101 protein-coding genes (2 of these 101 cut by a window edge) are annotated in these 112,853 nt (G+C 66.8%); 42 read left to right on the forward strand and 59 right to left on the reverse strand.

All coding sequences use genetic code 11. The features are described from left to right. On the forward strand, positions 1-169 hold the 3' portion of the coding sequence (locus G4D77_RS16265) for a helix-turn-helix domain-containing protein (protein WP_016452551.1). It extends 125 nt beyond the left edge of the window; only the last 169 of its 294 coding nucleotides appear in the window; its start codon lies off the left edge, out of view; the stop codon is at positions 167-169. A gap of 367 nt (positions 170-536) precedes the next feature. Here G4D77_RS16265 and G4D77_RS16270 read toward each other — a convergent pair whose 3' ends face one another. Continuing rightward, the gene (locus tag G4D77_RS16270) at positions 537-857 is read right to left on the reverse strand and encodes a DUF736 domain-containing protein (RefSeq protein ID WP_017407758.1); all 321 of its coding nucleotides are present in this window, start codon (positions 855-857) and stop codon (positions 537-539) included. 808 nt (positions 858-1,665) lie between these two features. On the opposite strand from G4D77_RS16270, the gene G4D77_RS16275 reads away from it, so the two are divergent. Continuing rightward, positions 1,666-2,184, forward strand: a complete 519-nt coding sequence (locus tag G4D77_RS16275) for a GNAT family N-acetyltransferase (protein ID WP_017407759.1) — start codon at positions 1,666-1,668, stop codon at positions 2,182-2,184. A gap of 129 nt (positions 2,185-2,313) precedes the next feature. Here G4D77_RS16275 and G4D77_RS16280 read toward each other — a convergent pair whose 3' ends face one another. The 15 genes from G4D77_RS16280 to rpmH form a co-directional block, all read right to left on the reverse strand. Next, positions 2,314-2,523, reverse strand: a complete 210-nt coding sequence (locus G4D77_RS16280) for a hypothetical protein (protein ID WP_017407760.1) — start codon at positions 2,521-2,523, stop codon at positions 2,314-2,316. 62 nt (positions 2,524-2,585) lie between these two features. After that, positions 2,586-4,637, reverse strand: a complete 2,052-nt coding sequence (locus G4D77_RS16285; RefSeq protein WP_035884633.1) for a ParB/RepB/Spo0J family partition protein — start codon at positions 4,635-4,637, stop codon at positions 2,586-2,588. A gap of 75 nt (positions 4,638-4,712) precedes the next feature. After that, positions 4,713-5,537 (reverse strand): DUF932 domain-containing protein, encoded by an 825-nt coding sequence (locus G4D77_RS16290; RefSeq protein ID WP_035884634.1) that lies wholly within the window; start codon positions 5,535-5,537, stop codon positions 4,713-4,715. A gap of 793 nt (positions 5,538-6,330) precedes the next feature. Beyond that, positions 6,331-6,720 (reverse strand): hypothetical protein, encoded by a 390-nt coding sequence (locus G4D77_RS16295; RefSeq protein ID WP_017407442.1) that lies wholly within the window; start codon positions 6,718-6,720, stop codon positions 6,331-6,333. 344 nt (positions 6,721-7,064) lie between these two features. Then, the gene (locus G4D77_RS16300) at positions 7,065-8,942 is read right to left on the reverse strand and encodes an ATP-binding protein (RefSeq protein WP_017407441.1); all 1,878 of its coding nucleotides are present in this window, start codon (positions 8,940-8,942) and stop codon (positions 7,065-7,067) included. Continuing rightward, positions 8,939-9,436: an ABC-three component system middle component 2 gene (locus tag G4D77_RS16305; RefSeq protein ID WP_026062902.1), complete on the reverse strand. Its 498-nt coding sequence runs from the start codon at positions 9,434-9,436 to the stop codon at positions 8,939-8,941. Before G4D77_RS16305 ends, G4D77_RS16300 begins: the two co-directional genes overlap by 4 nt. Next, the gene (locus G4D77_RS16310; RefSeq protein WP_017407439.1) at positions 9,433-10,521 is read right to left on the reverse strand and encodes an ABC-three component system protein; all 1,089 of its coding nucleotides are present in this window, start codon (positions 10,519-10,521) and stop codon (positions 9,433-9,435) included. The genes G4D77_RS16305 and G4D77_RS16310 overlap by 4 nt, the downstream gene beginning before the upstream one ends. Continuing rightward, positions 10,518-11,513, reverse strand: coding sequence for a restriction endonuclease (locus G4D77_RS16315; protein WP_017407438.1), 996 nt, complete (start codon positions 11,511-11,513; stop codon positions 10,518-10,520). The genes G4D77_RS16310 and G4D77_RS16315 overlap by 4 nt, the downstream gene beginning before the upstream one ends. Positions 11,514-11,585: 72 nt before the next feature. Beyond that, on the reverse strand, positions 11,586-11,909 hold the full coding sequence (locus G4D77_RS16320; RefSeq protein ID WP_043855156.1) for a HigA family addiction module antitoxin: 324 nt from the start codon (positions 11,907-11,909) through the stop codon (positions 11,586-11,588). A gap of 231 nt (positions 11,910-12,140) precedes the next feature. Next, positions 12,141-13,277, reverse strand: coding sequence for a PDDEXK nuclease domain-containing protein (locus G4D77_RS16325; RefSeq protein ID WP_026062901.1), 1,137 nt, complete (start codon positions 13,275-13,277; stop codon positions 12,141-12,143). Further along, positions 13,274-14,473 (reverse strand): tyrosine-type recombinase/integrase, encoded by a 1,200-nt coding sequence (locus tag G4D77_RS16330; protein ID WP_035884635.1) that lies wholly within the window; start codon positions 14,471-14,473, stop codon positions 13,274-13,276. Before G4D77_RS16330 ends, G4D77_RS16325 begins: the two co-directional genes overlap by 4 nt. A 225-nt stretch (positions 14,474-14,698) precedes the next feature. After that, a complete protein-coding gene (yidC, locus tag G4D77_RS16335; protein ID WP_016447256.1) occupies positions 14,699-16,408 on the reverse strand; it encodes a membrane protein insertase YidC in 1,710 nt (569 codons plus the stop codon). Continuing rightward, the gene (yidD, locus tag G4D77_RS16340; protein ID WP_016447257.1) at positions 16,405-16,695 is read right to left on the reverse strand and encodes a membrane protein insertion efficiency factor YidD; all 291 of its coding nucleotides are present in this window, start codon (positions 16,693-16,695) and stop codon (positions 16,405-16,407) included. The genes yidC and yidD overlap by 4 nt, the downstream gene beginning before the upstream one ends. Then, complete coding sequence (locus G4D77_RS16345) at positions 16,692-17,201, reverse strand: ribonuclease P protein component (RefSeq protein WP_047217511.1); 510 nt, start codon at positions 17,199-17,201, stop codon at positions 16,692-16,694. Before G4D77_RS16345 ends, yidD begins: the two co-directional genes overlap by 4 nt. 58 nt (positions 17,202-17,259) lie before the next feature. Then, on the reverse strand, positions 17,260-17,394 hold the full coding sequence (gene rpmH / locus G4D77_RS16350) for a 50S ribosomal protein L34 (RefSeq protein WP_012207856.1): 135 nt from the start codon (positions 17,392-17,394) through the stop codon (positions 17,260-17,262). 414 nt (positions 17,395-17,808) lie between these two features. On the opposite strand from rpmH, the gene dnaA reads away from it, so the two are divergent. The 3 genes from dnaA (at position 17,809) to gyrB (ending at position 23,237) form a co-directional block, all read left to right on the forward strand. Then, on the forward strand, positions 17,809-19,215 hold the full coding sequence (gene dnaA / locus G4D77_RS16355) for a chromosomal replication initiator protein DnaA (RefSeq protein ID WP_016447259.1): 1,407 nt from the start codon (positions 17,809-17,811) through the stop codon (positions 19,213-19,215). A gap of 121 nt (positions 19,216-19,336) precedes the next feature. Beyond that, positions 19,337-20,455, forward strand: coding sequence for a DNA polymerase III subunit beta (gene dnaN, locus G4D77_RS16360; RefSeq protein WP_016447260.1), 1,119 nt, complete (start codon positions 19,337-19,339; stop codon positions 20,453-20,455). Positions 20,456-20,657: 202 nt separating this feature from the next. Beyond that, positions 20,658-23,237 carry a DNA topoisomerase (ATP-hydrolyzing) subunit B gene (gene gyrB / locus G4D77_RS16365; RefSeq protein ID WP_016447261.1) on the forward strand — a complete coding sequence of 860 codons (2,580 nt, stop codon included), beginning with the start codon at positions 20,658-20,660 and terminating at the stop codon, positions 23,235-23,237. A gap of 81 nt (positions 23,238-23,318) precedes the next feature. Here gyrB and G4D77_RS16370 read toward each other — a convergent pair whose 3' ends face one another. Both G4D77_RS16370 and G4D77_RS16375 read right to left on the reverse strand, forming a co-directional pair. Continuing rightward, positions 23,319-24,464: a CaiB/BaiF CoA transferase family protein gene (locus G4D77_RS16370; RefSeq protein WP_154832955.1), complete on the reverse strand. Its 1,146-nt coding sequence runs from the start codon at positions 24,462-24,464 to the stop codon at positions 23,319-23,321. Positions 24,465-24,558: 94 nt separating this feature from the next. After that, positions 24,559-25,479, reverse strand: coding sequence for a LysR family transcriptional regulator (locus tag G4D77_RS16375; RefSeq protein ID WP_061289651.1), 921 nt, complete (start codon positions 25,477-25,479; stop codon positions 24,559-24,561). A gap of 126 nt (positions 25,480-25,605) precedes the next feature. Between G4D77_RS16375 and G4D77_RS16380 the strand changes: the two genes are divergently transcribed. The 3 genes from G4D77_RS16380 (at position 25,606) to G4D77_RS16390 (ending at position 27,581) form a co-directional block, all read left to right on the forward strand. Beyond that, entirely contained in the window at positions 25,606-26,577 is a 972-nt protein-coding gene (locus G4D77_RS16380; RefSeq protein ID WP_016454189.1) for a tripartite tricarboxylate transporter substrate binding protein, read from the forward strand. An 11-nt stretch (positions 26,578-26,588) separates the two neighbouring features. Beyond that, the gene (locus tag G4D77_RS16385) at positions 26,589-27,053 is read left to right on the forward strand and encodes a MaoC family dehydratase (RefSeq protein ID WP_016447265.1); all 465 of its coding nucleotides are present in this window, start codon (positions 26,589-26,591) and stop codon (positions 27,051-27,053) included. A 129-nt stretch (positions 27,054-27,182) separates the two neighbouring features. Beyond that, complete coding sequence (locus G4D77_RS16390) at positions 27,183-27,581, forward strand: YkgJ family cysteine cluster protein (RefSeq protein WP_013799932.1); 399 nt, start codon at positions 27,183-27,185, stop codon at positions 27,579-27,581. Between the two features lie 7 nt (positions 27,582-27,588). Here G4D77_RS16390 and G4D77_RS16395 read toward each other — a convergent pair whose 3' ends face one another. From G4D77_RS16395 to G4D77_RS16415, 5 genes are all read right to left on the reverse strand, one after another. Continuing rightward, complete coding sequence (locus tag G4D77_RS16395; RefSeq protein ID WP_013799933.1) at positions 27,589-28,989, reverse strand: sensor histidine kinase; 1,401 nt, start codon at positions 28,987-28,989, stop codon at positions 27,589-27,591. Between the two features lie 4 nt (positions 28,990-28,993). Further along, positions 28,994-29,698, reverse strand: a complete 705-nt coding sequence (locus G4D77_RS16400) for a response regulator transcription factor (RefSeq protein WP_017407046.1) — start codon at positions 29,696-29,698, stop codon at positions 28,994-28,996. Positions 29,699-29,851: 153 nt separating this feature from the next. Beyond that, positions 29,852-31,300: a TolC family protein gene (locus G4D77_RS16405; protein WP_193726185.1), complete on the reverse strand. Its 1,449-nt coding sequence runs from the start codon at positions 31,298-31,300 to the stop codon at positions 29,852-29,854. Beyond that, a complete protein-coding gene (locus G4D77_RS16410; protein ID WP_154832958.1) occupies positions 31,287-34,400 on the reverse strand; it encodes an efflux RND transporter permease subunit in 3,114 nt (1,037 codons plus the stop codon). The genes G4D77_RS16405 and G4D77_RS16410 overlap by 14 nt, the downstream gene beginning before the upstream one ends. 21 nt (positions 34,401-34,421) lie before the next feature. Further along, a complete protein-coding gene (locus G4D77_RS16415; RefSeq protein WP_016454185.1) occupies positions 34,422-35,570 on the reverse strand; it encodes an efflux RND transporter periplasmic adaptor subunit in 1,149 nt (382 codons plus the stop codon). An 816-nt stretch (positions 35,571-36,386) separates the two neighbouring features. Between G4D77_RS16415 and dinG the strand changes: the two genes are divergently transcribed. Continuing rightward, positions 36,387-38,561, forward strand: coding sequence for an ATP-dependent DNA helicase DinG (gene dinG, locus G4D77_RS16420; protein ID WP_154832960.1), 2,175 nt, complete (start codon positions 36,387-36,389; stop codon positions 38,559-38,561). A 1,521-nt stretch (positions 38,562-40,082) separates the two neighbouring features. Here the strand turns inward: dinG and G4D77_RS16425 are convergent. Further along, a complete protein-coding gene (locus G4D77_RS16425) occupies positions 40,083-40,715 on the reverse strand; it encodes an acyloxyacyl hydrolase (RefSeq protein ID WP_034365435.1) in 633 nt (210 codons plus the stop codon). A gap of 176 nt (positions 40,716-40,891) precedes the next feature. Continuing rightward, entirely contained in the window at positions 40,892-41,437 is a 546-nt protein-coding gene (locus G4D77_RS16430; protein WP_016447272.1) for a Spy/CpxP family protein refolding chaperone, read from the reverse strand. A 309-nt stretch (positions 41,438-41,746) separates the two neighbouring features. On the opposite strand from G4D77_RS16430, the gene G4D77_RS16435 reads away from it, so the two are divergent. Next, positions 41,747-42,784, forward strand: a complete 1,038-nt coding sequence (locus tag G4D77_RS16435; RefSeq protein WP_016447273.1) for a recombination-associated protein RdgC — start codon at positions 41,747-41,749, stop codon at positions 42,782-42,784. A 64-nt stretch (positions 42,785-42,848) separates the two neighbouring features. Here G4D77_RS16435 and G4D77_RS16440 read toward each other — a convergent pair whose 3' ends face one another. The 8 genes from G4D77_RS16440 to G4D77_RS30995 all read right to left on the reverse strand — a co-directional run bounded on the left by G4D77_RS16440 (position 42,849) and on the right by G4D77_RS30995 (position 51,797). Continuing rightward, positions 42,849-44,036, reverse strand: a complete 1,188-nt coding sequence (locus G4D77_RS16440) for an acetyl-CoA C-acyltransferase family protein (RefSeq protein WP_047217528.1) — start codon at positions 44,034-44,036, stop codon at positions 42,849-42,851. A gap of 99 nt (positions 44,037-44,135) precedes the next feature. Then, complete coding sequence (locus G4D77_RS16445; RefSeq protein WP_154832962.1) at positions 44,136-44,924, reverse strand: enoyl-CoA hydratase/isomerase family protein; 789 nt, start codon at positions 44,922-44,924, stop codon at positions 44,136-44,138. 7 nt (positions 44,925-44,931) lie between these two features. Next, entirely contained in the window at positions 44,932-46,767 is a 1,836-nt protein-coding gene (locus G4D77_RS16450) for an AMP-dependent synthetase/ligase (protein ID WP_213757689.1), read from the reverse strand. A gap of 145 nt (positions 46,768-46,912) precedes the next feature. Further along, the gene (locus G4D77_RS16455) at positions 46,913-47,731 is read right to left on the reverse strand and encodes an ABC transporter ATP-binding protein (protein WP_016447277.1); all 819 of its coding nucleotides are present in this window, start codon (positions 47,729-47,731) and stop codon (positions 46,913-46,915) included. A 25-nt stretch (positions 47,732-47,756) separates the two neighbouring features. After that, on the reverse strand, positions 47,757-48,938 hold the full coding sequence (locus tag G4D77_RS16460) for an ABC transporter substrate-binding protein (protein ID WP_016447278.1): 1,182 nt from the start codon (positions 48,936-48,938) through the stop codon (positions 47,757-47,759). 36 nt (positions 48,939-48,974) lie between these two features. Next, positions 48,975-50,012, reverse strand: coding sequence for a branched-chain amino acid ABC transporter permease (locus tag G4D77_RS16465; RefSeq protein WP_154832966.1), 1,038 nt, complete (start codon positions 50,010-50,012; stop codon positions 48,975-48,977). A gap of 22 nt (positions 50,013-50,034) precedes the next feature. After that, a complete protein-coding gene (locus G4D77_RS16470) occupies positions 50,035-50,916 on the reverse strand; it encodes a branched-chain amino acid ABC transporter permease (protein WP_017406956.1) in 882 nt (293 codons plus the stop codon). Further along, positions 50,913-51,797, reverse strand: a complete 885-nt coding sequence (locus G4D77_RS30995; protein WP_213757690.1) for an ABC transporter ATP-binding protein — start codon at positions 51,795-51,797, stop codon at positions 50,913-50,915. The genes G4D77_RS16470 and G4D77_RS30995 overlap by 4 nt, the downstream gene beginning before the upstream one ends. Before the next feature lie 130 nt (positions 51,798-51,927). Here G4D77_RS30995 and G4D77_RS16480 point away from each other — a divergent pair, with 130 nt between their 5' ends. Further along, positions 51,928-52,683 (forward strand): TetR/AcrR family transcriptional regulator, encoded by a 756-nt coding sequence (locus G4D77_RS16480; RefSeq protein ID WP_016447282.1) that lies wholly within the window; start codon positions 51,928-51,930, stop codon positions 52,681-52,683. 200 nt (positions 52,684-52,883) lie between these two features. Here G4D77_RS16480 and G4D77_RS16485 read toward each other — a convergent pair whose 3' ends face one another. Genes G4D77_RS16485 through G4D77_RS16495 form a run of 3 tightly spaced genes read right to left on the reverse strand, consistent with a single transcriptional unit; the run spans position 52,884 to position 55,177 of the window. Further along, on the reverse strand, positions 52,884-54,509 hold the full coding sequence (locus G4D77_RS16485; protein ID WP_154832968.1) for an RNA/DNA-binding domain-containing protein: 1,626 nt from the start codon (positions 54,507-54,509) through the stop codon (positions 52,884-52,886). A gap of 14 nt (positions 54,510-54,523) precedes the next feature. Further along, entirely contained in the window at positions 54,524-54,961 is a 438-nt protein-coding gene (gene cueR, locus G4D77_RS16490) for a Cu(I)-responsive transcriptional regulator (RefSeq protein WP_046985949.1), read from the reverse strand. Positions 54,962-54,982: 21 nt separating this feature from the next. Then, positions 54,983-55,177, reverse strand: coding sequence for a heavy-metal-associated domain-containing protein (locus G4D77_RS16495; protein WP_012201975.1), 195 nt, complete (start codon positions 55,175-55,177; stop codon positions 54,983-54,985). Between the two features lie 300 nt (positions 55,178-55,477). Between G4D77_RS16495 and G4D77_RS16500 the strand changes: the two genes are divergently transcribed. After that, complete coding sequence (locus tag G4D77_RS16500) at positions 55,478-57,181, forward strand: methyl-accepting chemotaxis protein (RefSeq protein WP_154832970.1); 1,704 nt, start codon at positions 55,478-55,480, stop codon at positions 57,179-57,181. A 105-nt stretch (positions 57,182-57,286) separates the two neighbouring features. Here G4D77_RS16500 and G4D77_RS16505 read toward each other — a convergent pair whose 3' ends face one another. The 3 genes from G4D77_RS16505 to G4D77_RS16515 all read right to left on the reverse strand — a co-directional run bounded on the left by G4D77_RS16505 (position 57,287) and on the right by G4D77_RS16515 (position 59,984). Beyond that, complete coding sequence (locus G4D77_RS16505; RefSeq protein ID WP_154832972.1) at positions 57,287-58,405, reverse strand: alkene reductase; 1,119 nt, start codon at positions 58,403-58,405, stop codon at positions 57,287-57,289. Between the two features lie 287 nt (positions 58,406-58,692). After that, positions 58,693-59,301: a glutathione transferase GstA gene (gstA, locus tag G4D77_RS16510; protein ID WP_013799958.1), complete on the reverse strand. Its 609-nt coding sequence runs from the start codon at positions 59,299-59,301 to the stop codon at positions 58,693-58,695. A gap of 95 nt (positions 59,302-59,396) precedes the next feature. Further along, a complete protein-coding gene (locus tag G4D77_RS16515; RefSeq protein WP_154832974.1) occupies positions 59,397-59,984 on the reverse strand; it encodes an NADPH-dependent FMN reductase in 588 nt (195 codons plus the stop codon). Between the two features lie 302 nt (positions 59,985-60,286). On the opposite strand from G4D77_RS16515, the gene mnmG reads away from it, so the two are divergent. The 8 genes from mnmG to G4D77_RS16555 all read left to right on the forward strand — a co-directional run bounded on the left by mnmG (position 60,287) and on the right by G4D77_RS16555 (position 68,040). Further along, positions 60,287-62,266 carry a tRNA uridine-5-carboxymethylaminomethyl(34) synthesis enzyme MnmG gene (mnmG, locus tag G4D77_RS16520; protein WP_016447288.1) on the forward strand — a complete coding sequence of 660 codons (1,980 nt, stop codon included), beginning with the start codon at positions 60,287-60,289 and terminating at the stop codon, positions 62,264-62,266. Continuing rightward, on the forward strand, positions 62,263-62,925 hold the full coding sequence (rsmG, locus tag G4D77_RS16525) for a 16S rRNA (guanine(527)-N(7))-methyltransferase RsmG (RefSeq protein ID WP_016447289.1): 663 nt from the start codon (positions 62,263-62,265) through the stop codon (positions 62,923-62,925). The genes mnmG and rsmG overlap by 4 nt, the downstream gene beginning before the upstream one ends. Positions 62,926-63,031: 106 nt before the next feature. After that, the gene (locus tag G4D77_RS16530; protein ID WP_133072868.1) at positions 63,032-63,646 is read left to right on the forward strand and encodes a LysE family transporter; all 615 of its coding nucleotides are present in this window, start codon (positions 63,032-63,034) and stop codon (positions 63,644-63,646) included. A gap of 13 nt (positions 63,647-63,659) precedes the next feature. After that, entirely contained in the window at positions 63,660-64,430 is a 771-nt protein-coding gene (locus G4D77_RS16535; RefSeq protein WP_016447291.1) for a ParA family protein, read from the forward strand. 2 nt (positions 64,431-64,432) lie between these two features. Further along, complete coding sequence (locus G4D77_RS16540) at positions 64,433-65,011, forward strand: RBBP9/YdeN family alpha/beta hydrolase (protein WP_017405073.1); 579 nt, start codon at positions 64,433-64,435, stop codon at positions 65,009-65,011. A gap of 13 nt (positions 65,012-65,024) precedes the next feature. After that, the gene (locus tag G4D77_RS16545; protein WP_016447293.1) at positions 65,025-65,960 is read left to right on the forward strand and encodes a ParB/RepB/Spo0J family partition protein; all 936 of its coding nucleotides are present in this window, start codon (positions 65,025-65,027) and stop codon (positions 65,958-65,960) included. Between the two features lie 196 nt (positions 65,961-66,156). Continuing rightward, complete coding sequence (locus tag G4D77_RS16550) at positions 66,157-67,191, forward strand: peptidoglycan-binding domain-containing protein (RefSeq protein ID WP_016452287.1); 1,035 nt, start codon at positions 66,157-66,159, stop codon at positions 67,189-67,191. Between the two features lie 24 nt (positions 67,192-67,215). After that, positions 67,216-68,040, forward strand: a complete 825-nt coding sequence (locus G4D77_RS16555) for a class I SAM-dependent methyltransferase (protein ID WP_154832976.1) — start codon at positions 67,216-67,218, stop codon at positions 68,038-68,040. 16 nt (positions 68,041-68,056) lie between these two features. On the opposite strand, the gene sorU is transcribed toward G4D77_RS16555, so the two are convergent. From sorU to G4D77_RS16580, 5 genes are all read right to left on the reverse strand, one after another. Beyond that, positions 68,057-68,404: a SorU family sulfite dehydrogenase c-type cytochrome subunit gene (gene sorU / locus G4D77_RS16560; protein ID WP_017405076.1), complete on the reverse strand. Its 348-nt coding sequence runs from the start codon at positions 68,402-68,404 to the stop codon at positions 68,057-68,059. 95 nt (positions 68,405-68,499) lie between these two features. Next, a complete protein-coding gene (sorT, locus tag G4D77_RS16565; protein ID WP_154836299.1) occupies positions 68,500-69,753 on the reverse strand; it encodes a SorT family sulfite dehydrogenase catalytic subunit in 1,254 nt (417 codons plus the stop codon). A 34-nt stretch (positions 69,754-69,787) separates the two neighbouring features. Further along, positions 69,788-70,396 carry a hypothetical protein gene (locus G4D77_RS16570; RefSeq protein ID WP_213757691.1) on the reverse strand — a complete coding sequence of 203 codons (609 nt, stop codon included), beginning with the start codon at positions 70,394-70,396 and terminating at the stop codon, positions 69,788-69,790. An 11-nt stretch (positions 70,397-70,407) separates the two neighbouring features. Next, on the reverse strand, positions 70,408-70,968 hold the full coding sequence (locus tag G4D77_RS16575; RefSeq protein WP_046985944.1) for an RNA polymerase sigma factor: 561 nt from the start codon (positions 70,966-70,968) through the stop codon (positions 70,408-70,410). Between the two features lie 98 nt (positions 70,969-71,066). Continuing rightward, positions 71,067-72,089 carry an AraC family transcriptional regulator gene (locus G4D77_RS16580; RefSeq protein WP_154832978.1) on the reverse strand — a complete coding sequence of 341 codons (1,023 nt, stop codon included), beginning with the start codon at positions 72,087-72,089 and terminating at the stop codon, positions 71,067-71,069. A 65-nt stretch (positions 72,090-72,154) separates the two neighbouring features. On the opposite strand from G4D77_RS16580, the gene G4D77_RS16585 reads away from it, so the two are divergent. From G4D77_RS16585 to G4D77_RS16595, 3 genes are all read left to right on the forward strand, one after another. Continuing rightward, a complete protein-coding gene (locus G4D77_RS16585) occupies positions 72,155-73,429 on the forward strand; it encodes an MFS transporter (protein ID WP_016452281.1) in 1,275 nt (424 codons plus the stop codon). A gap of 156 nt (positions 73,430-73,585) precedes the next feature. Next, positions 73,586-74,875: a M20/M25/M40 family metallo-hydrolase gene (locus tag G4D77_RS16590; protein ID WP_016452280.1), complete on the forward strand. Its 1,290-nt coding sequence runs from the start codon at positions 73,586-73,588 to the stop codon at positions 74,873-74,875. 265 nt (positions 74,876-75,140) lie between these two features. Then, on the forward strand, positions 75,141-76,328 hold the full coding sequence (locus tag G4D77_RS16595) for an IS481 family transposase (protein ID WP_154835021.1): 1,188 nt from the start codon (positions 75,141-75,143) through the stop codon (positions 76,326-76,328). A gap of 323 nt (positions 76,329-76,651) precedes the next feature. Here the strand turns inward: G4D77_RS16595 and G4D77_RS16600 are convergent, their stop codons facing one another. Then, complete coding sequence (locus tag G4D77_RS16600) at positions 76,652-77,653, reverse strand: Bug family tripartite tricarboxylate transporter substrate binding protein (RefSeq protein ID WP_013799975.1); 1,002 nt, start codon at positions 77,651-77,653, stop codon at positions 76,652-76,654. Positions 77,654-77,724: 71 nt separating this feature from the next. Beyond that, the gene (locus G4D77_RS16605) at positions 77,725-78,933 is read right to left on the reverse strand and encodes a CaiB/BaiF CoA transferase family protein (RefSeq protein WP_154832980.1); all 1,209 of its coding nucleotides are present in this window, start codon (positions 78,931-78,933) and stop codon (positions 77,725-77,727) included. Between the two features lie 129 nt (positions 78,934-79,062). Between G4D77_RS16605 and G4D77_RS16610 the strand changes: the two genes are divergently transcribed. After that, positions 79,063-79,968 carry a LysR family transcriptional regulator gene (locus G4D77_RS16610; RefSeq protein ID WP_154832982.1) on the forward strand — a complete coding sequence of 302 codons (906 nt, stop codon included), beginning with the start codon at positions 79,063-79,065 and terminating at the stop codon, positions 79,966-79,968. Here the strand turns inward: G4D77_RS16610 and G4D77_RS16615 are convergent. After that, positions 79,958-81,382, reverse strand: a complete 1,425-nt coding sequence (locus G4D77_RS16615; RefSeq protein WP_154832984.1) for an FAD-binding oxidoreductase — start codon at positions 81,380-81,382, stop codon at positions 79,958-79,960. The two genes, G4D77_RS16610 and G4D77_RS16615, sit on opposite strands and share 11 nt — an antisense overlap. Before the next feature lie 81 nt (positions 81,383-81,463). Then, on the reverse strand, positions 81,464-81,880 hold the full coding sequence (locus G4D77_RS16620) for an EF-hand domain-containing protein (protein WP_414734504.1): 417 nt from the start codon (positions 81,878-81,880) through the stop codon (positions 81,464-81,466). Between the two features lie 110 nt (positions 81,881-81,990). Here G4D77_RS16620 and G4D77_RS16625 point away from each other — a divergent pair, with 110 nt between their 5' ends. Further along, the gene (locus tag G4D77_RS16625; protein ID WP_017405705.1) at positions 81,991-82,563 is read left to right on the forward strand and encodes a cob(I)yrinic acid a,c-diamide adenosyltransferase; all 573 of its coding nucleotides are present in this window, start codon (positions 81,991-81,993) and stop codon (positions 82,561-82,563) included. 18 nt (positions 82,564-82,581) lie between these two features. Further along, a complete protein-coding gene (locus G4D77_RS16630; RefSeq protein WP_154832986.1) occupies positions 82,582-83,487 on the forward strand; it encodes a LysR substrate-binding domain-containing protein in 906 nt (301 codons plus the stop codon). A 12-nt stretch (positions 83,488-83,499) separates the two neighbouring features. Here G4D77_RS16630 and G4D77_RS16635 read toward each other — a convergent pair whose 3' ends face one another. Then, positions 83,500-84,729, reverse strand: a complete 1,230-nt coding sequence (locus G4D77_RS16635) for a D-amino acid dehydrogenase (protein ID WP_154836301.1) — start codon at positions 84,727-84,729, stop codon at positions 83,500-83,502. 222 nt (positions 84,730-84,951) lie between these two features. Between G4D77_RS16635 and G4D77_RS16640 the strand changes: the two genes are divergently transcribed. Next, on the forward strand, positions 84,952-85,833 hold the full coding sequence (locus G4D77_RS16640) for an amino acid ABC transporter substrate-binding protein (RefSeq protein WP_016447309.1): 882 nt from the start codon (positions 84,952-84,954) through the stop codon (positions 85,831-85,833). Between the two features lie 14 nt (positions 85,834-85,847). Then, positions 85,848-86,609 (forward strand): aspartate/glutamate racemase family protein, encoded by a 762-nt coding sequence (locus tag G4D77_RS16645; protein WP_154832988.1) that lies wholly within the window; start codon positions 85,848-85,850, stop codon positions 86,607-86,609. Here the strand turns inward: G4D77_RS16645 and boxA are convergent. From boxA to G4D77_RS16665, 4 genes are all read right to left on the reverse strand, one after another. Continuing rightward, positions 86,603-87,934, reverse strand: coding sequence for a benzoyl-CoA 2,3-epoxidase subunit BoxA (gene boxA / locus G4D77_RS16650; protein ID WP_213757692.1), 1,332 nt, complete (start codon positions 87,932-87,934; stop codon positions 86,603-86,605). The two genes, G4D77_RS16645 and boxA, sit on opposite strands and share 7 nt — an antisense overlap. 26 nt (positions 87,935-87,960) lie before the next feature. Further along, on the reverse strand, positions 87,961-89,388 hold the full coding sequence (gene boxB, locus G4D77_RS16655; RefSeq protein WP_047475127.1) for a benzoyl-CoA 2,3-epoxidase subunit BoxB: 1,428 nt from the start codon (positions 89,386-89,388) through the stop codon (positions 87,961-87,963). A gap of 38 nt (positions 89,389-89,426) precedes the next feature. Continuing rightward, positions 89,427-91,097: a 2,3-epoxybenzoyl-CoA dihydrolase gene (boxC, locus tag G4D77_RS16660; protein WP_154832992.1), complete on the reverse strand. Its 1,671-nt coding sequence runs from the start codon at positions 91,095-91,097 to the stop codon at positions 89,427-89,429. A gap of 194 nt (positions 91,098-91,291) precedes the next feature. Further along, on the reverse strand, positions 91,292-92,206 hold the full coding sequence (locus G4D77_RS16665) for a helix-turn-helix transcriptional regulator (RefSeq protein WP_013799986.1): 915 nt from the start codon (positions 92,204-92,206) through the stop codon (positions 91,292-91,294). A 174-nt stretch (positions 92,207-92,380) separates the two neighbouring features. Here G4D77_RS16665 and G4D77_RS16670 point away from each other — a divergent pair, with 174 nt between their 5' ends. The 6 genes from G4D77_RS16670 (at position 92,381) to G4D77_RS16695 (ending at position 98,771) form a co-directional block, all read left to right on the forward strand. Continuing rightward, a complete protein-coding gene (locus G4D77_RS16670) occupies positions 92,381-93,973 on the forward strand; it encodes a benzoate-CoA ligase family protein (RefSeq protein ID WP_154832994.1) in 1,593 nt (530 codons plus the stop codon). A 164-nt stretch (positions 93,974-94,137) separates the two neighbouring features. Continuing rightward, positions 94,138-95,301, forward strand: a complete 1,164-nt coding sequence (locus G4D77_RS16675) for an ABC transporter substrate-binding protein (RefSeq protein ID WP_013799988.1) — start codon at positions 94,138-94,140, stop codon at positions 95,299-95,301. Between the two features lie 42 nt (positions 95,302-95,343). Then, positions 95,344-96,216 carry a branched-chain amino acid ABC transporter permease gene (locus tag G4D77_RS16680; protein WP_017405698.1) on the forward strand — a complete coding sequence of 291 codons (873 nt, stop codon included), beginning with the start codon at positions 95,344-95,346 and terminating at the stop codon, positions 96,214-96,216. A gap of 3 nt (positions 96,217-96,219) precedes the next feature. Further along, positions 96,220-97,314 (forward strand): branched-chain amino acid ABC transporter permease, encoded by a 1,095-nt coding sequence (locus G4D77_RS16685; RefSeq protein WP_154832996.1) that lies wholly within the window; start codon positions 96,220-96,222, stop codon positions 97,312-97,314. Then, a complete protein-coding gene (locus G4D77_RS16690; protein ID WP_154832998.1) occupies positions 97,307-98,065 on the forward strand; it encodes an ABC transporter ATP-binding protein in 759 nt (252 codons plus the stop codon). Before G4D77_RS16685 ends, G4D77_RS16690 begins: the two co-directional genes overlap by 8 nt. Next, positions 98,058-98,771 (forward strand): ABC transporter ATP-binding protein, encoded by a 714-nt coding sequence (locus G4D77_RS16695; protein WP_392413329.1) that lies wholly within the window; start codon positions 98,058-98,060, stop codon positions 98,769-98,771. The genes G4D77_RS16690 and G4D77_RS16695 overlap by 8 nt, the downstream gene beginning before the upstream one ends. Here the strand turns inward: G4D77_RS16695 and G4D77_RS16700 are convergent, their stop codons facing one another. From G4D77_RS16700 to G4D77_RS16710, 3 genes are all read right to left on the reverse strand, one after another. Further along, on the reverse strand, positions 98,772-99,245 hold the full coding sequence (locus tag G4D77_RS16700; RefSeq protein ID WP_012202024.1) for a hotdog fold thioesterase: 474 nt from the start codon (positions 99,243-99,245) through the stop codon (positions 98,772-98,774). Positions 99,246-99,375: 130 nt separating this feature from the next. Beyond that, positions 99,376-100,890, reverse strand: coding sequence for a succinyl-CoA:acetate CoA-transferase ScpC (gene scpC / locus G4D77_RS16705; RefSeq protein ID WP_012202025.1), 1,515 nt, complete (start codon positions 100,888-100,890; stop codon positions 99,376-99,378). 207 nt (positions 100,891-101,097) lie between these two features. Then, a complete protein-coding gene (locus G4D77_RS16710) occupies positions 101,098-102,405 on the reverse strand; it encodes a solute carrier family 23 protein (protein WP_012202026.1) in 1,308 nt (435 codons plus the stop codon). Positions 102,406-102,600: 195 nt separating this feature from the next. Here G4D77_RS16710 and G4D77_RS16715 point away from each other — a divergent pair, with 195 nt between their 5' ends. The 7 genes from G4D77_RS16715 to minE all read left to right on the forward strand — a co-directional run bounded on the left by G4D77_RS16715 (position 102,601) and on the right by minE (position 109,871). Next, positions 102,601-104,664, forward strand: a complete 2,064-nt coding sequence (locus tag G4D77_RS16715; protein ID WP_154833000.1) for an acetoacetate--CoA ligase — start codon at positions 102,601-102,603, stop codon at positions 104,662-104,664. An 88-nt stretch (positions 104,665-104,752) separates the two neighbouring features. After that, on the forward strand, positions 104,753-105,910 hold the full coding sequence (locus G4D77_RS16720; RefSeq protein WP_154833002.1) for an acyl-CoA dehydrogenase family protein: 1,158 nt from the start codon (positions 104,753-104,755) through the stop codon (positions 105,908-105,910). 84 nt (positions 105,911-105,994) lie between these two features. Next, the gene (locus G4D77_RS16725) at positions 105,995-107,011 is read left to right on the forward strand and encodes an acyl-CoA dehydrogenase family protein (RefSeq protein WP_154833004.1); all 1,017 of its coding nucleotides are present in this window, start codon (positions 105,995-105,997) and stop codon (positions 107,009-107,011) included. A gap of 24 nt (positions 107,012-107,035) precedes the next feature. After that, positions 107,036-107,824: a crotonase/enoyl-CoA hydratase family protein gene (locus G4D77_RS16730; protein ID WP_154833006.1), complete on the forward strand. Its 789-nt coding sequence runs from the start codon at positions 107,036-107,038 to the stop codon at positions 107,822-107,824. Positions 107,825-107,992: 168 nt separating this feature from the next. Next, complete coding sequence (gene minC, locus G4D77_RS16735) at positions 107,993-108,739, forward strand: septum site-determining protein MinC (protein WP_017405687.1); 747 nt, start codon at positions 107,993-107,995, stop codon at positions 108,737-108,739. Between the two features lie 49 nt (positions 108,740-108,788). Beyond that, the gene (minD, locus tag G4D77_RS16740) at positions 108,789-109,601 is read left to right on the forward strand and encodes a septum site-determining protein MinD (protein ID WP_017405686.1); all 813 of its coding nucleotides are present in this window, start codon (positions 108,789-108,791) and stop codon (positions 109,599-109,601) included. A gap of 6 nt (positions 109,602-109,607) precedes the next feature. Next, a complete protein-coding gene (gene minE / locus G4D77_RS16745; RefSeq protein WP_016447328.1) occupies positions 109,608-109,871 on the forward strand; it encodes a cell division topological specificity factor MinE in 264 nt (87 codons plus the stop codon). Between the two features lie 19 nt (positions 109,872-109,890). Here the strand turns inward: minE and G4D77_RS16750 are convergent, their stop codons facing one another. From G4D77_RS16750 to G4D77_RS16760, 3 genes are read right to left on the reverse strand one after another with little or no spacing between them, the layout of a single operon-like run. Continuing rightward, the gene (locus G4D77_RS16750) at positions 109,891-111,228 is read right to left on the reverse strand and encodes a sensor histidine kinase (RefSeq protein WP_154833008.1); all 1,338 of its coding nucleotides are present in this window, start codon (positions 111,226-111,228) and stop codon (positions 109,891-109,893) included. Continuing rightward, positions 111,218-111,898, reverse strand: a complete 681-nt coding sequence (locus tag G4D77_RS16755) for a response regulator transcription factor (RefSeq protein WP_013800000.1) — start codon at positions 111,896-111,898, stop codon at positions 111,218-111,220. Before G4D77_RS16755 ends, G4D77_RS16750 begins: the two co-directional genes overlap by 11 nt. After that, on the reverse strand, positions 111,898-112,608 hold the full coding sequence (locus G4D77_RS16760; RefSeq protein ID WP_223275184.1) for a PepSY domain-containing protein: 711 nt from the start codon (positions 112,606-112,608) through the stop codon (positions 111,898-111,900). Before G4D77_RS16760 ends, G4D77_RS16755 begins: the two co-directional genes overlap by 1 nt. A 148-nt stretch (positions 112,609-112,756) precedes the next feature. Here G4D77_RS16760 and G4D77_RS16765 point away from each other — a divergent pair, with 148 nt between their 5' ends. Beyond that, on the forward strand, positions 112,757-112,853 hold the start of the coding sequence (locus tag G4D77_RS16765; RefSeq protein WP_016452257.1) for a DUF5666 domain-containing protein. 1,103 nt of this gene lie beyond the right edge of the window; the window shows 97 of its 1,200 coding nt (coding positions 1-97); its start codon is at positions 112,757-112,759; its stop codon lies beyond the right edge, outside the window.

The following is a 112,853-nucleotide window of genomic DNA, read 5'->3' on the forward strand; positions in this document are numbered from 1 at the left end:
AAGCCCCACCTTGAACAAGCTGGCCGAGCTGTGCGAGGTCATGGAGGTGCACCCGCTCACGCTGCTGACGCTGGCCTATGCCGGCGACGATCTGCAGCAGGTCGATCAGCTTCTGGTGCAGGTGCGCCAGGAGTTGGAGACTGTGGCGAAGAAGAGTGACACGCCATAGCGTGCGACGTCGCTGGCGTGGCCGATCCGGCGCTGCCGGTTCGGGGGATTGCAGGGGCGCCAAGCATCGCGCGGCGGGGATAGGCCGCAGGGCTTTCCCCCGGAGGCAAGCGCAGCGCGCAGCGCCGCAGGCGCGAAGGCGTGAGGGATTGGAGCCGGATGGCCGTGACGGCGAAGTCGGCACGGGGCGCAGCCCGTAAAGCCCGGCGGTGCACGGCACCGACACGCCCGGCCGTTCTTGCAAACCGAAGGCTGCAACGTTCAGGAAGCAACTCGACACGGCGCAGCCCAGGCGGTGGTGTCGCCTCCTTGAAGTGCCGCGAAAGCAGCACAGCGCCCCGCCGCAATGGGCGGGGCGCTGGCAGCCGTCACGCCGCTTGGGGCTTGCTGCGCGACCAGATCAGGTCGTGTGTCCCGTCCTCGCCTTCGCCTTCGATCAGGCGGGCATAGACCGTGGCCGGGAATGAAGGATCGTCGAGGGTCACGGAGATGTATTCCCGCCCGGCCTCGCTGGTCTTCTTCCATGCCGCGCCGATGTCGTGGCTGGCGGCCTGCAGGCGAAAGTCCGGGGCCTTCTCGTTGTCGCCCTTGTCGTTGGGCACCAGCTTGACCTTGACGTTGAGCGTCAGGGTGCGAAGCGTGCCGGTGTAGCCGTCTTTGTCTGCGGTGAAGCTGCCGATGTTGGCCATGATGGATCTCCTTTTGGTGGAACAAGGTTCGCGCCCATCGCGTCCTTGTTGTGATCCGGCCGGCGGGGGACGGGCGGGCTGCACCGCTTGCGGTCGCAACGCAGTGGAGAGCCGGGAGGCGAAAAGAATTTGGCCCGCGAGGAATCTGCGCAGCAGAGGGGAAATTGTTTTCGCCGGACGGTTGCAGCCATGAAGCCCGAGGCGCAGCCGCGCCACCGCCAGGATTCACAACAACACAAGGACGCCTTGGGCCGAACCGCATCGAAAGGAGACAGGCCGGCTCGGCATCCCCGAACGAAGGCTGCACCGGCTCGCCCACTGACGTAGGCCAGGTCAACCACCCGACGACAAGCGAGAACGCCCCTGCCGCACCTTGCGGCGCCGGTCTTCGGGCGTGGCGCAGAAGCTCCATAGCGATGCCGGGCGGGATGTCCGTGAACCGTCCTTCGTGACGTGATGGGCGAGAACCGCCAGCGTTGAGGACGGCACGTATTCGCACAACTTGCCGCAGCAAGCCACGGCGCACCCACCGAGCACTGCACATGCGGCGGGACGCTGGCCGGGCCGATCCGGCGCAGCCGGTTCGACGGTATCGAGGGGCGCCAAGCCCGCGCGGCGGGGATAGCCCGTAGGGCTTTCCCCTGGAGGCAAGCACAGCGCGCAGCGCCGCAGGCGCGAAGGCGTGAGGGATCAAAGCCGAATGGCCGTGACAGCGAAGTCGGCACGGGGCGCAGCCCGAGAGCCCGGCGGCGCTATGCGCCGACACGCCCAGGCCGTTCTATATTCTGAGAAGGGAACGCAGAACACCATGACCATCCAGCTCCGACACGAAACCCCGGACGACATCGCGGCCATCGAGGCCGTGACCATTGCCGCCTTCGCCAATGCACCACACACCAGCCACACGGAGCAATTCATCGTGCGTGCATTGCGCGACGCTAACGAATTGGCGCTTTCCATCGTGGCCGAAGAACATGGCCAGGTCATCGGCCACGTCGCACTGTCGCCCGTGGCCATCACCGACGGCCACCGCCACAAGGCCAAAGGCTGGTACGGCCTGGGGCCGATCTCCGTGCTACCGCAAAAGCAAGGACAAGGCATCGGCGCGGGCCTGATGGAACAGGCGCTGGCCGAACTGCGGGACATGCAGGCCGCAGGCTGCGTGCTCTTGGGAGAACCCACGTACTACGCGCGCTTTGGCTTTCAGGCCCATGCGGGCCTGCAACTGCCGGGCGTGCCGCCCGGTTATTTCATGGCACTGGCCTTCCACGGGCCAATGCCCGAAGGCATCGCGCAGTACAGCGATGCCTTCAACGCCGCCGCCTGAGTGCCAACGAAGGCGGCGGCGTGGTGTTCTTGATGGGCTGTTCGGATTCAACACCGGGCGCGGCCACTGCCGTGCCCGGATTTTTGAATCCACCGGCCCCAGCGCGAAACGCTGGGGCCGGTGCTGGCGTCATTCCTTGGTTTCGATGATCCACCACACGGCGCGCTGCAAGGCGCGGCCCGTGATGGGGTGAATGTCGGTGAGGTCGGCATGGGCCGTCCAACCCGAGGGCGGGCGGTAGCCGCGCACGTCGCCATCGCCGTGCCAGCGGCGGGCGCGCACCGTGCCGGGAGCGTAGATCGCCGCCATGCGCGGGTGGCTGGTGGTGGTGCGGGTCATGGGAATTTCTCCTTGCAGCGAAGCGCCCCGGTTTAGGCCGGGGCGCTTGCCTTCGGCACGGGTCAAGCGGCCAACGCTTCGGCGGGTTCACCCGCCACGGTGGTGACTGCCTCCGCACCGTCCTGCGAGCCTTGCTCGGGCACGCCATCCATCTTGAAAATGACGGGCATCCAACCCTTGCCGTTCACCAGCCGCTCGGCCTCGCGGGCAATGTCGGCCTTCTTGAGCTTCGCCAGCCGGTTGACGCTCTCGGGCGCGAATTCGCCCACGGCTTGCAGAACGGCCGCCTTCGGGACATGCTTGAAATAGCCTTCCGCAGTCGGTTGCCACCACGCGGCCATGTCGAGGCCCACGGCCTGCGCCAGTTCTTCGCCCGGCTGCTGCGCCGTGGCGCGCAGCGTCACCACATCCACCGTGGATGCCACGCACACGGCCAGTAGCTTGACCAACTCGCCTTGCCCCATCGCCAGCAGCGCGGCGAACAGTGCGGCGCTGTCCTCGGGCAACTTGCCGCCCCACGTCTGCTGCGATTCGCGGAGCGCTACGGCGGCGGGAGACTCGGGCCAGTCCGGTGCCATGCCTTCCAGCCGGTCTTGAATTTTCAGGCTCACGCCCAGCGGCATATCGTGGCCGTAGTAGCGGCCCTGAAAGACGGTCTGCACCATGCCATGCACCAGCACGGCCAGCGCCACCTGTGGATGCTGGGCTACCTCGATTTGCAGCGCCGCCGTGCGGTGCGCGCTCAGGCGTTGGGCCAGCCGGTCGGAAATCGCTGCGGCCTTGGGCTGCACGTCTTCCTCGCCTTCGTCATCGTTCGCGGCGTCCGGGTCGCTAAAGCCTTGGCGCAACTTCTCCAGCGTGCGAAGGGCTTTCGCCTCGGCCTCGCGCAGCAGCCCTCGATGAATCACGGCCTCGCCGTTGCGGTCGATGGTGACGATGGCACCGGCTGCGGCCTTCACATTCGCGCCGTATCCCTGCAAGCCTTCTTCCAGTGCCTGCAACTGCTCGCTCAGGGCTTCGCCTTCCTCCTGCAAGGCATCGGCCTTGTCCTCGTCGTCGGCGTCCATCGCGGCATCCACCGCTTCGGCCACCTCCTGCATCTTGGCTTGCAGCTTCTCGATGCGCTGCGCTTCGCGCTTGTTGGGTTCGCGCCGCTCCCTCGGGGCGCGCTGGAAGGCGTGCAGGTCGGCATGGGTCATGCCCGGCGTGGCATCGGCCCAAGCCCAGCCCTCGGCCTTCACCTCGGCGGCGATGCCGGTCAGCTTGTCTTGCGCCAGCCGTTCCAGCAGTGCGGCGTCGGTCAGATACACGCCCGCATCTCCTTCCGCGAACAGGTCACGCCGGATACCACCGCCCGCCTGCTCGTAGGCGTCCAACCCAACGAAGCGCACCAGCGGATGCCGGTAGGCGTCAATCTCGCGCTCGGTCAGACGCTCGCGCAAGTGCGAGGGGTGACGCTGCCACTGTGGGGCGTCGTAGTAGGCGGCTTCCTGTGCCGCGTGGTCATCCGTCCCGGCCAGGGCCATCAGTTGGTCAAGGCTCACGGCATCGGCGCGATAGTCCTCCATCAGGCGCGGCGAGACATTCGCCAGCTTCAAGCGGCGCTGCACCACCAGCGGCGTGACGGAGAAATCCGCTGCAATGTCCTCGATGGGACGGCCTTCGGCCACCAGCGCGGCGAACGCCTCGAACTGGTCAGCCGGGTGCATGGCTTCACGCTGCACGTTCTCGGTGAGACTGGCAGTGCGGGCCGTGCCATCGGCCACTTGCAGGCAAGGCACCTGCCAATCCTTGGCGATGCGGTGTTTCTTCGCCAGCAGCTTCAAAGCTGCGAGGCGACGGCCACCGGCCACCACCTCGTATTGCAGGCCATCGGCGGCGGGAATCACGATCAGGTTTTGCAGCAGGCCCACGCGCTGGATGGATGCGGCCAGTTCAGGGATGGACATGCGCGGGGTCTTGCGCACGTTGCGGCCCGTGGGGCGCAGCACCAGACGCGACAGCGGCACCAGGATCATGTGCTTGCTCGGGTCGGCGGCTTGCAGCACGTTCGCGGCGCTGTTGGCTGCGGTCTGGACGGCGCGGGCTTCGGTGGTGGTGGTAACGGCGTTCATGGTGAATCTCCAAACAAGTGAAACAAGGGAATGGAGGGGAAACCGCCCCTCCGGCGGGAAAAGCGCCAGAGGGGGTCAGGCTTTGAGAGCACGCATGCCATCGGCCAGCAGCCACAGGGCGCGGTTCAGGCGAATGTCCGAATCAATGCCCTGCACGGGGCGGGTCTGCTGGCGGCGTCCGTTGGTGCTGCGCCCGGACAGGCCGCCCTTGGTCAAGTTCTCCTGCGTGCGGTTGAACACGCTCCACAGGTCGGGGCGGCGGTCGTCGAAGCGGCGCGGCATCAGGATTTGTGATTCCGAGATCGGTGCGGGCTTGGTCGGGTCGTCGTACTTGAGGGCCAGCGCGGCGCGGGCGAACACTTCCGATTCACCGGCGTCCAGCGTGATGGCCTGCATGGATTCGCGCGATTCCTGCGCATGCTCGAAGCCACCCAGCACCTGATAGGCTCCCTCGATGACATGCCCGGCTACGTCGCCTTTGTGGGGCACGCGCACATCGCCCACGGTGTCGCCGCATACAAGGCCATTGCTGCACACGAAGCGGAACATGCCGCCCAGCAATTGATAGCTGCTCGTGCCGTCGTGCGAGTTCAGCAGGATGATTTCGTTGGCTTCGCGAGCGTTGATCTGGTTGGCATGGCGCAGGCGCAGCATGTGTTTCGTGTGCTCGCGCCGGCCCTCGTTGCGCACGCGGGTCTGGCACACCATGAAGGGTTGAAACCCTTCCTTTCGAAGCTCGGTCAACACGGCAGCCGTGGGGATGTAGGCGTATCGCTCGGAACGGCTCTCATGCGGGGCATCCGCGAAGATGGACGGGGCCACCTTGCGAATCTGGTCATCGGACAGAGGGGTTTCGCTGCGCTGCGCGGGGGAGTGGGAAGCAAAACGGGTTGCAAGCATGTCGTTCTCCTGAACAAAAAGGCTGTTGAAGAAAACCGCACACCGGATTCCTAGATTCGGAGCCCAGCCTTTCGGCTGTTCGGTGCGGTCGGCACGAGGAACCCGGTTGGCCCTGTTGCCACCGTCTTTCCTGAGTTCATCGCCCGCGACGGTCAGGAGCGCGCGGACGGGGGCCGTCAAGGAGACAAGCGCAGGGTTGGTGCGGCCCGCAGGCGCAGCCGAGGACACGGCCCTGCGCGCCTTGACGGCACATGGCCGCGGGCTACAGTCGCGAGCAAGGTGATGGAGTCAGGAAAGACGGCTGAACAAGGCAACGGCCATCCTTGTGTGCCGACCGCACGGCAAGCGAAGCGCGCAGGCCCGGATCTGGAAGCCGGGCCGGAGGCGTCAGTCGAGCAGCGCGAGGGAACGATGGAAGCCCGATAGGGGCGAGACGCCGAAGGCGGCTCGATGCGCAGCACGACAGCGCGACCGGCCATCTCCCAGTTGGCCGGGGACGCCCTGACTTCAATGCTCGATGAAAACCACGCCCAGGACGAACTTTATGCACAAGGCATAGAGGGAGTTGGCTCTGCTGTTGAAACTGCGGTTGGTTTCTGGCCGATCCGGCGCAGCCGGTTCGGCGGTCTTCGAGGGGCGCCAAGCATCGCGCGGCGGGGATAGCCCGCAGGGCTTTCCCCTGGAGGCAAGCGAAGCGCGTAGCGCCGCAGGCGCGAAGGCATCGGCATCGGACGCAGCAAAAGAAAAAGGCGCGTCGTCCTCTCGGGCGACGCGCCAGGTTGCCAACGCGCGATCAGTTCGCCGCCGGCGACACCATCGCTTCAAGCTGCTCGATGACGCCCGGCTCGACGAAGACGCAAGGCTGGTTAGCCTCGATCGGGACGTTGAACATCTTGGAGAACACGTGACGCTTCAGGTGCGCCAGCCGGCCCGTTCGATAAGCCTGCTCGGGCTTCACGCTGCCATTCGGCGAGCCGCTGCGCTGCGGGTCGCATTCGACCAGCGCGACGAAATCATCGTCGGCCAGCTTCTGGTGTTCGGCGCACAGACCCCAGCCTGTCGTCGTGTGGCGCTCCATGCTCGCGCGCAGGCGCTTGTCGAGCAGGATGGCGCCGGTGTCGAAGGCCACGCCGCAGACCAGGCAGACGTGTTGTTCCATCGAAACGTGTGATTTGTCGTTCATGACGATCTCCGGTTGCTCGGGCGGAATTGCCCGGAACCGTCGTCAGCACGGCGCAGTGCAAGCAGTCAGGGGTCGCAGACGGCCGCCAGGACGCAAGCGCGCAAGGCGCGCGCCGCCCTTGACGGCGAGAACGCCGTGATACGGTGAAGGAGACAGCAAGGCCGCCTACCGACCTCCATCGAAGGCACGGACAGGCAAGCGCAGCGCGCAGGCCCCAAGGGCCGGAGGCGTCAGGGATGCGGTAGGCTGGCGAAGCCAGTCCCTTTAGGGATGAGCGGAAAGCGAACCTGGAGAAGCCCGGCCCGCGACGCGGGGACGCACAGAAACATGGCGCCCCGAATTACTTACGGTGCAGGGCTCGTTGCATGCGGGAACAAACCGTACCGACCATGATGAGGGTTCTTACCGAACATCAGTGATTGCTCGCGTTTCATGATCGAATCAGGCGGGTCGGTGTTCTCGACCACGATGACCTGTGTGTCGTTGGGCAATGCTTCAAGGTAGGCGTAGAACTTCTCCTGAAGGTCCGTGCCGGTCAAATCATCTTCTGTTCCATCGGGTTCTCGATACGCAAGCAAGGGAGAGTCGAGAACGACAAATCCTGTGTGCGGCGTCTGACGCGCGCGGCAGAAGGCGAACAACCCGAGAGTGAATGCCGCATGTGTAATGGCACGAAGGCCCTTGCCGAACGCGCTGCGAGACTTCCCCGCAATGACAAGATCGCGCGTTTTGGAGTCGAAGTACACATCTCCGGCCTCGGGGAAATGCCAGCCCGTCAGGATGCTCTCGACAGTCTTGGCAAAGCCATGAGCTACGGTAGTGGGGATGTCAGCGTTGGTGAGAGTTCCGGCCTTCTCATCGTCGGCGCCCTTCTCAAGATCGGCGCGGCGTCGTTCCATATCTTGCACCGTGGCATAGAGTCCCAGCGCCTCGCGCACCTCGGCGCGCTTGTCGGCAAAATCGGAATAGGATTTTCGAAGGGTTGAAAGCTTTGGTGCGATCAGCTCTTCAACCGCCGAAGAGATTGATGCCAGTTCTTGGACTACGTTGGGCATCTTGCGGTCAAAGTTGCCGCTCTCGCGTTCAAGGCTATGCACAGTCGCTGCAAGCTCAGCGCGCAAGACCTCGATTTTGTAAATCTCCTGTCGTGCTGCCTGAACAACGGCGTCAATGTCTCCATTGCATTCAGCGTCGGTGCGGTGATGTGTGGGCTCCGCACCGCAGAGGGGGCAGTACCCGGAGCCCAGTACGTTGAATAAGGTTCCGCCTTCCTCGATAGCGCGCAGCCGTTCGATATCGGATGCGTAGTGCTTATCGAGAAGGCTGAACCGCTCAAGCATCGCCCCGACCTCTGCACGTCGCTCACGGCTTTCTTCCAGCTTCTTGCGCAGTTCGCGCCGCTTCCCAGCGGCCTCCTGAAATTCGGCTTCAGTGGTATTTACCTGGACTGCCTGCTGACGGAGCGAGGCATCAATCTTCTCTAGCTGCTCCTCCAACTCCTTCGGACTCTTGGTCAATTCCTTGAGCCGCTCACGGTAATCGTCGAGCAGTTGGTCAAGAAGTTTCAGTTGCGCCTCACGCGACAGTTCCTCTGGCTCACGCTTATTGCTGGCGACCAGCGCAGAGTCATCCGTGCCAGTCAAAAGCAACTTGAACGTTGCGAGATTCGGCGTGTTGGCGATGGGATTGCCGTCAAAGAGCGGTGAGCTTTGTTGTGTGATCTCCGTCTCGTTGACGATCATCAGGCGCGCAATATTGCGAAAGCTCAGGCTGTTGGTTTCGTTCTTGGAGTTCCTGCGGACACGCTTGCCACCAAGGCCGCACAAGCCCAACAAGAACGAAGACAGGTTTTCGTCATTCTTGTCGCTGTGCTGTTCATCAAGCTGCTTGTACCGAACATCGGCCGCAGGTGGCGTCTGATGTAAGTCTTCGTAGAGTCGAAATCCACCACCGTCCATGCTGCGCCAGAGCGTGAAGGCCTTCCCGTCCAGCGTCTCAAGACCCAGAAGAATGAGGTCGTAACCGACACGCTCAGGAATGTCGCGCAAGGGCGGCTTGCCGCCGAGCATGAAGTCGATGGCTTCGACGATGAAAGATTTTCCAGTGTTCGATGCGCCATATATGACATTCAGACCGGGGCCGAAAGTCACGGTTGCGGGCGGCTTCTGCGGGCCGAAAAAGCCGAGAAATCGCAAGCGGATGCCGGGAGTAGCGGCCGTCATGCTTTTTCGCCCCCCAAGCTCCGCTCGACCTGTTGGAATTCCTCGACCCACTTGTCAAAGAAGCGGCGCATGACACCCTTGAATTGTTCGTCAGTGAGGCCGCCGAGGGTTTCGACAAGCCAGGTGGCTCGATCCTTCAGGGCCAACAGATAGCTCGACGAAACTGACGAAAGGAACGTTTCAGCGCTTTCGCCCGCACCATATTTAATGCCATCGGGTGTGACTTCGCGCTCTACGAGATCTCGGGTCATCATGAGAAGTAGCGATTGCTCGACCAGCTTGCGGCGCACCAGCAATTCAGCCGAGTGCATCGGCGTCGGTGGATGCAAATTGTCCGGGCCGTTGATATCGCCTGTGTGGACAAGAAGGTAGTCAAGGGCGACAAGTCGCTGAAGGTCGTAGGTCTGCGGAAAGGCGGCTGCCAGAATTGACACCGCGCGGATACCGGCCTCAAGCGGCCCATTGAATGTGATCGGCTTGCGTTCCAGGCTCATGATCGTGTCCACCGCAGGCGATCCTCATTCGCGAGTTGATGGCAGATTCCATCTCTATCTTTGGGGTTCGTACAGGTGATGAGGGCGTTCGCCGTGATTTGCATATCGCGAGCAGCCTTGGTGACGGCACAGACCTTTTCGTAGCCATCAGCATGGTTCGCGTCGTGCGTGTCGATGACGCCGCCGTGGATGTCATCGAGCAAGGATTCAAAGGTGCCAGGCGGCACACTATCGCGGGCAAAGACGCGCAGCGACTCCGCCTCATAGAACGCTTCGCGCTGGCGACGGAAATGATCCTTGAGCTTTGGTACGGACAGGGCCGAGGGATGGGTCACGATCGACCCCGTGTGCTCGCCATATGCGCCGAGCAATTGCGTCACATAACGGCTCTCGGTGGCGGCGACTTCCTGGGGCGGCTTTTCGGAAGCAGGCCGCGCTGGTAACCCACCGCCAAAGCGCGCTGTATGAACCGGCGTGGCGCGGTGATCGTCAACAAGTTGGAGCGCTGTCTTGGCGTCGAAGATAGAGAAGTCGAAGGCATCCACATAGGCGCGGAGCGTTGCATCGAGCGGCACCGCTTGTGTGCCCGTGATCTCGTCCTTTACGTGCTTGTCCCAGTTGGCAATCAGCTCTTCGCGCAGCTTCGCAGCGTTCGCCAACAGGCGACTGAGCGATGTGCCCGCGCCTCGGGGGGCAACAAAGTAGTAATGACGGGGTGCGGCGTACTCACCGCTGTACGAGTACCAGATGACCTTGCCGAACTCAACCCAGACATCGCCGGGCCTAAGGGCGTGGTCATAGTGCTTGCACTGGTAGTTATCCCATACACCCTTGAGGCGCTTGTCGTCGGCGAATCCGGCAATGTCAATTCCCATGTCGCCAGCACCCGAGAAGCGTTGGACATGTTTGTACTTCGCCGGGAGACAGTAGTAGGCCCACTCTTCGACGAAGCCTTCCCACTCGTCTGGCGAGTAGGTCAACAGCCTTTGCTGTGGTGGAATGACGGGACCGTTCGCCACCTGCGCTGCGGTGACCGCGGTCGTGGGACTCGACGGCTTGTTGATGTTTTTCCAACTCGCCGTCATAACGCACCTTCTCCTTGGCCATCATGAGGACGGAAGTACGGGTTCTTGTGTATCTGCGCCGCCTGGACTTTTTTCGTGAAGAACTCTGCGAGGTCGTCCTGTTGTTCGAGTAGATGCACCAGCTCTTGCAGAGTCGAAAGAATCAAGACCTTGTGTTGCAGGAACTCACGTACCGTGTGAAACGCGGGATCGGTGTAGTCACTGGCAGAGATGAAAATGCCTCGAACCTCTGCGCGCGACATGAGACGAACAAGATGCTCTGATATCTCGGGTTTTCCCACCGGGTTGCGATACCACTTCATTTCAACGAAGTACAAGGTGCTACCAAGCTCAATCACGCCGTCGATCTGCTCAACGATCCCCTCCCCAGCATTGCCGACCAAATGGAAGGCTTTGTGAATGAGAACGCCATAGGCTTGGAAGAGATTGTTGAGAGCGGTCTCCAGCATCTTGCCGCGTTCCTGTGCCGTCGCTGAAGTACCAAACAGCGCATACAAACCCTGCTTGGCATTCTCGATCCTGGAAGTGCGCTCGCGCTTCTCCGCAGCGATTCGCTGCGTCTCAGCGAGGCGCGCTCGCCGTTCTTCTTCACGAGCGTTGTTCATTCGTGTGAAGGCATCCTTCTGATTGACGACTTCACGGATGCTGGCGACAAGGCCCTTGGCCTTGAGCTGATCGTCGGGCCAGCACGAATCGAAGTTTGCAAAGTCCACGACACGCCGCAGCACCTCACGTCGCTCGCGAAGAGCGGCTTCCCCCTTCGCGTTGAGGCGCTCCAGCACGGTGCGCACCATTTGGTACTTGTTGACGTCCTTTGGCGCGCTTCTCAAATGAGCGGCTATGTCCGCAGTCGTGGTGTCAGACACACCTGCGCCACGAAAGAAGACAAGCACATCTTGTTTGGATCGGTTGAGCAATGGGACAACATCCACCAGGAGATTGAACAGCTCCGGCGGATAGTGGAACGTGATGTCTGTAGCGGCATCGGTCACGCGATGCTCTCCTTACAAACACACCCACCACCGTGAGATAAGGTTTTGTTCTCCCCCGTCATAAGTCCTTTCCTATGCAGTCTTCACCTGCTTGTGGGCCTTATGGCCGCGAACGACCGGACCAGTAGGGAGCGCTCTGATGGCTAGCCCCGACTCAGCTTCCGCCAGTTCAAGGTCGGATTGCACTTGCAGGCTCATCCAGAATTGCGGGGTGTCCCCGAACCAGTGGGCAAGCCGCAACGCTGAATCGCCAGTAATCCCTCGCTTGCCATTGATGATCTGAGTAATCCTATTGGCGGGGACGCTAAGCTGGCGCGCCAACTCAGTCGGTGACACGCCAATGGCTTCCAGCCTTTGTGCGAGAACTTCACCCGGTTGATGGACTGCCGCAGTCATATTGACCTCAAAATGAACAGGCTATCGCCCCCTCGCTTCCCGTGATTCATCAGCGTTGGCGCGAGAGAATTGACGATGTACGTCAATCGTACATTACTTTTGCTTACTTGGGGCAACGCATGCGGTTCGGCAAGGGCCGGAGGCGTCAGGAATCAAGGCGAATGGCCGTGACTCGGCACGAGGCTCGGACGCAACCAGCGAAGCCCGACGGAGGAACGCGAGGACGCTCAGCTATGGCTTGCGTTCTTTGTGGGAAAGTGCCGCGCGAGATTCGAGCAAAAGCCGCGTGCTCTCCAGCTTTTGCTGCAGCAGCTCGGCATCCGGTAGCACCATGCGGTAGTTCGCCGCCATCACCTTGGTGGGCAAGCCCTCCAGCGCGTACCTTGCCAGCGCATGGCCTTTGTCGGCGCACAGGATCAGGCCCACGGGCGGGTTCTCCTCGGGGTAGGCCCAGTGCTCCTTGGCGTAGTTGCAGTACATGTGCATCTGGCCCACGTCCGCATGGCTCAGGCTGCCCAGCTTCAGGTCGACGATGACCAGGCAGCGCAGCCGGCGATGGAACAGCAGCAAGTCCACCCGATACCAGGTCTGGTCGATACGCAACCGGCGCTGCCGCCCGATGAAGGTGAATCCCTCTCCCAGCTCCAGCAGGAAGTCTTCCAGCCGCCGGATCAAGGCGTCTTCCAGATCGGATTCCGAATACTCGTCCTTGAGGTCGAGGAACTCCAGCACATACGGGTCTTTGATGGCATCGCCGGGCGCGACGGAATCCTCGGGCTTGGCCACCGCGCCCTTGGCCAGCATCGCCGCCTTGTTTTTCGACAGCGCCGTGCGCTCGTAGAACTGGCTGCCGATCTGCCGATCCAATTGGCGCACGCTCCATCCGCCGCGCAGGGCCTCAGCTTCATAGAACTGGCGCGCATGCTCGTCCTTGACCGACAGCAGCCGCACGTAGGCCGACCAAGGCAGCGTGAAGACCTGTGCCAGCTCGTCAAGCCGCCACGGCCGCATGGGCTTCGGGGAAGATTTGCCAGACACTGTCTGGCGAATTGGCCGGGTCAGAAAGAACGATCGCATCTGCTGCAGGTTCTGGCGACTGAACCCGCGGCCGAACTGCCGTGTGAGGTCGCTGGACAGTCGCTCCATCAACTGCTCACCATAACCCGCACGCCGCTTGCCCTGTTGCTCAGCCTCCACGATGCGGCGACCAATCTCCCAATAGCTCGCCGTCATCAGTGCATTGACGCTGCGCGCCGCCGCCTGGCGCGCAGCGTCAAGCAGATCCACGATGCCGCTGTGGATGCCGGCGTAGCCGGCAGGCAAAGCAGCGGGTGCGGCTAGCACCGCCGCATGCGTCTTCCTGGTCATGCTGCTACCTCTGCGGGACGTTGCGCCTCAGTAATCGTCTTGCGCCGGTTCGCCACCAGTTCGGCGGCCTTTCGCACGGGATCATCCTCGGTATGGACGTAGCGCATGAACATCGCCACGGTCTTGTGCGCCGTCAGCGCCATGCCGACCTTGACCGGGATGCCCGAGTTGGCAATGTCGGTCGCCGAGCGGTGGCGGATACCGTGCGTGCCGACGTGCGTGGCGCCCGCCGCCTTGAGGGCGCGGCTCCAGCCGTTGTAATACTCGCCCGTGGTCAGATGCTTGCCCGGATGGCTCGGGGACGGGAGCACGTAGGGAATGCCTTCCGGCCGCGGCGCCGTCGCGAGCAGCCGATAGGCTACCTCGCTCATGGGCTTGGACATGCCGCCGGTCTTGCTGTCGGGCCAGATCACACGGCGGTTGTCCAGGTCCACCCAATCCCATTGGAGCGTCACGATTTCGGAGCGGCGGCCGGCGAACTCGAATTGCAGGCGGATCGCCAGCGGGATGACGTAGTTCTCCAGGCCCTCGGCCTCGATGTGCTCCAGTCGCCGAAACAGCTTGCCCATGTCCTCGTCGCTGATGAGGTGCGTGGCCTTGCCGTTGGGGTACATCGGGACGTGGCGGCAGGGGTTGGTGCCGTCCGGCCGGTGGCCCCACACCTCGGCCAGGTTGAACATCTTGCGCATCACGCTGAAAGCACGGTTGGCCTCGGCGGGCTTGTGGGCCATCTTCTTCATCGCTGTGGCCACGTCCGGCCGCTTCACGTCCTGCACCTTCAAACGGCCCAGCATCGGAACGATGCAGCGGTCGATGACGGCCTGATACCCGCGCTGGGTGCTGGGCTTGTTGCGCTGCTTGGAGTAGTCCTCCATGAACTTGGTGCACAGCTCCTTGACCGTGGGGGCTGAACGGGCGGCGGCCTTGGCCGCGCTGGGGTCGCCGCCTCGGCGAACCTCGGCCAGCCATTCTTGGGCCAGCGAGCGGGCCTGTTCGACCGTCAGTTCCCCATACAAGCCCAGGGCGGGCTTGCGTCGCTCGCCAGCGTTCGTGCGGTACTGGAGCATGAACACCTTGCGGCCCGCTGGTGTAACCTTGCACAGGAAGCCGGGCACCAGCGTGTCCCGGAGTTCGATGGCCTGCGCTTGGGGTTGTGCCGCATCGACTGCGGACTTGGTGAGCTTGATTTTCGCCATGATGACTCCTCGGAAAAGACCCGATTCCCAGGAGCCTTGTAGGGGCCAGCAGAGGGGAAGCCAGGTCAGGTTTCGGAAAGCACCGGCATATGTTGAACTCGCCTAAGTTATTGATAAACCTGCTGTATCGGGCTTCGGCGTAGTCCAGCGAAGTTCGGTGCTGGAGTCATGGTGAAATGAAAAAAGCCCGCCGAAGCGGGCTTTGGAGCCAGGGCCTTCGCAGGCTTACTTGGCAGGCTTGGTCTTGCCGAAGTTGGGCAGATTGAACTGCGGCGGCACGCCCATGCGGGTGTTGATGATCCACTGCTGGGCAATGGACAGGATGTTGTTCGTCAGCCAGTACAGCACCAGGCCGGCCGGGAAGAAGAAGAACATCACGCTGAAGACCAGGGGCATGATCCACATCATCTTGGCCTGCATCGGATCCGGCGGAGCGGGGTTCAGCGCGGTCTGCAGCAGCGACGACAGGGTCATCAGCACGGGCAGGATGAACAGCGGGTCCTTGGCCGACAGGTCGGTGATCCAGCCGATCCAGGGCGCGTTGCGGATTTCCACGCTGGACAGCAGCACCCAGTACAGCGCGATGAACACCGGGATCTGGATGATGATGGGCAGGCAGCCGCCCATGGGGTTGACCTTTTCCTCGCGGTAGATGCGCATCATCTCCTGCTGCATCTGCTGGGGCTTGTCCTTGAGGCGCTCGCGCATTTCCATGATGCGCGGGTTGATGGCCTTCATCTTGGCCATCGAGGAGTAGGCCTTGGCATTGAGCCAGTAGAAGGCGATCTTCAGCAGCAGCACCAGGGCCACGATGGACCAGCCCCAGTTGCCCAGGAAACCGTGCAGCTTGTCCAGCAGCCAGTACAGCGGCTTGGCCAGGATGGTCAGCCAGCCATAGTCCTTGACCAGTTCCAGGCCGGGGGCCAGAGCCTCCAGGCGCTTTTCGATCTGGGGTCCGGCAAACAGGCGCGCTTCCACGCTCTTGCTCTGGCCGGGCTCGATGGTGCCCACGGGCGTGATCATGCCGACGGCGTAGAGGTTGCTGTCCACCTTGCGCAGGAAGTTCTCGCGCTGCACGCCTTCGGCCAGCAGCCAGGCGCTGGCAAAGTAATGCTGGACCATGGCCACGTAGCCGCCCGAGGACGACTTCTCGACGCTGGCCTTGCCGTTTTCGATGTCCTTGAACTCGACCTTCTGGTACTTCTTCTCGTCGGTGTAGACGGCCGGGCCCGTGAAGGTGGAGTACATGGTGGACTCTTCGCCTTCGGGCTTGTTGCCGTCGCGCACCAGCTGCAGGTACAGCTGCGGGTTCACGGCAGTCGTGCCGGTGTTCACCACTTCATGGCGCACGCCGATGTCGTAGGCACCGCGCTTGAGCGTCCAGATCTTGACCAGCTTCACGCCGCCCATGTCGGGCGACTCGAAGCGAAGCTCCATCTGGTCCTCGCCGTCCTTGAGCTCGCGTGCACCGGGCAGCGCGGTCATGGTCGTCTTGTGCGTGGGGAAACCGCCGCCGATCAGGCCCGACTGTCCCAGGTACACACGATGCACGCTCTCGTCGAACAGCACGACCGGCTTGTCCTTGTGGGCGGAATCGGCGTACTTGAGCAGCTCGGCATGGCGCAGCGTGCCGCCCTGGCTGTCGAAGGTCAGGCGCAGCACGTCGGTGCTGATGGTCACGTTCTGGCGCGGGGCAGCCTCGGGCGCGGCAGCGCCGCCAGGCACTTCGCCGGCACCGGCCGTTGCCGCAGTCGCTGCCGAGGGCACGCTGGCGTCGCCGGGCGCCTTGCCCGTTTCAGGTGCCGGGGCCGTGGCCACGGCCGGCGCGGGGAAGAAAGTGGCCTTCTTGCCGTTGTGCACTTGCCATTTGTCCCATAGCAAGACCAGCGAAAAGCCAAATATCACCCACAGGATGGTGCGGCGAATATCGTTCATGAAGACTTCTTAGGTGAGGAAGGTTGGGTGTTTTCGGGCGCAGCCGTCAGGCTGGTGAACAGCCTGGGCTTGTGCTCTGGCACAGGGTCATGCCCCCCGTCACACCACGGATGACAGCGCGCCAGTCGGCGCAGTGTCAGGTAGGAGCCTACCGCAGCGCCGTGTTGCTCCAGCGCTTCAAGGGAATAGGCAGAGCAGGTCGGCGTGAAGCGGCAGGCCGAGCCCAGCCAGGGACTGAGCATCAGCCGATAGCCACGCACCAGCGCCATCAGCAGCCGCTGCATCATGGCGTGGCTCCGGCAGGCTCGCCAGCGGCAGCGGCCGGCTCCTGCGCTGGCTGAGGCAACCCGGGTGCCGGCTGCGACAGGCGTTTCGCGGCATGGGCGAACAGCTGCTGCAGCTCGGCACGAACCGCCTGCTTGAGCACATCGGACGTGGCGCTCACGAACTGGCGCCGGTCAAAGCCCGAGCGCAATCGCACCACATGCGCGCCATGGAGCATCAAGGCCTCGTGCTCGCCGCCCACGGCGTAGATCTGCCGCTTGATGGTGTGGCGTGTCACCGATCGGCGCGCCCAGCGCTTGGGCACCATGGCACCCAGCCAGGCATCCCGGCGCACCGCGCCAACGCCGAACAGGGCCTGCGGATCTTGCGATCCGGGCCCTGTCGGTGGCGGCATGGCAGCGACCTGCTCCGTCAGAACGAGACGGTGCAGGGCGAAGTGCGCGGTACGCGAAACCGTACCGGCAGCCATGGCGGCCTGAAACTGCGGACGTGTTTTCAGCCGTTGCATTCCAGCACCCCTTTCAGGGGTTCAGTGCAGCGAGCAAACCGCCCAGCAATGGCTGGCCTTAGACGGCCAGACGCTTGCGGCCCTTGGCGCGGCGAGCGTTGATCACGGCGCGGCCGCCCTTGGTCTTCATGCGGACCAGAAAGCCGTGGGTGCGGGCGCGACGGGTCTTGGAGGGTTGGTAAGTACGTTTCATGTTGGTTCCTAGAGAAGGTTCAGTTTTGCACCGGTCCCGTATCCGGCACGCTACACGCAGTGCAGCCAGCAGCCGCCACAAAGGCAAACCGCCAGGCCACCTGCCAAAAATCTGCACGATGCACTTGCCATGTGCGGCCAGGAGCGCGAACCGGGAAGGTTTCGCCCAAGGCAACCAGCAGCAGCATGCAGACCCGATGCAGACGGGCGGGACATATCACCCTGAACACATTCAGGGAAACCCGCGATTATCACAGCGTTGCCCACTTGATGCAATGCCCTTCGAACCCGAAGGATGCCTGCCCATTTTGCGACAGGGCAGAGGACAAGCTCCTGATATTTTGTGGATAACTTCCGCAAAAGCTACAATGGCAGCCTCGCAACAGTTCCTCCTATCCACAACTAGACTTCGACAATGACAGAGGAACCTACGAACGATGCAGGCCAGGGCCTGTGGCAAGTCTGCGTTGAGCAACTGGGGCAGGAAATGCCTGAGCAGCAGTTCAACACCTGGATCAAGCCCCTGACCGCGCACGTCGCCGAAGACTTCTCCAAAGTCACCGTCTACGTGGCCAACCGCTTCAAGCTCGACTGGATCCGCGCCCAATATGCAGGCCGCATCTCGGCCATGCTGGAGTCGCTCTATGGCCAGCCGGTGACACTTGAGTTAGCGCTCGCTCAACGGGAAAGCGTTGTGCGTACTTATGTTCGCCCATCTTCCAGCGAGCGCTCGGCCCCACCGGAAACCATTGTCACCTCGGTGCCCACGGTCACTGGCGAAGACGCGGCAGCGCCGGTCTTCCGTACGCGCCTGAACGCCGCGCTGACCTTTGAAACCCTGGTGGAAGGCACGGCCAACCGCATGGCACGCTCGGCCGCCATGCATGTGGCGGGCTCGCCCGGCCACCTGTACAACCCGCTGTTCATCTACGGCGGCGTGGGCCTGGGCAAGACCCACCTGGTGCATGCCGTGGGCAACAAGCTGCTGGCCGACAAGCCCGACGCGAAAGTTCTCTACATCCACGCCGAGCAGTTCGTCTCGGATGTGGTCAAGGCCTACCAGCGCCGCACTTTTGACGAATTCAAGGAGCGCTATCACTCGCTGGATCTGCTGCTGATCGACGATGTGCAGTTCTTCGCCAACAAGGACCGCACGCAGGAGGAGTTCTTCAACGCCTTCGAGGCCCTGCTGGCCAAGAAGAGCCACATCGTGATGACCTCGGACACCTATCCCAAGGGTCTGGCCAACATCCACGAGCGGCTGGTCTCGCGCTTCGACTCCGGGCTGACGGTGGCCATCGAGCCGCCCGAGCTGGAGATGCGCGTGGCCATCCTGATCAACAAGGCCCGCGCCGAGAACGCCGAGATGCCCGAGGAAGTCGCCTTCTTCGTGGCCAAGAACGTGCGCTCCAACGTGCGCGAGCTCGAAGGCGCGCTGCGCAAGATCCTGGCCTATTCGCGCTTCAACCAGAAGGAAGTCTCCATCCAGCTGGCCCGCGAGGCCCTGCGTGATCTGCTGTCCATCCAGAACCGCCAGATCAGCGTGGAAAACATCCAGAAGACGGTGGCCGACTACTACAAGATCAAGGTGGCCGACATGTACAGCAAGAAGCGCCCGGCCAGCATTGCCCGGCCGCGCCAGATTGCCATGTACCTGGCCAAGGAATTGACCCAGAAGAGCCTGCCCGAGATCGGCGAGCTGTTCGGCGGACGCGACCACACCACCGTGCTGCACGCGGTGCGCAAGATCGCCGGCGAACGCCAGCAGCTGACCGAGCTGAACCAGCAGCTGCACGTGCTGGAGCAAACTCTCAAAGGTTGATGAAAACTCCCCCGTTCAGGCCCTGCGTACGCGGCAAAATGGGGGATTCGAGCGGCAAGAGGGGGCTCATGTGTGAGCCGCCGCTCCCACCGAGACCCGCATCCTTAAATCAGAGGTTGACATGATCGTCCTGAAAGCCACACAAGACAAAGTTCTCGCGGTCCTGCAATCGGTGTCCGGCATCGTCGAACGCCGCCACACGCTGCCCATCCTGGCCAACGTGCTGATCAAGAAGACCGGCAACGCATTGCAGCTGACCACCAGCGACCTGGAAATCCAGATCCGCACCACCGCCGAACTCGGCGGCGACACCGGCGACTTCACCACCACCGTGGGCGCGCGCAAGCTGATCGACATCCTCAAGACCATGCCCGGCGACCAGACCGTGAGCCTGGAGACCCAGCAGGCCAAGATGGTGCTCAAGGGCGGCAAGAGCCGCTTCACGCTGCAGACCCTGCCGGCCGAGGACTTCCCGCTGGTGCAGGAGGCTGCGGCCTTCGGCCCTTCCTTCAGCGTGCCGCAGAAGGTGCTCAAGGACCTGCTGGGCCAGGTCTCCTTCGCCATGGCCGTGCAGGACATCCGCTACTACCTCAACGGCATCCTGTTCGTGGCCGAGGGCAAGCAGCTGTCCCTGGTGGCCACTGACGGCCACCGCCTGGCCTTTGCAAGCAGCCAGCTGGACGTGGAAGTGCCCAAGCAGGAAGTGATCCTGCCGCGCAAGACCGTGCTGGAGCTGCAGCGCCTGCTGTCGGATGCCGGCGGCGAGAACCAGCCCCACATCGAGATGCAGTTCGCCAACAACCAGGCCAAGTTCACCTTTGGCGGCATGGAGTTCGTGACCAAGCTGGTCGAGGGCAAGTTCCCCGACTACAACCGCGTCATCCCGCGCAACCACACCAACAGCGTGACCCTGGGCCGCGCCCCGCTGCTGGCCAGCCTGCAGCGCACGGCCATCATGACCAGCGACAAGTTCAAGGGCGTGCGCCTGACGGTGGAGCCCGGCACCTTGCGCGTGGCCTCCAACAACGCCGAGCAGGAAGAGGCCATGGACGAGCTGGACATCGACTACGGTGGCGACACCATCGAGATCGGCTTCAACGTCACCTACCTGATCGACGCCCTGTCCAACATGGGCCAGGACATGATCAGGATCGACCTGCAGGACGGCAACAGCTCGGCGCTGCTGACCATCCCCGAGAACGACAGCTTCAAGTACGTCGTGATGCCGATGCGCATCTGAGCGCGCGCCACACCTACCCGATGCCTGACACATTGCGCAGCCCCTGCACCCGCCGCCCGGTGGCACAAGCCGGTGCAAGGCGCGCAACCACCCTATCCGACTCGTAGCCCGCAGCGCGCGTCCCTACGCACCGCGCCAGCGGCCGAATCGAACATTTTCAAGCGAAGCGACAGCTTCCGACGGAACTACCCCAGGGCCTTCCATGACCGACGAGAACAAGCCAGAAAACCAGACCATTGCCCCCGAAGGCTCAGACTCCAGCGGCTATGGCGAAGGCGCGATCCAGATCCTCGAAGGCCTGGAGGCCGTGCGCAAGCGCCCCGGCATGTACATCGGCGACACCTCCGATGGCACGGGCCTGCACCACCTGGTCTTCGAAGTGGTGGACAACTCCATCGACGAAGCCCTGGCCGGCTACTGCGACGACATCCTGGTCACCATCCATGCCGATGGCTCCCTGTCCGTCATCGACAACGGCCGCGGCATCCCCACGCGCGTGAAGATGGACGACAAGCACGAGCCCAAGCGCTCGGCGGCCGAAATCGCCCTCACCGAACTGCACGCGGGCGGCAAGTTCAACCAGAACAGCTACAAGGTCTCGGGCGGCCTGCACGGCGTGGGCGTGTCCTGCGTGAACGCACTGTCCATCTGGCTCAAGCTCAGCGTGCGCCGCGACGGCGAAGTCTACGAGATCGACTTCTCGCGCGGCCAGGTGCAGAACCGCCCCATCGAGATCGTGGACGGCGTCGAGGTCTCGCCCATGCGCGTAGTCGGCAAGAGCGACAAGCGCGGCACCAAGGTCCACTTCCTGCCCGACACGGAAATCTTCACGCAGAACCATGAGTTCCGCTACGAGATCCTGGCCAAGCGCCTGCGCGAACTGTCCTTCCTGAACAACGGCGTGCGCATCCGCCTCAAGGACGAGCGCGACGGCCGCGAGGATGACTTCTCCGGCGCCGGCGGCGTCATGGGCTTCGTGCAGTTCATCAACGCCAACAAGAAGGTGCTGCACCCCACCGCCTTCCACGCCAACGGCACGCGTCCTGCGGAAAGCTACGGCGGCATCCCCGGCACCGAGATCGGCGTCGAAGTCGCCATGCAGTGGAACGACAGCTATGCCGAGCAGGTGCTGTGCTTCACCAACAACATCCCGCAGCGCGACGGCGGCACCCACCTGACGGGCCTGCGCGCCGCCATGACGCGCGTGATCGGCAAGTACATCGAGCAGAACGAGCTGGCCAAGAAGGCCAAGGTCGAGGTCAGCGGCGACGACATGCGCGAAGGCCTGTGCTGCGTGCTGTCCGTGAAGGTGCCCGAGCCCAAGTTCAGCAGCCAGACCAAGGACAAGCTGGTCTCCAGCGAAGTGCGCGCGCCCGTGGAGGACATCGTCGCCAAGGCGCTGACCGACTACCTGGAAGAAAAGCCCAACGACGCCAAGATCCTGTGCAGCAAGATCGTCGATGCCGCGCGTGCCCGCGAGGCCGCGCGCAAGGCCCGCGAGATGACGCGCCGCAAGGGCGTGCTCGACGGCATGGGCCTGCCCGGCAAGCTGGCCGACTGCCAGGAAAAGGACCCGGCGCTGTGCGAGATCTACATCGTCGAGGGTGACTCCGCCGGCGGCTCCGCCAAGCAAGGTCGCGACCGCAAGTTCCAGGCCATCCTGCCGCTGCGCGGCAAGATCCTGAACGTGGAAAAGGCCCGCTACGAGAAGCTGCTGTCCAGCAACGAAATCGTCACCCTGATCACGGCCCTGGGCACCGGCATCGGCAAGGCCACGGCCGAATCGGGCAAGAGCGGCAGCGACGACTTCGACCCCAACAAGCTGCGCTACCACCGCATCATCATCATGACCGACGCGGACGTGGACGGCGCCCACATCCGCACCCTGCTGCTGACCTTCTTCTACCGCCAGATGCCGGACCTGGTCGAGCGCGGCCACATCTACATCGCCCAGCCGCCGCTGTACAAGGTCAAGAACGGCAAGGAAGAGCTGTACATCAAGGACGGCCCCGCGCTCAACCAGTACCTGCTGCGCATCGCGCTGATGAACGCCAGCGTCAGCACCGGCGGCGCCAACCCGCGCACGCTGGACGGCGAGGAACTGGCCAAGCTGGCCAACATGCACCTGGCTGCCGAGACCGTCATCGACCGCCTGTCCAACTTCATGGATGCCGAGGCCCTGCGCGCCATCGCCGACGGCGTGCAGATCACGCTGGACAGCATCGAGGCGGCACAGGCCTGCGCCCCCATCCTGGAGGCCAAGCTGCGCGAGTTGACCACCACAGGCGTGCCCGCCGAGGTCACGGCCGAAATCGATCCGGTCTCCGAAAAGCCCGTGCTGCGCATCAGCCGCCACCACCACGGCAACATCAAGAGCTCCATCCTCACCCAGGAGTTCGTGCGCAGCCACGACTACGCCGCGCTGGCCGACGAAGCCCAGAACTTCAACGGCCTGCTGGGCGAAGGCGCCAAGGTCACGCGCGGCGAAGGCGAGAAGGCCAAGAGCGACAAGGCCACCGACTTCCGCCAGGCCATGCAATGGCTGCTGCACGAGGCCGAACGCACCACGGCCCGCCAGCGCTACAAGGGCCTGGGCGAAATGAACCCCGAGCAGCTGTGGGAGACCACCATGGACCCCACCGTGCGCAGCCTGCTGCAGGTGCAGATCGGCGACGCCATCGAGGCCGACCGCGTGTTCACCATGCTCATGGGCGACGAGGTGGAGCCGCGCCGGGACTTCATCGAGACGAATGCGCTGCGGGCGGGCAATATCGACGTCTGATCCAGCCGAACGGCACACTGCAAAAAGCGCTCTGCAAGGAGCGCTTTTTTCATGGCCGGACCTTGGTGCCCCTGGTCATGTTCACCGCCCACCAAACTCCTCCCACAGCGCCTGCGTATGCTCGCCCAGCGCGGGCACGGCGCCCATGGCGGCTTCGGCATCCGACAGCGTGGCCGGGGGCAGCAGGGCCTGGATGCTGCCGGTGGGCGTGGCCACCTCGCGCCAGCGTTCACGCGCCTGCAGCTGGGGATGGTCCCAGACCGCGTGCATGTCGTTGAGCGGCGCGTTGGCGATGCCGCCTGCATCCAGGCGCTGCATGGCCTGTTCGCGGCTCAGGGGGGCCAGCACGGAGGCGATCACCGCGTCGAGTTCCTTGCGGTGCGCCACGCGCTGCAGGTTGGTGGCAAAGCGCGCGTCCTGCGCCAGCGCGGGCCGCTGCAGCACATGGGTGCAGAAGCTGTGCCATTCGCGGTCGTTCTGCAGGCCGAAGATCAGGCTCTGGCCATCACCGGCCGTGTACTGGCCATAGGGCGCGATGGACGGATGGGTCAGCCCGCTGCGCGCAGGCGCCGTGCCGCCGTAGTGGGCGAAGTTCAGCGGGTAGGCCATCCATTCGGCCAGCGCCTCCAGCATGGACACCTCCACGCGCAGGCCCCGGCCGGTGCGGGCGCGCTGCAGCAGGGCGGACAGCATGCCCGAGTAGGCATACATGCCGGCCGCGATGTCGGCGATGGAAATGCCCACGCGCGCGGGCTGGTCGGGCGTGCCCGTGACCGAGATCAGGCCGGCTGCCGCCTGGATCAGCAGGTCGTAGGCCTTTTTGTCGCTGAGCGGGCCGCCTTCGCCATAGCCCGATATATCGCAGACGATGAGACGCGGATATTTCTCATGCAGGCTGTCGAAATCCATGCCCATTCTCTGCATGGCACCCGGGGCCAGGTTCTGGATCAGGATATCGGCCTTTTCCAGTATTTTCCCGACGATATGCTTCCCTTCGGCGGTCTTGATATCCGCAGCCAGGCTTTGCTTTCCCCGATTGGCCCAGACAAAAAAGGATGATTCACCATGGACCTTGTCGTCATAGCCCCGTGCAAAATCCCCATCGGGCAATCGCTCCAGCTTGATGACCCTGGCACCCAGGTCCGCCAGCTGCCGGCTGGCAAAAGGCCCTGCCACGGCGTGTTCCATGGCCAATACCGTCAAACCATCCAATGGGCGTGTCTGCATTTTCTTGAACGAGGCGAATATTCGATTCGCCGCATTCTAGAAGTGCGACCATCACCCAGCCAGTCGGCATTTTCTAAGCGGAATTTCAAATCTTCTAAGGCAGGGATTCCTGCACGGCGCCTTCCTCGGGCAAAGGCTGGGCCGCCACATAGGCCACGAAATCGCGGGCATAGGCGGGCAGGGTTTCGGGTTCGCGCGTGACCACCTTCTGCTCGCGCTGCGCCCAGGCCTCGTCCAGGCCCACGGCAGCCAGCCGGCGCGCCTGCAGCGCCGGCCGGGCAATGGAGCGTGGCACCAGCGCAATGCCCACGCCTTCCTGCACGCACTGCAGCACGGCCTCGAATGTTGGTGCGTGCACACGTACCCTGGGATTCATGCCCAGCCTGGAAGCCATGCCTTGGAGGTAGAGGAAGTTGCTGGTCTTGCGGCCGATCGAGACCAGGTCGTAGGTCAGCGCGGTTTCCAGCGGCACCCTGCTGCTGGCGGCCAAGGGGTGGCCAGCGGGCACCACAAACACCAGTTCATCGTGGCCATAGGTGATGGCGTGCAGGCCATGCAGATCGATCTGGCCGGCCACCAGGCCCACATCGGCACTGCCGTCGAGCAAGGCGCGCACCGTGTCTTCGCTCAGGCGCTCCTCCAGGTCCACATTGACGTTCGGATAATGGGCCAGATAGCGGCTGAGCACGGGCGCAATTCCCGTCAGCGTGCTGCTGTTGGCAAAGACGCGGATATGGCCCGATATTCCGTTGATGTGTCTTTGCATTTCTCCGTGCAGGCGGTCCACGCTGCCGAAAATGGAATCGGCGTATTTCTTGACCGTCATTCCCGCCGGGGTCAGCACCATGCCTTTGGACGTTCTTTCAAACAGCGATGCGCCCATGGCCTGCTCCAGATTCTTGAGCCGGTAGCTGGCCGATGGCGCCGTCAAATGCATTTCAGCCGCGCCTGCGCTGAGGCTTTTGGCCTGGGCAATCGCAAGGAAAACCCTGAGATCCGTCAATTCATATCGCATCCGTTGCATGCCCGCCTTGGGCATTTCCTTGGTGTTAGACGGTTTCTAACCGCCCTATCAATGATTCGACTGGCCGCATTGGCAGCGCATTTCTATAGTCGGCGCCAGGAGACAACGGAGAAAATTATGGACTTCAAGACGGCAAGACGCCAAACCCTTCTCACCGCCCTGCTTCTGGCCGCCGGCGCGGCCGCAGCGCAGGACTATCCGGCGCGCCCCATCAAGCTGGTGATTCCCTACGCGGCAGGCGGCCCCACCGACACCTTCGGCCGCGCCATGGCCGATGTCTGGAGCCAGAAGCTGGGCACGCCCGTGGTGATCGAGAACCGCACGGGTGCCGGCACCCTGGTGGGCACGGAGGCGGTTGCCAAGGCAGCCCCTGACGGCTACACCCTGCTGCTGACCACGGTGGCGCATGCCGTCAATCCCTACATCCACGACAAGCTGGGCTACCGCACGGAGGAAGACTTCGCGCCCGTGGGACTGCTCGCCAGGGCGCCGCTGGTGCTGGTGGTGGACAAGCGGCTGCCCGTGCAGAGCCTGCCGGATTTCCTGGCCTATCTGCGGGCGCGGCCCGGCCAGGTCAGCTATGCATCGGCGGGCGTGGGCAGCGCTCCGCACCTGGGCGCGGAGCTGCTGAACCTGATGGCGGGCACCCGGGCCCAGCATGTGCCTTACCGGGGCAGTGCGCCAGCCATACAGGACCTCATCGGCGGGCACCTGGCCTTCATGCTGGACAGCGCGCCCACAGGCCTGGCCCAGGTCAAGGCGGGCACGGTGCGCCTGCTGGCCACCACCATGGCCCAGCGCCTGCCGCAGACGCCCGACACGCCTGCCATTGCCGAGCAGGTGCCCGGCTACGAGGCCTATACCTGGAACGCCGTGTTCGCCCCCGCAGGCACGCCGCCAGCGCTGATTGCCCGCCTGCAGTCCAGCCTGCAGGCCACGGTGGACGATGCCGGGCTGCAGAAAAAGGCCTACGACATGGGCCTGGTGCTGGAAAAGCAGCCGCGCCCCCAGGCGCTGGCCGCCTTCCTCAAGCAGGAGCTGGACAAATGGGGCAAGGTCGCCCGGGCCGCCCACATGAGCGCGAACTGAGGAGAGTCGCCATGCCACGCCACCCATCCCTGTGCGCCCAGCGCTACTTTGAAGACTTCGCGCTGGGCGAGGTCTTCGCCCTGCCATCGCGCACCATGACCGACGCCCTGTTCGCCGCCTTCCAGCTGGCCAGCGGCGATAACCATCCCGTGCACTACGACGTGGAGTACTGCCGCGCGCGCGGCATGCCCCACATGCTGGCCCACGGCTACCAGGTGGCCATACAGACGGCGGCGGGCGCCGGCCTGTTCCCACACATGGTCGAGGAATCGCTCAAGGGCTTTCTGGAGCAGGGCAGCCGCTTCCTGGCCCCCGTCCATGTGGGCGACACGCTGTACTGCACGCTGACGGTGTCCGAGCTCAAGCCCGGCAACACCACGGGCGTGCTGACCCTGGCCACCGAGGTGCTGAACCAGCGCGACGAGCGGGTGTCGGACGGGTTTCAGAAATACCTGTTGAGGAAGCGGCCGGCCTGAAGGCCAGGGGATGGATGCAGGGGCAGCGTCCCCCAAAGACCCGCCCCCTCGCTTGGCTACGCCGGCGCGGCAACCGCCGCCGGGCTTTCTGGCGAAAAATAGCGGCCCTGCACACGCCCATCCCCCGCCATGAGATCCCCCATCAGCATCGTCGACGTCGACCGCCTCGACTCCTGGAGCAAATACAAGCCCGGCATGTGCGACAGCTGTGCGGCCAACTGCTGCACCATGCCGCTGGAGGTGCAGCTGCCCGATCTGGTACGGCTGGAGCTGGTGGATCCGTTCGAGGTGGACAACGTGGAGCCCAAGCTCATCGCCAAGCGGCTGATGAAGATGCGGCTGATCGACCACTACAACCCCAAGCACAACATCTTCACCATGGCGCGGCGCGCCAGCGGGGACTGCAATTTCCTGGATGCCAAGTCGCGGCGCTGCACGGTATACGACAAGCGGCCCGAAACCTGTCGCCTGCACCCCAAGAAGGGGCCCAAGCCCGGCTTTTGCGCCTACGGTCACAAGGACCGCTGAAACGGCTTCAGGCCGTGGGCAACCCGGGCAGCCAGATCCTTGCCTGCAGCCCCGGATGCATGTTCTCGAAGCCCAGCTTGCCGCCGTGCAGCTGCACGATGGCCAGCACGCTGGCCAGGCCCAGGCCGTAGCCTTCGCGGTCCGATTCGGCGCGGTAAAAGCGGGTGCTCATCTTCTCGCGCGTCTGCGCGTCCACGCCCGGCCCCCGATCCTGCACGATGATTTCCACACCCCAGGCGCCGCCGTCCATGCCGTGCTCGTGGGCCACGCCCGCGCGCAGCAGCATGTCGGCGCCGTGGTCGCTGTCGGGCAGTGATCCGTACTTGATGGCGTTGTCCACGAGGTTGGCCACGGCGCTGGCCAGCAGGTCACCGTCACCCAGCGCCATGGGCGTGCCCTCGACCTCCAGGCGCAGCACGCCGCCCGCGTCCTCGACCAGCGGTTCGTAGAACTCCACCACGTCGACCAGCAGGGCACGCAGGTCCACGGGCGCGAAGTTCTTGCGGCTGGCCCCGCTTTCCACTTCGGCGATCTGCAGCAGCTTGTCGAAGACCACGCCCAGCTCGGCCACTTCCTGGGCCACCAGCGCCAGCGTCTCGTTCTTTTCCTCGGGCGTGGCCTGCTGGGCATTGCGCAGGCGCAGCAGGATGCGCGTCAGCGGCGTGCGCAGGTTGTGGGCGATGGTGTTGGAGACATGGCGTATGCCGTCCATCAGCAGTTCCAGCCGGTCCAGCATGGTGTTGATGTCGCGGTTGAGCAGCGTGAACTCATCGTCGCGGCGCGTGACCGGAATGCGCTGGCGCAGGTCGCCCGTGGCCACGCGCGCCATGGTGCTGCGGATGTCGGCGGCACGCTCTTCCACCACCCGCCGGAAGGCCCCGGCGCCCAGCACGGCCATGCCCAGGGCCACCAGGCCGGCCAGCAGGCTGGCGCGGCCGAACAGTTCCTCCACATCGCTTTGCACCTGCATGTCGCTGCCCACGGCCAGCAGCTTGCCGTCGGACAGCTGGGCCACGGCCACGCGGCCCGCGATGATGCGGCCGTTGCGCCGCACCTTGAGATCGCGCACGCCCATCTCCGTCAGGCGGCGTGCGGGCACCACGTCGGCGTTGCCGATGATGGGATTGCCGTCGCCATCCATGAGGATGAGGATTTCGGTATCGGTGTTGACGCCGTCCAGCAGGGTCTGCTGGATCTCGGCCTCCAGCGCGGGCTCGCCGTACTTGTCGCGGTGCTCGACCAGGCGGCGCATGTGGTTCTCGGCCTGCCGGTCCATGCGCATGCGCAGCACGCCCACGGTCTGCACGTAGAACACCGACAGCACGATGGACATGGTCAGCACCAGCAGCACGCCGTAGGTCAGCGCCAGCCGGAAGGCCGTGGAGCTCCAGGGCTTGGCCAGCGACATGGGATCAGGCCACCTGCGGCAGGTCCTGCGGCCGGTCCGACAGGCTGTAGCCCACGCCGCGCACGGTGTGGATCAGCGCAGGCTCGAAGCCCTTGTCCACCTTGCCGCGCAGGCGGCTGATGTGCACGTCGATGACATTGGTCTGCGGGTCGAACCGGTAGTCCCACACCGACTCCAGCAGCATGGTGCGCGTGACGATCTGGTGCGCGTGCTGCATCAGAAAGGCCAGCAGGCGGAACTCGCGCGGCTGCAGGGCCAGCGGCTGGCCCGCGCGCTCGGCGCTGCGCGTGAGCAGGTTCAGCCGCAGGTCGGCCAGGCGCATCTCGCGCGCAGGGGCCGGGATCTGGGCGCGGCGCACCAGGGCCTCCAGGCGTGCCGAGAGTTCGGAGAAGGCAAAGGGCTTGGTCAGGTAGTCGTCGCAGCCGGCCTTGAGGCCGCGCACGCGCTCGTCCGTGGCCGACAGGGCGCTGAGCACCAGCACCGGCGTCTGCTTGCCCATGGAGCGCAGCGTCTGCAGGATCTGCAGGCCGTCGAAGCCGTTGGGCAGCATGCGGTCGAGGATGATCACATCCCAGCTCTCGCCCACGGCCATGGCGATGCCCTGCACACCATCGCTGCACACCGCCACCTGCGCGCCCTGCTGGCGCAGGCCTTCGGCGATGTAGCGCGCGTTCAGCGCGTCGTCTTCGATGATGAGATAGCGGTACATGCGGGCGGCAGGGCCTGACTCGAAACTGAGGCAGACACTATACGGCGCGCCAGACTCCGCCGAGATCGGTGGGGGTGCCGGCATGTTGACCACCTCTTTCCAGCTAGGGGCAGGGCCGCGCGGCATCCCAGAGCACCGCGCCGCATGAAACCGTCAGGGCGCAGCCCACATCGGCAGATCGCCGCTGGCCACGCGCACCTGCCACTCGGCCAGCATCATTTCCTTGACCAGGTCCAGGTGCTCCAGGCGGTGCTCGTTGATCGATCCCAGCGAATCGATCAGCTCCAGGATGGAGCCCTGGCCCAGCTTGTAGGCGTCCTGGGCCATCTGGTTGAGCGGCGCGATCTGCGCCAGGCCCTGCTTTTCGTAGGCGCGCACGGCATCGCGGCGCAGCTTCAGCTGCCTGATGGCGCGCTGCAGCTCGGTACGCGCCTCGATCAGCGCGGCGTCGTAGCGCAGCTGGGCCTGCTCGGCCTCCACCTGGGCACGCGCGATGGGGCCTTCGCGGCGATCGAACAGCGGCAGCTCCACCGACACGCCGATCTGGTTGTAGTTGCCGTCCAGCCGGTTGCGCACCCGCGCCACGCTGATGCTGGGCGTGGGCAGGGCTTCGCGGCGTTCCAGCTCGACCTTGTGGCGCAGCTGGTCCAGCTCGGCCTGGGCGGCCACCAGGGCCGGCAGGCGCAGGCGCGCGGCCTCCCAAAGTTCCTGCTCGTGCAACAGCTGGGCCACGGGAACGGCCTGCAGGCTGCCCGTGGCGCGCGGTGCCCACTGGGGCAGGGCGGCCAGGGCGGCGGCGTGCGAGGCGGCATCCTGCCAGTCCGACTGGGCCTGGCTGACCTGCATGGCCATCTGGGCCTGCTGCAGGCTCAGGCGCGCGCCGTCATAGCGGCTGCGCGCACCGGCCTCGATCTGTCCGCGCACGATATTGCCCGCGCTGTTCAGGGCCTCCTGCGCCTCTTGCCAGACCTTCAGGCGCTGCTGCGTCATCAGCAGATCAATGAAGGCCGTGGCTGCATCGTTGAGCGTGGTGGCCACGGCCACCTCGACATTGGCGCGCGCCGCCGTCTCGCCCTTGCGCGCGTTCTCCATGCGCAGGCGCCGCTGGCCGAAAATGGGCAGCGGCTGCTCTATGCCCCACTGCTTCTCGCCCGGCTTGCTGCTGTACGACGCCGAAGGATTGGGAAACGCCGCCGCCGTGCGGCTGTCCGCCTGCGCAATCCCGATCTGCAGCCGCTGCGCAGCCAGCTGGGGCTGGTTGCGCACCACCATCTGCAGATACTCCTGCATCCCCACCGGCTGCTGCGGCGCAGCCGCCGGAGCCACCTCGGAGGCAGGCGCCGCAGTGATGGCCGGCACAGCCGCCCCGCCCGGTACAGCGGGTACAGCGGGTACAGCCTGCTGCGCAAGCGCACAACCCGCCCCGCAGCACAGCGCCACAGCCACAAACAGGGCCCGATAACGGGCGCTGCCTGCAAAACCGGCGCGACCAAAAGCCAGGGACGCCGAGCAAGAGCCGCCTCGCGGCGAGGGCGTCGTCCCCCCCGCGAAGCGAGAGGGGGAAGCGGCGAAGCCGCTCAGGGGGCTATCACTCTTTTTCATCGAGTTCTTCCTGCGTCAACATGTTCTTGGGGCCCAGCAGCGCATAGAGCACGGGCAGCAGCACCAGGGCCACCAGGGGCAGCACCACCATGCCGCCCACGATCACGGAGGCGAAGGGCTTTTGCGTCTCGCTGCCCACGCCCGTGGACAGCGCCATGGGCAGCAGGCCCAGCAGCGCCAGCAGCGCCACGAGCACGATGGAGCGCATGCGCTCGGCAGCGCCCTCGACCAGGGCCTGCATCATGGGCATGCCTTGCCGTCGCAGCTCCTCCACGGCCGAGATCACCAGCAGGCCGGCCAGCGCCACCTGTCCCAGCAGCGCGATGAAGCCGATGGCCGCGCTGATGGACAGCTCGATGCCCGCAAAGTGCAGGGCCGCGATGCCGCCCACCATGGTGAAGGGCGCGCACAGCAAGATGATGCCGGCGCTGCGCGCCTGGCCCAGCGCGCCGAACAGCAGGGCGTAGACGATGATCAGCGACAGCGGCACCACGATCTTCAGGCGTGCGGCCGCGCGCTGCTGGTTCTCCCACTCGCCGCCCCAGACGGCCTGGTAGCCCTCGGGGATCTTCACGTTCTTCTTGAACGTGGCCAGCGTGTCCTTGACCACGGAGCCGATGTCGCGGCCTTCCACGTTGAACTTGAGCGCCATGTAGCGCGCATTGCCTTCGCGGAAGATGGAGGAGTTGCCGATCTTGATGGCCACCTGGCCCACGGAGTGCAGCGGCACCGAGCCGCCCGCAGCGCCATTGGGCAGGGGGATGGCGATGTTGCGGATGCGTTCCTCGTCCATGCGGTCCACGTAGGGCAGGCGCACGCGCACGGGCACGGGGTACTCGCCTTCCCACAGCGTGGTGGAGATGTTGCCGGCCAGCGCGGCCTCCAGCGTCTTTTGCGCGGTCTCCATGGCAATGCCCTGGCGCGCCAGCGCCTGGCGGTCGAACTCCACGTGCACCTGGGGCGCAGGCGCGTCGCGGTACAGGCCCAGGTCGACCACGCCGTCGATGTCCTTCACCAGGTCCACGGTCTGCTGCAGGATGGAGCGCAGCTGCGGAATGTCGGGGCCGAAGACCTTGAGCACCACCTGGCCGCGCGCGCCGGACGTCGATTCCTCCACGCTGTCGCGGATGGGCTGGGCGAAGTTGAACGACACGCCCGGAATCTCGCTGAGCGTGGCGCGCATCTGCTCGATGAGCTGGGGCTTGGTCAGGCCCTTGCGCCATTCGCCGTGGCCCTTCAGGCGCACCAGCACCTTGGCCAGGTTCAGCGTCTCGTTGTCGGTGCCGGACTCGGGACGGCCCTGCTCGGTGGTGACGGTGATGACCTCGGGGAAGGTCTTCAGGCGCAGGCGCACGTCGCGCAGCACTTCCTGGCCCTTTTCCAGCGAGATCGATGCCGGCATCTGCACCAGCACGTAGGCGTCGCCTTCATCGAGCTCGGGCAGGAATTCCGTGCCCAGCCAGGCGGCCGACAGGCCGGCCGCCACCAGGATGGCCAGCGAGGCGACCACCACCATGACACGGCGCCGCCCGGCGCCCAGCAGGCTGCCGATCCAGTGCTGGTAGCCGTGGTGCGCGCGGTCGAAGATCTTGGGCTCTTCCACCATCACGTGCTGGGGCTTGAGGAACAGCGCGCACAGCGCCGGCACCAGGCCCATGGCGAAGACCAGGGCACCCAGCAGCGCGAAGCTGTAGGTCATGGCCAGCGGACGGAAGATGCGGCCCTCGATGCTTTCCAACGAGAACACGGGGATCAGCGCCGCGATCACGATGGCCATGGCGAACAGCGTGGGCTTGGCCACGGCCACGGCCGAGTCGATGATGATGTGGCGCATGTCCGCCTGCGTCTGCGGCTTGCGCAGGCGGGCGTTGCGGATGATGTTCTCGGCCAGCACCACGGCGCCGTCCACCATGATGCCGAAGTCGATGGCGCCCATGGAGATCAGGTTGGCCGGCATGCCCAGCAGGTGCAGGCCGATGAAGGCCACCAGCAGCGACAGCGGGATCACCGTGGCCACGATCAGCGAGCCGCGCAGGCTGCGCAGGAACAGCCACAGCACGCCCACGATCAGCGTGGCGCCGAACAGCAGGTTGTGCTGCACCGTGCCCAGCGTGTGGCCGACCAGGTCGGAGCGGTCGTAGTTGGTCTCCATGTGCATGCCCTCGGGCAGGCCGCCGTCATTGAGCGCGGCCACCTTGGCATGGATCTGGTCCAGCACCACCGAGGGGTTCTCGCCGCGCTTGAGCAGCACGATGCCCTGGACCACGTCGTCGGCATCGTCCATGCCCACCGAGCCCTGGCGCGGCGTGTGCGACTGCACCACGCGCGCCACGTCGCCAATGGTCACGGGCGCGCTGCCGCGCATGGCCACGACCACGCCCTGGATCTCCTGCGGCGTGCGCAGCAGGCCGATGCCGCGGATGATCAGCGACTGCTCGCCGCGGCGCATCAGGCCGCCGCCCACGTTGCGGTTGGACTTGGACAGGGCATCGCTCACGTCTTCCAGCGACAGGCCCAGCGCATACAGCTTCTCGGGATCGACCTCGACGTGGTACTCCTTGACGAAGCCGCCGATGCTGACCACGTCGGCCACGCCCTGCACCTGCTTGAGCACGCGCACCACGCGCCATTCCTGCTCGGTGCGCAGCTGCGCCAGCGTGTGGCGGTCGCTCTTCAGGCGGTAGTAGAAGATCTTGCCCAGCGGCGTGTAGTCGGGCGCCATCTCGGGCGTGACGCCGTCGGGCAGATTGGCCTGGGGCAGGCGCTGCGACACCTCGGCGCGCGCATGGAAGCTGTCGGCCTCGTCATTGAAGACGAGGTTGATCATGGCCAGGCCGAAGTAGCTCTCCGAGCGCAGCGACACCAGGCCCGGCGTGCCGTTGAGCTCGCGCTCCAGCGGCTGGGTGATCTGGCGCTCCACCTCCTCGGGGGCCAGGCCCGGCGCCTGGGCAATCACGCCCACCTGCACATTGGTCACATCGGGATAGGCCTCGATGGCCGTGTGCAGGTACGAATACACGCCATAGATGGCGATGATCAGGGTGGCGCACAGGGCGACGAGCCGCCGGTGCACCACAAACGCTATCAGGGAACGCAGCATTGATGGGACTCCTTGCCGCGATCAGAGCAGCTGGCTGGCTGCGCCGTCGAGCAGCAGGCCACCGCGCACGACGATCTTCTCACCCGACTTCAGGCCCGACACCACGGGCACCATGCCGCGCGAGGGCCGGCCCAGCACCACGGTGCGGGCCTCGAACTGCAGCTCGCCGGTCTGCACGAAGACGATGCTGCGGCTTTCATCCTTGATGAGCACGGCCGTCACGGGGATCAGCATCTCGTGCTCGTTGGAGACCTGCAGGCCCACGCGCGCCTGCATGCCGGAACGCAGCACGGGGTTTTGCGCATCGAGCTGCACGATGACGGAGGCGCGGCGCGATTCCTTGTCCAGCGTGGCGCCCAGGTGGCGCACCGTGCCGGTCAGGGGCTTGGGCAGCTGCGGCACATCGACCTGCACGGCACTGCCCAGGCGGATGCCGGGCAGATCGCTTTCGAAGACATCGGCCACCACGTTCATGGCGGCGGGATCGCCGATCAGGAACAGCTCGCCGCTGGGCTCGACCGAGGCGCCGACCACGGCCTTGCGCTCGGCCACCACGCCGGCGCGCGGCGCACGCAGCACCAGCCGGTCGCCGCCGCCTTGCCCCAGCAGCGCCGACGTGCCCTGGGCACGCGCCAGCTCCTGGGCCGACTCGCGCAGCTTTGCCTGGGCCGCGCGCAGATCCACCTCCACGCCCACGCCCTTGTCCACCATGGTCTGCTGGCGCCGCACTTCCACGGTGGCCACGTCATGCGCGCTGCGGGCAGCTTCCACTTCGTAGCGCACGCGCAGCGCCTCGGGGCTGACCAGGGTGGCCAGCTCGTCGCCGGCCTTGACGATGTCGCCCACGTGGGCACGCACGGACACCACGCGCGCGGCCAGCGGCACCGAGACGGTGGCCACGCGGTCCTCGGCAAAGGTCACGCGCGCCGGCGCCCAGGCCATCTGCGTGCCCTGCGGATCGGCCACCGCGGCGATGTCCAGCATCTTCAGCGACTCGGGCTTGACCCGCACCACGCCGGCGGGCGCGGGTGCCTGCGCGGCAGGCTCGTTCTGTGCCGATGCCTTGGATGCATCGCAGCCCGCCACAAGGCAGGCCACGGCGATGACGGCGCATGCCGAGGCCGCCGGAAACCGGGCTGCCGTGGGCAGGCCCGCAAGTGTCTTGATCATTCTTGCCCCTTCAATCCATGCTTGGAGCGCAGGGACTGCAGCGAGCCGACCCTTGTCTCCTGAGATGAAACAGATGCTAGAAAACGCATCTTCCGGCGTGCGTGAAGCCTTCATTACCGTTTGGTAAGGCACTCGCATGCCCTGGGCTCGCCCCCGGGACCTGTCCCCGGCGGGGATGGTCTGTGCCTTTGCCGGACTTTTGCGAGATCCGGCGCGGTCCGCGGCGCACAGCCTGCGCGGTCCCGCACCTGCCGCCTGGCGTGGGACCCAGGCCAGGCCGCAGCGGCGGCAGACCTGTGGATATCCCGGGGAAAAATGCGCCCTGCAAAGCCAGAGATCTGCACAGTCCCTGTTTTCCACAGTGGTGACAACTTCCATCACCTTCTGCAAATTGCAGCAAACCTGAATCCGCGAAAATTTCGTTGCAAATCAACGATGAATCGCGACAATCACTCCATCAATCCACAGGCATGCCAACAGCATGCACACAAAATTGACCACAGGCCGCACACCCTGGCAGCTGTGGGCAAGACTGTGGATGCAGCCACGCGCACAGCCATCAACGGCCATGGGAACAATCCAGGAACAGCCGGTGGACAGATGTCCATCCCGGCCACCGATACCCACCTGTACGCACATGCGATTGGCGGGTGCAGTGATCCATATGACGTGCAGCTTGTAGGCTGTACGGCATACGAAAAACGCGCTTTGTGCGCTGTATTCCATAAGATTTCGCATCTTATTTAATACATATCACTGTACGAATACTTATAAACAGACGGACCAAAGTGATCCATCTGGTCGAAATACGCCGAAATGCATGAAAAAAAATGGGCTGACCAAGCCCTGAAATCCTTCGATGACGTGGTCGGAGCCATCCCGGGGTTCCGAAATCGTGAGGGGCAGCGAAAAATGGCAGCCCAGGTCGCGCAGACCTTGAGCCAGGCCCAGCTGGGAAAAATCGATGAGGGCGCGCCGGAGCCCACCCGGTCCATTGCCGTGGTGCAGGCCGGAACGGGGGTGGGCAAATCGCTGGCGTACAGCATTCCCGCCATTTCGATGGCGCTGGCGCGCGGCACCCGGGTGCTGATTTCCACGGCCACCGTCGCCCTGCAGGAACAGCTGGTGAACAAGGATCTGCCCGCGCTGGCCCAGCAGCTGGAGCAGCCTTTCAAGTTCGCGCTGGCCAAGGGGCGGGGCCGCTTTGTCTGCAAGCTCAAGCTGGAGCGGCTGGCCAGCACCGGCGAGGCCCAGGACGAGGATCTGGACGATCTGTTCGCCGAGGAAAAGGCCCAGGCCCAAAGCCGCGTGGCACGCCCGGCCCTGGAGCTGGAGGCGCGCATGCAGTTCTACAAAAGCATGGCCAACGCGCTGGCCAGCCAGGCCTGGGACGGCGACCGCGACTCGCTGGAAACCCCGCCCGAGGCCGAGGCCTGGAGCCCCGTGGCGGCCGAATCCTCGTCCTGCACGGGCAAGCACTGCCCGGCCTTCAGCAACTGCGTCTACTACGAGCGCCGCAAGGACCTGGTGGCCGCCCAGGTCATCGTGGCCAACCACGATCTGCTGCTGTCCTCCCTGGGCGCGCGGCTGCTGCCCGAGCTGGACAACTGCCTTCTGGTGCTGGACGAAGCCCACCATCTGCCCGCCACGGCGCTGGGCCAGTTCGCCGGCGAGATGGACCTGAGCCGCCTGGGCTGGATAGACAAGCTGACCAGCCGCGCCCTGCGCGTGAATACCCTGGTCGAAGTGGAGGAGCTGGCCGACCTGCCCAGCCATGCAAGCCAGCTGCGCCAGCAGCTGCAGGAACTGGCGCGCCTGGTGATGGAGCTGTACGGCGATACGCTCAAGTCACAAAAGGACAGCTGGGGGCCGGCCCGGGTGCGCGTGCCGCGCGGCATGCTGCCCGAGCCCCTGCTGGAGCCGCTGGGCAGGGCGGCCCACCATGCCAACAGCTTTCTGGACGCGCTGCGCGCCATCTCCAAGGCGCTGCGTGCCGCCATCAAGGACAATCCAGAGGAAGCACGCAGGCTGTCTACAGCTTATGCACAGGTTGGCGCACTGGCACCCCGCCTGGAATCCGTCTATGACACGGCCCAGTTGCTGATGCAGCAGCCGGCGCAGGATGACGACAGTAGCCGCGTACCCAATGCCAAATGGTTCACGTTGGAGACAGATGGCGAGTACATCGTGGTCAAGGCCCATGCCAGCCCCATCCTGCCCGGAGCCACGCTGCGCCACCATCTGTGGTCCCAGGTGCGCGGCGCGGTGCTCACGTCGGCCACCCTGACCAGCTGTGGACAATTCGACTTCTTTTTGCGCGAGGCAGGCCTGCACGACGATGCGGCCGTGACCACGCTGGAAGTGCCCAGCCCCTTCGACTACGCGCGCCAGGGCACCCTGGTGGCGCGCGAGACCGTGGCCGACCCCAAGGAGGCCGCCCGCTTCACCCAGGAGATGGTGGACGCGCTGCTGGGCGACCTGTCCCGTGTGCAGGCCGGCGCCCTGGTGCTGTTCACCTCGCGCGAGCAGATGCGCCTGGCGGTGGATGCGCTGTCCACGGCCATGCGCTCGCAGGTGCTGGTGCAGACGGCCATGCCCCGCGCCCTGCTGCTGGCACGCCACCGCGATGCCGTGGAGATGGGCGAGCCCTCCATCATCTTCGGCATGCAGTCCTTCGGGGAGGGACTGGACCTGCCCGGCGCACTGTGCGAGTCCCTGTTCATCACCAAGCTGCCCTTTGCCCCGCCCGATGACCCCGTGGGCGAGGCCCGCGCCGAATGGCTGCGCAGCAGCGGCCGCAACCCCTTCAACGAACTCGTGGTGCCGGCCACGGCGATACGGCTGGCCCAGTGGGTGGGCCGCGCCATCCGCACCGAGGAAGACCAGGCCCATGTCTACTGCTATGACCGGCGCCTGGTGAACACCAGCTATGGCCAGCAGCTGCTCAAGGGCCTGCCGCCCTTTGCCCTGCAGCGCCGCCCGGCACGCTGAGACGAAAGCTGTGGAAAGAACGGGGAAACCAGCCCCTCTCCGTTTCATCCACCTTCCCCCATCCACACAAGCCCTTGATTTCAGGCAATTTTCCTGAAAACCATCCTCCCGATTGCCCACAGGTCATTTGCACACAGCCTGTGGGCAACTTCACTCCACGGGATCCGTTCATGCATGCGGCGCCCGGCAACAGGTTCAAAGGACCTGCACGACCTCGCAGGCCACACCTGCCGACACCCCCGTAGATCACGGCCCACAGGCCATCAGGCGGCCCCAGGAAGCGCTTTGGCGCCCCTGCAGGGGTCCTGGCATCTGCCTGGTGTTTGCGCTGTCTGCGGGCCGTTGGAGAGACGGCCTGATTCCCATCCTTTCTCCCTGCAGTGCTGCAGCCATCACTTTTCGTGATTGCCCTTGCCAGTGCTGGATCAGCTGCTCCTGATTCGGATGCACAGGCCGCTTGCAGGGCCCAGATCAAGGATTGAATTTTTTTGAATGAACAACGGCGGCCTCTGGCGTGTCGGCATGTGCCCGTGCGAGAGACGCCGTTTCCTCGAAGTTTTCCCTGGTTGTTCACAGCCTGGCGTGAAAAAGGCCGTCGTTCACCTGCATGCCAACCGGGTGACGGGTGACGTCTTGTCTTCATGAGCAAGGCCATCGCCCAGGAGGCTTGCGGATTTTTTGCAGGCAGGCGCGCCAATTTCGCTGGAGCGCAGTCCTTCTTTGCACATGCCTGGCTCCAGCCAAGCTCACGCGTCTGTTTTTTTGGCAAACCTGGCTGCCTTGGCTTCCCGGCGTGACTTCGCCTTTGGTTGTTCTTTGATCTTCTTATAAAGAATAGTCGTAGTAGTAGAGGCATGATATCTCTGTGGATAACTGCCATTACCTTAAAAAAAACAAGGATCTAGCGTACTGAAAAACATGTGGTCAACGCCCTGTTCCCGGTGTCTTGCCAACGGGGATAGATTGCATGTCACGGATTTTTCTGTGGATAACTTGAAAGTTGATCATCTTCTATCCACAGTTTTGCATGGCAGGCTTTTTTTGTGATGTTTTTTCGTAAGTTATTGATTTAAAAGAAATTTAAGCGTTTACCACTCAGAAGGCAGACCTGTGATGCATGGATGAACACAGGGTCTGACCATGCTGTGATCTGTTGACAAGCAGCTTTTCCTGGGCAAGGGGGCTGCTTTTTTTATCCAGATCGGCGTTCGTGCTGTGAAAAACCGAGCTCGGCTGTTATTCCTATTTCCTCTATTTTTTGATTAGTAGTAGTAGTAAGTGAAGCGCTTAATTGTTGATAACTGATTTTTCACATGGAAAATCAATAATTTATGAGTATGCAAACCCTGTGGTGGATGCTGCCTTGCAACTGCACCCGTTTTGGGAACAACTTTCCGCGATGCATCCATCGTGTGGATAAGCATGGATTTACAAGGTTTTTATACCCAGGTTTTTCCACAGGCCCGCAGCGGGCAAAAAAAGACCACCTCGCGGGTGGTCGGGGCTGGGCTGCAGCGATGGTCAGAAATGGTGGGCGTAGCGCAGCTGCAGGAAGTTTTCGCCGGGGTTGGGCTTCTTGATGCCAGCGTTGGAATGGTGCTCCAGCCTCAGCACCAGTTCATGCTGGCCTTGGTTGCCAAACAGGTAGCCCACGCCGATATGGGTGGCGAAGTTGTAGCGGGTCGGGAATTCCTTCTCGTCCGTGACGTAGCGCCGGTTCAGTGCCCAGCTCAGACCCACGCCGGTTTCTGCAAACCAGGGCGACTGTCCGTTGCTGCCACGCCAGCGCAGCGTGGGATTGATGCCCACCACCCAGGTGCTGCGGTGGCTGCCTTCCAGGGGGGCGGACCATCGCGCGCCCCAGATATCCCAGTAGCCGCTGAGCTGGCCGCCCCACAGCGCATGGCGCCAGTTGCGCCAGGGCACGGTAACGCCCAGGGTCCAGCTGTCGGCGCTGCGCTCGGCCGCGCCATATTGCAGGTACAGGGAAGGGGTGGATTCCGGCGCCAAGGATTGCGCCTGGGTCGCCATCGGCAGGACAGCGCCTGCGAAGGCCAGCATCACGGTCGCTGCCAGGCGTGCTGGCGGATGGATGCGTGCCTTGGCGAGGCGCTGGTAGCTGGATGGCGTCGTTTGAATGATTTTGAGGGCCATGATCTTCTCCGGGGGCGGCACACGTTGCTGTGCCTGTAACACTCTAGGGAGGCTGGTGAAGACCGGGGCGTCAGCAAAAAAGCCCTTGCACTGTCGGTCGCCCGACAAGGCGTCCGTGCAAGGGCTGGCTCAAGCAATCCGGCTGCCCGCCGGTGGCAGGCAGGCCAGGCTGGCGCTTACTGGGCAGGTGCCGGGGCAGGGCGGGCCTGGCCGCTCTTGTGGTCATGGCGCGGGCCGTGGCCCATGCCGTGGTGGCCAGGGTGTCCCTTGTGCAGCGTGGCGGCATCGAAGGTCTTTTGCTGGTTGGCGTCCAGCTGGGCGTAGAAGGCCTTGGTGGCTTCGCCGCGGCGATCGGCATCGGCCGCGCGCTGGGCGCGCATTTCACGCATCTTGTCGATGCGCTGGGGCGTGGTCAGCTTGGCGAAGTCCTCGCGCTCCATGCGCTGGGGACGCTCGCCGGGCTTGAAGGTGGCCGCATAGGTGTTCCATGCGGTCTCCTGGGCCGGCGTGAGCTTGAGGTCGGCCTTGAGCTTTGCGATGCGCTGCTGCATGTGCTCGCGGCGCTCGCCGGGCTTGTGCATGGGACGTTCGGGCTTGGGCGTGGTGGCTGCAGCCGGTGCTGCCGGCGCGGCGGTCTGGGCGTACGAGGGCAGGGCGAACGAGGCCAGCAAGGCGGTGGCAGCTGCGGCGCTGGCGAGGGTGCGGCGGAAGGTGGTGGTCATTCCAAAATCCTTTCTGGAGAGGGTGACTGAAGGCCGCCGTCAAGGCACTTGGCGGGCCCTGTGCAGCGGATGGTTGAAGTGTGGTCGTCCGATGTATCGGGGCCGTGTGGTTTTGCGCAGGGCTTGTAAAGAATTGACAAGCTTGTGCAGCGCTGTCCGGCGCCAGGCATGCACAATGGCCGGGCGGGGCGCCAAGGCATGGCGCCCCTGCTGTTTTTTCAGTTTTCTCCCTCTGGATGGAGGCGGCGCAGCCCGGTGTTGCACACCCTCTTGCGGCACGGCCGCAGTCCGTCCGAGCAAAGGTTCGCTATGTTCAAAAACATGATCGTCTATCGCATTGCCGAGAGCTGGCAGGGCGATTTGCAGCAGCTTGAAGAAGCCCTGGGCAAGAGCCCGTTTGCCGAGTGCGGCGCCACGCAGGAGCGCAGCGCCGGCTGGGTGCCGCCGCGCGGCGAGCCCCATGGCCCGCTGGCCGAGTCCGTGGCCAATCAGTGGGTGATGCGCTTCATGACCGAGGCCAAGATGCTGCCGGCCAGCGTGCTCAACCGCCGCGTCAACGAGAAGGCCGCCCACATCGAGGCCACCGAAGGCCGCAAGCCCGGCAAGAAGGAAAAGAAGGAGCTCAAGGACGAGGCCAAGCTGGACCTGCTGCCCATGGCCTTCACCAAGCAGGGCTCCATGTGGGTGTGGCTGGACCCGCAGGCCCGCACCCTGGTGCTGGACACCGGCAGCCAGGCGCGCGCCGACGAGGTGGTCAGCTCGCTGGTGGAGGGCCTCACAGGCTTTGCGCTGGCCCTGGTCGATACGCAGACCAGCGCACAGGCCGCCATGGCGCACTGGCTGACCACGCAGGAAAGCCCGGCCGGCTTTTCGATTGACCGTGAATGCGAGCTCAAGGCCGCCGACGAATCCAAGGCCGTGGTGCGCTATGCGCGCCATCCGCTGGACATCGACGAGGTGCGCCAGCACATCGAGCACGGCAAGCTGCCCACGCGCCTGGCGCTGACCTGGGACGACCGCGTGAGCTTTGTGCTGACCGAGGGTCTGCAGATCCGCAAGATCGCGCTGCTCGATGCCGTGATGGAAGGCCAGTCGCAGGACGACGGCGGCTTCGATGCCGACGTGGCGATTGCCACGGGCGAGCTGTCCAGGCTCATCCCCGATCTGATCGAGGCGTTGGGCGGGGAAGGGCGCACGGGCCTGGGCCAGGATCTTCCCGCATCGCTGCAGACGCCTGCTGCCCACGCTCCCGCGACGGCACCGCGCGCAGCGGCATCGGGCCGTGGAGCGCTGACGGGGCCGGCCACGGCACCCGTGGACACGGCGCCTGAAGAAGCGCCGTTCTGAGCCAGCAGCAAGGCACCCGGGCCGGCAATGTTTCATGTGAAACATCGCCGCGCCCCCAGGGCGCTCAGACCCTTTCGAAGATGGCTGCGATGCCCTGGCCGCCGCCTATGCACATGGTCACCAGCGCATAGCGGCCGCCCGTGCGCTGCAGTTCGGCGATGGCCTTGGTGGTGATGATGGCGCCCGTGGCGCCGACCGGGTGGCCCAGCGAGATGCCCGAGCCGTTGGGATTGACCTTGGCCGGGTCCAGCGCCAGTTGCTGGATCACGGCGCAGGCCTGGGCCGCAAAGGCCTCGTTGGCCTCGATGACGTCCATGTCTGCAATCTTCAGGCCCGTGCGCTGCAGCACCTTCTGCGTAGCCGGCACGGGGCCTATGCCCATGTAGGCGGGGTCCACGCCGGCATGGGCGTAGCCCACCAGGCGCGCCAGCGGCTTCAGTCCCAGGGCAGCCACGCGATCGCCTGCGGCCAGTGCCACGGCGGCGGCACCGTCGTTGATGCCCGAGGCATTGCCGGCCGTCACGGTGCCGCCTTCCTTGCGAAAGGCCGGCTTCATGGCGCTGAGCACTTCGATGGTGGTGGCCGCGCGCACATGCTCGTCGGTGTCGAAGACCACGACGCCCTTGCGCGTGGCGATTTCCACGGGAACGATCTGCTCCTTGAAGTGGCCGGCCGCGATGGCAGCGGCCGCGCGCTGGTGGCTGGCCGCTGCCAGTTCATCCTGCATTTCGCGGCTGATGTGGTAGCGCTCGGCCACGTTCTCGGCCGTGATGCCCATGTGCATCTTCTGCCAGGGATCGTGCAGGATGCCCAGCATGTAGTCGATGCTCTTGGCGTCGCCCATGCGCGCGCCCCAGCGCGCGGCCTGGTCGAAGTAGGGGCCGCGGCTCATGGACTCGCTGCCGCCGCCGATGGCCACGTCGCAATCGCCCAGCGCAATGGCCTGGGCGGCAGAGACGATGGCCTGCAGGCCGGAGCCGCACAGCCGGTTGACGTTGAAGGCCGGCGTCTCGATGGGGCAGCCCGCATCGATGGCGGCCACGCGCGAGAGGTAGGCGTCCTTGGTATCGGTGGGGATCACATTGCCCATGACCACGTGGCCGACGGCGTCGGGCGCCAGGCCCGCGCGCTCGATGGCGGCCTTGACGGCCGTGGTGGCCAGCTGGGTGTTGGGTACGTCCTTGAGGCTGCCGCCGAAGGTGCCGATGGCGGTGCGCGCAGTGCCGACGACGAAGACGTCGCGTGGGGTCATGGTGAAGCTCCTCAAAGCGATGAACACGGGGGATGGAGTGCATTGTGCCGGGCAGGCGGCAGGCAGCGCAGCCGCCTCGGCGTCAGTTCCGAGCGGAGGTCAACGTCCCTCGAATTGCGGAGTCTGCCTGGCGTGGAACGCCGCAATGCCGCGCGGCAGGTCGGCCGTGCGCGCACAGGCATCGAAGGCGCAGGCCTCGGCCGCCAGCTGCTCGCGCAGGCTGCGGTCCAGGCCCGCGCGCATGAGGCGGCGCATATGGCCGAGCGCCACCGTGGGGCCGGCGGCCAGGCGCTGGGCCAGCTGCTGCACGGCGGCGTCGAGTTCGGCGGGCGGCAGGACACGGTTGATGAGGCTCAGGCGCTGCGCTTGGGCGCAGTCCAGGGTCTCGCCCAGCATGGCGATCTCCAGCGCGTTGCGCAGGCCCACGATGCGCGGCAGCGCCCATGAGGCGCCCACGTCGCAGCTGGCGCCCAGGTTGATGTAGGCCAGGTTGAAGCGCGTGCCCTCGGCCGCGTAGACGAAGTCGGCCTGCAGCATCAGCGACAGGCCTGCGCCTGCCGCCGCGCCATGCACCTTGGCGATGACGGGCGCATCGAGCTGGCCCAGCAGCGCCACGGCCTCGTTGAGCGGGCCCAGCAGTTCGGCGGCGCCGCGCACGGGGTCGGCGGCCAGCGTGTCCAGGTCGCCGCCCGCCATGAAGGCGCGGCCCGCGCCTTCCAGCACCACGCAGCGCAGCGCGCGGTCCTGGGCCAGGGCGCGCACGGCGTCGCGCAGCGCCAGTGCCATGGGCACGTCGATGGCATTGAGGGCGGCGGGGCGGTGGAAGGTCAGCGTGGCGATGGCGCCTTCGCGCTGCAGCCGCAGCGGGGTGTCTTGCGTATCGGTCATGGGAGGCTCAGTGGTACAGGGCGTCGATTTCGGCGGCGTAGGTCTTGTAGATGGAAGAACGGCGCACCTTCATCGTGGCCGTGACTTCGCCGTCGTCGTGGTCCAGCTCCTTGGTCAGCAGATGGAAGCGCCGCACATGCGAGACCTGGGCCAGGCGCGCATTGCCCTGCGCGATCTCGGCCTCGATGAGCGCGCGCACCTCGGGCATCTCGGCCAGGGAGCGGAAATGCGTGAAGGCAATGCGCCGCGCCTGTGCCCATTGGCCCACGGTCTCGTAGTCGATCTGAACCAGCGCGCCCACGAACTTGCGGCCCTCGGCCACGACGATGCACTCCTTGATGAAGGGGCTGGCCTTCATGGTGTTCTCGATCTCCGAGGGCGTGAGGTTCTTGCCGCCGGCGGTGATCATGATGTCCTTGAGGCGGTCCACGATGCGCAGCTGGCCGCCCTGCACGCGCACCACGTCGCCCGTGTGCAGCCAGCCGTCCTGGATGCTTTGCGCCGTGGCCTCGGGGTTCTTGTAGTAGCCCGCGAAGACCATGTCGCCCTTGATCTGCAGTTCGCCGCTGTCGTCACCCTCGTGGCCCGCGCTGCTGCCGAGGCTGGCAATGCGCCATTGCACGCCTTCGGTGGCCACGCCCACGCTGCCCACGGACACGTCGTCCAGCCGGTGGCCCGTGACCATGCCCGTGGATTCGGTCAGGCCGTAGACCTCGATCAGCGGCACGCCCAGCGTGCGGAAAAAGCGCACCACGTCGGGTGGTATGGGCGCGGCGCCCGTGAGCGCCACGCGCGCCTCGCGCAGGCCGATGAAGTTCTGCAGTGCGCGCAGCACGCTCCAGTAGCTGGCGGCGCAGGTGAGGTGTTCGGCCAGGCTCCATTGCCTGCGGGGCTTTTCGGCCAGCGGCGCGCAGGCGGCCATGGCGCGCCGGTAGAGCGCGCGGCGCAGCGGCCCGGTCTCCTGCATCTTGATGCTGATGGCCGCATGCAGCTTTTCCCAGATGCGCGGCACGCCCAGGAACATGTTGGGCGCGACTTCGCGCAGGTCTTCCTGCACCGTGCGGATGGACTCGCCGAAGTGCACCTGCGAGCCCAGGTAGACCGGCACAAAGCTGGTCAGCATCTGCTCGGCCACGTGGCACAGCGGCAGGTAGGACAGGTGGCGCGTGCCGCCATCCAGCCCCAGCCGCTCGGCAATGCCGGGCACCACGCCGCGGATGTTGCGGTAGGTGATCATGGCGCCCTTGGGCTTGCCGGTGGAGCCCGAGGTGTAGATCATCAGCCCCACGTCATCCAGCGTCTGGCGTGCCAGCGCCTGTTCGATGGGGGCGCGGCTGGCGGCCTGGGCGCCCAGGCGCTCGACCTCGTCGAAGGTGGTGATCAGGGCGCGCAGCTCGGGCGCAAGGCTGCGCAGGCCCTTGGTCTCCATGACGATGATTTTCTGCAGCTGCGGCAGCTCGGGCAGGGCGGCCAGCAACTTGTCGGTCTGCTCCTGGTCCTCGCACACCATGATGGCGATGTCCGCGTGTCCGGCCACGTAGGCGACCTCGGGCGTGGGACTGGTGGGGTAGACGCCCACGGTGATGGCGCCGATCAGGCCCGCGCCCATCTGGGCCAGCACCCACTCGATGCGGTTCTCGGAGATCACGCCCATGTGGCCGCCTGGCGGCAGGCCCAGCTGCGCCAGGCCCAGCCCGAAGTGGCTGGCACGCTCGTGGTAGCGCGCCCAGCTGGTGGGCTTCCAGATGCCGAAGTCCTTTTGCCGTATGGCCACGCGCTGGGCATCGCTGCGCGCGCGTTCGGCCAGCATCTGGGGCAGGGTGAGTTCGGGAAGGTTCTTCATATCAATGACCCATCGCGCTGCCTGTGACACTGGCGTGCCCCCACACGGGAGCACCGAGGAAGGGCCGCCCCGCACCGAGGGTGCTGTCCCCCTCCCTCGCGAAGCGGGAGAGAGGGGGAAGGCGCGAAGCGACTCAGGGGGTGCTTCATGACAACCAGCGCTTGCGGCGCTTGTAGTGCTTCAGGTCGCGAAAACTTTTTGCCTCGCCGCCACCACCCATGCCCAGGTAGAACTCGCGCACGTCGGCATCCTGGGCCAGGCGTTCGGCCGGGCCGTCGATGACGATCTTTCCGTTCTCCATGATGTAGCCGCTGTGCGCCACGGCCAGGGCCACGGTGGCGTTCTGCTCGACCAGCAGCATGGAGGTGCCGCGCTCGGCATTGATGCGCGCGATGATGGTGAAGATGTCCTCCACCAGCTTGGGCGCCAGGCCCAGCGAGGGCTCGTCCAGCAGCATGAGCTGGGGCTCGGCGATCAGCGCGCGGCCAATGGCCAGCATCTGCTGCTCGCCGCCCGACAGGTAGCCGGCCAGGCCTTTGCGTCGCTCATGCAGGCGCGGGAAGTAGCTGTAGACCAGGTCGAAGTCGGGCTTGACTTGATGGCGGCCCGTGAGCGCGTAGGTCGCGGCCACGAGGTTTTCCTCCACCGTGAGGTCCTCGAACACGCGCCGGCCCTCCATCACATGCGACAGCCCCAGGCGCACCAGCTGCTGGGGCGCGTACTGCGCGGTGGACTGGCCGTTGTAGCGCACGCTGCCGCTGGCCAGCAGCCCGTCCTCCAGCGCCAGCAGCCCCGAGACGGCCTTGAGCGTGGTGCTCTTGCCCGCGCCGTTGCTGCCCAGCAGCGCCACGATCTGGCCGCGCGGCACGGCCAGCGACAGGCCCCGCAGGGCCTGCACGACCTTGTTGTAGATGACCTCGATGTTGTTGATTTCGAGGACCTTGTCCGTGGGCTGCTCGGTCATGTGCGGGCGTCTGTTCGGACGACGGTCAAAGTGCGATCCAGTCGGACGCAGGCAGCATCTTCTGCGCCTTCATGTCCGCCTTGTAGACGCGGCCCACGGGAATCGAATTGCCCTTGATGGTGATGGGCACGCCGATCAGTCCGCCCGTGTCGAAGTCCTTGATGGAGTTGAGCGCTGCCTTGAGGTTGGGGCCGGTGAGCGGCTTGCCCGCGTCCAGGCAGCGCCTGGCCGATTCCACGAACAGCATGGCCGCCAGAAAGCCCTGGATATAGGCCGTGCTCTGGTACTCGGGGCGCAGCGCGCGGATCTTGTCCAGCATGGGCGCCTTGGCCGAGGTGTCGTAGTAGTAGCGGTAGGGCATGACGCCCATGAAGCCGTCGCCGGCCTCGCCCATCTTCATGACGGTGGAGCTGTCCATGGTCCAGAAGGTGCCCATCCATCGGCTGGTCATGCCCATCTGCTTGCCCTGCTGGATGAACTCGGGAATGGGCGCGAGGATGTAGCCGTGGAAGATGGTGTAGTCGGGCGCGGCGCGGCGCAGCTTGATGACTTCGGTGGACACGTCCACGCTGCCGGGCGGCGTCATCAGCTTGGCCACCATGTTCAGGCCCAGCTTCTTGGCGGCCGCTTCGCTGGCCTCGATGGGGTCGCGGCCGAATTCGGAGTCGGAGTAGACGAAGGCCACCTTGGCGCCCGGCTTTTCCTTGGCGATGTGCTTGAGCAGGATGCCGAACATCTCCGTGTAGTCGGGCCCCACGAGGAACTGGTTCGGGTACTTGGCCGGGTTGTTGAGCTCGGTGGCGAAGGAGGCGCCCGCCATGAGGATGGCGCCGTTGCGGTCCAGCTCCGGGTTGATGGTCTTGGAAAAGCCCGTGGAGTCGCCGTAGTAGAGGTTGACCTTGTTCTGGCTGGTGATCTTCTTGAACGCGGCCACCGAGACATCGACCTTGTAGCCCGTGTCCTCGGGCACGTAGCGGACCTTGCGGCCCTTGATGCCGCCAGCCTCGTTGACGATCTTCACGTAGTCGCCCATGCCGGCATTGATGCCCACGCCCGCGAAGGCGAACACGCCCGTCATGGGGATGGAGCCGCCGATCACGATGTCTTCGCCGCCAGCCTGGGCGCGGGCGGCCAGCGGCGCGGCCAGGCTGGCGCCGGCCGCCAGCAGCAGGCTGCGGCGGCGCGAGGAAGTCGGGTGTTGCTGCATGCTTGTCTCCTTTTGCTTGTCGTGCGCGGCGCCGCCTCAATTGCGGAAGGGCCACAGGTGGAAGAAGCGGCGCAGGCGCCGCCACATTTGTGCGAGCCCCTGCGGCTCGAAGACCAGAAAGACGATGATCAGCAGCCCGAACACCATGGTGCGCACGGGCGACAGGAAGACGGCCAGCTCCGAGCCGCCGGGCAGCAGGTCCACGATGAGCTTGAGCAGCTCCGGAACCATGGTCATGAAGACCGCGCCCAGGATGGAGCCCAGGATGGAGCCCATGCCGCCGACGATGATGGCCGCCAGAAAGAAGATGGACATCAAGAGGGGAAAGCTCTCGGGCGTGACCACGCGAAAGAAGTACGCCCACAGCCCGCCCGCCACGCCCGCGTAGAACGAGGACAGCCCGAACGACAGCAGCTTGTAGCGCAGCAGCGGTATGCCCAGCACCTCGGCCGAGATGTCGCGGTCGCGGATGGCGATGAAGGCGCGGCCTGTGCGCGTGCGAAACAGGTTGGCCGCGCCCAGCAGCATCAGCAGCGTGACGGGCACGATCACCCAGTACAGCCGGAACGAGGTGTCCAGCGCCACGCCGAACACCGTGGCCGGTTGCAGCGTCAGGCCCGCCGTGCCGCCCGTGAGCCTGAGGTTGGCGAACAGGAAATGGGCGATGAACGAGGCCGCGATGGTGGCAATCGCCAGGTACAGGCCCTTGACGCGCAGCGAGGGCAGGCCCACCACGATGCCGCCCAGCATGGCCACCAAGCCGCCCGCCAGCAGGTTGAACAGCACGGGCGTGCCCCAGCGCGCCTGCACGATGGCCACCGTGTAGGCGCCCAGTCCCATGAAGGCGGCTTGGCCCAGGCTCACCAGACCCGTGTAGCCGGTGAGGATGTTCAGCCCGGTGGCGCCGGCCACGTTGATGCTGACCAGGCAGGCCAGGTACAGCCAGTAGTCGCTGGCCATGAAGGGAAACAGCAGCAGCAGCGCGCCGGCCATGGCCAGCCAGATGCGTTGCGTGCGGGAGTCGAACAGCGCCGCATCGGCGATGTAGCTTTCCTTGAGGGTGCCTATGCGCATGCTGCCGTCTTTCTGAAGCTGTCTAGAGCCGCTCGATCTCGTGCGTGCCGAACAGGCCGTAGGGCCTGAGCATGAGCACCACGACCAGCACGATGAAGGTGGCCAGCAGCTTGTACTCGCCGCCCAGGTAGGCGCCGGCCAGCGCCTCCACCAGGCCGATGAACAGGCCGCCGACCAGGGCGCCCAGCACGCTGTCCAGCCCGCCCACGATGACGACCACCAGCACCGACAGGCCGAACACGCCCATGCTCGACGAGATGCCGCCGATGGAGCCGACGATGATTCCCGACACGGCGGCGATCATGGCCGACACCGCCCACGCCAGCGAGAACACGCGCGGCACATTGATGCCCACCGAATAGGCCGCTGCCTGGTCGCTGGCCGTCGCACGCAGGGCCACGCCGCCGCGCCAGTAGCGGAACACCAGCAGCACGGCCGCGATGAAGACCACGGCCACGGCTGCGCCCCAGGCCACCTTGGGCGCGAGAAAGGCCTCGCCGATCATCACGGGCTGCGTGGGCATGAACTCGGGCAGGCGGCGCTGGTCGGCCGTCCAGATCAGCTCCACCAGGCCCACCAGCACCGAGGCCAGGCCCACGGTGACCATGAACACCGAGATCGGCGGCTCGCCCAGCAGCGGCCGGATCATCGTGCGCTCGATCAGCGCGCCCAGCAGCCCCGTGCCCAGCACGGCGGCGGGAATGGCCAGCCACAGCGGCAGCGCGAACATGGCCGCGAAGGTGAAGAACAGGTAGGCGCCCACCATCAGCAGCTCGCCGATGGCGATGTTGACCACGCGCGTGGCCTTGTAGACCACCACGAAGGCCAGCGCGGCCAGCGCATACAGGCCGCCGCCGGCCAGGCCCGTGAGGGCGATCTCGAACAGGTAGGCCCAGTCCATCATGCGGCTTCCTGTGCCAGGGCAGGCTGCGGCGTGGCGGGCTCCGGCCGGGCGGACGCGCCGCGCAGCCGGCGCCGCAGCTCGCCCACATCACCGGCGCCCAGGTAGGCCCGGTTCACCTCGGGATCGGCCTGCACCGCGGCCGGCGTGCCCTGGGCGATGACCTGGCCGAAGTTGAGCACCACCACGTGGTCGGACAGGTCCATGACCATGCCCATGTCGTGCTCCACCATGAGCACGGTCACGCCCCATTCGGCGCGCACGTCCAGGATGAAGCGCGCCATGTCCTCGGTCTCCTCGCGGTTCATGCCGGCCACGGGCTCGTCCAGCATCAGGATGCGCGGCTGCATGGCCAGGGCGCGCGCCATCTCCACGCGCTTTTGCAGGCCGTAGGACAGGGCGGCCACGGGCGCATGACGGATGTGGTCTATCTCCAGGAAATCGATGATGCGCTCCTCGATGTCGCGGCGCAGCTCGGCCTCTTCGCGGCGAGCGCGGCCCAGATAGAGCAGGGCGTCGAGCACGTTGGTGCGCAGGTGGGCGTGGCGGCCCAGCTTGATGTTGTCCAGCACCGTCATGCCCCGGAACAGCGCAATGTTCTGGAAGCTGCGCCCCAGGCCCAGCCGCGCACGGCGCGGCGCCGGCATGCGCGTGATGTCTTCGCCCTGGAAGCGGATGGAGCCGCCCGTGGGCCGGTAAAAGCCCGAGATGGTGTTGAACAGCGACGTCTTGCCCGCGCCGTTGGGGCCGATCACCGCCGTGATCGAGCCGGGCTGCACATCGAAGCCCACGCCCGACAGCGCCTTCACGCCGCCAAAGGCGAGCGTGACGCCATCGACCTGCAGCAAGGGGGCGGGCGGGCCGCCGTCGGGGTGTGTCTCCATGGCTGTCTCGTGCGTTGTTTCGTCGAGCCGGGCAGGAGCCTACTGATGCGTAGGCTGTTTACTTTGGAGTAGATTCTGGTTGTCGCCCACCGCATGCAGCATCGGTGATTTCCCCGGTGCACCCGCCGCCATGAAGCCATCGAGCCCTGAAACCAAGACCCGACCCAGCCCCAGCCCCAGCCCCGGAACCCGCGCCCGCAAAGGCCGTGCGGCGCCCGCCGTGGACTCGCCCTGGAGCGGCACGCCCGACCGCGAGCAGCAGCGCGAGGCCAAGCGCCAGGCCGTGCTGCAGGCCGCCGCGCAGCTGTTCAACGAGCGCGGCTTCTCCGCCACCTCGCTGGACGACATCGCCGCGCGGCTGGGCGTGAGCAAGCCCACGCTGTACTACTACGTCAAGAACAAGGACGAGATCCTGCTGCAGTGCGTGAACCAGGGCCTGGCCATGACGCTGGAAGGCATCGAGGCCTCGCGCCGCGCAGGTGGCCAGGCCGTGGACCAGCTGCGCGCCTGCATGCAGGTCTATGCGCGCATCGTCACCATGGACTTCGGCATGTGCCTGATCCGTGTCGGCGACGAACAGGTCCCTCCCGACAGCCGCCGCGAACTGCGCCGCCAGAAGGCCGCCATAGACCAGGCCTTCCGCCGCCTGGTGGCCGCCGGCGTGCAGGAGGGCTCCCTGGCCCCCTGCGACCCCAAGATGACGGCCTTTGTCATCGCGGGCGCGCTCAGCTGGATAGGCCGCTGGTACCAGCCTGGCGGCCAGTACTCGGCCGAGGAAGTGGCGCAACAGTGCATTGATACCTTGATGGGGGGGGTGTTGCGCAGGGCGGAGCCTGCTCGGCGCGCGGCCTCCGCAAAGCGCGCGGCAAACCCTTCCAAGGATTGAGCCGAAGCCGCACATGCCCGCAGAGCTTTGGTTCTATAGAGGTGTTTCCAAGAGCCTAAAAGAGCCTCCGGCAATTTTGGGGCGCTTTATAAGTCGTTGTGGTTAAACAGTTTTTCGCACTCTCTAAAAGAGGCTAAAGAACTTGGCATCTTTTGGACTCATAGACCGGTCTTGATGCCACGGCCCAAACGCTGCAGATATCAATCCGACAAATGCCATCGTGCCCAACGGCGCGCACCCATCAGCTGGAGGCGCCCCTCATTGCGCAGCTCTTTCAGCAGATCCTGAACGGCACTCATTGGCAAGGACGGCAGCACCTGCCGCAGTTCGGCCAGCGCAGCACCATGCTCTCTGTGCTTTGTGAGGTGTTTGAGCAGCAGCGCCTTGTTGGTCTCTCTGTCCAGGCCGCGTTGCCGGGTATGCGTTCCTTTGGCGCCCAAAGACGCATACAAGGCCTCGGACAGGATGTAGCGCGTCCCTTTGCCTCGACCTATGGATTCCACCGCTCCCGCCGCCAGCAGGCCTGCAAGGCGTTCCCTCAAAGGGGCAGACAGCGGCTTTTCCTGTTGCAGGCATTCCAGCGCGAGGTAGTCCAATGTCGAGAAGCTGCTCAGCTTCTCTTCGCCGAGGTGCTCCATGAAGCGTACGAAGGCCGGGTTGCGCACTCCGCCTTCCAGGGTCAGCCGTACTTCGTGGGCGGATGTTCCTGCAAGGCTGGGCAGGGGCTTGCCTTGTCGCACCGCGCTTTCCACCATGAGATTCAGGCCTTGACCAGAGCGCTCGATCAAGCCGCAGCGGGCGAGGGCTTCGGCGAGTCTGCGATTGCGCGGATTCTGTTGGTCAATGATGTTCTCGGGCGTGATTCCGGGCGGCAGCCCTCCCGGGCTGATCACCTCCAGCCGCTTGGAAAATTGCCTGACGAAAATCGAACCACCCAGGCGATAGTCCCTATGGGCAACCGCATTCAGGAGCGCTTCCCGGACCGGAACCTCGGCAAATGTCGGCAGGTCCATGCGGAAAAAGTCGTCCTGGTAGCTTTGGCGGTCATTGCGCAAGTTGATCTTTTTCCAGAGCGCGTCCTGCCACGCAAAAAAGCCCTCTCGAAACTCTTCGCGATCGGCAGCCGGTCCTGCCGCTTCGGACGACCGGTATTCAAAGACCAGCTCCGCCTGGGCCAACCATCTTGTCAGAGCCGCTCTTTTGCCGAACAGGATGAGCGCGGCATAGCTCACCTGATTGCCTTCTACGAGCAACTCTGCATCCCGCAGGGTCTGTTCGTCGCTCAGTTCGCGTCTGCGAGCGGTATTGCCTTTGCGAGCCCAGCGCTCCCGGAACAATGCAATGGATGACGGCTCCAGATCCTCCAGCGTGGCCCCTGGGCATGGCTGTGCCGAGAAGTCGGGGCCGGTTTCATCGAAGATGGCCCGCAGTTCTTGCGCGCTCATTGTCGCCAGATCATCGCCGGCCCGTTTGAGAAAGCTGCCGTCGATCTGCCATGCCGTGCCCGGCAGCCGGGAGGGCACACGCACAACCAGCACACGGCCTTGCGGCAGGCGCAGTTCCTCAACAGGGATACGGTGGCCCAGTCTCTGGTGCAATCCGGCCTCGGTGCGGCCCGGGTCTTCGAACGCCTGCGTACCCACGATGAGGCGAGGTCGTTTGTCGGTCACGCCCAGCACGATGGCGCCGCCGCCTTCGTTGGCCAGGGCTACGCAGTACTTGAGCAGTTTTTCAAAGTCATAGCGCTGCTTGGCTTCCTTGAACTCAAGCCGCTGACCTTCAGGCTCAAGCAACCATTGGTGAAGCTGGGTGGGCGTGGTGAGCATGCCCACAGCTTAAATTAAGCGCCGCTTCCCACTGTGTCGGGCGCTGCCAGATCATCCAAGATCGGGCAGTCCGGCCGGTCGTCGCCGTGGCAGCAGTGCACCAGGGTCTTGAGCGTGCGCTGCATGGCCTGCATGGCGGCGATGCGCTCGGTCAGTGCGTCGATGTGGCGCTGGGCGATGTCCTTGACCTGGCTGCTGGCACGGCTCTTGTCCTGCCACAGGCCCAGCAAGGTGGCGATCTCGTCCATGGAGAAACCGAGGTCGCGGGCGCGGCGGATGAAGCGCAGGGCGTGCACGTCGGACTCGGCGTACTGGCGGTAGCCGCCGTCCGTGCGGTGCATGGGCGGCAGCAGGCCCTGGGCTTCGTAGTGGCGCACCATGCGCGCCGAGACACCGGCGCGGCGCGCGGCCTCGCCGATGGAGACGGGCCAGTGCTGTGCTTGGGCGGACATGGTGCGTGTCACTCCGGGGACTCAGGCGACCTTGTAGCCTTCTTCGGCGATGGCCGCGCCCAGCGCCTCGCGGCTGGCGCTGCTGTCGACTTCCACGCGCTGGGCTGCGCGATCGATTTTTACCTGGGCCTGGTCATCCACGCCCTGCACGGCCTGGGTGACGGCGCGTTCGCAGTGGCCGCAGGTCATGCCCTGCACGGTGAAAACATGTTGCATTTCTAGCTCCTGGTTGGGGCGCGCCGAAGTGGCGCAAGCCATGGACGGCATGTTGAACCCTGACACCATGGCAAGGTCAAGCGCCTGGCTGGGCAAGGGTTGATTTGGCCCAACTCGATGTGAGTCGGCCGGCTCAATGATCCGCTGCAATGGCCGATAGATCGAAAAGAGCCGTGAATATGCAAAAACCGTCATAGACCATTGGCGATCATCTGACAAACTGCAACAATTTGTATTTACGTTGGCGCTATGCATTTGGAGACCGTGCGTGCGCCCTGACTGACAGAGAGGAAAACGGTCATGAACTTGTTGGGAATGATGCGGGCTTTCACGATCCGCACGCGGATGCTGGGTGCCATCGCCATGGTGCTGGTGCTGCTGGGTCTGCTGGGCGGAGCCGGGATGCTGGGCATGTTCCGCATCCATGGCATGAGTCAGCAGTTCATGCATACCTCGTACGCCAAGATGGGCTACATGGTGGAGTTGCGCGCCGAGCTGGGCGCGGTGCGCGCCCATGAAAAGGACATGATCATCCAGTACGAGCGTGCCGACGAGGTGCGCAAGGCCCACGGGCAGTGGCTGGCGGCCATCGAGCGCGTCAAGGCCGTGGCGGGGCGTTTTCTGAAGGACGAGGACCCTGCCGACGATGCCATCGTCAGCGGCATCTCCGACCGTGTGGACCGCTACCGCCAGCAGTTCGAGCACATTGCGCGCCAGCTGGAGGCCGGTGGCTACGACACGGCCACCACGGCCAACCGCATGAGCGGCAAGGCCATGGCCGAGGTGGCCGAGGTCGAAAAGCTCATCGCCCAGCTCGACCAGCTGCTGCGCCAGCAGGTCGATGCCATGACCGCCGAGGAGCAGGGCGTGGCCGAGCAGACGCAGTGGATCTTCGTTGCCGCCGTGGTGCTCACGGTGCTGGTGGTGGTGCCGCTGACGCTGATGAACATGCTGTCCATCTGCCGCCCCCTGGTGCAGGCGCGCCAGACGGCGCTGACCATCGCCCAGGGCGACCTGTCGCAGAGCGTGAAGGTGGAGGGCAAGGACGAGGTGGCCGACCTGCAGCGCGCGCTGGACCAGATGCAGCAGAGCCTGGGCTCCATGGTGACCCAGGTGCGCGACGCCAGCGGCAACATCGCCACGGCCAGCCAGGAGATCGCCACGGGCAACCAGGACCTGTCCTCGCGCACAGAGCAGACGGCCAGCAATGTGCAGGAGACCGTGGCCTCGCTGTCCCAGCTCACGGCCACGGTGCAGCAGACGGCATCGTCCTCGCAGCTGGCCAACCAGCTGGCGGCATCGGCCTCGACCACGGCCACGCGCGGTGGCGACGTGGTGGCCCAGGCCGTGGTGAGCATGCAGGAGATCACGACCTCCAGCCGCAAGATCGGCGACATCATCGGCCTGATCGACTCCATCGCCTTCCAGACCAACATCCTGGCGCTGAACGCCGCCGTGGAAGCGGCGCGCGCCGGCGAGCAGGGCCGCGGCTTTGCCGTGGTGGCCGCCGAGGTGCGATCCCTGGCCCAGCGCTCGGCCCAGGCGGCCAGCGAGATCAAGGCGCTGATCCAGACCAGCGTGCAGGCCGTGGACGTGGGCGTGCGCCAGGTCGAGGACGCGGGCAAGACCATGAAGGAGATCGTGGACAGCGTGCAGCGCGTGGGCGACATCATTGGCGAGATCACGGCGGCTTCCAGCGAGCAGTCGGGCGGCATCGGCCAGGTCAACCAGGCCGTGGGCGATATCGACCGCATGACGCAGCAGAACGCAGCCCTGGTCGAGGAGTCGGCTGCCGCTGCCGAGTCGCTGCGCGAGCAGGCCGCGCGCCTGGCGCAGGTGGTGGGCCAGTTCCGCATTGCCGGTGCGGCCGTGGCATCCATGGGCTCGCATGCTTCCTACGGCCGTCCCTCCCAGGGCCAGCCCAGCCTGGCACCGGCCGCAGGCCGCGCCTCGCTGGCCTCTGGCCGGGACACGCGCGAGACCCAGCTGCTGGAACACGCCTGAGATAGCGGACGCAGGGACAGGGGCCCGGCCCCTGTTCCACGTGAATCGTCTGGATAAAAAAAGCGGAGTGCGATGCACTCCGCTTTTTGTTTGTGCGGCCGCCAATCAGGCCTGGCGCGCGAACGGGTAGTCGATATAGCCCTCTGCGCCGCCGCCGTAAAACAGGCTGGAGTTCCAGGGGTTCAGCGGCAGGTCGTCGTGCAGGCGGTGGACCAGGTCGGGATTGGAGATGAAGGCCTTGCCGAAGGCCACGATATCGGCGTGGCCGCTTTCCACGGCGCGCAGGGCCATGTCGCGGTCATAGCCGTTGTTGACCATCCAGGCGCCCTGGCCACCGGCCTGGCGGTAGGCGGATTTGAGGGCCGCGTAGTCGAAGGGCCGGTCCGGCAATTCACGCGGGCCACCGGTGGAGCCTTCGATGATGTGGATGTAGGCCAGGCCCAGCGGCGCCAGCTGGCGCACCACGTATTCGAACAGCGGCTGGGGATCGGCATCGGCGATGTCGTTGGCCGGCGTCACGGGCGACAGGCGGATGCCCACGCGGCCGCCGCCCACGGCATCGGCTGCGGCGCGCGTGCATTCGAGCAGCAGGCGGGCGCGGTTCTCGATGCTGCCGCCGTAGTCGTCATCGCGCCGGTTGGCGCCGGTCTTGAGGAACTGGTCCAGCAGGTAGCCGTTGGCGCCGTGCAGCTCCACGCCGTCGAAACCGGCCGTCTCCACGGCATTGCGCGCGGCCACGGCGAAGCTGTGGACGATGGCGGGCAGCTCGTGCTGGGCGAGCGCGCGCGGCGCAGAGGTGGGCACGAACTGGCCCTTGCCCGAGTCCTCGTCGATCACATAGGTCTTGGATCTGGCCGCCACCGGGGACGGTCCCACGGGCGCCTGGCCTTCGGGCTGCAGCGAGGTGTGCGAGACCCGGCCCACATGCCACAGCTGGGTGACGATGCGCCCGCCGGCCTTGTGCACGGCGTCGGTCACGCGCTTCCAGCCGTCGAGCTGCTCGCTGCCGTACAGGCCCGGCACATGGGCATAGCCCTGGCCCTGGTGGCTGATGGCCGTGCCTTCGCTGATCAGCAGGCCGGCGCTGGCGCGCTGGGCGTAGTAGGTGACCATGATGTCGTTGGGCAGGGCCTGGGGTGCGCGGTTGCGCGTCAGGGGCGCCATGGCGATGCGGTTGGGCAGGCGCAGTTCGCCAGCCTGTATGGGTTCGAACAGAGAGGTCATGCAACGGGGCTTTCTGTGCGTGAAGCAAAAGCGCCGCCCGTGCGGGCGGCGCGGCGTACGGCACAGATTACGCCCATGGAATCAATCGTGCAGGCCAGGGATTTGCGCGCTGTCGTGCAGGCGACGCCCGCATGCCGCATGGCCCGGCAGATGCGCGCGGCACCCGCCGAGGTGCAGCCGCGCATCCGCAGGCGCCAGGCCTGCGCCGCAGGCACCAAAGACAAAGGGCCGGCCGGTTCCACACCAGCCGGCCCCGTCAGGCCTTGAGCGCAGCAGCGCGGCGCTGCTTACTTGAGCAGGCCTTCGGCCTTCATCGCGGCCTGCACGGCAGGGCGGGCCAGCACGCGCTCGCGGTAGGCCAGGAGGTTGGTCAGCTCGGAGATGTCCACGCCCACGAACTGGGCCCAGCCCGTCACGGTGAACAGGTAGGCGTCGGCCACGGTGAACTGCTCGCCCATCAGGTAGTCGCGGCCATTGAGCTCGCCGTCCACCCACTTGAGGCGGTCCAGCACGCGCTGGCGCACCACGGGCTTGTAGTCGTCGGGCGTGGCGGGGTTGAACAGGGGACCAAAGCCCTTGTGCAGCTCGGTGCCGATGAAGTTCAGCCACTCCTGCAGGTGGTAGCGGGCCATGGTGCCGTTGGCCGGGGCCAGCTTCTTCTCGGGGACCAGATCGGCCAGGTACTGGACGATGGCCGGGCCTTCATGCAGCGTGTCGCCGTCGTCGAGCACGAGGAAGGGAACATAGCCCAGCGGGTTGATGCCGTAGTAGTCCGTGCCGTCCTGCAGCTTGTGCGTCTTGGTGCTGGCCAGGACCGGCTCGTAGGCCAGGCCTGCCTCGTGCAGGACGATGTGGGGAGACAGAGAGCAGGCGCCAGGGCTGTAGTAGAGCTTCATGGTGGATGGCTTCCGATCAGGGTAAGAAAGACAAGCGCCCATGCTAACCCCATGTGGCGGGGCTGCGCATGATGGGACCGCGCTGGCGCCAGGGTTCAGGCCGACAGGCGCTGCGCAGCCCAGAGCACCTGCTCCAGCACGGCCTTCATGCCCAGCTGGTCCTGGGGGCGCTGCAGGCGGCCGGCCTCGTCAAAGGCCTGGCCTGCCTGTCCCACGGCGTGGCTCACGGGCGCCAGCCAGCACTGCAGGTTCAGCAGCAGCGGCGCCAGGTGCGACTGGGCGCGCAGGCCGCCCAGGCCGCCGGGCGAGGCGCTGGCCATGCCCACGACCTTGCCGCGAAAGGGCAGGGTGCCATCGGACCAGACCGGATCACCGGCCACGGGGCTGGAAGCCCAGTCGATGGCGTTCTTGAGCAGGGCAGGGTAGCTGCCGTTGTACTCGGGCGAGCAGATCAGCCAGGCCGGGTGGCCGTGCAGCGCGGCCTTGAAGCGCAGCACGTCGGGCGGCGTGCCGCTGGCCTCCAGGTCGGCGTTGTACATGGGGATGTCGAAATCCGACAGCTCCAGCAGCGTGGGCTGGGCGCCCAGTTCGCGCGCCATGTCGGCGGCGGCGGCGGTCAGGCGCCGGTTGTGCGATTGTTGGCGGGTACTGCCCGCGAAGATGAGGATCTGCATGGCCGCCATTGCATCACAGGCCCTGCACATGTTTCTTGCAAGCGGGCCGCGTTGCGGGCGGCGGCGCGCAGCATCCTGCGGAGAATGCCGCCGCCCGCCGCCCTGTTTCACGTGGAACACCGGCACAGTACCGGCCCGGTGGCAGGGCCGGCCGACCCCTTGCAAGGCACTGGTGCGGCAAAGGTGGGAAAATCGCGGGTTCCCCGCTGGGTTCCCCTCGCTACATGAACGAGGGCCACCTGCCATGAGCGCCGGAGCGTGAGTGCTCCGTGTCGGGGGCTTGGGCCGGGCAGGCCCCCGGAGTGATAAGCATGTTGTACCCACAGGAATTTGATGTGATCGTGGTCGGTGGCGGCCACGCCGGCACCGAGGCCGCGCTGGCCGCTGCGCGCATGGGCTGCAGGACGCTGCTGCTGAGCCACAACATCGAGACCCTGGGCCAGATGAGCTGCAATCCCAGCATCGGCGGGATCGGCAAGGGCCATCTGGTCAAGGAAGTGGATGCGCTGGGCGGCGCCATGGCGCTGGCTACCGATATCGGCGGCATACAGTTCCGCATCCTCAACAGCTCCAAGGGCCCGGCCGTGCGTGCCACGCGCGCCCAGGCCGACCGCATTCTCTACAAGGCCGCCATCCGCGACATGCTGGAGAACCAGCCCAACCTGTGGCTGTTCCAGCAGGCGGTGGACGACCTCATGGTCGAGGGCGACCGCGTGGTGGGTGCCGTCACCCAGGTGGGCGTGCGCTTTCGCAGCCGCACCGTGGTGCTCACGGCGGGTACCTTCCTGGACGGCAAGATCCACGTGGGCCTGAACAACTACGCGGCAGGCCGCGCGGGCGACCCGCCGGCCGTCAGCCTGTCGTCGCGGCTCAAGGAACTGCAGCTGCCCCAGGGTCGCCTGAAGACCGGCACGCCGCCGCGCCTGGATGGCCGCAGTATCGACTTCTCGCAGTGCGAGGAGCAGCCCGGCGACGGTATGCCCGGCGGTGTCAACGAAGGCGTGCTGCCCGTGTTCAGCTTCATCGGCAATGCGGCCATGCACCCGCGCCAGATGCCCTGCTGGATCACCCACACCAACGAGCGCACGCACGACATCATCCGCAGCGGCTTTGACCGCAGCCCCATGTTCACGGGCAAGATCGAGGGCGTGGGCCCGCGCTACTGCCCCAGCGTCGAGGACAAGATCAACCGCTTTGCCGACAAGGAAAGCCACCAGATCTTCCTGGAGCCCGAAGGCCTGACCACCAACGAGTTCTATCCCAACGGCATCTCCACCAGCCTGCCCTTCGACATCCAGTACGAACTGGTGCGCAGCATGAAGGGGTTGGAGAACGCGCACATCCTGCGTCCCGGCTACGCCATCGAGTACGACTACTTCGATCCGCGCTCGCTCAAGAGCAGCTTCGAGACGCGCCAGATCCAGGGCCTGTTCTTCGCCGGCCAGATCAACGGCACGACCGGCTACGAGGAAGCGGCGGCCCAGGGCCTGTTCGCCGGCCTCAACGCCGCGCTGCAGTGCCGCGGCCAGGAAGCCTGGCTGCCGCGCCGCGACGAGGCCTACCTGGGCGTGCTGGTCGATGACCTGATCACCAAGGGCGTGACCGAGCCCTACCGCATGTTCACCAGCCGTGCCGAGTTCCGGCTGCAGCTGCGCGAGGACAACGCCGACATGCGCCTGACCGAGGCGGGCCGCGCCATGGGTCTGGTGGACGATGCGCGCTGGGATGCCTTCAGCCGCAAGCGCGATGCTGTTTCACGTGAAACAGAGCGCCTGAAGTCCACCTGGGTCAATCCGCGCATCGTCGCGCCCGAGGAATCGGAGCGGGTGCTGGGCAAGTCCATCGAGCGCGAGTACAACCTGTTCGACCTGCTGCGCCGGCCCGACGTGGGCTACGGCAAGCTGATGAGCCTGAACGAGGGCCGCTATGCCTCGGCCGATGTGCAGCCCGAGGTGCTGGGCGATCTCAGCGCCTCCGTCGTCGAGCAGGTGGAGATCGCGGCCAAGTACGCAGGCTACATCGACCGCCAGAAGGACGAGGTGCAGCGCGCCGCCCATTTCGAGAACCTGCGCCTGCCGGCCGAGCTGGACTACATGCAGGTGCCGGCCCTGTCCTTCGAGGTGCGCCAGTCGCTGCAAAAGCACAGGCCCGAGACGCTGGGCCAGGCATCGCGCATGTCGGGCGTGACGCCAGCGGCGATCTCCCTGCTCATGGTGCACCTGAAGAAGGGGGGCTTCCGCGGCTTTGCCCCTGATGTGACAGACGCGAAGGGCGAGGAGGCATCCGCATGAGCCAGGAACTGCGCGCTCCTCTCGAGGCCGGCCTGCGGGCGCTGGGCCTGGAGCTTTCCCCTGCCCAGGTCGATACGCTGATGGAATTCCAGGCCCTGCTGGGCAAGTGGAACAAGGTCTACAACCTCACGGCAGTGCGTGATCCGCAGGAAATGCTGACCCACCACCTGCTCGACAGCCTGGCCGCCGTGCCGCCCCTGCAGCGCCACCTGGCCCAGATGCCTGCGCGCGCAGGGCGCACCGCCATGCTGGACGTGGGATCGGGCGGCGGCCTGCCCGGCGTGGTCTTTGCCGTCTGCTGCCCGCAGATCGACGTGCACTGCGTGGACACGGTGGGCAAGAAGGCGGCCTTCATCCAGCAGGCGGCGGCCACTCTGCGCCTGCCCAACCTGCGCGGCATCCACAGCCGCGTGGAGCAGTTGACCACGCGCTATCCGCTGATCAGCTGCCGTGCCTTTGCCTCGCTGGCGGACTTCACCAGCTGGTCGCGCCAGTCGCTGGAGGAGGGCGGCACCTGGCTGGCCATGAAGGGCAAGCACCCCGACGAGGAAATCGCCGCGCTGCCTGCCGACGTGCAGGTGTTTCACGTGGAACCATTGAAGGTGCCGGGCCTGGACGCCGAGCGCTGCATCCTCTGGCTGCGCACTGCTGCAGCCTGATTTTTTTACCGAATAGCACACTGCCGCGTTGCGGCGGGGCCATGTTCCCCATGCGCTGGCCATGGCCCTCGCATAAACTCCCAGCTTTCATCGCTCAGGGGTCAGCATGTTCGGCATCTCCGATTTCAGCGCATTCGTTGTTGCCATTCTTCTGTTTTTGCTGATTCCGGGGCCGGGCAATCTGGCGCTGATCACCTCCACCGGCAAGGGCGGCATACGGGCCGGAATGGCGGCCTGCGCCGGCGTGCTGGCGGCCGACCAGGTGCTGATCTGGATGGCGGTGGCGGGCGTTGCCGCGCTGCTGGCCTCCTATCCCGCGGCCTTCCATGCCGTGCAGTGGCTGGGCGCCGCCTACCTGGGCTGGCTGGGTTTCAGGATGCTCACAGCCAGGCCCGGCGACAAACCCGTGCTGCACATCGAGCCGCGCCACTACTTTCGCCAGGCTGGCCTGATCACCCTGATGAACCCCAAGTCCATCGTGTTCTACATGGCCTTCTTCCCGCTGTTCGTGGATCCCGCAAGCCACCAGGGCCTGCTCACGTTCGCGGTGATGGCGGCCACGGTGGCCGTGCTGACCTTTCTCTATTGCCTGATCGTGGTGCTGCTGACCGCGCATCTGGCCGAGCGCATGCGCGCCAATCCTGCGGTTTCCCGGGTTCTCGAAAAGACTGCGGGCGTGTTTCTGATCGGTTTTGGCCTCAAGCTGGCCATCGCCAAATAAGCGTGTAAATACCATGGCCAAAATCTTCTGTGTCGCCAATCAAAAGGGTGGGGTCGGCAAGACCACCACCGCCGTCAACCTTGCTGCGGGCCTGGCCAAGATCGGCCAGCGCGTGCTGATGATCGACCTGGACCCCCAGGGCAATGCCACCATGGGCTCGGGCGTGGACAAGCGCGCGCTGGAGCTGTCGGTCTACGACGTGCTGCTGGAGAACGCCAGCGTCAAGGAAGCCGCCGTGCGCTCCGAGGCCGTGGGCTATGACGTGCTGGGCGCCAACCGCGAACTCAGCGGCGCCGAGATCGAGCTGGTCACGCTGGAGCGCCGCAACGAGCGGCTGAAGGGCGCCCTCAGGGCGGCCGATGCCGACTACGACTTCGTGCTCGTGGACTGCCCGCCCAGCCTGTCCATGCTCACCCTGAACGGCCTGTGCGCGGCCCATGGCGTGGTCGTGCCCATGCAGTGCGAGTACTTCGCGCTCGAAGGCCTGACCGACCTGGTCAACACCATCAAGCAGGTGCATGCCAACATGAACCCCGACCTGCAGATCATCGGCCTGCTGCGCGTGATGTTCGACCCGCGCACCACGCTGCAGCAGCAGGTCAGCGACCAGCTCAAGGAGCACTTCGGCGACAAGGTGTTCGACACCGTCATCCCGCGCAATGTGCGCCTGGCCGAGGCGCCCAGCTATGGCGTGCCCGGCGTGGTCTTCGACCCGGGCGCCAAGGGCAGCAAGGCCTTCATCGATTTCGCGCACGAGATGGTGCGCCGCATCAAGAAGATGTAGCCATGCAAGGTTCACATGAAACGGCAGGGCAGGGCGTGCCGACCGGGTGGGCTGCCGAGGACGTCTGGCTGCTGCCCGGCTGGCAGAACTCGGACGCCGGCCACTGGCAAAGCCGCTGGGAGCAGCGCCACGGCTACCGCCGCCTGGAGCAAAACGACTGGGACCGTCCGCTGCGCGGCGACTGGAGCGCCAGGCTGCAGGAGACGGTGCTCGACGCGCCGCGCCCGGTGGTGCTGGTGGCCCACAGTCTGGGCTGCATCCTTGTGGCGTGGTGGGCGGCGCATTCGCCGCTGGCCGCCCGCAAGGTGCGTGGCGCGCTGCTGGTCGCCCCCGGCGATACCGAGCAGCCCCAGCTGCGCGAGCAATTGCCTGGCTGGTCGCCCGTGATGATGCAGCGCTTGCCGTTTGCCTCCATCGTGGTCGGCAGCAACAACGATATCTATTGCAGCGCGCAGCGCGTGCAGACCCTGGCCGATGCCTGGGGCGCGCGCTTTGTCGATGCAGGGCCTTCGGGCCATCTCAACACGGCCAGCGGGCTGGGCGACTGGGACAGCGGACACGCGCTGCTGGCGTCGCTTTGACAAGGACAACACCATGGTGACCAAGAAACCCAAGGGGCTGGGACGCGGACTCGAAGCCCTGCTCGGCCCCAAGGTCCACGACAAGGAAGAGGCCGGCGGCCCCGTGGCCGAGACCGGGCTGCCCAGCATCCTGCAGCTGGACGTGATGGTGCCCGGCCAATACCAGCCGCGCACCCACATGGACGAGGGCGCGCTCTACGAGCTGGCCGAAAGCATCAAGGCCCAGGGCATCATGCAGCCCATCCTGGTGCGCCGCCTGGCCAAGGGCGAGCACGCCGGCAAGTACGAAATCATCGCGGGCGAGCGGCGCTTTCGCGCAGCCCGCATCGCCGGCCTGGCCGAGGTACCGGTGCTGGTGCGCGAGGTGCCCGACGAGGCCGCCGCCGCCATGGCGCTGATCGAGAACATCCAGCGCGAGGACCTGAACCCGCTGGAAGAGGCCCAGGGCCTGTCGCGCCTGGTCAAGGAATTCGGCCTCACGCATGAGCAGGCGGCCCAGGCAGTTGGACGCTCGCGCAGCGCGGCCACCAACATCCTGCGCCTGCTGAACCTGGCCGACCCGGTGCAGACCATGCTCATGGCCGGCGACATCGACATGGGCCATGCGCGTGCCCTGCTGTCGCTGGACCGCGCGGCCCAGATCACGGCCGGCAACCAGATCGCGGCCAAGAAGCTGTCGGTGCGCGAGGCCGAGGCCCTGGTCAAGAAGATCGGCGCCGACTTCAGCCTGGTGCGCCAGAAGTCCAAGAAGGAAGGCAAGACGCGCGACATCAAGCGCGTGGAGGAAGAGCTGTCCGACCTGCTCATGGCCGATGTCGAGGTGCGCATCAAGAAGTCCGTGCGCCGGGGCGGCAAGCTGCAGGAAATGGGCGAAGTGGCGATCCAGTTCGGCTCGCTCGATGCGCTCAACGGGCTGATCGAACGTTTGCGCGGCGATGCTCCCGAGTGATGACAACAGCTTGTAACCGTCTGTGATCTGTCGTTCTCCAGCAAAGCAGCGCTTTTTCGCAAGGGTGAATCCCGGTATATTTGCGCGCTGTTATGCGGGGTAATTGTGTGTAATCGCTGACTGGCGACGCTGCCAGTGCGTGGACGCCCATTGCCCTGGCGCTGATTCACCTAGACCAGACCAAGAGGATTACAACGTGAAGAAGTATCTTGCCCTGACTGCCATCGCCGCCGTGGCGCTGACCGGCTGCGTGACCACCGACATGCGCATGGGTTCGCCGGAAGCCAAGACCGTGGCCACTGGCGCCGCGGGCGGTGCCAGCGCCGAGAACGCCAACACCGAGCTGGAGCGCTGCGACTCCTCGCTGGGCACCATCTCCCTGGTCGAGAACCAGACCGCCGGCTGGTACACCATCCTCACCCAGCAGTACCGCCTGCCGCCCACCTCGCAGCTGCTGCGCCTGATGATCCAGCAGTCCAACTGCTTCATCGTCGTGGAACGCGGCGCGGCCGGCATGGGCGCCATGGCGCGTGAACGCGCGCTGATGGACTCGGGCGAAATGCGCGGCGGCAGCAACCTGGGCAAGGGCCAGATGGTGGCCTCCGACTACGGCCTGTCCCCCGAAGTGATCTTCAACCAGAGCGATGCCGGCGGCATGGGCGGCGCCATCGGCGGCCGCGCAGGCGGCATCTTCGGCGCGCTGGCTGCAGCCACCAAGACCCGCGAGGCCTCGGTCATGCTGGCCCTGGTGGACAACCGTTCGGGCGTGCAGGTGTCGGCTTCCGAAGGCTCGTCTTCCAAGACCGACTGGGGCGGCATGGGCGCGCTGTTCGGCGGCTCCGCCGGCGCCTCGCTGGGCGGCTACACGCGCACGGCCGAAGGCAAGGTGATCGCCGCCGCCTTCATGGACGCCTACAACCAGATGGTGCGCGCGCTGCGCAACTACAAGGCGCAGACCGTCAAGGGCCAGGGCCTGGGCGGCGGTGGACGCCTGGGCGTGGACGGCGGTGCCGCACCGTCGCAGACATCGGCTCCGGGCGCCAATGCCGCCGGCATGTCGCTGCGCGCCGCGCAGCAAAAGCTCAATGCCCTGGGCTACACCGCAGGCACGCCTGACGGCGCCATGGGCAAGAACACCCAGAACGCCCTGCGCGAATTCCAGCGCGACCAGAGCCTGCCGCAGACCGGCCGCCTCGACCGTGCCACCTCGCAAGCACTGCAACAGCAATAAGCGGCTCCCGGCCGGAGGGCGCGCATGATGCGGCGCCTTCCCTGGCCGGCCCCGGCCCTTCTTGCCTGGGCAGGCGCCTGGCTTGTGTACGCCGCGCTGCAATCGACCCTAGGGCCGCTGGCCGCCTGGCTGGCGGCCTGTTTTTTGGGCGTGCTCGCCAGCCTGCTGGCCACGCCCTGGTGGCGGCGCCTGGCCGTGGCGGCTGGCTTTCCGCTGTCCTGCCTGATGCTGTGGGGGCCGGGCGGCCTGGCCGCCATCAGCCCCTGGCTGTGGCTGGCGGCGCTGGGCCTGCTCGCCCTGGTCTACCCGCTCAACGCCTGGCGCGATGCGCCGCTGTTTCCCACGCCCGCCGATGCGCTGCAAGGCCTGGCCGATGCCGCGCCGCTGCCGGACGGCGCGGCCGTGCTCGATGCCGGCTGCGGCCTGGGCGACGGCCTGCGCGCGCTGCGCGGGCAGTACCCGCAGGCGCGGCTCAACGGCATGGAGTGGAGCTGGCCGCTGCGCTGGCTTTGCGCGCTGCGCTGCCCCTGGGCCCGCGTGCGCCGCGCCGATATCTGGCTGGCCGACTGGAGCGGCTATCAGATGGTCTACCTGTTCCAGCGCCCTGAAAGCATGGGCCGTGCAGCCGTCAAGGCCGCCACGGAACTGCCTGAGGGCGCCTGGCTGGTCAGCCTGGACTTTGCGCTGCCCGGCGTGGAGCCCTCCTGGCAGCGCCAGGGACCGGGCCGGCACAGCCTCTGGGTCTACCGCATGCCGCTGGGCGGTGCCGGCGAGGCCGTGGTGCATGTTCCCGAGCCCAAGGAAACGCCTTACGAAAAGGCCCTGCGGGAGCTGCAGGAACGCCGGTGACGGATGTGCGTGGCGCCTACTTCTTCGCGCTGGCCTTGCTCACGTAGAGCGACAGCGCGGCGATCTCGGCCTCGCTGAGCGTGGCCTTGAATGAGGGCATGGCGCCTATGCCGTCGCGCAGGGCACGGGCCACGCGCGCGGCATCGGGCTGCAGCTCGTCGAGCACGGGGCCGATGGCGCCCTCGGCACCCGCGTCCTTGAGCGTGTGGCACAGCGCGCAGGCGGGCGTGGCCGTGGCGAACAGCTTCTTGCCCAGGGCCATCTGGGCCGCTTCATCGGCAAAGGCGGGGGCGCACAGCAGGGCGCTGCCGAGCAAAGTGCTGCCCAGCAGGGCGGTGTGGATCAGGTGTTTCATCGTGAACATGGCAATGGGGGTACGGGCCCGCCACGGTCTGGCGCCGTGTGCGGGAGGTGACGGGAGTGAAGAGAAGGGAGGCGGGATGAGCGCGCGGGCCGTGTTCAGGCCACGGTGACGGTCACGGCGTGGTCGGCCCAGCTGGTGTTGTTGTAGCCACTCTGGTTTTCACCGCGCGTCTCGGGCTGGACCCGGCCGCGCGCGTCGGTGGCGCGGCTGGCCAGCACATGCGTGCCCTTGGGCAGGCGCGCCTGCAGCACGAACTGGCGCCAGGCGTACTTGCCCAGGTCGGGGCCAACCAGGCGCGCGGCCTGCCAGCTCTTGCCGCCGTCCGTGGACACCTCCACGCCCTTGACGGCGTCCATGCCGCCAAAGGCCACGCCGTGGATCTGCACCAGGCCGGCGGCCTGCCCGCCGTCCTCGGGCAGGGGCGAGTTGATCCAGGACTTGACGCTCATCTCCTGCACCGAGGGCTGGCTCGGGTCACTCTTGCTGCCGGGCGGCGAGATGCGGTAGCCGTGGGACATGATGTGGGCCTCGCTCTCGCGCGGCGTGAAGGCCAGCTGCTTGATGTACTTGATGTTGTTCACGCCGGTGTAGCCGGGCACGATCAGGCGCAGCGGCCCGCCATGGGCCAGCGGGATGGGCTCGCCGTTCATCTCCCAGGCCAGCAGCGCGTCTTCCATGGCCGACAGCGGCACCGAGCGCTCGACGATGACGCTCTTGGGGTCCAGCCCTGCAGGCAGCACCTCGCCGCCCGTGCCGGTCATGTAGAGGCCGCCGTCGGCCACGCCGCCCAGGGCCTTGACCACCTCGCGCACGGGCACGCCGCTCCAGACCACGCAGCCGGCCGCACCCACGGTCCAGGCCGTGCCGCTGGGCTTGCTGGGAAAGAAGGCGCGGCCATTGCCCGAGCACTGCAGCACCATGGCCACGGTCTCCAGGCCCAGGGACTTGAGCTCGCGCACGCTGAGGCTGCGGGGCTGGCGCACGCCCTCCACCTGCAGCTGCCAGGCATCGCGGTCGGCCACGATGGATTCGGGCGGCGTGGGCAGGTTGTTGCGCACATAGAGCTGGTCGCTGGGCGTGATCACGCTGGTGCCGAAGGCGCCGCGCCGCGTCTCTATGGTGGTGGAGCTGTGGACGATGAGGGCATCGGCCTTCTTCCAGCCCGCGTAGCCGGGCAGGGGCTTGGCCGCTGGTGCTGCCGCAGCTGCGGGTGCCTGGGCTTGGGCTTGGGCTTGGGCCAGTGCGCCCTGGTGCAGGCCGGCCAGGCCTGCGGCGGCCAGTGCGCTGGCGCTGCCGGCCAGCAGGCTGCGGCGCGCGGCGGAAGTGGGCGATGTCGGCAAGTGGTTCATGGTTGTCTCCTCGTGGTGGTTGTCATGGGGCGTGTCATTGCGTCTCATGGGGCATCTCATGGGCAGGGGTGCCCAGGGCCTTGCTGGCCACGGCCAGGGCCTGTTTCTTCTGGGCCACCAGCACCAGCGGCCGGCCTTCGCGCGAGCGAACGACCTGCCAGTGCATGTTGGCCCACCAGCCCTGGCCATCGGCCAGGCGCTGGGGCTGGTCGAAGGCCAGCACGGTGACGATGCCGCCCTTCTCGAAGAAGGTGGTCAGGTGGTAGGCGCGCGTGCCGTCGATATCGCAGGGCCGCATCAGCTGGGTGTAGCCGGGCAGCTTCTCGCCGGCCGGCAGGTCCATGCGGCGCGCCACCTCGGCCTCGGGCATGAAGCTGCCGCGCAGCGTGCGCTCGTAGTACTCATGCTCGATGGCGGCGCGCACCAGCTCGGGCGGGCGCATGGCGAACACGGCGGTGGCGGCCGAGCTGCCCACCAGCAGCGCGGCGATCAGCCGGCGCACGCCGCTGCGCGCATGCCAGGGCGTGTGGCGCAGCAGATGGGCGGGCGGCTCGCCGTGCGGCCCGGGGTCGAAGGCCAGGGCCAGTTCGGCGCGTGCGCGCAGGTCGAAGGCCGATTCGTCGGTCGTGTCCGGGGCAGTCATTTCAAGCCTTGCTATCGGGTGGCGCGCAGCGGGGTGGGGCGCAGCGGGATCACGCTGGCAGTCTCTGGGGCAGGCGCCGGGGCGGCCTGCTCCAGCGCCGCCTTCAGCGCATCGCGGGCGCGTGACAGGCGCGACAGAACCGTGCCCGGCGCAATGTCCAGGGCCTCGGCCATCTGGGCCGTGGGCATGTCGTCGAAGTAATAGAGCACCAGCACCTCGCGGTGGATGGGGGCGATGCGCGACAGCGCCTTGACCACGTCGAGCCGGTCGTCCAGCGCCGAAGGCGAGGGAGTGGGGGCGGGATGCTGGTCCAGCGCCTCGTCATCGCTGACCAGATGGGCCGATGGCGCAAGGTGCCGGAAGGCATGGCGGCGCATGATCTGGAACAGCCAGGCCCGCGCCATCGCGGCCTCGCGCAGCTGGTGGCGAAAGCGCCAGGCGCTGGTGAAGCAGTCCTGCACCACGTCCTCGGCCAGCGCGCGCGAGCCGGTCAGCGCCCAGGCGCTGCGCAGCAGGAATCGGTAGTGCTCGCGCACCCACTGGTTGTAGCGCGACTCGGCGGTGGAGATCATGCGGCATAAGAGCACGCAGGGCGCCGCCCTATTCCATGGGCTGGCCTTAGGCAAACCCTATATCGGATCAGCTATCGCGAAGAGGCGATGGTTCCCTGTCATTCCCTGATCGGCCGCGATACAGCGCCTGTTCCGACCCTGTGGGCAGCGGAGCCGGCCTGCTGCCCGAAGAACCGTGCCGGAGGCATGCCCACCGTGCGGTGCACCATGGCGCTGAAGGCGCTGGGGCTGTAGCCCAGCTCGGCGGCGATCTGCTGTATGGGCAGGCCGCGCGCGGCCAGGCTCAGGCCATGGGCCAGCACGACTTGCTGGCGCCAGGTGGTGAAGCTGCAGCCCAGCTGCTGCTGGAACAGCCGGGCCACGGTGCGCGGGCTGGCGCCGGTGTCTGCCGCCCAGTCGGCCAGGCTCTCGTGCTGGGTGGGGTCGGCCACGACGGCCTCGCAGAGCATGCGCAGCCGCTTGTCCTGGGGCATGTTCACGCCAAGGTGGACTTCGCTGGCCCGGCGAAGCTCTTCCAGCAGCAGGGCGCTCAGATGGTGCTCGCGCTGCAGGGTGGCGGCGTCCGGGGCGGGCTGGTCATCGCTTTGCTTGGGCAGGGCCGTGATCAGCTCGCGCATCAGCGGCGAAACCTCCAGCACGCGGCAGCGTGCCCAGTCCTGCGGGTTGCAGGCCACGCCGCAGGACGGGAGGTCCGGCAGTACGGGGCCCTGGGCCGGATCGTCCTGCAGCACGTAGATGGAGACGAGATCGGCTTCCTCGACCATGGCCACGGCGTGGACCAGGCCGGGCGGAATCCACACGGCCTTGGACGGCGGTGCGATCAGCGTGCCCTGGGGGGCCGACAGGTGCAGCACGCCGTCCAGCGAGATGGCGATCTGTGCCCAGCTGTGGCTGTGCGGTATGACGCGCGTGCGTGCCGACAGGCGATGCTGCTTGGCGCGCACGGGGCGCTGGGGCGTGGGCACGAACAGGTGCGGATGCAGGGCCTCCACCGGCTCCATCGGTCGGGCCCTGCGCACCGACCGCAGTGCGGCTGCGGGGCAGGTGCTGGGCAGGGTGTCGGCAAGAGTGTCGGCAGGGGTGTGGGCAGGGGTGCCGGGCGTGGAGACAGGCTTTGGCATGTTTGCGATAGAAGTTGGCAGACTATCGCATACAAGACGAAACGCTGCTGCCTAAGATGCGGCCCATGACCGCCTCTTCCTCTTCCATGCCGGACGCCGTGGCGCCGGACCCGCTGCGCAGCGATGTGCGCACCATCGGCCTGATCGGCCTGGCGCATGGTTCCTCGCATTTCTTCCACCTGCTGCTGCCGCCGCTGTTCCCGTGGCTGATCGCCGAGTTCGGCTACAGCTATGCCGAGCTCAGCGTGATGGTGTCGCTGTTCTTCGTGGTCTCCGGCGTGGGACAGGCCATGGCCGGCTTTGCCGTGGACCGCTTCGGCGCGCGCCCCATTCTGTTTGCGGCGCTGGGCAGCTTCACCGTGGCGGGCGTGGTCGCCAGCCTGGCACAGGGCTATGGAATGCTGCTGCTGGCGGCCTTCTTCGCGGGCCTGGGCAATGCGCCCTTCCACCCGGTGGACTTCACCATCCTCAACAAGCGCGTGTCGGCCAAGCGCATCGGCCATGCGTTCTCGGTGCACGGCCTGTCGGGCAATATCGGCTGGGCGCTGGCGCCGCTGTTCATGGCGGGCATCACCACGGCCACGGGCTCGTGGCGCCTGGCCTGCCTGTGCGGCGCGGCCCTGGCCGCCGTCATCCTCACCATCATGGTGCTCAACCGCGAGGCGCTGGACGACCGTGCGGCCGATGCCCAGGCCCCCGCGGCGCGCGCCGCTGCGGCCGCCGTGCCGCAGGAGCATCCCATGGCCTTCCTGAAGCTGCCCTCGGTCTGGCTGTGCTTCTCGTTCTTCTTCTGGAGCACCTGCGCGCTCAGCGCCATCCAGAGCTTTGCCAGCCCCGCCATGCAGTCCATGTACGGACTGCCGCTGAGCGTGACGGCGCTGATCGTCACGGGCTACATGCTGTGCGGCGCGGCAGGCATGCTGGCCGGTGGCTTCCTCGTGGGCCGCGTGCAGCGGCTGGAGAAGGTGATCTCCATCTGCATGCTGGGCTCGGGTGTTGCGCTGTTCCTGGTCGGCACGGGCTGGCTGCCGGCCATGGCGGCCGTGGCCGTGGCCTCCATCGCGGGCCTGGGCACGGGCCTGGCCGGCCCCTCGCGCGACATGCTGATCAAGCGCGCCGCGCCCCCCGGCGCCACCGGTCGCGTCTACGGCACGGTGTATTCGGGCCTGGACCTGGGCTTTTGCCTGGCCGCGCCGGTGTTCGGCTACATGCTGGACCACGGCATGAGCCACGGCGTGTTCTACGGATCGGCCATTGCCCTGGTGCTGAGCGTGGTGTCGGCCGTGGTCGTGGGCGATGGCGTGAGCCGGAAAAGCGGCATGGCGCTGAGCGCGGGCTGATACCGGGTCGCACTCCCCACAAGGCCCCGCAGGCCCAAGCTTGCGGGGCCTTTGCTTTGGGCGCAGAGATGGACAAAACAGGCACGCCAATTGCGTGCGCCCTGCGCGGCGCCTGCTATCGTGCAGGCACAACTTTTCAACACAGGAGACCTGTCCATGCGTTCCGCCTTCGCACCGCTTTCCCTCATGTTCCGCAGCGCCCCGCTGGCGCTGGCCCTTGCCATGGCCGGCCTGTCCGGCAGTGCCCTGGCTGCGCCCAAGGCCGATATCCAGGCGCTGGCGCAAAAGCACCAGCAGCCCTTGCTGGACACGCTGCGCGAGCTGGTGCACATCGAGTCGGGCAGCAAGGACATGGAGGGCGTGGAGCAGATCGCCAACTACGTGGCCGGCAAGCTGCGCGAGCAGGGCGGCAAGGTCGAGATCCTGCAGCCCACCGACGTCTACCGGCTGGGTGACACGCCCGAGAAGATCGGCCCCATGGTGCATGCCGAGTTCAAGGGCAAGGGCACCAGCCGCATCATGCTGATCGCCCACATGGACACGGTCTACCTGCGCGGCATGCTCAAGGACCAGCCGTTTCGCATCGACGGCGAGCGCGCCTACGGCCTGGGCATTGCCGACGACAAGCAGGGCGTGGCCCTGATCCTGCACACCGTGGCCATGCTGCGCCAGCTGGGCTTCGACAACTACGGCACGCTGACCGTGCTGATGAACAGCGACGAGGAAATCAGCTCGCCCGGCGCGCGCAGCACCATCACGCGCCTGGGCGCCGAGCAGGATGCGGTCTTCTCGTTCGAAGGCGGCGGCACCGACGGCGGCGTGCGCCTGGCCACCAGCGGCATCGGCGCGGCCTACCTCAAGGTCGAGGGCAAGGCCTCGCACGCGGGCGCCAAGCCCGAGGACGGCGTGAACGCGCTGTACGAGCTGTCGCACCAGCTGCTGCAGATGAAGGACCTGTCCAAGCCCGAGACCGGCCTCAAGCTCAACTGGACCGTGGCCAAGGCCGGCACCAACCGCAACGTCATTCCCGCCGAGGCCACGGCCCAGGCCGACGCCCGCGCGCTGCGCGTGGCCGACTTCACGGCGCTGGAGCAGGCCATGCAGGCCAAGGTGGGCCACAAGCTGCTGGACGCCAGCAAGGTGCAGCTCAAGTTCGAAGTGCGCCGCCCGCCGCTGGAGGCCAACGAGGCCTCGCGCAGCCTGGCCAAACAGGCGCAGACCATCTACAGCGATGAGCTGGGCCTGAAGATGAGCGTGATGGAAAAGGCCACGGGCGGCGGCACCGACGCGGCGTTTGCGGCGCTCAAGGCCAAGGGTGCGGTCATCGAGGGCTTTGGCCTGAGCGGCTACGGCGCGCACTCCAATGATGCGGAGTATGTGCAGCTGAACACCATCGTGCCGCGCCTGTACCTGGCCACGCGCATGATCATGGATCTCTCCAAGTAAGGGTCGGCTATCAGGCTGCACTCCTGCGTTAAGCCAAAGCCAGACGGTGGCTTGAGTCGCTTTTTCTGACCCTGCCGGGTGGTTGTTTTTCGAGGCCGGGTTTCGGCCCGGCAGCCGACTGCCCTTTCTTGATTCGCCAAGAAAGGTCAGGTCAAAGAAGGCGACCGGTACGACTCACACTCATAGGTGACACATCAGTACAAGGACATGGGTAACAGATCCAAGCTTGGCAGCTGGAGCCAACAGCAGCCAAGGAGCGATCACCATGCCCTGGAAGGAGTGCGCACCCATGGACGAGAAACTGCTCTTCATAGCCGACCACCTGCGCGGTGGTGCGCCGCTGAGCGAGCTGTGCAGGCGCTACGGCATCAGCCGCAAGACGGCCTACAAGTGGGTTGAGCGTTACCGCCAACTGGGCATGGATGGATTGCAAGAACGCAGTCGCAGGCCCCACGGGAACAATCAGGCGATCAGCTATGCACAGCGCCGGGCCATCATTGAGCTGCGCACGCAGCAAAGGTCACAGATGGGGCCCAAGAAGCTGCACGCCTTGCTCCTGCAGCGTTGGGGCCCACAGGAGACACCCAGCAAAACCACCATCTACAACGTACTGAAGGCAGAGGGGCTTGTTTGCAGCAGGCGTGTACGCAGACGCTCGGTGCCTACGGCCCAGCCCTTGCGAACGAGCAAGCAGCCCAATGGGGTGTGGAGTGCAGACTACAAAGGCCAGTTCAAGACAGCCGATGGTCACTGGTGCTATCCATTGACCATCATGGACCACGCCAGCCGCTATTTGCTGGCCGTGCATGTCTACGACAGCCCCAACTACGAGGATGCCAAACGCAGCTTCGAACAGGTGTTTCGGCAATACGGACTGCCCGAGCGCATACGCAGTGACAACGGTCCGCCGTTCGCCACTACTGGCGTGGCGGGCCTGTCACGCCTGGCGATATGGTGGATAAGGCTGGGCATCAGGCCGGAGCGCATCGAGAGGGGCAAGCCACAGCAAAACGGTCGCCACGAGCGGATGCACCGCACGCTCAAGCATGCCCTGGGCAAAGAGCCTGCGGCGGACAAAGCGGCATTGCAGATGCAGCTCGATGCCTTTGTGGAGCACTACAACCAGCATCGCCCGCATGAGGCCTTGCAGCAAAGCATGCCGGCCCAGCACTACAGCGACTCGGCCAGGCCATATCCCTCAAAGCTACCCGAGCTGCAGTACCCGAAGCATTGGGAACGAGTTCGGGTCAGCCACAACGGCTTGATTTACTGGCGAGCGCTGCGGGTCTACATAGGCTACCTGCTGGCGGGGCAGTGGATCGGGATGCAGGAGGTGGCCGCTGGCCAGTGGGATGTGTATCTGGGGCCGGTGCGACTGGGCTGCTTCAACGAAGAGGATGTGCGAGGACCCCAGAAGGACTATGTGAGCTTGAAGTGTTACCCATGTCTGTGAGCTGAGTTGTTACCCATGTCCTTGACACGTACAACCCGGATGTCCGCGACCCCTGCGCTTCGCTACGGGGCAACCTGCGTCGTGGCGGTTGCGGGGTTCGCTGCGGAACTCGCTGCGTTCACTGCGTGAACTCCGCTCAGACAACCGCAGCGAGTCAGATCACGAAGCAGTCCTGTCCTTCGGCAGGACTGCAACCCCGCAACCGCCACGACGCAGGCGCGGCCATACGGGAGTGAACAGCGGGCGCCCAGCATTTGCGGACGCAAAAAAGGGCATGCCTTGCGGCATGCCCTGAAGGCGCATCGTGGGGCGCTCTGTGTTCTTTACTGCGAAGAGATGTTCTTGTCCTTGGCGATCTTGCTCCAGCGCGTGAAGTCGGCATTCAGGCGTGCCTTCATGGCCGCGCCGTCCTGGTAGGTGGCGATGGCGCCTGCGGCCAGCATCTTCTTTTGCAGCTCGGGCTCGGCCAGGATGAGCTTGAGTTCCTGGTTCAGGCGCTGGACCACGGCGGGCGGCGTGTTCAGCGGGGCGATCAGGCCGCCCCAGGTGTCGGCGTCGAAGCCGGGGAAGCCCTGCTCGGCCACCGACTTCACGTTCGGCAGCAGCTGCTTGGCCTTTTGCGAGCTGACGGCAATGGCGCGCAGCTTGCCGGCCTGGATGTGGGGCAGGGCCGCGACCACGTCGGCGAACATCACGGCGATCTGGCCGCCGATCAGGTCGGTCACGGCCGGCGCGCTGCCGCGGTAGGGCACGTGCTGCATGTCGAAGCCGCCCAGGTCCTTGAGCTGCTCCATGGACAGGTGGCCGAAGCTGCCCGTGCCCGAGCTGGTGTAGTTCAGCGCGGGCTTGGCCTTCTTGGCGTGCTCGATCAGCTGCTGCAGGTTGGTCACGTCCGGCAGCTCGCGCGGGTTGATGACGATGGCCATGGGCAGGTCATAGACCGTGGCCACGGGCAGGAAGTCCTTGCGCACGTCGTACAGGTTGTTGTTGAACAGCATGGGCGCCAGCAGCGCGGGCATGCCGAACATGGACAGCGAGTAGCCGTCGGGCTGCGACTTGATGAAGGCCGCCGTGCCCACCGAGCCCGAGGCGCCGGGGCGGTTGTCGATGACGATGGTCTGGCCCAGGCGCTCGGTCAGGCGCTGCGCGACGATGCGCGCGGCCGTGTCGGTGGGGCCGCCGGGCGGGAAGGCCACGGTCAGCTTGATCAGCTTGTCGGGCCACTGGCTCTGGGCCCGTGCGGCGGGGGCCAGCGTGGCGATGGCGGTGGCGCAGGCGGCGGAAAGGATCTGGCGGCGCGAGGCCTGGAAGGGGGTGGAAGTCATATGTCTCCTCAAGCGGGAAGGGGTGGAAATGAGAGCCGTGGAGCGGTCTGGGTGGGAACGTCTGCGCGCTCTCAGATGATGTTTTTGGCGCGCAGCGCGGCGCGGGCCTGTTCGTCCAGGCCCAGGCGCTGCTGCAGCACCTCGTCGGTGTGTTCGCCCTGGTGCGGCGGCGGGCGGCGCACGGGCAGGCGCTGGCCGTCCAGCGCATAGGGCGGGGCCAGCACGGACTGGCTGCCGGCCTCGCTGTCCTCGAAGCGGTGCAGCAGGCCGGCGTCGGCCGTGCGCTGCGAGTTCAGGGCCTCGAACAGGCCCAGCACCTCGCCGCAGGGAATCTGCGCGGCCGTCAGGCATTCGAGCAGTTGGGCGCGCGTGAAGCGCAGCAGCTCGGCCTGCACCAGCGGCATCAGCAGATCGCGGTTTGCCGAGCGTGCGGTATTGGTGGCAAAGCGCTCGTCGGCGGCCCACTCGGGCTTGGCGATGACGTCGGTGCAAAAGCGCTGGAACTGGCCGTTGTTGCCCACGGTGATGACCAGCGGGCCGTCGGCCGCCTCGAACACGCCGTAGGGCACGATGGACGGATGGGCGTTGCCGAACTTGGGCGGGTCGCCGGCCTTGAGCAAGGCCTCCATGCCGTAGTAGCTGGTGATCATCAGGCCGCAGTCGTACAGGGCCATCTGCACATGGCGGCCGCGCCCGCTGCGCTCGCGCTCGTAGAGCGCGGCCAGGATGGCCTGGGCCGAGTACATGCCCGTGAACATGTCCACGGCGGCCACGCCGAACTTCAGCGGGCCCTGGCCCTGCTCGCCGTTCATGGCCATGATGCCGGACTCGCCCTGCACCACCAGGTCGTAGCCGGGCCGCGTGGCCTCGGGGCCGCTGCGCGAGTAGCCCGAGATGGAGCAGTACACCAGGCGCGGGTTCAGCTGCGACAGCTGCTCGTAGCCCAGGCCCAGCTTTTCGGCGCCGCCGACCTTGAAGTTCTGGATGACCACATCGCTGTCGGCCGCCAGCTCGCGTGCGATGCGCAGGCCCTCTTCGGCCTGCAGGTCCAGCGTGACCGAGCGCTTGTTGCGGTTGGCGCTGTTGAAGTAGGAGGTGTTGCGCTGGCCCACGCGCACGCCCCAGTCGCGCGTGTCGTCGCCGCGGCCCGGGTGCTCGACCTTGATGACATCGGCGCCCAGGTCGGCCAGCGCCATGGCACACATGGGGCCGGCCAGCACGCGCGAAAGATCCAGGACGCGCACGCCGTCCAGCGGCAGGGAAGAGGGGAGAGCACTCATGCGAAACCTTGTCGAACCACGAAAACCGCAACGGGCCGGTGATGCCCGGGCAGGCCCGCATTCTTCATTCGTTTATTGACTTTGACAATCGTGCTAAAAAATGGACATTGTGTGTACTGAGGTTTGACAATGGATCTGGGCGGACTGTCCCTGCTGGTGGACATCATCGAAGCCGGCAACCTGAGCCGCGCCGCCGTGCGCCTGGGCATGAGCCGCGCCAACGTCAGCCACCGGCTCAACCAGTTCGAGCGCCAGATCGGCCAGCAGCTGCTGCGCCGCACCACGCGACAGGTCGAGCCCACCGAGCTGGGCCTGCGCCTGTACGCGCATGGACGGGCGATACGCCAGGAGGTCATGGCGGCGGCCGAGTCGGTGGACAGCCTGGGCCAGAGCCTGCAGGGCACCGTGCGGCTGAGCGTGCCCAGCGGCTACGGCCAGCTGCAGATGTCGGGCTGGCTGACGGAGTTCATGCGCATGCACCCGGGCATCACGCTGGAGGTGATCTTCGACAACGACATCGAGGACCTGATGCAGGGCGCCGTGGACTTCGCCGTGCGCGTGATGACCGAGCCGCCTGAAAGCCTGGTGGCCTGCAAGCTCGGCGATGTGCTCTACGAGGCCTGCGCCACGCCGCAGTTCCTGGCTGCGCATGGCCATCCCGACTCGCTGCTGGCGCTCAAGCGCGTGCCGCTGATCACCTCGGCGCTCACGGGCCAGAAGCTGCGCACGGCGGGCATGAACGGCGCCCGGCCCACCGAGCTGCGCATACGCCCGCGCCTGATGTCGCCCAACTTCTACTTCCTGCGAGATGCCGTGCTGCAGGGCCTGGGCGTGGCCGTGGTGCCGCGCTACATGGTGGCGGCCGAACTGGCCAGCGGCGCGCTTGAGCGCCTGCCGCTGCCGCCGGGCAGCCTGGACTTTCTGGCCACGCGCCAGTACCTGCTGTACATGCCGTCCCGCTACCAGACGCGGGCCATCACCACGCTGATCGACTTCCTGCGCGAGAAGGCCGAGGCGGAGGGACTCAGAGGCTGAAGATTTTCCCGGGATTCAGGATGTTCTTCGGGTCCAGCGCCTGCTTGATGGAGCGCATCATCCGCACCGCGCCGTCGCCGGCTTCCTCGCGCAGGAAATCCATCTTGTGGATGCCCACGCCATGCTCGCCCGTGCAGGTGCCGCCCAGCGCAATGGAGCGCGACACCAGCTGGTGGTTGAGCTGCTCGGCGCGCGAGCGCTCGTCCTCGTTGTCCGGGTCGATCAGGTAGCCGAAGTGGAAGTTGCCGTCGCCCACGTGGCCGACGAGGAAGTAGGGAATGCCGCTGTCGTCGGCCTCGCGCACCGAGTCCAGCAGTGCATCGGCCAGGCGGCTGATGGGCACGCAGGCGTCGGTGGTGATGCAGCGGCAGCCGGGGCGGCTGGAGACAGCTGCGAAATAGGCGTTGTGGCGGGCCGTGAACAATCGCGTGCGGTCCTCGGGACGCTCGGCCCATTCGAAGGCGTTGCCACCGAACTCGCCCGCAATGTCCTGCACCATCTCGGCCTGCTCCTTCACGCCCGTGGGCGAGCCGTGGAACTCCATCAGCAGCATGGGCTCCTCGCGCAGCGTGAGCTTGCTGTAGGCATTGACCATGCGCACCGAGTTCACGTCCACCAGCTCCACGCGGGCAATCGGCACGCCCATCTGGATGGTCTGGATCACCGTGCGCACGGCGGCCTCGATGCTGGGGAAGGAGCAGATGGCCGCGCTCACGGCCTCGGGCAGCGGGTACAGGCGCACCGTGATCTCGGTGACCACGCCCAGCGTGCCCTCGCTGCCCACGATCAGGCGCGTGAGGTCGTAGCCCGCGCTGCTTTTCTTGGCGCGCGTGCCGGTGCGCATCAGCTCACCGCTGGCCGTGACCAGTTCCAGCGCCAGCACGTTCTCGCGCATGGTGCCGTAGCGCACGGCATTGGTGCCGCTGGCGCGCGTGGCGGTCATGCCGCCGATGGAGGCATCGGCGCCGGGATCGATGGGAAAGAAGAAGCCCGTGTCCTTGATGGCATCGTTGAGCTGCTTGCGCGTGATGCCGGGCTGCACGGTGACCGTCAGGTCCTCGGTGTTGACCGAGAGAATGCGGTTCATGCGGCTCAGGTCCAGGCTGATGCCGCCCTCGACGGCCAGCAGATGGCCTTCGAGCGAGGAGCCCGCGCCGTAGGGGATGACCGGCACGGCATGCTGGTCGGCCAGCTTCAGCGCGTCCTGCACGTCCTGCGTGCTTTCGGCAAAGACCACGGCCGCGGGCGGGGGCGCCTGGATGGCGCCCTCGTCGCGGCCGTGCTGTTCGCGCACCGCCAAAGCCGTGGAGCACTGGGCGCCGAAACGCTGGGCCAGGGCTTGGAGGAAGGCTTCGGGGATGGGGCGCTGAGCGAAGTCAGGCTGCAGGCGGACGGGGGCGACAGGGGCGTTCATCGGTGTTCTCCAGGGGGAACCGGAAAGAATACCACCGGCCCTGTCGCCCAACCGTGTGGTCAGCCGCCAGGCATCCGGGTGTCAGCGCGGCTGGACAGCCTTGCTGAATTCATCGCGCGACAGCGATCCGTTCTTGTCGGAATCGATCTGGGCGAAATTGCTGCTCACGGCGGGCAGGGCCTCGGCCTCCTTCTTGCTCAGCTTGCCGTCCCGGTTGGTGTCGGCGCGGTCGAATGCGGCTTGCACCTCGTTGGCGGGGGCGCTTGGGCTGGTTGCTGCAGGCCCAGGTGCAGCCCTGACGCCTGTCGCGGGACCATTGCCCGGACCCAATTCCTGCGCCATGGCAGCAACGCTGCCCAGCGAAATGGCCGCGAACAACATCACGCTGCGGATTTCAAAACCGGAGACTTTGCGCAGTTGAGAGGTCATGTGTCGAACTCCTTGTCGAACGTGGAACATGACTGCATTCCACCTGTTGCAGCGCAGCAGGGCCAGCACTTTTGCCGGCTGTTGCCTGCTACAACATTTGCGTGCCGGCTGTAACGCACAATCAGGTGATGGGCCGTCACGGGTCCTGTTTTTCACCCCGCATCGCCAAGGAGAACCCCATGGGCAACCGTTTGACACAGATCGCCACGCGCACCGGAGACGACGGCAGCACGGGCCTGGGCGACAACACGCGCGTCTCCAAGAACAGCGGCCGCCCGCACGCCATGGGCGATGTGGACGAGCTCAATTCCCACATCGGCCTGCTGCTGTGCGAGGCCCTGCCCGACGACGTGCGCGAGCTGCTGGTCGATGTGCAGCACCAGCTGTTCAACCTCGGCGGCGAGCTGTCCATTCCCGGCTATGAACTGCTCAAGGACGACGCCCTGCTGCAGCTCGATGAAGCGCTGGCCCACTACAACGCGCAGCTGCCCCGGCTGCAGGAATTCATCCTGCCGGCCGGCAGCCGCGCAGCGGCCCAGGCCCATGTCTGCCGCACGGTGGCGCGCCGTGCCGAGCGCATGGTGGTGGCGCTGGAGCAGGGCGAGGCCATGCGGCCCGCGCCGCGCCAATACCTGAACCGCCTGTCCGACCTGCTGTTCGTGCTGGCACGCGTGCTCAACCGCATGGATGGCGGCGACGACGTGTACTGGAAAAGCGAGCGGCTGGCGCGCGCGCAGTCCGCTCAAGAGTGACCGTGCTGAGGACGGCCCATGCGCCTGCGCCACATCGAGGTCTTCAATGCCGTCATGCAGACCGGCAGCGTCAGCGCTGCCGCACGGCTGATCAACATCACCCAGCCGGCCGTCAGCCGCACCCTGCAGCACGCGGAGCTGCAGCTGGGCTTTGCGCTGTTCCAGCGCGCACGCGGCCGGCTCACACCCACCAATGAGGCGCTGGCGCTGTTCCCCCACATCGAGAAGCTGTTCGAGCAGCTCGACGAGGTCCAGCGCCTGGCCGACAACCTGCGCCATGGCCAGGCCGCGGACCGGCTCACCGTGCTCACCGTCTTCGCGCTCAGCCGCGAGGTGCTGCCGCGCGCCGTGGCCGGCTTTCGGCGCCGCCACCCGCAGGTGCAGGTCCATGTGCAGGCGCTGCACACGCCCCAGGTGGTCTCGGCCCTGCTGCTGCAGGAGGCCGACGTGGGCTTCGTCATCAGCTCCGTGGGCCAGCCCGCGCTGGAGCATGAGCTGCTGGCCGAGGTGGACATGTTCTGCGTGCTGCCCAAGGGCCTGCTGCCGCCCTCGCGCGTGCGCGAAGAGGGCATGGAGCTCAAGGACCTGGCCGAGCTGCCCGTGGTCGCGCTTGATGCGCGCGACCCGCTGGGCATGCGCCTGGGCCAGGCCTGCCGCGAGCACGGCGTGGGCCTGTCGCCCGTGGTCACCGTGCAGACCTACCACGCAGCCCTGTCCATGGCCGAGTACGGCCTGGGCGCCGCCATCATGGACGGCTGCACCGCCCTGGCCGCCGACCGCCGCAAGGTCCATGTCGTGCCCCTGCTGCCGCGCATCACGGTGGGTGTGAATGCCCTGAGCCTGCCCCAGCGGCCGGGGTCGGTGCTGGCGCGGGCAATGACCGAGGAAATGCGCAAGGCCTTGCGCGAGTTGATGGCTGGTTGAGGCCTGCGGGTTTCAGGCCTGCTCCATCTGCCCCACCAGCCTCTGCGCCGAACCGAACGCCAGCGTCAGCCCCAGCGCGCCGTGCCCTGTCTGCAGCCACAGGTTGCGCGGGCCGCCGCGCTGGCGGCCGGTGAGAGGCAGGCCGGTGGGTGTGGCGGGTCGCATGCCGGTCCAGGGGTGGAGGTCGCCGTCCAGCGGCAGGTCGGCGAAGACCTCCTGCGTGGAGCGGCGCAGGCTGGCGATGCGGCGCGGGTCGGTGCGCGTGTCCCGGCCCACGATCTCCACCATGCCGGCCACGCGCAGGCGTTCGCCGATGCGTGCGAAGACGACCTTGCGTGCGGTGTCGGTGACGCTGACCCGGGGCGCGGCGTGCGGCAGCTGCGCGGCGGCATCGGCGGTGATGCTGTAGCCCTTGAGCGGATAGACGGGAATGCGCAGGCCCAGCTGGCGCGCGTGGACCGCGCTTTCCCAGCCGCTGGCCAGTACGTAGTGGTCGGCGCGCAGCGGCAGCGGGCCTGCGGCGGTGCGCAGGCCGGTGATGGCGTCGCCCTCGCGCTCGAAGCCCTGCAGCTCCACGCCGTAGCGCAGTTCGGCGCCGCGTGCGGTGAGCCGGGCGGCCAGTTGCTCGCACAGCAGGCGGCAGTCGGCGGCGGCCTCGCTGGGCGTGTGCACGGCGCCTGCAATACGTTGCGCGTAGCGGGCGAGCGCGGGTTCGATGCGCGCCACTTCGGCGGCGTTGACGATGCGCTGCGGCGCGCCGCCCAGGCCCGCTTGCAGTGCCACCTGCTGCGCGGCGGCATCCAGCGCCTGCTGGGTGGGGTAGAGCACCAGCTTGCCCGGCGTGTGCAGGTCGCAGGCCAGTGCCTCGTCGGCCTGGAGCGACTCGAAGGCCTGGCGGCTTTCGGCGGCCAGGGCCAGCAGGGCGCGCGTGCCTTCGGCCGAGGCATGGGCATTGCAGGCGCCCAGAAAGCGCAGTCCCCAGGCCCATTGCGCGGGGTCGGCGCGCAGGCGGAAGGCCAGCGGCGAATCCTTTTGCAGCAGCAGGCGGGGGAGCATCTTCCAGATGCCGGGATCGGCCAGCGGCTGCACGTAGGAATAGCTCAGCTGCGCGCCATTGCCGCCGCTGGCGCCCTGGGCGGGGCCCGGTGCGCGGTCCAGCACGGTGATGCGGTGGCCGGCCCGCTGCAGCGCCCAGGCCGTTGCCAGGCCGACGATGCCGGCGCCCACGATGCAGACATGCATTGATCGTTTCTCCATGCAGCCGCACTGTAGGCCGCGCGCGGCAGGCCGGGCCATGGCATTTGGCACACGGGCCATGCACGCAGGTTATGGCCGGGGGCTGCTGCTCAGGGCAGGGCGACAGCCCATAACCGGCGGGCATGGACCGGCCCGATATTGTCATTCCGCAAAGGCCGCCGCCCTTCCTACACTGGCCGCACATCCACCAAAGACGAGGAGACAAGCATGCAACTTCACACCACCGCGCTGTGCGCGGCCCTGGCCCTGGGAGGCCTGGCTGCGGCCCATGCCGACACGCTGGCCAAGGTGCGCGACAGCGGCCGCATCACGCTGGCCTACCGCGAGTCCTCCGTGCCCTTCAGCTACCTGGACAACGGCAAGCCCATCGGCATGACGGTGGAGATGTCCCAGGCCGTGGCCGAGGCCGTGAAGAAAGCGGTGAACCGACCCGATCTCAAGGTGCAGTGGCAGGCCGTGACCTCGCAGAACCGCATGCCGCTGCTGGCCAACGGCACCATCGACCTGGAATGCGGCTCGACCACCAACAACACGGTGCGCGGCAAGGAGGTGGCCTTTGCCATCAACCATTTCTACACGGGCACGCGGCTGCTGGTGAAGAAGAGTTCGGGCATCAAAAACTACGCCGACCTCAAGGACAAGACCGTGGCCATCACCACGGGAACCACCAATCTGCAGGTGCTGCGCAAGGCCAATGCCGACAAGGCCTGGGGCATGAACATCGTCATGGCCAAGGACCATGCGGACGGCTTCCTGCTGGTGGAGAACGACCGCGCCGCGGCCTTCGGCATGGACGACATCCTGCTCTTCGGCCTGATCCCCACGGCCAAGAACCCCGGGGACTTCGAGGTGGTGGCCGACTCGCTGCAGGTCGAGCCCTATGCCTGCATGCTGCGCAAGGACGATGCCCAGTTCAAGCAGCTGGTCGATGGCGTGATCGGCGACATGATGAAGTCGGGCGCGTTCGCCAGGCTCTATGACAAGTGGTTCATGCAGCCCATTGCCCCGAGGAACGTGGCCCTGGGCCTGCCGATGAGCGAGCAATTGCAGAAGAACCTGCAGGACCTCAGCGACAAACCCGCTTTTTGATTTCGGATCGCAGCATGCAGCAGCAGCTTCAGCCCCCGCGCGCGGTGGGTATTCTCGGGGGCATGGGTCCGGCCGCAGGCGCGGATTTCGTGCGCCTGTTCGTGCAGGCCTGCACGGCGCACCTGCAGCAGCAGGGCCTGCCCGTGCATGACCAGGCCTATCCCGAGCACTGGCTGGTGCAGCTGCCCATGCCCGATCGCAGCGCGGCGCTGCGCGCGGACCCGCAGTCGCCCACGGGGCCGGCCCAGCACCTGCTGCAGGGCGTGGGCCGCATGGCGGCGCTGGGCGTGCGCAGCGTGGCCCTGGCCTGCAACACGGCCCATGCCTGGCATGGGCAGCTGCAGGCGCTGTTTCCGCAGCTGCATGTGCTGCACATCGCGCGCCAAGCCGCCCTGCACCTGCAGGCCGGCGGCGCGCAACAGGCCATCGTGCTGGCCACGCAGGGCACCTATGACAGCGGCCTGTACGACGCGGCACTGGCCGAGTGCGGCATCACCGCGCTGCAGCCCGATGCGCAGGGCCGCGCGCGGCTGATGCAGGGCATCTACGACGGCGTCAAGCAGGGCGACATGGACCTGGCTGCGCGCTGCTTCGGCGAGGTGCTGGCGCCGCTGCTGCAGCGCCATGGCGATGTGCCCGTGATCATGGGCTGCACCGAGATCCCGCTGGCCCTGCCGCAGTCGCCGCTGGCGCGCGGCGCCGGGCTGGTGGACCCTGCCTGGATCCTGGCCCAGGCCCTGGCCGGCGATGCGTATGGGCCTGTGGCGGTTCAATAAGTCTCCAGATGCAGCCGGCCTTCGCGCTTGAGGCGCGCGCCGACCTGTTCCCAGTCCAGCCCGGCTTGCTGCGCCACGTCGCGCAGTGCCAGCACCACGCCTTCCTCCATGCTCTTGAGCCCGCAGACGTAGAAGTGCGCGTTGTCGTCGCGCAGCAGGGCCGCCAGGTCGGCCGCACGTTCGCGCAGCAGGTCCTGCACGTAGCGCCGGGGCTGGCCGGCCACGCGCGAGAAGGCCAGGTTGTTGTCGATGAAGTCGCGCGGCAGGCTTTGCAGCGGGCCGAAGTAGGGCAGCTCCTGCGGCGTGCGTGCGCCGAAGAACAGCATGAGCTTGCCGCCCTCGAACCTGCCGCTCTTGCGCAGCCGCCTGCGCCATTCGGTCATGGCGCGCATGGGGGCGCTGCCCGTGCCCGTGCAGATCATCACGATGTGCGAGCGGGGATGGTTGGGCATCAGGAACGACTGGCCGAACGGGCCTATGACCTGGACCCTGTCGCCGATGCGTGCGTCGCACAGGTAGTTGCTGGCCACGCCGCGCACGGGGCGGCCCTGGTGGTCCTGGGTGACGCGTTTCACGGTCAGCGCCAGGTTGTTGTAGCCGGGCCGCTCGCCATTGCGCGCACTGGCCACCGAGTACTGGCGCGCCACATGCGGGCGGCCCTGGGCATCGGTGCCGGGTGCGATGACGGCGATGGACTGGCCTTCGAGCACGGGGAACGGCTGGCTGCCGAAGTCCAGCACGATGTGGTGGGTCTCGCTGTCGAAGCCCGCCTCCGTGCAGTTGAGGTTGCCGACCACGGTGGCCGTGACGGGGCTCCTGGGGCCATGCAGGTTGGTGTACGGATGGGCGGCCGACCAGGGCGGCACGGTGGCGCCGTAGCTGGCGCTGCGCAACACCTGGGTATCGGCCTGGTCATCGGGCCGGGCCGCATCCGCACCGCGCGTGGCGGCCGCCGCGATCACGGCCTGGGCCTGGCTCAGGTCCTCGGCGGCAGGCGCGTCCCCTGTGTCCTGTGCCTGGGCCCGTGCCTGGACCAGCGCCTCAGGCGGCAGCTCCTCGGGCAGCTCGTCCCAGAGCAACTGCTCGGCCACGGGATAGGCGCTTGCCAGCGGCACCTTGCGCCAGTTGTCGATGGCGCCCGTAGGGCAGGGCGAGACGCAGTCCATGCAGCCGTTGCACTGCTCGGCCTGTACCACGTAGTTGCGGTCATCGTGCGTGATGGCGCCCACGGGGCAGGTGGCCTCGCAGGTGTTGCAGCGGATGCAGATCTCCGGGTCGATCAGGTGCTGCGTGAGGATGCCGTGTTCTACCAAGGCGACTGTCATGGGCGACTCCCTGCTGGCGCGGCGCTTCAGTTGAAGCGCACGTATTCGAAATCCACGGGCTGGCGGTTGATGCCCATGACCGGCGGCGCGATCCAGCCCGCGAACTGGCCCGGCTCCACGCAGCGGCCCATGAGCGAGGCGACGAAGGCGCGGTCGGCGTCCGAGGGCAGCCATTCGCCCTCGCGCATGCGCCATTCCTGCTCGCTGACCACGCGGCCGTCGGGGCTCATGCGCACGCCCGCCAGCGCGCCGATCTGGCGGTTGAAGGCCTTGTGCGGCACGGTGAGGCGGAAGTCGATGCCGGCCTTTTCCATGACCTTGTTCCAGCGGCCCACGCCCGCGTTGGAGTCCTTGATGTAGTCGTCGCGCAGCACCTCGTTGAGCGCGTTGAGCATGGGCACTTCCTTTTCCTGCAGCCTGCCGTCCACGACCTCCAGCACCTTGTAGTGCTGGTCGTGCAGCCGGTGGTCGTCCGCGCGCTTGCCTTCCTCGTAGCGGCCCTTGAGGCCGCTGCTGTAGAAGGTGGCGGCATTGCTGGACTGGTCGGCGCCGAACAGATCGATGGTCACGCTGTAGTGGAAGTTCAGGTAGCGCTGCAGCGTGGGCAGGTCGATCACGCCGGCCGCGCGCAGGCGGCCCACGTCGTCGGTGCGCAGCTCGTTCATGACCTGGCAGGTGCGCTGCAGCACGCGCGAGACGCCGGACTCGCCCACGAACATGTGGTGGGCCTCCTCGGTCAGCATGAATTTGGTGGTGCGCGCCAGCGGGTCGAAGGCGCTTTCGGCCAGCGCGGCCAGCTGGAACTTGCCGTCGCGGTCGGTGAAGTAGGTGAACATGAAGAAGGACAGCCAGTCGGGTGTCTTCTCGTTGAAGGCGCCCAGGATGCGCGGGTTGTTCTCGTCGCCGGACTGGCGCTCCAGCAGGGCCTCGGCCTCCTCGCGGCCGTCGCGGCCGAAGTGCTTGTGCAGCAGGTAGACCATGGCCCACAGGTGGCGGCCTTCCTCCACGTTGACCTGGAACAGGTTGCGCAGGTCGTACATGGACGGCGCGGTCAGGCCCAGGTGGCGCTGCTGCTCCACCGAGGCGGGCTCGGTATCGCCCTGGGTGACGATGATGCGGCGCAGGTTGGCGCGGTGCTCGCCGGGCACGTCCTGCCAGGCCTTCTCGCCCGCGTGGTCGCCGAAGTGCACCTTGCGGTCGGCCTCGGCCGGGTTCAGGAAGATGCCCCAGCGGTAGTCGCGCATCTTCACGTGGCCGAACTGGGCCCAGCCCTGGGGGTCCACGCTGATGGCGGTGCGCAGGTAGACGTCGTAGTCGGTGGAGCCTTCGGGGCCCACGTCGCCCCACCAGTTCAGGAAGTTGGGCTGCCAGCTCTCCAGCGCGCGCTGCAGGGTGCGGTCTTCGCCGAGGTTGACGTTGTTGGGGATCTTCTCGCTGTAGTTGATGGCGCTCATGGTGGGGTCTCCGTGGATGTTTCGGGGCGTGCCTGCGGTCAGACGCGGTTGAAGTCGAAGCCGGCCTTCTGGCCCGTGCCGTAGAGCTTGAGAGCGCCCTTGTCGCCAACGGCATTGGGGCGGTTGAAGATCCAGTTCTGCCAGGCCGACAGGCGCCCGAAGATGCGCGTGACCATGTTCTCGCGGCTGGCAAAGCGCAGGTTGGCCTCCAGGCCCGTGAGCGCATCGGGCGACATGGCGGCGCGCTCTTCCATGGCGATGCGGATCTCGTCGTCCCAGTCGATGTCGTCGGGCGCGGCCGTGACCAGGCCCAGTGCCAGGGCCTGGTCGCCGTCCAGCGCGCGGCCCGTGGCGGCGCGCGCGGCTTCCAGCGGTGCGGCCTCCTCGTAGAAGCGGCGCTGCAGGCGCGACTGGTCGTTGACCAGGGGCAGCAGGCCGAAATTGAATTCGTCCAGCTGGATGCGCGGGGCGCGCTCGGTGTCATCGGGCAGCACCAGCATGTAGGCGCGGTCGGCCGCGAAGGCCAGCTCGGCCAGCATGCCCACGAAGCATGAGCCGGGCTCGATCAGCGCGAACAGCGTGCGCGAGGACACATCCAGCCGCGCAAAGCTGCGGCGCAGCAGGCCCAGCGTCTCGCGCGCCAGCCAGTGGTCCTGGTGGGCCAGCAGGGCGGCGTCTGCGGCCAGCACGGCGGCGGCATCGCCTTCGGTCTTGAGCAGCCAGGTGCCCACGTCCAGCTCGTTAGTGCGCAGGTGCAGGATGGCGTCGTCCAGCTCGCGGCCCATGGCCAGCGGCCACCAGGCGTCGCCGGCCTGCTCGATGGCTTCGATGCTTACGGGCTGCGGACCTTGCCCAAGCGTGGGCGCCTTCACGGTCAGCGTGGCGCTGCGGCGCGCGCGGTCGATCTGCACGCTGACATGGCGGTAGTGCAGCGCGTCGTCCGTGGCCTCGCGCTCCAGGCGCGTGAGCGTGATGCCCTGCGCATTGGCGGGGCGCGTGCTGCCTTCGGCCAGGCGCTGCGCGCGTTCGTCCACCACGGCCTCGAACTGCGCGGGCTTGGCCACGGCATCCACCAGGCGCCAGTCCACGGCGCGCTGGCCGCGCACGCCTTCGACGCTGGTGCAGAAGATGTCGGCCAGGTCATGGCGCACATGGCGCTTGTCGGTCACGCGCGTGAGGCCTCCCGTGCCGGGCAGCACGCCCAGCAGCGGCACCTCGGGCAGGGAGACGGAGGAGGAGCGGTCGTCGATCAGCACGATGTCGTCGCAGGCCAGGGCCAGCTCGTAGCCGCCGCCCGCGCAGGCCCCGTTGACGGCGGCCAGGAACTTCAGGCCCGAGTGGCGCGAACTGTCCTCGATGCCGTTGCGCGTCTCGTTCGTGAACTTGCAGAAGTTCACCTTCCAGGCATGGCTGGACACGCCCAGCATGAAGATGTTGGCGCCCGAGCAGAAGATGCGGTCGCGCCCGCTGGTGACGATGACGGTGCGCACCTGCGGATGCTCGAAGCGGATGCGGTTGAGCGCGTCGTGCAGCTCGATGTCCACGCCCAGGTCATAGCTGTTGAGCTTGAGCTTGTAGCCGGGCCGTATGCCGCCGTCCTCGGCGATGCTCAGCTGCATGCGGGCGATGGCGCCCTCGACGGTGAACGACCAGTGGCGGTACTGGGCGGGCTCGGTGCGGTAATCGACAGTGGGGCTGGACGGGTGCATGGACGGCCTCTTGGATGAAAAATAGTGCAGTCGCAGATACGGTGCAGGCACAATTATGCAGATTCATCCCAAAAATGCACGCAGCAACACGCACGATAGTGCGTGTTTTGGCCATATCCAGGGTAAACACCAGCCAGTACAGGCGAAAAAAATCCAGGCCTGGGGCCTGGATGCCGTGGGTTGCTGCCGCCGTCTCAGCGTGCGGGCAGGAACAGTGCCTTCAACTGATCGAAGCTCTGCTCCAGCGTCTGGCCGCTGGTATCCACCACATGGTCGGCCTTGGCGTAGAAGCCGGCGCGGCCTTCGAGGATGCTGCGCAGATCGTCCATGGCCTCGGGGTTGGCGGCCATGGGGCGGGTGTCGCCCTGGGCCACGACGCGGGCCATGTGCTCCTCGGGCTGGGCCTTGAGCCAGACCGTGGTGCAGTGCGACAGCAGCTCGTTGAAGGTGGCCGGGTCGGAGACGATGCCGCCCGGCGTGGCGATGACCACGTCGCTGTAGATCTGCACGGCTTCCTCCAGCGCGCGGCGCTCGTAGCGGCGGTAGGCGTTGGCACCGTACAGGTCGTGGATGGCGCGCACGCTGCAGCCCGCAATGCGCTCGATTTCCTGGTTGAGTTCGAGGAAGGGCACGCCCAGCTGCTCGGCCAGCATGCGGCCCAGCGTGGACTTGCCCGCGCCGCGCAGGCCGATCAGGGCGATGCGCGTGTGGCGCTGGCGGTCGCTGGGCGCCGTGCCCAGCAGCTCGCCTGCGGCCAGGCGCACGCGGCGCAGGTCCTCTTCATCGCGGCCTTCCAGCAGTTCGCGGATCAGCAGCCATTCGGCGCTGGTGGTGGTCACGTCGCCCAGCAGCTCGGCCATGGAGCATTGCAGGGCCTGTGCAATATGGTGCAGGACCAGCACCGACACATTGCCCGTGCCGTATTCGAGGTTGGCCAGGTGGCGCTCCGAGACATCGGCCGCCGCCGCCAGGGCGCGCCGCGTCATGCCCCGGCGCGAGCGCAGGCTGCGCACACGCTCGCCCAGCGCCTGCAGCACCTGGTTCCTGGGGGCTTCTGAGAGGGAATCCGCCGCCCCGGCGGACTGGGCTGCCGTCTCGAACTGGTCCATAGAGTTTCCTTGAAGAGGGCGTGAATGATAAACAGTCGGGGTTAACACCAGCCATGCAATATAGTGCTTGACGCTCGGTGGTGTTCTAACTATCTTTCTGATGCACGCACAATATTGCATGTTGTGCGGAAGATCACAAGTCGGGCCGGATGCCCGATGTCGAAGGAGACCCCGATGATCGACTTCACCCAGCCCTTCAATTTCGCCGCGCACCTGTTCGCGCTCAATGAGGGGCGGCCCGGCAAGATCGCCTACATCGACGACCACGGCACGCTGAGCTACGGCCAGCTGCAGCAGCAGGCGCAGCGCATGGCCAGCGGCCTGCTGGCGGCGGGCATCCACCGCGAGGAGCGCGTGCTGCTGCTCATGCACGACCGCTATGAATGGGCCGTGGCCTTTCTGGGCGCGCTGTATGCGGGCGTGGTGCCGGTGGCGGTGAACACCTTGCTCACGGCCGACGACTACGCCTACATGCTGGGCCACAGCCGCGCCCAGGCCGTGCTGACCTGCGATGCGCTGCTGCCCCTGCTGCGCCAGGCGCTGGACCGGGCGCCCAACGAGGTGCGCCATGTCTGGGTGGCCGGCGACGAAGCGGCCGCGCGCGCCGCAGGCTTTGCGCCGATGCAGCCCTGGCTGGCGGCGCAGCCGCCGCTGCCCGCACCGGCGCCCACGCTGGGCGATGACCCGGGCTTCTGGCTGTATTCCTCGGGCTCCACGGGCAAGCCCAAGGGCGCGGTCCACACGCATGCCAATCCGTACTGGACGGCCGAACTCTATGGCGGCCCGGTGCTGGGCCTGGGCGAGGGCGACATCTGCTTTTCCGCCGCCAAGCTCTACTTCGCCTACGGCCTGGGCAATGCCCTGAGCTTTCCGCTGAGCGTGGGCGCCACCGTGCTGCTGATGGCCGAGCGGCCCACGCCCGAGGCCACCTTCGCGCGCTGGGTGCAGCACCGGCCCACGGTGTTCTTCGGCGCGCCCACGGGCTTTGCGGGCATGCTGGCCTCGCCGCTGCTGCCCGCACGCGAGCAGGTCAGCCTGCGCATGTGCTCCTCGGCCGGCGAGGCGCTGCCGGCCGAGATCGCCCAGCGCTTCAAGGCGCATTTCGGCGCCGACATCGTGGACGGCATCGGCTCCACCGAGATGCTGCACATCTTCCTGTCCAACCGGCCCGGCGACATCCGCTACGGCACCACGGGCAAGCACGTGGACGGCTACCGCGTGGAGCTGCGCGGCGAGGACGGCCGCCCCGTGGCCGATGGCGAGGTGGGCGACCTGTTCATCCAGGGCCCCAGCGCCGCCCTCATGTACTGGGGCAACCGCGACAAGACGCGCGAGACCTTCCAGGGCGGCTGGCTCAAGAGCGGCGACAAGTACGTGCGCGACGCCGATGGCTACTACACCTATGCCGGGCGCAGCGACGACATGCTCAAGGTCAGCGGCATCTATGTCTCGCCCTTCGAGGTCGAGGCCACGCTGATGCAGCACCCGGCCGTGCTGGAGGCCGCCGTGATCGGCAAGACCGACGCCGACGGCCTGCTCAAGACCAAATCCTTCGTCGTGCTCAAGGACGGCTGCAGCGCCACCGAGGCCGAGCTCAAGGCCTTCGTGAAGCAGCGCCTGGCCGCCTACAAGTACCCGCGCTTCATCGAATTCGTGGACGAACTTCCCAAGACCGCCACCGGAAAGATCCAGCGTTTCAGGCTCCGAGAGCGCGAAGCCAGTACACCCCCTGAGCCGCTACGCGGCTTCCCCCTCTCTACTCGCTGAGCGAGGGAGGGGGACGACACCCTCGGTGCGGGGCGGCCCTTCCTCGGTGTCCCTCGCTTTGGGACGCGCCAGTTTCAAGGGGCGTGGCAGTGCCATGGAGAACCGAAATGAATTGTGTGAGCAAAACCCGCAAAGCAAGACCCATCCACCACAAGGAGACACGCATGAACACCGATCGCAAACACTGGGCCGTCCTCGCCCTGACGGCCTCCCTGTCCTGCGGCGCATATGCGCAGGACAGGATCAAGGTCGGCTTCATGCTGCCTTACAGCGGCACCTATGCGGCGCTGGGCTCGGCCATAGAAAACGGCTTTCGCATGTTCGTGAACGAGCAGGGCGGCAGGCTGGGCGGGCGCGAGATCGAGTTCTTCAAGGTCGATGACGAGTCCGATCCGGCCAAGGCCACGGACAACGTCAACCGCCTGATCAAGCGCGACAAGGTCGATGTGCTGGTGGGCACCGTGCATTCGGGCGTGGCCATGGCCATGGCGCGCGCGGCCAAGGAAAGCGGCACCGTGCTCATCGTGCCCAATGCGGGCGCCGATGCGGTCACGGGCGCCATGTGCGCGCCCAACATCTTCCGCTCGTCCTTCTCCAACTGGCAGTCCTCCTATCCCATGGGCGTGGTGGCCGCCAGGCAGGAAGGCAGGAAAACCGCCATGACCATCACCTGGAAATACGCGGCCGGCGAGGAGATGACCAATGCCTTCAAGGAAGGCTTCGAGAAGGAGGGCGGCAAGGTCAGCAAGCAGCTCACCGTGCCCTTTCCCAACGTGGAGTTCCAGGCCCTGCTGACCGAGATCGCGGCGGCCAGGCCCGATGCGGTGTTTGCCTTCTTCGCGGGCGCGGGCGCCGTCAAGTTCGTCAAGGACTACCACGCGGCCGGCCTGCACAAGACCATCCCGCTGTACGGCTCGGGCTTTCTGACCGACGGCACGCTGGAGGCCCAGGGCGAGGCCGCCCAGGGGGTGCTGACCACGCTGCACTACGCCGACGAGCTGGGCACGGAGCGCGACCGGCGCTTTCGCTCCGCCTATGCCCAGGCCTACAAGCTGATGCCCGATGTGTATGCCGTGCAGGGCTACGACGCCGCCCAGATGCTGGGCGTGGGCCTGAAGGCGGCGGGCGGCGACATCGCGAAGAAGGCCGAGTTCCGCCAGGCCATCGAGAAGGCCACCATTCCCAGCCCGCGCGGTGACTTCACCATCAGCAAGTCGCACAACCCCGTGCAGGACATGTACCTGCGCAAGGTCGTGGGCAAGGAGAACCAGCGCATGGGCGTGGCCATCAAGGCCCTGGGCGATACCGGCCGCGGCTGCCGCATGTGAGGCGCGGGGCGCACTCATATACGGACGCATACGGACATCGCCATGGACCTTGCCACCTTTCTCGTGCAGTGCCTGAACGCCGTCCAGTACGGGCTGCTGCTGTTCCTGCTGGCCTCCGGCCTGACGCTGATCTTCGGGATCATGGGCGTGATCAACCTGGCCCATGGCAGCTTCTACATGATCGGCGCCTACATGGCCTTTGCGCTGTCCCCGCTGCTGGGCCAGCACTTCATCACCATGCTGCTGGCCGGCGTGGCGCTGACCGTGGTGCTGGGCTATGCGCTGGAGTGGGCCTTCTTCAGCTACCTCTACGAGCGCGAGCACCTGCAGCAGGTGCTGATGACCTTCGGGCTGATCCTGGTGTTCGAGGAGCTGCGCTCGCTGCTGGCGGGCAACGACGTGCATGGCGTGCCGCTGCCCGGCTGGCTGTCGGGCAGCTTCTCGCTGGGCGGGCTCATGAGCTATCCGTGGTACCGGCTGTTCGCCTCGGGCGTGTGCCTGCTGGTGGCGCTGGCGCTGTACTGGGTGGTCCACCGCACGCGCCTGGGAATGATGGTGCGCGCGGGCGCCAGCAACCGCGACATGGTGCGCGGCCTGGGCATCGACGTGAAGCGCCTGTACCGCATCGTCTTCGCCATCGGCGTGGCGCTGGCGGCACTGGCGGGCATGATCGCCGCGCCCATGAGTTCGGTCTATCCGGGCATGGGCGGCAACGTGCTCATCATCTGCTTCGTGGTGGTGGTGATCGGCGGCATCGGCTCGATCACGGGCGCGCTGCTGGCCTCGCTGCTGGTGGGCTTTGTCGATACCTTCGGCAAGCTGTTCTTCCAGGAGCTCAGCGGCATGAGCGTCTACCTGCTGATGGCGGTGGTGCTGGTGTGGCGGCCCCAGGGCCTGATGGGGCAAAGGAGCTGAACAATGGCCGTATCCAATCCTTCTCCTGCCCTCCTGGCGGCCGCCGTGCAGCCCCTGCAGCCTGTGCAGCCTGTGCAGCCCGTAGAGATGCCGCAGCGCGCCTGCCGATGGCAGACCTGCGCCGTGCCGCTGGCCTGCGTGGCGCTGCTGGCGCTGGCCGGCCCCTGGTGGTCGGACTATCTGTCGGGCCTGGTGGTCAAGACCATGATCCTGGCCATCTTCGCGCTCAGCCTGCAGCTGCTGGTGGGCGGCACGGGCCTGGTGAGCCTGGGGCATGCGGCCTTCATGGGCCTGGGCGCCTATGCCGCCGTGCTGTCCGCAGACAACGAGGGCGGCAGCCTGCCGGCCATGCTGGGCTGGGCGCTGCTGGCCTCGGGCGGCTATGCGCTGCTGGTGGGCCTGCTGAGCCTGCGCACGCGCGGCATCTACTTCATCATGGTGACGCTGGCCTTCGCACAGATGGCCTACTTCGTGGTCCACGACACGGGCATCGGCGGCGGCAGCGATGGCATCTACCTGATGGCCCGGCCCGCGCTGGGCGCCATCGACATGGAAATCCCGCGCGTGCAGTACTACCTGGTGCTGGCCGCCCTGGTGCTGGTCTATGCCTTCCTGGCCGGGCTGCGCCAGTCGCGCTTCGGCGCGGCGCTGGCGGGCATACGCGTCAACGAACAGCGCATGCGCGCGGCCGGCTTCACCACCTACGGGTACAAGCTCGCGGCCTTCGTGCTGGCCGGCATGCTGGCTGGCGTGGCAGGCTTTCTGCTGGCGGTGCGCGATGCCGTGGTCAACCCCGAGCTGCTGTCCTGGCACCACTCGGGCGAGGTGCTGCTGATGGTCATCCTCGGCGGCCTGGGCTCGCTGCGCGGCGCCGTGCTGGGCACGGTGGCCTTCGTCGCGCTCAAGGAGGTGCTGTCCACGCATGCCATCGTCGGCCCCATGGCCGACCACTGGCAGCTGAGCCTGGGCCTGGCCATCATCGTGCTCGTGGCCCTGCTGCCGAAAGGACTGATGGGGCTGATCGGGCTGGCGGGCCTTGCACGGCAACGCGCTGGAGTGCACAACGAGGTCCACCACAAGGAGGCCGGACATGGCTGATGCGGCACTGCTTTCGGTGCGCGGCCTCACGCGCCGCTTCGGCGGGCTCACGGCCGTGGGCGGCGTGGACCTGGACCTGCACGAGGGTGAGGTCCATGCCGTGATCGGCACCAACGGCGCGGGCAAGTCCACCCTGGTCAACATGCTCTCGGGCGATCTGGCGGCCAGCGCGGGGCGCATCGCGCTCGCCGGCCAGGACGTCACGCGCATGCCCCAGCCCCGGCGTGCGCGTGCCGGCGTGGGCCGCAGCTACCAGCGCACCACCATCTTTCCCGAGTTCTCGGCGCTGGAGAACTGCCGGCTCGCGGCCCAGGCGCAGATGGCGCTCAGGCCCTGGCAGCTGGGCCTGTCCGCACAGCGCTGCGCGGCCAGCCTGCGCCAGGCCCATGCGGCCCTGGAGCGTGCGGGCCTGGCCGGGCAGGCCCAGGCCGTGGCCGGCACGCTGAGCCACGGCGCCAAGCGCCAGCTGGAAGTGGCCATGTGCCTGGCCACCGGCCCGCGTGTGCTGCTGCTGGACGAACCGCTGGCCGGCATGGGCGCCGAGGAGACCGAGCGCATGCTGGCCCTGCTGCAGGAGCTCAAGCGCGGCCATGCGGTGCTGCTGGTCGAGCACGACATGGACGCCGTGTTCCGCATCGCCGACCGCATCACCGTGATGGTCAACGGCAGCGTGGTGGCCACGGGCACGCCCGCGCAGATCCGTGTCGATCCCGTGGTCCGTACTGCCTATCTCGGAGAAGACGATGACTGAGCCCATGTTCGCCATCGACGAGCTGCATACCTACTACGGCGACAGCCACATCCTGCAGGGCGTGAGCCTGGCGCTGGGCGCGGGCCAGGCCGTGGGCCTGCTGGGGCGCAACGGCATGGGCAAGACCACGCTGATCCGCACACTCATGGGCTATGTGCCCGCGCGCCGTGGCCGCCTGCGCGCCGATGGCCGCGACTGCACGGGCGCGCCGCCCGAGCGCATGGCGCGGCTGGGCATTGGCTATGTGCCAGAGGGGCGCGGCATCTTCCCCAATCTCAGCGTGCGCGAGAACCTGGTCATGAGCGCCCGGCCCGGCTTGCAGGGAGAGCGCCACTGGACGCTGGAGCGCGTGCTCGACACCTTCCCCCGGCTCGCGGAGCGCTTGTCCAACGGCGGCGACCAGCTCTCTGGCGGCGAGCAGCAGATGCTGTCCATAGGCCGCGCGCTGATGACGCACCCGCGCCTGCTCATCCTCGACGAAGCCACCGAAGGCCTGGCCCCCCTGGTCGTCGCCGAAATCTGGCGCGTGATCGCCGCCATCCGCAGCACCGGCATCTCCACCCTGATCGTGGACCGCGACTACAAAAAGGTCCTGGCCCACACCGACCGCGCCGTCGTCATGGCCAAGGGCCGGCTGGCGCTGCAGGCCGATTCGCGGGAGCTGCTGGCGCAGCCGGAGCGCCTGTCGGAGTTGCTGGGGGTTTGATCAGGGCTGGGCCGCCACCGGCGGCTGCGCCGCGAGCTTGACGTTCTGCGCATGCGTGGGCGGCAGCAGCGCCATGGTCAGGCTGCAGGTGCAGGTCAGGCGGCCGGTTTCGTCGTGCAGTTCGATGGCCCAGACATGGGTGGTCTGGCCCAGGTGCACGGGGCGGGCCGTGCCCGTGACCCAGCCCTGGCGCGCGGCGCGCACATGGTTGGCCGAGACGTTCAGGCCCACGCTGCGCCAGCCTTCGGGGATGGAGCAGGCCGCGGCCACCGAGCCCAGGGTTTCGGCCAGCACCACGTTCACGCCGCCGTGCAGGATGCCGTAGGGCTGGCAGGTGCGCTGGTCCACGTGCACGCGGCCGCGCAGGAAGTCGTCACCGATCTCGGTGAACTCGATGCCCAGGTGCGAGACGGCCGTGTCGGCGCTCAGCGAGGTGATGTCTTCAAGGGTGAAGCTGCGCTTCCAGATCGGCATGGGAGAAGTCCTGTGGGTGCAACGAAAAAGACGGCCTCGTGGGCCGTCCTTGCATGCTACGCCAGTCCGGGCGGCCATGCCGATGGCTGCCTGTAGCCCAGGAGACTGCGCGCTGGCGCGCTTGCGCGGTTCAGGCGCGCATGTCGCCCGTTTCGACAAAGCGCTGGTGCCAGCTCAGCGCTTCGCCCAGGATGTGCGGCGTGTGCAGCGCGCCCTGGCGCTGGGCGCGGTCGAAGTAGTCCTGCAGCTGGGGGCGGAAGTCGGGATGGGCGCAGCGGTCGATGATGACCTGGGCGCGCTTGCGAGGCGACAGGCCGCGCAGGTCGGCCAGGCCCTGCTCGGTGACGATGATCTGCGTGTCGTGCTCGGTATGGTCCACGTGCGAGCACATGGGCACGATGCAGCTGATCTTGCCGCCCTTAGCCACCGAGGGCGTGACGAAGAAGGACAGGTAGCCATTGCGCGCGAAGTCGCCCGAGCCGCCGATGCCGTTCATCATCCCCGTGCCCATGACGTGGGTGGAGTTGATGTTGCCGTAGATGTCGGCCTCGATCATGGAGTTCATGGCGATCACGCCCAGCCGGCGCACCAGCTCGGGGTGGTTGCTGATCTCCTGGGGGCGCAGGATGATGCGCTCGCGGTAGAAGTCGATGTTCTCCTCGAAGTCCCTGTAGGCGCTGCCGGACAGCGAGATCGAGGTGGCCGAGGCGCGGCTCATCTTGCCTGCGCGCAGCAGGTCCAGCATGCCGTCCTGCAGGACCTCGGTGAAGCCCAGCAGGTTCTCGAACGGCCCCGTCAGCAGGCCGGCCAGCACGGCGTTGGCCACGTTGCCCACGCCCGACTGGATGGGCAGCATCTCCTTGGGCAGGCGGCCCATCTTCATCTCGTGCGCGAGGAAGTCGATGATGGACGCGGCGATCAGGTTGGAGTTGGCGTCGGGCTGGGCGAAGACGTTGTCGCGGTCGCCCTTGTGGGTCTCGACCACGGCGACCACCTTGGCCGGGTCCACGCGCAGGTAGGGCTCGCCGATGCGGTCATCGGCATGGGTCAGGGCAATGGGCACGCGGCGCGGCGGGATGGCCGTGCCGTAGTAGATGTCGTGCATGCCTTCCATCTTGGCCGGCGGCTTGGTGTTGACCTCCAGGATCACCTTGTCGGCGATCTCCAGCCAGGTCTTGTTGTTGCCCACGGCGGTGGAGGGGATGAGGCGTCCGTCCTCGGTCACTCCCAGCACCTCGACCACGGCCACGCTCATGGGGCCCAGGAAGCCGAACCACGCATGCTGGGCCACGTGGGACAGGTGCATGTCGATGAAGTCGATCTCGCCGGCATTGATCCTGGCGCGGCAGGTGGGGTCGGTGTTGAAGGGCAGGCGCTGGCCCAGTGCGCCGGCCTCGGCCAGGGCGCCGTCCATCTCGGCGGCCGTGGAGGCGCCGGTCCAGACATTGATCTTGTAGGGACGGCCGGCCGCGTGTTCGCTCTTGGCGTGCTGTGCGATGGCCTGGGGCAGGGCCTTGGGGTAGCCCGCGCCCGTGAACCCGCTCATGCCGACGTTGACGCCGTGGGGGATCAGGGCGGCGGCCTGCTCGGCCGTCATGGTGCGCGAAAGGAATTCTGGGAAACGTACGCGGTCTGCGAGGGACATCTATGGCTCCGGCTGACGGCTCGCGCCAGCCGGCAGGGTGCCGCAGCGCTGGCTTGCAAGCCTAAAAAAAACCGCCCCATGCAAGAACGCAAGGGCGGTATATCTCCGGAAACCGATGGTAGCAGCGCTGGCAGCGGCCCTCGGGTTTCCCCGTAAAGGCCCTGCCGCGCAGTCAAAGGCTCAAGGAATGTTTGCGTGTGCTCACATTCAGTGAATCAGTGGCTGATCGTCGCGTGCGTGATCCAGCAGCGCGTACAGGATGATGGCGCCGAAAGTCGCGGTCCCGATGCCGCCCAGCGCGAAGTCGCCGAACTTGAGCGTGAAGTCGCCCGTGCCCAGGATCAGGGTGATGGCCGCCACGATCAGGTTCTTGTTCTGCGAGAAGTCCACGCGGTTGTCCACCCAGATCTTGGCGCCGGCCACGGCGATCAGGCCGAAGACCACGATGGACACGCCGCCCATCACGGGCAGCGGGATCGCCTGGATCAGCGCGCCGAACTTGGGCGAGAAGCCCAGCAGCACGGCCAGGACGGCGGCCACGAAGAACACGGCCGTCGAGTAGATGCGCGTGGCGGCCATCACGCCGATGTTCTCGGCATAGGTGGTCACGCCGGTGCCGCCGGCCGCGCCGCTGACCATGGTGGCCACGCCGTCGCCGATGAAGGCCCGGCCCATGTACTGGTCCAGGTTCTTGCCGGTCATGGCGGTCACGGCCTTGATGTGGCCCAGGTTCTCGGCCACCAGGATGATGACCACGGGCACGATGAGCACCATGGCCGGGCCGCTGAACACGGGCGCGTGGAACTGGGGCAGGCCGAACCAGGCGGCATTGATCACGCCCGACAGGTCCACGGGCTTGCCCATGCCCAGCACATTGGTGAACAGGCCGTACAGCAGGCTGGCGGCGATCAGGCCCACCAGGATCAGCAGGCGCTGCACCATGCCGCGCGTGAACACGGCCACCAGGCCCACGCAGACGAAGGTCAGGGCCTGCATCCACGACTCGAAGTTGTTGGCCGCCATGTTCTTGACGGGGATGGCCGCCAGGTTCAGCCCGATCACGGCCACCACGGCGCCCGTGACCACGGGCGGCATGAAGCGCTCGATCCAGCGCGTGCCCACCATCTGCACCACCAGGCCGATCAGCGCATAGACCGCACCGCAGGCAATGATGCCGCCCAGCGCCACGCCGATGTTGCCGTTGGCGCCCTTGCCGCCATAGGCCGTGGCTGCGATCACCACGCCGATGAAGGCAAAGGACGAACCCAGGTAGCTGGGCACCTTGCCGCCCGTGATCAGGAAGAAGATCAGCGTGCCGATGCCGCTCATGAGCACGGCCACGTTGGGATCGAACCCCATGAGGATGGGCGCCAGCACGGTGGAGCCGAACATGGCGATCACGTGCTGTATGCCCATCAGCCCGGTCTGTGGCCAGGGCAGGCGCTCATCGGGGCCGATCACGCCTCCCCGTTGCAGCTGGTTGGCGGATTTTTCCGTCCATTGGAAAAGGCCCATGTGGCATCGCTCCTTGTAAAAAATTGGCGCGATATTAGAGGCATTTGTTTTCTGGCAGGTGGGGTGAAGCGGAAATTTTTTCCCAGTGTTTGTGCGCAGATACGCGATCCGGCCCGCAGACTTTGTCGCCCAGGTGCCAGGCTAGTGGCTTTCCCGTCTGGGCTCGCGGGCAGCGCGCGCGTACCGTGGCCGGTCATGAGCCATACCCCTGCCTTCATCCCCCAGATCCGCCTGTACCAGGACTGGCTGCGCGAGCGCCACGGCCTGCAGTTCGACAGCTACGACGCCCTGTGGCGCTGGTCGGTCACCGACCTGGACGCCTTCTGGCAAAGCATCTGGGACTACAACGCGCTGCAGTCGCCCACGCCGCACACGGCCGTGCTGGAGCGCAACACCATGCCCGGCGCCCAGTGGTTTCCGGGCGCCCAGATCAACTACACGCGCCAGGCGCTGCGCCATGTGGGTGCCGCCCATGCGGCCGGCATGCCCGCCGTGGTCAGCCGCAACGAGACGGGCCGCCACCGCGAACTGTCCTGGCCCGAGCTGCGCCGCCAGGTCGCCGCCCTGGCCCTGCACCTGAAGTCCCAGGGCGTGGGCCGCGGCGACCGCGTGGCTGCCTACCTGCCCAACATCCCCGAGGCCATGGTCGCCCTGCTGGCCACGGCCAGCCTGGGCGCCGTCTGGAGCATCTGCGCGCCCGACATGGGCACCAACGCGGTGCTGGACCGCTTTCGCCAGATCGCGCCCAAGGCGCTGATCGCCGTCGATGGCGTGCACTACGCCGGGCGCGATATCGACCGCATGGCCGTGCTGGCGGAGCTGCGCGCGGGCCTGCCCAGCGTGGAGCATGTGGTCCTTGTGCCCAACCTGGACCTGCAGGCCAGGCTGGCCGATGCCGCCGACTACGGCCAGGTCACGGCCCGCGACGACGCGGCCACGGCGGCCTTCGAGCCCGAATGGCTGCCCTTCGACCACCCGCTGTGGATCGTCTACTCCAGCGGCACCACCGGCCTGCCCAAGCCCATCGTCCACGGCCATGGCGGCATGGTGCTGGTGGCCCTGCAGCTCAAGGCCCTGCACAACGACGTGGGCTGCAGCTACCACCCCAACAGCTGGGGCGAGCGCTACCACTGGTACAGCTCCACGGGCTGGGTGATGTGGAATGCCCAGGTCTCGGGCCTGCTGGGCGGCACCACCTGCGTGATCTTCGACGGCAGCCCCGGCGGCAGCAAGGACAGGCCCGACTGGGGCGTGCTGTGGCGCTTCGCGGCCGAGACCGGCGTGACCAGCTTCGGCTCGGGCGCGGCCTTCTACGCCAACTGCATGAAGGCCGGCGTGGACCTGACGCAGTGCGGCGACCTGTCGCGCATCCGCAGCCTGGGCACCACGGGCTCGCCCCTGTCGCCCGAGGTGCAAAGCTGGGGCACGGCGCAGTTCGCAGGCATGGGGCGGCCTGACATCTGGTGGAACAACATCTCGGGCGGAACCGACTTTGCGGGCGCCTTCATCGGCGGCCACCGCGAGCTGCCCCAGCAGCCGGGCATCATGCAGTGCCGCCAGCTGGGCGCGGCCGTGGAGGCCTGGAACGAGCAGGGCCAGCCCGTCATCGACGAGGTGGGCGAGCTGGTCTGCACCCAGCCCATCCCCTCCATGCCGCTGTACCTGTGGGGCGATGCGGACGGCAAGCGCTACCTGTCCAGCTACTTCGACATGTACCCGGCCGGCCACGGCCGCGCGCCCGGCGGCGGTGACGGCCCCGCCGCCATGGGCCCGGTCTGGCGCCACGGCGACTGGATACGCATCCTCCCGGACGGCGGCTGCATCATCTACGGCCGCAGCGACGCCACCATCAACCGCCACGGCCTGCGCATGGGCACCAGCGAGATCTACAGCGCCGTCGAGGCCCTGCCCGAAGTGCTGGACTCCATGGTCGTGGACCTCGAATACCTGGGCCGCGAAAGCTACATGCCGCTGTTCGTGGTGCTGCGCCCGGGCGTGGATCTGGACGACGCCCTGCGCGCGCGCCTGCAGGGCGCCATCCGCCAGGCCCTGTCGCCGCGCTTCGTGCCCGACGAGATCGTGCAGGTGGCCGAGATCCCGCGCACGCTCAGCGGCAAGAAGCAGGAGCTGCCCATCAAGAAGCTGATGCTGGGCCAGCCGCTGGACAAGGTGGTCAACAAGGAGGCCATGGCCAACCCGGGCTGCCTGGACTGGTATGTGGGCTTTGCGGCGCAGCATGCCAAGGCACAGGCTGCCTGATATTCAAACGGTATCAGTGGCGCGGTTTTTAATATTGGACTGCGACAGACCGGCTGCCTAGAGTGGGGTCCAACCATGGAGCCCTGCAATGAGCGTGCTTGATTCCCTTGCCCTGACCCGCATCCCCGCCGAGGACGAAGCCCTGCGCGCCGAGGTGCGCGCCTTCCTCGCCCAGGCCATAAGCGGCCTGCCGCCCCATGTGCGTGCGCGCTCCTGGGGCGGCTACAGCGCCGAACTGAGCCGGCAACTGGGCGAAAAGGGCTGGATAGGCGTCACCCTGCCGCGCGAGTACGGCGGCGGCGGGCGCAGCGCCTTCACGCGATACGTGCTGGTGGAGGAATACCTGGCCTGCGGGGCGCCCGTGGGCTCGCACTGGATTGCCGACCGCCAGAGCGGCCCACTGATCCTCAAGTACGGCACCGAGGCGCAAAAGCAGTTCTACCTGCCGCGCATCTGCTGGGGCGAGGCCTTCTTTTGCATCGGCATGAGCGAGCCCGGCGCGGGCTCGGACCTGGCCAGCGTGAAGACGCGCGCCGTGCCGAACGGCAAGGGCTTCGTGCTCAACGGCCAGAAGATCTGGACCACCAACGCCCACCACTGCCACTACATGATCGCCCTGGTGCGCACCTCGGGCGAGGCGGGTGACCGGCACAAGGGGCTGTCCCAGGTCATCGTGGACCTGTCGCTGCCGGGCGTGACCGTGCGGCCCATCACCGACCTCTCGGGCGACAGCCATTTCTGCGAAGTCTTCTTCGACAACGTGCAGCTGCCGCCCGACGCCCTGATCGGCCAGGAAGGCCAGGGCTGGGAGCAGGTCACGGCCGAGCTGGCCTTCGAACGCAGCGGGCCCGAGCGGCTGTTCTCCAGCATCGTGCTGTTCGACGAATGGCTGGCCTGGCTGCGTGCAACGGGCGAGCGCAGCGAAGGCGCGCTGCGCCTGGCCGGCCGCGTGTTCACCGAGCTGGCCCCGCTGCGCGCCATGTCGGTGGCCGTGCAGGACAAGCTGGTGCGCGGCGAAAGCCCCATCGTCGAGGCGGCCCTGGTCAAGGAGCTGGGCACGACGCTGGAGCAGTCCATTCCCGCCGCCATCGCCGATGACCTGTTCGCACGCGAGGCGTCCGAGGTTCCGCTGGAGCTGCTACGCACCCTCAACTACGTGACGGAGGTTGCGCCTTCGTATTCATTGCGCGGCGGCACGCGCGACATCCTGCGCGGAATGATCGCGCGTGGCCTCGGCCTGCGTTGAATAAGGTTCCCCTTAAGTTGGGGCGCGCCAGTTTCAAACGGAACGCCCAAGGCCTGGCGTCATGTGTCATGAATGGAGAGAGACATGGAAGACGATTTGTTTGCCGATGCCGCACGCCAGCTGCTGCAGGGCGAGTGCACGCCCGCGCGGGTGCGCGCCATCGAGGCCGGGGGCTCGCCCCGGGCGCTGTGGCAATCGCTGGAGCAGGCCGGCTTTGCCGATGCCCTGGTGCCCGAGCACGCGGGCGGCGCGGGGCTGGCGCTGGCGCAGCTGTTCGATGTGTGGTCGCTGGCCGGCGCCCATGCGCTGCCCGTGCCGCTGGGCGAGACCATGCTGGCGCGCGCGTTGCTGGTGGGCGCGGGGGCGGAGCGTCCACCAGGCGCCATCGCGTTGGCGCAAGGCCTGCTCCAGGCGGATGGCGGCCTGCACTGCGCACCCGTGCGCCTGGGCGCGGTGGCGGACAGCGCGCTGGTGCAGCATGCGCAGGGCTGGAGCCTGCTGCCCGTGGCGCAGGCGCAGTCCGAGCCGGCGGCCTTCTGCCTGGACGTGAACCTGCGCTGGAGCGCCGATCAGGTCCGCGCGGCGCCTGCTCCCGCTATCGCCCTGCCGGATGGGCTGGACCTGCGCACGCTGCAGGCCGGCCTGGTGGCGGCGCAGCTGGCGGGCGCGCTCATGGAGGTGTTCCAGCGCACGCTGCAGTATGCGAATGACCGCCAGCAGTTCGGCCGCCCCATCGGCAAGTTCCAGGCCATTCAGCACCAGCTGGCGGTGATGAGCGAGCATGTCTTCGCCGCGCGCATGGCGGCCCGGCTGGGCTGCGCGGGGCAGGGCATCTTCCCCGATCGGCTGCGCGTGGCCGTGGCCAAGGCGCGCTGCAGCCAGGCCGCGCTGGCCGTGGCCGAGGCGGCCCACGCCATCCACGGCGCCATGGGCTTCACCGAGGAATACGACCTGCAACTGCTCACGCGCCGCCTGCATGCCTGGCGCCAGACGGCGGGCTCCGAGTCGTACTGGCACGGTGTGGCAGGCGCCGCGCTGGTCCATGGCCACGCGGGCAGCACGCTGGACCTGATCCGTTCGACCACCGACATCACCGCATAAACCCTTGCTCAAGGAGTCTTCTCCATGTCCTTTCTGAACATCGCCCGCGACGGCGCCATCTGGACCCTCACCATGAACCAGCCCGAGACGCGCAATGCGCTCACGGGCAACACGGCCGTGGAGGAATTCGTGCAGGTCTGCGACGAGATCCGGCGCGACGCCTCGGTCAAGGCCGTCATCCTCACGGGCGCCGGCCCCATCTTCAGCTCGGGCGGCAACGTCAAGGACATGCAGCGCTTCTTCGACGACGCGCTCACGCCCGATGCCATCCGCGAGGAGTACCGCCAGGGCATACAGCGCATTCCGCGTGCCCTGACCCAGCTGGACGTGCCCGTGATCTGCGCCATCAACGGCCCGGCCATCGGCGCGGGGCTGGACCTGACCTGCATGTGCGACATCCGCATCGCCAGCGAGACGGCCACCTTTGCCGAGAGCTTCGTGCGCGTGGGCATCGTCCCCGGGGACGGCGGCGCCTGGCTGCTGCCGCGCGCCGTGGGCCGCGCCAAGGCGGCCGAGATGGCGTTCACGGGCGAGGCCATCGACGCGCAGGAGGCCCTGGCCTGCGGCCTGGTCAGCCGCGTCGTGCCGGCGGACCAGCTGCTGCCCACGGCACGCGCGCTGGCCGACAAGATCGCCGCCAACCCCGGCGCCGTGATGCGCATGACCAAGCGCCTGCTGCGCGAGGGCGAGCACAGCACGCTGGAGTCGCTGCTGGAGCTGTCCGCCGGCTACCAGGCCCTGGCCCACAAGACCGCCGACCACCGCGAGGCCGTGATGGCCTTCGTGGAGAAGCGTAAGCCCCGGTTTCAGTGACCGGGCCCGCCCGGCCCCCGCCACGGGGGCATGGGCCGTGTGTGACACAACACAAATGGACACTCCCCGGTGCCGGCCTCCCGGCGGGAGTGGGCGCCCATGTACTGCACACACAGTACACTTTGCGCGTCGAGAGGCAACTCTCCCATCCACCGCACTCCCAGTCCCATGGCCGTTGAAACGACGAGTACTGCCCGCCCCAGCTTCGACCTCAAGAGCGCGCAGCTGCCCGTGGTGGCCGTGACCCTGCGGGATACCGACGTACGTGCGCTCGTGGCCGACCTGGCCCAGCGCCTGGCCGACGACCCGGATTTCTTCGACAACGACCCCGTGCTGATCGACCTGGCCCATGTGCGCGAGGCCGAGGAGGCCATCGACTTCGCCGTGCTCGTGGAGGCGCTGCGCTTTCACCGCACCGTGCCCGTGGCCGTGCGCGGCGGCAGCCCGGCGCAGATGGAGGCGGCGCGTGCCGCAGGCCTGGCGCCCGCGCCCGAGGCCGCACCCGTGCGGCCCACGGTGCCCGAGATCGAGATCCAGGAAGTCGTGCGCGAGGTCGAGGTGGTGCGCGAGGTGCCTGCTCCCCAGGCCGACGCCCTCATCGTGGACAAGCCGCTGCGCTCGGGCCAGCGCGTCTATGCGCGCGGCACCGACATCGTGGTGCTGGCCATGGTCAGCTATGGTGCCGAAGTCATCGCCGACGGCAACGTCCATGTCTACGCGCCGCTGCGCGGCAGGGCCATCGCCGGGGCGCGCGGCAACACCGAGGCGCGCATCTTCAGCACCTGCATGGAAGCACAGCTGCTGTCGATTGCCGGCATCTATCGCACAATCGAGACCGATCTCCCGGCGGATGTGGCCGCCAGGCCCGCCAAGGTGCGTCTCGACGGCGAGAAAATCCTCATCGAGCCGGTATGACACCGGACCCTTCTTCTTTGCTCTCCAGTCTTTAAGGAACCGTGCAAACATGGCCAAAATAGTCGTCGTGACCTCCGGCAAGGGTGGCGTGGGCAAGACCACCACCAGCGCCAGCTTCGCATCGGGCCTCGCATTGCGCGGGCACAAGACCGCCGTCATCGATTTCGACGTGGGCCTGCGCAACCTGGACCTGATCATGGGCTGCGAGCGCCGCGTGGTCTACGACCTGATCAACGTCATCCAGGGAGAGGCCAACCTCAACCAGGCCCTGATCAAGGACAAGCAGTGCGACAACCTCTTCGTGCTGGCCGCCTCCCAGACGCGTGACAAGGATGCGCTCACGCAGGACGGCGTCAAGAAGATCCTGGACGATCTGGCGGGCATGGACTTCGAGTACATCGTCTGCGACTCGCCGGCCGGCATCGAAAGCGGCGCGCTGATCGCCATGCACTTCGCCGACGAGGCCCTGGTCGTGACCAACCCGGAAGTCTCCTCCGTGCGCGACTCCGACCGCATCCTGGGCATGCTCAGCTCCAAGACCGCGCGCGCCATAGCGGGCGAGACCGTCAAGGAACACCTGCTGATCACGCGCTACAACCCCAACCGCGTGCAGGACGGCCAGATGCTGTCGCTGGAGGACATCCAGGACATCCTGCGCATCGAGCTGATCGGCGTCGTGCCCGAGTCCGAAACCGTGCTGCAGGCCTCCAACCAGGGCATTCCCGCCGTGCACATGCAGGGCTCGGACGTGGCCGAGGCCTACCAGGACGTGGTCGCGCGCTTCCTGGGCGAGGAAAAGCCCATGCGCTTCACCGAAGCGCAAAAGCCCGGCTTCTTCAAACGCATGTTCGGGGGGAGGTAAGCGGCCATGTCCATGCTCTCTTTCCTGCTCGGAGAAAAGAAGAAGACGGCCTCGGTGGCCAAGGAGCGCCTGCAGATCATCCTCGCGCGCGAGCGCGTGGGCGGCAACGGCGGCGGTCCCGACTACCTGCCTGCGCTGCAAAAGGAGCTGATGGCGGTGATCTCCAAGTACGTGGACATCGACGTCAACGACATCAAGGTGCACCTGGAGCGCCAGGAAAACCTGGAAGTGCTCGAAGTCAAGATCGAACTGCCCGACGCCGCGCGCTGAGCGCCGCCCGGCGCCGTGCTCAGCCCAGGCGCAGCGTGCAGCGCAACCCGCCCAGCGGGCTGGGCCCCATCTCCAGCGATCCACCATAGGTCTCGGCGATGTCGCGCACGATGGCCAGGCCCAGGCCGTGGCCCTGGGCCTGTTCGTCGAAGCGGACACCGCGCTCCATGGCCTGCGCGAGATGCTCCGGCGCCAGGCCTGGGCCGTCGTCATCGATCTGCAGCAGCGTCGTCGTGCCATCCTGGCACACGGCCAGCGTGACGCGGCTGCGTGCCCACTTGCCGGCGTTGTCCAGCAGGTTTCCCGCCATCTCCTCCAGGTCCGAGGCCGCGCCGCGCCAGCGCAGCCCATGGCCGGGCAGCGGCGTGGAGGTCTGGATGGACCAGGACAGGCGCCGCTGGGCGTGGATCTGGCGCATGGCATCCAGCAGCCGGGCCAGCACCTCATCCAGCGCCACGCTGCCGGCGCTGCCGGCGCCGCTGGCAAAGCGCGCCAGATGGCGGTCGATGGTGTGGGACATGGCCTGTACCTGGTCACGCAGCCACGGGCCATCGACCTGATGGCCGCGTGCCTGGATGCCGAGCACGGCCAGCGGCTTCTTGAGCGCATGGCTCAGGTCGGCCGCCTGGTGGCGCGCGCGCTCCACGACCTGGGCATTGCGCTGCAGCACCTGGTCCACGGCCTCGGCAATCGGGTCCAGGTCGGGGCCGAAGTGCCGCCCCAGCTGCGTGCGTGTGCCGTCTTCCATGTCCTGCAGCGCCTGCTGCAGGCTGCGCAGCGGCTGCAATCCCAGGCGCACCAGCGCCACCGTGCACAGCAGCAGCGCGGCGACCAGGCCCAGCTCGGTGACCAGCAGGATGCGGTCGATTCGGCGCCATTCCTGGCGCGTACCGTCCAGCGGGCCGAAGACATGCAGCTGCACGCGCCTGCCCGCGACATCGAAGCTGCGGCGCAGGCCCAGCAGTTCGCGCCCCTGCGGCCCGCGCAGCGACAGCAGCGTCTCGCTGCCCTTGTGCCGGGGCCAGGGACGGGCGTCGTCCAGCTCCAGGCTGTCGTCCCAGACCGAGCGCGACTGCTGCAGCCGCCCGTCCTGCTCCAGTGTCCAGTACCAGCCCGAGAAAATGCGGCCGAACTCGCCGCGATTGAGCCGCGTGCCCTGTCCGGTCAGGGGTCCCGGGGACTGCAGCTCGGCCTGCAGCCGCTCGGCGCGGTCCTGCAGGCCGGCCTTGAAGCTGCGCAGCACCGCATCGTGCAACTGCTCGCGCAGCAGCCAGCTGGCGGCCGTGCCGCAGGCCAGCGTGGCCACCAAGCTCAGTGCCAGCAGGCGCTCCGACAGGCCCCAGTGCCTAGGACGCATGGTCGCCGCTGGCCTGCTGCAGGCGAAAGCCCCGTCCGCGCTCGGTATGGATCAGGCCATGCGGGGACAGTTTGCGGCGGATGCGGCCGACCAACACGTCCACGGTGTTGGAGTCCGGGTCCAGGTCGCGTGCGTAGACATGCTCGCTGATGTCGGCGCGGCTGACGAGCTGTCCATGCCGGTTGGTCAGAAAGCTCAGGATGCGTTGCTCCTGCGCGGTCAGCGCAAGCGGCCGACCTTCGAGCGTGAAGCGGTCTGCCATGGTGTCGTAGGCCAGCGGGCCTATCTGCACCAGGGGCCGGCTGCCGCCTGCTGCGCGCCGGTGCAGCACGCGCAGCCGCGTGACGACCTCCTCGTGCAGAAAGGGCTTGGTCAGGTAGTCGTCCGCGCCGGCCTGGAAGGCCGTGAGCTTGTCGCTCCAGCGGTTGCGGGCCGTGAGCACCAGCACGGGAAAGGAGCGGCCCTGCTCGCGCCAATGGCGCAGCACCGAGACGCCGTCCTGTCCTGGCAGCCCCAGGTCCAGCAAGGCGGCGTCATAGTGTTCGACGCTGCCCAGTTCCTGGGCGAGGCGGCCGTCCGCGCAGCACTCGGCCAGCATGCCGGCCTCCTGCAGGATGGCCTGCAGGCCTGCAGCAAGATCGGCGTCGTCTTCGACGATGAGCACCCGCATCAGCGCAGTCCGTCCTCTTCGATGGGCTGGCCGCTGTACGCATCCACATGCACTTCGATGCTGCGGCCGGCGCTCAGCTGCAACTCGACCTCGTAGTAGGCGCGCTGCCGGACGTCGATCTTGAGCTCGGCCTCTGTGGCGCGGGCCTGGTACTTGCGCTCCAGTTCCTCAAGAATGCGCGGCAGCGGTTGCAGCGTGGCGGCCTGCTCCCGGCTCAGGACAGGCTCCGCCAGGATGCGGCCCGTCTGGGCGTCGGCGCGCAGCAGCTGCTCACGGCCTTCGCGCGTGAGCAGCTGGATCTCGTAGTAGGGCCTGGGGCTGCGCGTTTCCTCCAGCTCGATCTGCAGCACGGTGCCGGGATGCAAGCGGGTGACGGCTGCCGCCACGGCGGACATGGGTATCAGCACGGCGGTGGTCGCGCCCGGCCGGGGGATGTCCTGTCCCGTGACTGCATCGATATAGATCTCCGTGCGCTGGCCATTGGCGAGCTTGATTTCGTACCAGCGCCGGCCGTCGGCGCCGCGCTCGAGTTCGATGTCGATGACGCGCCCTTTGTGGCGCTGCTGCACGTCCTGGAGGATTTCCGCCAAGGGCCGCAGGCGCTTGGACTGCACCTCGCGGCGCACGCTTTCATGCTCCGCTGGCGTGGTGGCAGAGGCGGGCGCCAGCGGCAGGGCCAGCAAGGCAGCAAGTGCGAGGCGGAGTTTCACGGCCACGCATCTTATGTGCACGTTCTTAAACAGTGCATGAACGCGCCATTCATGCGCGGTTTAGGCGCCTTTGCCGACACTGCAGGCGGTTGCACCGATGGCCCCGCCGCGGTGCCTTTTCATCTGTTTCTTTCTGGCATCGAACACCATGCATTTTCTTCGCTTTTCCCGCTCCGCCCCGCCATTGCCCCGGGTCCTGGGCGCTGGCGCGCTCTCGCTGTCCGTGCTGCTGGCCGCCTGCGGCG

Origin of the sequence: Delftia sp. WY8 (genome assembly GCF_018437695.1) — a bacterium.
GTDB classification, from domain to species: domain Bacteria; phylum Pseudomonadota; class Gammaproteobacteria; order Burkholderiales; family Burkholderiaceae_C; genus Comamonas; species Comamonas tsuruhatensis.

Excerpts from the sequence above, each read along its gene's own strand:
- G4D77_RS16270 (WP_017407758.1), bottom strand. The coding sequence starts at position 857 with ATGGCCAACATCGGCAGCTTCACCGCAGACAAAGACGGCTACACCGGC.
- G4D77_RS16275 (WP_017407759.1), top strand. The coding sequence starts at position 1,666 with ATGACCATCCAGCTCCGACACGAAACCCCGGACGACATCGCGGCCATC.
- G4D77_RS16280 (WP_017407760.1), bottom strand. The coding sequence starts at position 2,523 with ATGACCCGCACCACCACCAGCCACCCGCGCATGGCGGCGATCTACGCT.
- G4D77_RS16285 (WP_035884633.1), bottom strand. The coding sequence starts at position 4,637 with ATGAACGCCGTTACCACCACCACCGAAGCCCGCGCCGTCCAGACCGCA.
- G4D77_RS16290 (WP_035884634.1), bottom strand. The coding sequence starts at position 5,537 with ATGCTTGCAACCCGTTTTGCTTCCCACTCCCCCGCGCAGCGCAGCGAA.
- G4D77_RS16295 (WP_017407442.1), bottom strand. The coding sequence starts at position 6,720 with ATGAACGACAAATCACACGTTTCGATGGAACAACACGTCTGCCTGGTC.
- G4D77_RS16300 (WP_017407441.1), bottom strand. The coding sequence starts at position 8,942 with ATGACGGCCGCTACTCCCGGCATCCGCTTGCGATTTCTCGGCTTTTTC.
- G4D77_RS16305 (WP_026062902.1), bottom strand. The coding sequence starts at position 9,436 with ATGAGCCTGGAACGCAAGCCGATCACATTCAATGGGCCGCTTGAGGCC.
- G4D77_RS16310 (WP_017407439.1), bottom strand. The coding sequence starts at position 10,521 with ATGACGGCGAGTTGGAAAAACATCAACAAGCCGTCGAGTCCCACGACC.
- G4D77_RS16320 (WP_043855156.1), bottom strand. The coding sequence starts at position 11,909 with ATGACTGCGGCAGTCCATCAACCGGGTGAAGTTCTCGCACAAAGGCTG.
- G4D77_RS16325 (WP_026062901.1), bottom strand. The coding sequence starts at position 13,277 with ATGACCAGGAAGACGCATGCGGCGGTGCTAGCCGCACCCGCTGCTTTG.
- G4D77_RS16330 (WP_035884635.1), bottom strand. The coding sequence starts at position 14,473 with ATGGCGAAAATCAAGCTCACCAAGTCCGCAGTCGATGCGGCACAACCC.
- yidC (WP_016447256.1), bottom strand. The coding sequence starts at position 16,408 with ATGAACGATATTCGCCGCACCATCCTGTGGGTGATATTTGGCTTTTCG.
- yidD (WP_016447257.1), bottom strand. The coding sequence starts at position 16,695 with ATGATGCAGCGGCTGCTGATGGCGCTGGTGCGTGGCTATCGGCTGATG.
- G4D77_RS16345 (WP_047217511.1), bottom strand. The coding sequence starts at position 17,201 with ATGCAACGGCTGAAAACACGTCCGCAGTTTCAGGCCGCCATGGCTGCC.
- rpmH (WP_012207856.1), bottom strand. The coding sequence starts at position 17,394 with ATGAAACGTACTTACCAACCCTCCAAGACCCGTCGCGCCCGCACCCAC.
- dnaA (WP_016447259.1), top strand. The coding sequence starts at position 17,809 with ATGACAGAGGAACCTACGAACGATGCAGGCCAGGGCCTGTGGCAAGTC.
- dnaN (WP_016447260.1), top strand. The coding sequence starts at position 19,337 with ATGATCGTCCTGAAAGCCACACAAGACAAAGTTCTCGCGGTCCTGCAA.
- gyrB (WP_016447261.1), top strand. The coding sequence starts at position 20,658 with ATGACCGACGAGAACAAGCCAGAAAACCAGACCATTGCCCCCGAAGGC.
- G4D77_RS16370 (WP_154832955.1), bottom strand. The coding sequence starts at position 24,464 with ATGCAGACACGCCCATTGGATGGTTTGACGGTATTGGCCATGGAACAC.
- G4D77_RS16375 (WP_061289651.1), bottom strand. The coding sequence starts at position 25,479 with ATGCGATATGAATTGACGGATCTCAGGGTTTTCCTTGCGATTGCCCAG.
- G4D77_RS16380 (WP_016454189.1), top strand. The coding sequence starts at position 25,606 with ATGGACTTCAAGACGGCAAGACGCCAAACCCTTCTCACCGCCCTGCTT.
- G4D77_RS16385 (WP_016447265.1), top strand. The coding sequence starts at position 26,589 with ATGCCACGCCACCCATCCCTGTGCGCCCAGCGCTACTTTGAAGACTTC.
- G4D77_RS16390 (WP_013799932.1), top strand. The coding sequence starts at position 27,183 with ATGAGATCCCCCATCAGCATCGTCGACGTCGACCGCCTCGACTCCTGG.
- G4D77_RS16395 (WP_013799933.1), bottom strand. The coding sequence starts at position 28,989 with ATGTCGCTGGCCAAGCCCTGGAGCTCCACGGCCTTCCGGCTGGCGCTG.
- G4D77_RS16400 (WP_017407046.1), bottom strand. The coding sequence starts at position 29,698 with ATGTACCGCTATCTCATCATCGAAGACGACGCGCTGAACGCGCGCTAC.
- G4D77_RS16405 (WP_193726185.1), bottom strand. The coding sequence starts at position 31,300 with ATGAAAAAGAGTGATAGCCCCCTGAGCGGCTTCGCCGCTTCCCCCTCT.
- G4D77_RS16410 (WP_154832958.1), bottom strand. The coding sequence starts at position 34,400 with ATGCTGCGTTCCCTGATAGCGTTTGTGGTGCACCGGCGGCTCGTCGCC.
- G4D77_RS16415 (WP_016454185.1), bottom strand. The coding sequence starts at position 35,570 with ATGATCAAGACACTTGCGGGCCTGCCCACGGCAGCCCGGTTTCCGGCG.
- dinG (WP_154832960.1), top strand. The coding sequence starts at position 36,387 with ATGCATGAAAAAAAATGGGCTGACCAAGCCCTGAAATCCTTCGATGAC.
- G4D77_RS16425 (WP_034365435.1), bottom strand. The coding sequence starts at position 40,715 with ATGGCCCTCAAAATCATTCAAACGACGCCATCCAGCTACCAGCGCCTC.
- G4D77_RS16430 (WP_016447272.1), bottom strand. The coding sequence starts at position 41,437 with ATGACCACCACCTTCCGCCGCACCCTCGCCAGCGCCGCAGCTGCCACC.
- G4D77_RS16435 (WP_016447273.1), top strand. The coding sequence starts at position 41,747 with ATGTTCAAAAACATGATCGTCTATCGCATTGCCGAGAGCTGGCAGGGC.
- G4D77_RS16440 (WP_047217528.1), bottom strand. The coding sequence starts at position 44,036 with ATGACCCCACGCGACGTCTTCGTCGTCGGCACTGCGCGCACCGCCATC.
- G4D77_RS16445 (WP_154832962.1), bottom strand. The coding sequence starts at position 44,924 with ATGACCGATACGCAAGACACCCCGCTGCGGCTGCAGCGCGAAGGCGCC.
- G4D77_RS16450 (WP_213757689.1), bottom strand. The coding sequence starts at position 46,767 with ATGAAGAACCTTCCCGAACTCACCCTGCCCCAGATGCTGGCCGAACGC.
- G4D77_RS16455 (WP_016447277.1), bottom strand. The coding sequence starts at position 47,731 with ATGACCGAGCAGCCCACGGACAAGGTCCTCGAAATCAACAACATCGAG.
- G4D77_RS16460 (WP_016447278.1), bottom strand. The coding sequence starts at position 48,938 with ATGCAGCAACACCCGACTTCCTCGCGCCGCCGCAGCCTGCTGCTGGCG.
- G4D77_RS16465 (WP_154832966.1), bottom strand. The coding sequence starts at position 50,012 with ATGCGCATAGGCACCCTCAAGGAAAGCTACATCGCCGATGCGGCGCTG.
- G4D77_RS16470 (WP_017406956.1), bottom strand. The coding sequence starts at position 50,916 with ATGATGGACTGGGCCTACCTGTTCGAGATCGCCCTCACGGGCCTGGCC.
- G4D77_RS30995 (WP_213757690.1), bottom strand. The coding sequence starts at position 51,797 with ATGGAGACACACCCCGACGGCGGCCCGCCCGCCCCCTTGCTGCAGGTC.
- G4D77_RS16480 (WP_016447282.1), top strand. The coding sequence starts at position 51,928 with ATGAAGCCATCGAGCCCTGAAACCAAGACCCGACCCAGCCCCAGCCCC.
- G4D77_RS16485 (WP_154832968.1), bottom strand. The coding sequence starts at position 54,509 with ATGCTCACCACGCCCACCCAGCTTCACCAATGGTTGCTTGAGCCTGAA.
- cueR (WP_046985949.1), bottom strand. The coding sequence starts at position 54,961 with ATGTCCGCCCAAGCACAGCACTGGCCCGTCTCCATCGGCGAGGCCGCG.
- G4D77_RS16495 (WP_012201975.1), bottom strand. The coding sequence starts at position 55,177 with ATGCAACATGTTTTCACCGTGCAGGGCATGACCTGCGGCCACTGCGAA.
- G4D77_RS16500 (WP_154832970.1), top strand. The coding sequence starts at position 55,478 with ATGAACTTGTTGGGAATGATGCGGGCTTTCACGATCCGCACGCGGATG.
- G4D77_RS16505 (WP_154832972.1), bottom strand. The coding sequence starts at position 58,405 with ATGACCTCTCTGTTCGAACCCATACAGGCTGGCGAACTGCGCCTGCCC.
- gstA (WP_013799958.1), bottom strand. The coding sequence starts at position 59,301 with ATGAAGCTCTACTACAGCCCTGGCGCCTGCTCTCTGTCTCCCCACATC.
- G4D77_RS16515 (WP_154832974.1), bottom strand. The coding sequence starts at position 59,984 with ATGGCGGCCATGCAGATCCTCATCTTCGCGGGCAGTACCCGCCAACAA.
- mnmG (WP_016447288.1), top strand. The coding sequence starts at position 60,287 with ATGTTGTACCCACAGGAATTTGATGTGATCGTGGTCGGTGGCGGCCAC.
- rsmG (WP_016447289.1), top strand. The coding sequence starts at position 62,263 with ATGAGCCAGGAACTGCGCGCTCCTCTCGAGGCCGGCCTGCGGGCGCTG.
- G4D77_RS16530 (WP_133072868.1), top strand. The coding sequence starts at position 63,032 with ATGTTCGGCATCTCCGATTTCAGCGCATTCGTTGTTGCCATTCTTCTG.
- G4D77_RS16535 (WP_016447291.1), top strand. The coding sequence starts at position 63,660 with ATGGCCAAAATCTTCTGTGTCGCCAATCAAAAGGGTGGGGTCGGCAAG.
- G4D77_RS16540 (WP_017405073.1), top strand. The coding sequence starts at position 64,433 with ATGCAAGGTTCACATGAAACGGCAGGGCAGGGCGTGCCGACCGGGTGG.
- G4D77_RS16545 (WP_016447293.1), top strand. The coding sequence starts at position 65,025 with ATGGTGACCAAGAAACCCAAGGGGCTGGGACGCGGACTCGAAGCCCTG.
- G4D77_RS16555 (WP_154832976.1), top strand. The coding sequence starts at position 67,216 with ATGATGCGGCGCCTTCCCTGGCCGGCCCCGGCCCTTCTTGCCTGGGCA.
- sorU (WP_017405076.1), bottom strand. The coding sequence starts at position 68,404 with ATGTTCACGATGAAACACCTGATCCACACCGCCCTGCTGGGCAGCACT.
- sorT (WP_154836299.1), bottom strand. The coding sequence starts at position 69,753 with ATGAACCACTTGCCGACATCGCCCACTTCCGCCGCGCGCCGCAGCCTG.
- G4D77_RS16570 (WP_213757691.1), bottom strand. The coding sequence starts at position 70,396 with ATGACTGCCCCGGACACGACCGACGAATCGGCCTTCGACCTGCGCGCA.
- G4D77_RS16575 (WP_046985944.1), bottom strand. The coding sequence starts at position 70,968 with ATGATCTCCACCGCCGAGTCGCGCTACAACCAGTGGGTGCGCGAGCAC.
- G4D77_RS16580 (WP_154832978.1), bottom strand. The coding sequence starts at position 72,089 with ATGCCAAAGCCTGTCTCCACGCCCGGCACCCCTGCCCACACCCCTGCC.
- G4D77_RS16585 (WP_016452281.1), top strand. The coding sequence starts at position 72,155 with ATGACCGCCTCTTCCTCTTCCATGCCGGACGCCGTGGCGCCGGACCCG.
- G4D77_RS16590 (WP_016452280.1), top strand. The coding sequence starts at position 73,586 with ATGCGTTCCGCCTTCGCACCGCTTTCCCTCATGTTCCGCAGCGCCCCG.
- G4D77_RS16595 (WP_154835021.1), top strand. The coding sequence starts at position 75,141 with ATGCCCTGGAAGGAGTGCGCACCCATGGACGAGAAACTGCTCTTCATA.
- G4D77_RS16600 (WP_013799975.1), bottom strand. The coding sequence starts at position 77,653 with ATGACTTCCACCCCCTTCCAGGCCTCGCGCCGCCAGATCCTTTCCGCC.
- G4D77_RS16605 (WP_154832980.1), bottom strand. The coding sequence starts at position 78,933 with ATGAGTGCTCTCCCCTCTTCCCTGCCGCTGGACGGCGTGCGCGTCCTG.
- G4D77_RS16610 (WP_154832982.1), top strand. The coding sequence starts at position 79,063 with ATGGATCTGGGCGGACTGTCCCTGCTGGTGGACATCATCGAAGCCGGC.
- G4D77_RS16615 (WP_154832984.1), bottom strand. The coding sequence starts at position 81,382 with ATGAACGCCCCTGTCGCCCCCGTCCGCCTGCAGCCTGACTTCGCTCAG.
- G4D77_RS16625 (WP_017405705.1), top strand. The coding sequence starts at position 81,991 with ATGGGCAACCGTTTGACACAGATCGCCACGCGCACCGGAGACGACGGC.
- G4D77_RS16630 (WP_154832986.1), top strand. The coding sequence starts at position 82,582 with ATGCGCCTGCGCCACATCGAGGTCTTCAATGCCGTCATGCAGACCGGC.
- G4D77_RS16635 (WP_154836301.1), bottom strand. The coding sequence starts at position 84,729 with ATGCATGTCTGCATCGTGGGCGCCGGCATCGTCGGCCTGGCAACGGCC.
- G4D77_RS16640 (WP_016447309.1), top strand. The coding sequence starts at position 84,952 with ATGCAACTTCACACCACCGCGCTGTGCGCGGCCCTGGCCCTGGGAGGC.
- G4D77_RS16645 (WP_154832988.1), top strand. The coding sequence starts at position 85,848 with ATGCAGCAGCAGCTTCAGCCCCCGCGCGCGGTGGGTATTCTCGGGGGC.
- boxA (WP_213757692.1), bottom strand. The coding sequence starts at position 87,934 with ATGACAGTCGCCTTGGTAGAACACGGCATCCTCACGCAGCACCTGATC.
- boxB (WP_047475127.1), bottom strand. The coding sequence starts at position 89,388 with ATGAGCGCCATCAACTACAGCGAGAAGATCCCCAACAACGTCAACCTC.
- boxC (WP_154832992.1), bottom strand. The coding sequence starts at position 91,097 with ATGCACCCGTCCAGCCCCACTGTCGATTACCGCACCGAGCCCGCCCAG.
- G4D77_RS16665 (WP_013799986.1), bottom strand. The coding sequence starts at position 92,206 with ATGGACCAGTTCGAGACGGCAGCCCAGTCCGCCGGGGCGGCGGATTCC.
- G4D77_RS16670 (WP_154832994.1), top strand. The coding sequence starts at position 92,381 with ATGATCGACTTCACCCAGCCCTTCAATTTCGCCGCGCACCTGTTCGCG.
- G4D77_RS16675 (WP_013799988.1), top strand. The coding sequence starts at position 94,138 with ATGAACACCGATCGCAAACACTGGGCCGTCCTCGCCCTGACGGCCTCC.
- G4D77_RS16680 (WP_017405698.1), top strand. The coding sequence starts at position 95,344 with ATGGACCTTGCCACCTTTCTCGTGCAGTGCCTGAACGCCGTCCAGTAC.
- G4D77_RS16685 (WP_154832996.1), top strand. The coding sequence starts at position 96,220 with ATGGCCGTATCCAATCCTTCTCCTGCCCTCCTGGCGGCCGCCGTGCAG.
- G4D77_RS16690 (WP_154832998.1), top strand. The coding sequence starts at position 97,307 with ATGGCTGATGCGGCACTGCTTTCGGTGCGCGGCCTCACGCGCCGCTTC.
- G4D77_RS16695 (WP_392413329.1), top strand. The coding sequence starts at position 98,058 with ATGACTGAGCCCATGTTCGCCATCGACGAGCTGCATACCTACTACGGC.
- G4D77_RS16700 (WP_012202024.1), bottom strand. The coding sequence starts at position 99,245 with ATGCCGATCTGGAAGCGCAGCTTCACCCTTGAAGACATCACCTCGCTG.
- scpC (WP_012202025.1), bottom strand. The coding sequence starts at position 100,890 with ATGTCCCTCGCAGACCGCGTACGTTTCCCAGAATTCCTTTCGCGCACC.
- G4D77_RS16710 (WP_012202026.1), bottom strand. The coding sequence starts at position 102,405 with ATGGGCCTTTTCCAATGGACGGAAAAATCCGCCAACCAGCTGCAACGG.
- G4D77_RS16715 (WP_154833000.1), top strand. The coding sequence starts at position 102,601 with ATGAGCCATACCCCTGCCTTCATCCCCCAGATCCGCCTGTACCAGGAC.
- G4D77_RS16720 (WP_154833002.1), top strand. The coding sequence starts at position 104,753 with ATGAGCGTGCTTGATTCCCTTGCCCTGACCCGCATCCCCGCCGAGGAC.
- G4D77_RS16725 (WP_154833004.1), top strand. The coding sequence starts at position 105,995 with ATGGAAGACGATTTGTTTGCCGATGCCGCACGCCAGCTGCTGCAGGGC.
- G4D77_RS16730 (WP_154833006.1), top strand. The coding sequence starts at position 107,036 with ATGTCCTTTCTGAACATCGCCCGCGACGGCGCCATCTGGACCCTCACC.
- minC (WP_017405687.1), top strand. The coding sequence starts at position 107,993 with ATGGCCGTTGAAACGACGAGTACTGCCCGCCCCAGCTTCGACCTCAAG.
- minD (WP_017405686.1), top strand. The coding sequence starts at position 108,789 with ATGGCCAAAATAGTCGTCGTGACCTCCGGCAAGGGTGGCGTGGGCAAG.
- minE (WP_016447328.1), top strand. The coding sequence starts at position 109,608 with ATGTCCATGCTCTCTTTCCTGCTCGGAGAAAAGAAGAAGACGGCCTCG.
- G4D77_RS16750 (WP_154833008.1), bottom strand. The coding sequence starts at position 111,228 with ATGCGTCCTAGGCACTGGGGCCTGTCGGAGCGCCTGCTGGCACTGAGC.
- G4D77_RS16755 (WP_013800000.1), bottom strand. The coding sequence starts at position 111,898 with ATGCGGGTGCTCATCGTCGAAGACGACGCCGATCTTGCTGCAGGCCTG.